This window comes from Pseudomonas moraviensis subsp. stanleyae, assembly GCF_036283065.1.
GTDB lineage: Bacteria > Pseudomonadota > Gammaproteobacteria > Pseudomonadales > Pseudomonadaceae > Aquipseudomonas > Aquipseudomonas stanleyae.
This window is the reverse complement of the sequence record NZ_JAADJI010000011.1, coordinates 1-115,343: the sequence shown is the minus strand read 5'-3', so window position 1 is coordinate 115,343 and position 115,343 is coordinate 1. Positions and strand designations below refer to the sequence as shown.

Below are 115,343 nucleotides of genomic sequence, written 5' to 3'. Positions count from 1 at the left end.
GGCCGCTCAACACGGTGCAGTTTTCCAACCACACCCAGTATGGTCAGTGGGCTGGTGAAGTGCTGGCGCCGCAGCAGATTCCTCAACTGATCGAAGGCATCGCCGCGATTGGCGAGCTGGGCAACTGCGACGCGGTGCTGTCCGGCTATCTCGGCAGCGCCGCACAGGGCCGGGCGATTCTCAGCGGTGTGGCGCGGATCAAAGCGGTCAATCCGAAGATGCTGTACCTGTGTGATCCAGTCATGGGCCATCCGGAGAAGGGGTGCAGCGTGCCCACCGAGGTCAGCGATTTCCTGCTTGATGAAGCGGCGGCCGTGGCGGACATCATGTGCCCGAACCAGTTGGAGCTGGACAGTTTTTCCGGGCGCAAGCCGCAGTCGCTGTTCGATTGCCTGGCGATGGCGCGCGCACTGCTGGCGCGCGGGCCGAAAGCGGTGCTGGTCAAGCATCTGGATTACCCGGGCAAACCGGCGGATGGCTTCGAAATGTTGTTGGTGACGGCTGAAGGCAGTTGGCATTTGCGCCGTCCATTGCTGGCGTTTCCGCGTCAGCCGGTGGGCGTGGGCGATCTTACCTCCGGCCTGTTCCTGGCGCGTGTGCTGCTCGGCGACAGCCTGCTGGCGGCATTCGAATTCACCGCAGCGGCGGTGCATGAGGTATTGCTGGAAACCCAGGCGTGCGCCAGTTATGAATTGCAATTGGTGCGGGCGCAGGATCGGATTGCCCATCCGCGGGTGAAGTTCGAGGCGACCGCGATCAGTCTCTAATTTCGCCGTCGTTCAAAAAAGATCGCAGCCTTCGGCAGCTCCTACATGGTTTTGCATTCCAAAATGCAGGAGCTGCCGAAGGCTGCGATCTTTTGCTTTGCTTCTGGTCTCAGGCGTCGCCCTTGATCTCCTGATAACGCTTCTCCAGCTCCTGACGAATCTGTCGGCGCTGTTGCGCCTGCATGAAGCGGCGCTTGTCTTCGCTGTTCTGCGGTTGCAGCGGCGGCACGGCGGCCGGTTTGCGCTGATCATCCACCGCGACCATGGTGAAGAAGCAGCTGTTGGTGTGGCGCACCGAGCGTTCGCGGATGTTTTCGGTGACCACTTTGATGCCGACTTCCATCGAGGTGTTGCCGGTGTAGTTGACCGAGGCGAGGAAGGTCACCAGTTCGCCGACATGAATGGGCTCGCGGAAAATCACCTGATCCACCGACAGCGTCACCACGTAGCGCCCGGCATAACGGCTGGCGCAGGCATAGGCAACTTCGTCGAGGTATTTGAGCAGGGTGCCGCCGTGGACATTGCCAGAGAAGTTGGCCATGTCGGGGGTCATCAGTACCGTCATCGACAGCTGGGCGTTTCCGGGTTCCATAACGTTCTCACGGGTCAAGGCTGATTGCAGGAAGCGCCTCTGCGGGCACTTGGTGGCTTTTCAAAAAGCACCGTTATCGGGACGCCGCGCGGCGGGCCGCCGTCACGCCGGTAGCGATCTGTTTCCATATATTGCACCGGCTTCCAGAGCGAAGTCGCGGTGTTAACCTGCAAAAGCCCTGCCCAAGGGCAATTCCCACATCAAAAGCGGATTTTTACCCTGCTCGCGCAGACCGTTCCGACGTCTGTCCGCGCGCTTTTTCATCAAGGAGCCTACGCCATGCATGCCATCAGTTTTATTCAGGATCTGGCAGTGATCATGCTGGTGGCAGGCGTGGTGACCGTGCTGTTTCACCGTTTCAAGCAACCGGTGGTGCTCGGTTACATCGTCGCCGGCTTCATCATCGGCCCGCACACGCCGCCGTTCGGCCTGATCCACGACGAAGAAACCATCAAGACCCTGGCCGAACTCGGGGTGATTTTCCTGATGTTCTGCCTCGGCCTGGAATTCAGTCTGCGCAAGCTGTTCAAGGTCGGTGCGACGGCATTCATTGCCGCATTTCTCGAAATCATCCTGATGATCTGGATCGGTTACGAGATCGGCCGCTGGTTCGACTGGAGCACCATGGATTCGTTGTTCCTTGGCGCGATCCTGGCGATCTCCTCAACCACCATCATCGTCAAAGCGCTGAACGATCTGAAGATGAAGAACGAGCGCTTCGCCCAGTTGATCTTCGGCGTGCTGATTGTCGAGGATATCCTCGGCATCGGCATCATCGCGCTGCTGTCGAGCATCGCGGTGAGCGGCACGGTGAGTTCGGGGGAAGTGTTTTCCACGGTCGGCAAGCTGTCGCTGTTCATGATCGTCGCGCTGGTCATCGGCATCCTCCTGGTGCCGCGTCTGCTGGCTTATGTGGCGAAATTCGAAAGCAACGAGATGCTGCTGATCACCGTCCTCGGCCTGTGTTTCGGCTTCTGTCTGCTGGTGGTCAAGCTCGAATACAGCATGGTTCTCGGCGCCTTCCTGATCGGTGCGATCATGGCCGAGTCGCGCCAACTGCTGAAAATCGAGAGGCTGGTCGAGCCGGTTCGCGACTTGTTCAGTGCGATCTTTTTTGTCGCGATCGGGCTGATGCTCGACCCGCTGATCCTTATCGAATACGCCTGGCCGATTGCGGTGATCACCGTCGCCGTGGTGTTGGGCAAGATGTTGTCCTGCGGCCTCGGAGCATTTATCGCTGGCAACGACGGCCGAACCTCACTGCGAGTCGGCATGGGGCTGTCACAGATCGGCGAATTTTCCTTCATCATCGCTGCGCTGGGCATGACCTTGCAGGTGACCAGCAACTTCCTCTATCCGGTGGCCGTGGCCGTGTCGGTGCTCACCACGCTGCTGACTCCATACTTGATCCGCGCGGCGGATCCGCTGTCGATCAAGCTCTCGGCAGTCGTGCCCAAACGTCTCGGCCGGGTGCTCGGTATGTATGGGGAATGGTTGCGCAGCATCCAGCCACAAGGTGAGGGCGCGCTGCTGGCGTCGATGATCCGGCGGATTCTGTTGCAGGTCGGGGTCAATCTGGCGCTGGTGATTGCGATCTTCTTCGCCGGCGCCTATTTCGCCGAGCGCATGTCGTTGTGGCTGCAGGACTGGATCAGTGATCCGAGCTGGCAGAAGGCGCTGATCTGGGGCGGGGCGCTGTTGGTCTCGCTGCCATTCCTGATTGCGGCTTATCGCAAGCTCAAGGCGTTGTCGATGCTGCTGGCGGAGATGGGTGTCAAGCCGGAAATGGCCGGGCGTCACACGCAGCGAGTGCGCCGGGTGATCGCCGAAGTGATCCCGATTCTCTCGCTGCTGGTGATCTTCCTGCTGTTGGCAGCCTTGTCGGCCAGTATTCTGCCGACCAACAAGCTGCTGATGCTGATCGCCGTAGTCGCCGCTGCGGTAGCGGCGCTGCTCTGGCGCTGGTTCATCCGCGTGCACACGCGCATGCAGGTGGCGCTGCTGGAAACCCTCGACAACCACAAGGAGTCGTCGGGACACTGACCACTGGGGGGGTGTGGCGGATCAGCTTTCGAGCCAGACGTCCCGCGCCCAGTGCCACACCGATTCCCAGGTTTCTTCAGCGATCAATTCTTCTTCGGCCTGCCACAGCACCACGGTGCCGTCTTCTTCGACACAGTAGTAGTCATCGCCGTCCTGACAGATCGGGATCAAGCTGCGATCAACGCCCACATCCCACGCGTTGGCGGCGACATCCGGCAAATAGGTGTGGGATTGCGGATCGGTGACGGTCACGGGTTCAAGGCTGCCGTAGACCACATCGCTGACGGTCAGCAAAAATTCCCTGAAGACAAATGGAATGTCGATGAACAGTTGTTCTTCGATTTCCACCAGCAGGTCTTCGTCAGGCAATTCCAAAGGCACCGGTACGGGTTCATTGGCTTCGCGCAGTTGTTCGATGATTTCTTCCACGTCCGGGATCCTCTTGCTGAATGGCGCGGTTTATATGGGCCGGTTTATACAGTAGCTCGCTATAGATGCAACCGTGAAATGAAAAACCCCGGCCGAAGCCGGGGTTCTGTTACCGCAAGTGAAGCGCAGCAGGGATCAGCCGTTCTGGCGGATACCGGCGACCAGCCAAGGCTGGTTGTCGCCCTGCGGACGTTCCATGTTCCAGCTCTCGCTGAACACTTCGCCCTGATCGAAACGCGAGGTTTTCGACACGCCGGTGAAGGTCAGGGTGGCGATGGTCTTGTCGGCACGATCATCGACGCCGTCCAGCTGCACCTGCAGATTGTCGATGTAGGTCGACTGGAAGCCATCGCCCAGATCCGCACGCTCACGCTTGAGGAAGTCGAGCATTTGCGGGGTCACGAACTCGGCAATCTTGTCCATTTCGTTGGCGTCCCAGTGCTGCTGCAGCGACTGGAAGTGGCTGCGCGCGGCTTCAAGGAAGCGCTGTTCGTTGAACCAGGCCGGTGCGTTGATCACCGGACGGGCGGCAGCCGGAGCAGCCGAACCACCGAAGATCGAGCCCATGGCGGCTGGCTTCTGCTCGAACACTTCACGCTGCATCGGCGCGCCGGCCGGAGCTAATTGCTCCTGCTGCTTGCGACGACGGGCGGCGATGAAGCGGAAGATCACGAACGCGATCAGGGCCATGATCAGGATGTCGAAGATCTGCATGCCCTGGAAGCCGTCGCCCATGAACATCGACGCGAGCAGGCCACCGGCGGCGATGCCCGCCAGAGGGCCGAGCCAGCGCGAAGCACCGCCGGCCTTGGCCGCGGCGCCAGCAGCACCGGCAGCGCCAGCGGTCGCTGCTGCGCCGCCCACGCCTGGAGAAGAAGGAGCCATCTGGCTGGTCTGGTGCGTCGGCGCAGCGCCGGCGCTTTTGCCACCACCAAAGCGCTTGGCGTTGGCGTCGAGGCTCATCGTCAGGCCGATGCACAACGCCATGGCGATGCTAAGAAAACGTTTCATAAAGGGTATTCCCGTTTTGTGGAGACACGCGCGCCATGTTGCACAGCTGAAGTGTTACTGGCTAGCGAGAGAGTGTTTCGGGCTTTTGCCTGACAGGTCGCGTTCAGCTTGGCGAGGCAATCAGCCGATATACTTTTGTCTGTAGGAAAAGGCGATAGGTTCAGAGGGATTGTGAGTCAGAACACCGAACTCTGTGGGAGCGAGCCTGCTCGCGAAAGCTGCACCGCGGTGTATCAGATCAACCGCGGTGATTTCATTCGCGAGCAGGCTCGCTCCCACAGAAAAAACAAACCGGGGTCAGATGGCTTCCAGCTTGGCATAGCCGAGCATCAGCCACTTGCTGCCTTCGCTGAAATTCACCTGCACCCGGGCCTGGGCGCCGGAGCCTTCGAAGTTGAGGATCACCCCTTCGCCGAAGATCGAGTGACGTACGGCCTGACCGAGCACGAAACCGGTTTCCGGAATCTCGCTGCCGCTGAACAGGCTGCTGCCGCTCATCGACTGGTTACCACCGAACGGTCGGCTGACGCTATTGGACAGACGCACTTCCTGAATCAGGCCTTTCGGCACCTCGCGTACGAAACGCGACACCTTGTTGTAGGTTTCGCTGCCGTACAGGCGCCGGGTTTCCGCGTAGGTCATGACCAGATTCTGCATGGCCCGAGTGATACCGACGTAGGCCAGACGCCGTTCTTCTTCAAGACGCCCGGGCTCCTCCAGGCTCATCTTGTGCGGGAACAGGCCTTCTTCCATGCCCACCAGGAACACGTAAGGGAATTCCAGGCCTTTGGCGCTGTGCAGGGTCATCAGCTGAACGCTGTCTTCGTGCTCGTCAGCCTGGGTGTCGCCGGCCTCCAGCGATGCGTGGCCGAGGAAGGCTGCCAGTGGCGTCAGTTCTTCGTCCTCTTCGGTGTTTTCGAAGTTGCGCGCGGCGCTGACCAGTTCCTCAAGGTTTTCTACCCGGGCCTGGCCTTTCTCACCTTTTTCCGCCTCGTGATAAGCGATCAGGCCGGACTGCTCGATGACAGTTTGCGTCATCAGGTGCAGCGGCATCTCGGCGCACTTGGCGGCGAGGTTCTCGATCAGTTCGATAAACGCACCGAGCGCAGTGGCGGCGCGACCGGTCAGGCCTTTGTTGGCGACCAGTTGGCGCATCGCTTCCCACATCGACACATCGCTGTGTCGTGCATGCTCGCGAATGGCTTCGACGGTTTTCTCACCGATGCCTCGGGCCGGCACGTTGATGACCCGCTCCAGCGCCGCATCGTTGCCGCGACCTTCAAGCAAGCGCAGGTAGGCCATGGCGTTCTTGATTTCCGCGCGTTCGAAGAAGCGCTGACCACCATAGATGCGGTACGGAATGCGCTCGCGCAGCAGCGCTTCTTCGAGCACCCGCGACTGGGCGTTGGAGCGGTACAGAATCGCGATATCGCTACGGGCCAGGCCGGTTTTCAGCGCGCTTTCGATGGTTTCCACCACGTAACGCGCTTCGTCATGTTCGTTGAACGCGGCGTAAAGGTTGATCGCTTCGCCGTCGCCGCCGTCGGTCCACAGCTCTTTGCCCAGACGCCCGGTGTTGTTGGCGATCAGCGCGTTGGCGGCTTTGAGGATGCCGGCGGTGGAGCGGTAGTTCTGCTCCAGACGAATCGTCTCGGAATCCGGGAAGTCGGAAGAATACTGATGAATGTTTTCGATCTTCGCGCCGCGCCAGCCGTAAATCGACTGGTCGTCGTCGCCGACCACCATCAAGCTGTCGCCGCCCTTGCCGAGCAGGCGCAACCAGGCGTACTGCACGGCGTTGGTGTCCTGGAACTCGTCGACCAGAATATGGCGGAAACGCTTTTGGTAGTGCGCCAGCAGGCCCGGGTGATCGCGCCACAGGTCGAGGGCGCGCAGCAGCAGCTCGGAGAAATCGATCACGCCGGCACGCAGGCACGCCGCCTCGTAGGCTTCGTAGATGCCGCGCATAGTAGCCAGGAACAGGTCGCCGCTGGCCTGGATGTGTTGCGGCCGCAGACCTTCGTCTTTCTGGCCGTTGATGAACCACTGCGCCTGCCGCGCCGGCCAGCGTTGCTCGTCCAGACCCAGCTCGCGGATTACCCGCTTGACCAGTCGTTGCTGGTCGTCGCTGTCGAGAATCTGGAAGGTCTGGCTCAGGCCCGCTTCCTGCCAGTGCGCCCGCAGCAAGCGGTGCGCGAGGCCGTGGAAGGTGCCGACCCACATGCCGGCCGGGTTGATGCCCAGCAACTGCTCGATGCGATGACGCATCTCGGCAGCGGCCTTGTTGGTGAAAGTCACCGACAGGATGGAGTGAGGCGAGGCGTTTTCGACCTGGATCAACCAGGCGATACGGTGCACCAGCACTCGGGTTTTACCGGAACCGGCGCCGGCAAGGACCAACTGACGGCCAACGGGGGCCGCTACGGCCTGGCGTTGGGCATCGTTGAGGGAGTTCAGCAGAAGGGAGAGATCATCGCGCATCGGGGCATTCTAGGGTGCGCCGCAGGCCCGGGCAAACCGCGCGTTGCATTAGCCGATGAAAGTGCTGTCGATGACGACCGGTCGGTCACTGGCTGCAGGCTTCGGCCCGTCTCGCCTGAGGGGTTGCAGCGGTGCGTTTGCTGCGGAAAATTTCCCGGCAATTGTGCTTGGCAGCAGTTTGGCAACGGGATCGGCTTGTGTATGCTCCGTCCACGTTTCGGGCGCACGCCCTCCTTATAAGAACAAGAACGTTGCCCATGATCCTCAGCGCCGAACTGTCGGGGCCCTCCGTGGACCCCCGGGTGATCCGCAAGCACTATGCCGTCGAAATGGCGGTAGAGCGCACGCGTCTGCTGTATCAGGGCTCGTTGTTGCCCACGCTGTTCATGTTGATCAATGGTCTGGTCTGCGCCGCTCTGCTCTGGAGCCCGCAGCGCTACTTCGTGGTCAGCGTCTGGCTGGTGTGGCTGCTGTCGCTGGTAGCGTTGCGGGTGATTCAGGTGGCCGCGTTCGATTCGGCGATTCCCGATCGCCAGGCCCGGCCGGTCTGGTTGCGCATGTTCCTGCTCGGTTCGACCATGACCGGTCTGACCCTGGCCGGTGCCGGCATTGCGCTGGTACCCGCCGACAATTTCATTCAGCAAGCCTGGGTGTTCGGCCTGATCGGCGCGGCAACGCTGTCGGCCAGTGTCGCCTACGCGGTGAGCCTGCCGGCGTTCCTGTCGTTTACCTTGCCCTGTCTGCTGCCGGCGATCGGCTACCTGTTCTGGGGCGGTGACGACCAGGCGCGGGGCTGGGGCTGGCTGGGGTTGATCCTGCTCGGTTCGCTGAGTGTGGTGGCGTGGCAGGTCAATCGGCTGATCGATCGCGGATTGCTCCGGCGCTTTCAGAATCAGCACCTGATCGAGCATTTGCAGCAAGCGCAAACGTGCAGCGAACAGCTCAATCAGCAACTGGGCAAAGAAATCGAGCAGCGCCGCTGTGCCGAGGCGCAGTTGCGTGAAGCGCAGGTCGATCTCGAAGATCGCGTGGCCCAGCGCAGCCGCGAACTGGATGCGGCCAATCAGGCCTTGAGCAAAAGCGAAGCGCGGTTGGCGCTGGCGCTCAAGGCCAGTGAGCTCGGCTTATGGGACTGGAATCTGCAGACCGACGAAGTCCACCACACGCAGGTTCAGGAACTGTTCGGCCTCGCCCCGGAGTACGTGACTGCGCTGCTGCGCGATCTGAAACCGCGACTGCACCCTGAAGACGTGCCGTCACTGCAGTTCGCGCTGGTCGAACATTTGAAGGGGCGCACCGAGGATTACCAGGTCGAATATCGCTTGCGCCACGGCGACGGCCACTGGGTGTGGATCGAGGACCGTGGCCGCGCCGTGGAGCGCAGCACCAGCGGCCGGGTGATCCGCATGGTCGGTACCCGCCGCGATATCAGCGCCGGCAAAAGCCTCGAAGAGCAGCAACGGCTGGCGGCGACGGTGTTCGAGGCGGCCAGCGAAGGCATCGTGATTCTCGATCCTGACTACGCGTTGATTGCGATCAATCAGGCTTTCAGCCGGGTTACCGGTTACGAGATCGACGACATGCTCGGGCGCAATGTCGTCGAGTTGCCGTGCAGCCGCGATGCGCGCCGTCACTACGTAGCGATCCGTCAGGCGTTGGAGCAGCACGGCAGCTGGCAGGGCGAACTGGTGGAAACCCGCAAGAACGGCGAGTTGTATCCGCAGTGGCTGCAACTCAACGCCGTGCGTGACAGTCGCGGCAATATCAGCCATATCGTCGGCTTCTTCGCCGATCTCTCGGCGCGGCGGGCGTCGGAAGAGCGCATGCGCTATCTGAGCCATTACGACGAACTCACCGGGCTGGCCAACCGTTCGCTGTTTCGCGAACGCCTGCACGAAGCCCATCAGCGGGTTCGCCAGGGCGGGCGCCGCAGTCTGGCCTTGCTGCACATCAATCTGGACCGCTTCAAGTTGCTCAATGACAGCCTCGGCCATGAAGTCGCCGATCAGCTGCTGCAAAAGATGGCGCGGCGGCTGGTCAATGCCTTGCCGGAAGCCGACACCATTGCGCGCTTGTCCGGTGACGAGTTTGCCGTGCTGTTCGATGCCTACGGCAATCTGTCGAGCCTGGCACGGGTCGCCACCCGGCTGTCGGCCAAGCTGCGTCTGCCGCTGAGCGTCGACGGACATGAACTGGTGGTGAGTGCCTCGATGGGCATCAGTCTGTTGCCCGACAACGCGCGGGAGATCTCGACGCTGGTCAGCCAGTCGAACATGGCCATGCAACATGCCAAACATCTGGGCGGCAACAACTTCCAGTTCTACACCGACAGCCTGCAAGCCAGCACTCTCGAACGTTTGCAGCTGGAAAACCACTTGCGCCGGGCCATTGAAGAACAGCAACTGACGGTGTTCTATCAACCGAAACTGTGCCTGCAAACCGGCCGCCTGAATGCTGCAGAAGCGCTGGTGCGCTGGGATCATCCGAGCATGGGCCAGGTGCCGCCGGCGGATTTCATCGGTCTGGCCGAAGAGACCGGTCTGATTGGGCCGATCGGTGAATTCGTCTTGCGTCAGGCGTGCTGGCAAGCGTGCGAATGGCAGCGCCAGGGCCTGGCGCCGATCCGCGTCTCGGTGAATCTGTCGGTGCATCAGTTGCGCCAGGGCAAACTGGTCAGTCTGGTGCGGCAGGTGCTGGAAGAAACCGGGCTGGCGCCGCACTGCCTTGAGCTGGAGCTGACCGAAAGCCATTTGCTCGACAGCGTTGAACACATCATTGCGACGTTCCAGCAGTTGCGCGATCTGGGGGTGAAACTGGCGATTGATGATTTCGGCACCGGTTATTCCTCTTTGAGCTACCTCAAGCGCATCCCGGTGGACTACGTGAAAATCGATCAGGCATTTATTCGCGGCTTGAGCGAGGGCAGTGCGGACGCGGCGATCACGCGGGCGATCATCGCCATGGCTCACGGGCTGGCTCTGAAAGTCGTGGCCGAAGGCGTCGAGCGGCAGGATCAGCTGGAATTTCTGCGTATCGAGCGCTGCGACGAAGTGCAGGGTTATCTGATCAGCCGGCCGGTGGATGCTGCCGGTCTGGCCGGGCTTTTGCGCGATCAGGAAAACCCGAGCTAAGGGCTACATGCTGCTCAGCGTGCCTGATGCCGGGACATCGAGTTACGCTTTGAGCAGGCAAAATGCCCATTCATGTAGTATAACTACAAGCTTGCTACATCCTTGCCCACAAGAAGAGTCCAGCCCCTTGAATCTGCTGCAACACATCGCCCAGTCACGTCACCTGTTACGCAAGTCGGAGCTCAAGGTCGCCGACCACGTGCTGCTTGACCCTGCGGCGGTGATGCACAGTTCCATGGCCGACCTGGCTCACAGCGTGGGTATCAGCGAGCCAACCATCGTGCGCTTCTGCCGCGCCATCGGTTGTTCCGGCTTTCAGGATCTCAAACTGAAACTGGCGCAGAGCCTCGCCGCCGGCGCGAGCTTCGGTCAATTCGCGATTCACGAAGACGACTCCGTCGCCGACTACAGCCTGAAAATTTTCGACACCACGTTGCACACCTTGATGGAAGTGCGCGAGAAACTCGACCCGGTGGAGTTGCAGCGCGCAGTCACGCTGATGTCGCAGGCGCAGCGTGTCGAGTTCTACGGCTTCGGCGCCTCGGGCGCGGTGGCCGCGGATGCGCAGCACAAGTTCTTCCGTTTGCTGCTGACTGCGGCGGCGTATTCCGATCCGCACATGCAGGCGATGTCGGCGGTGACGTTGAAGCCCACCGATGTGGCGATCTGCATTTCCCAGTCGGGACGTTCCAAGGATCTGCTGATCACCGCCAACCTCGTTCGCGAGAGCGGGGCGTCGCTGATCACTCTGTGCCCGAGCCAGACGCCACTGGCGGAGTTGTCGACCGTGAACCTGGCGATCGATGTGCACGAAGACACCGAAATCTATACACCGCTGACCTCTCGCATCGCTCACCTGGTGGTGATCGATGTGCTGGCGATGGGCGTGGCCATGGCGCGCGGGCCGAGCCTGGTCAATCACCTCAAGAGCGTGAAGCGCAGTCTGCGCAGTTTGCGTTTGTCGCCCAAGGCCGTGAAAGCGCTGGACGACTAAGTCCAAGGTCTGCCGACCTCTTCGCGAGCAGGCTCGCTCCCACAGGGGGTCTCCTGGGAACACAAATTCTGTGTCATACCGGGTTCAAATGTGGGAGCGAGCCTGCTCGCGAAAGCGTCCTCAAAAACACCACAACCTTCGCATATTTCATCACACTGTCATCCTCGCGCAGCCAAACCGTCATCCCTCACGCCTATCGTAAAACTCCCGTACTCGCCCTGGGAGACTCGAAATGGCTCAGCCCTACGAAGAACGCAACAGCGCCGCGAAAACCCGTCGTCAGCAGGAAGATCAGCGCCGCATGGAATTTCGCCGCGCAATCGAAGATCGCTTCGAACTCCGCCAGCTTCAGGCCGAGATCGGTGATTTTCCCGAGATCACTCACTGGCAGGCATCGCCCGCAGCTTCCCGTCGAAACGCTCAACCAACGCAATAATCTGTGCCCGCTCGCTGCGGATAAACGCCAGGAAGGCGTGCGCCACCGGTGACAGCCGTTTGGCTTTGGCCTGCACCAGGCACCAACTGCGCATCAGCGGCAACTCTTCGACCGGCAGCTCGACCAGGCCGCCGGTCGCCAGCTCCAGGTTCAGGGCGTGGCGCGTCAACAGCGCCAGGCCCAGACCCGCCAGCACGCATTCGCGCTGAGCTTCGGCGGACGCCACTTCCTGGGTCTGGGTGAAGTGCACGCGCTTTTCCTTGAAGTATTCCTCGCAGGCCAGACGCGTACCCGAGCCCGGCTCGCGGATCAGCAGCGTGTACGGTTCCAGATCCTGCAAGCGCAGCGGGCCCATGTGCGCCAGCGGATGATCCGGGCGTGCCACGGCGACGATCGGATTGTTGAGAAACGGTAGAAATTCCAGGCCCATGTCCTGTGGCACCATCGACATGATCACCAGGTCGTCGCGGTTGTCCGAGAGGCGGCGGATAACCTGGCCACGGTTGACCACGGTCAACTGCAAATTGACTTCCGGGTGTTGGCGCTTGAACGCCGCGAACAGGTGCGGCACGAAATATTTGGCGCTGGATTCCACCGCCAGTTTCAACTGACCTTGCAGCGAACCTTGCATGTCCGACAGTTGCATATCGAGGTTTTCCAGGCGCCCGAAGATGTCGCGGCTGGCACGTTGAAGGGCTTCCGCCGCCTCGGTCATGTAGAGTTTTTTGCCGACATAGTCGAATAGCGGCTGGCCAATCAGCTCTTCAAGCTGACGAATCTGTAGGCTGACGGCCGGTTGGGTGAGTGACATTTCCTCGGCGGCGCGGCTGTAAGAACGTAGATCACACACCTCGTTAAAGATCTGCAATTGACGCAATGTCATACGCATCAATGACTTACGCATAGTGGTCGGGCCCGGTCAGCGGTTGGATGTATCAACTATAAGTCTTTGCTTATGCCTGACCCAATTTTTATTCATTTTTGTTAATCCCTTGGCAGCGCTAGTGTGGACCTGCGACTGAATTGAAACATTTGGTCACGCGTCGACCTGGGTCTAGCAGGTCGTGGTGCCACCGGCTCAAGGGAACCTCCAAGTGATAAAAAAGATCCTGATCGCCAACCGTGGTGAGATTGCCGTACGCATCGTACGAGCCTGCGCCGAAATGGGCATTCGCTCGGTTGCGATTTTCTCCGACGCCGACCGCCATGCCTTGCATGTGAAGCGTGCGGACGAGGCCCACAGCGTCGGAGCCGAGCCGCTGGCCGGCTACCTGAACCCGCGCAAGCTGGTGAACCTGGCGGTGGAAACCGGCTGCGATGCACTGCACCCCGGCTACGGTTTTCTTTCGGAAAACGCCGAGCTGGCGGAAATCTGCGCCGAGCGCGGTATCAAATTCATCGGCCCGTCGGCGGAAGTCATCCGGCGCATGGGCGACAAGACCGAAGCGCGGCGCAGCATGATCAAGGCCGGCGTACCGGTGACGCCCGGTACCGAAGGCAATGTCTCCGGCATCGAAGAGGCTTTGGTCGAAGGCGACCGTATCGGTTATCCGGTAATGCTCAAGGCCACCTCCGGTGGTGGCGGTCGCGGTATCCGTCGCTGCAACAGCCGCGAAGAACTCGAACAGAACTTCCCCCGTGTCATATCCGAGGCCACCAAGGCGTTCGGTTCGGCGGAAGTGTTCCTGGAAAAATGCATCGTCAATCCCAAGCACATCGAAGCGCAGATCCTCGGCGACAGCTTCGGCAACGTCGTGCACCTGTTCGAACGTGACTGCTCGATCCAGCGGCGCAACCAGAAGCTGATCGAGATCGCGCCGAGTCCGCAACTGACCCCGGAGCAGCGCGCCTATATCGGCGATCTGTCGGTGCGTGCGGCCAAGGCTGTGGGTTACGAGAACGCCGGCACCGTGGAGTTCCTGCTCGCCGAGGGCGAGGTGTACTTCATGGAGATGAACACGCGGGTCCAGGTCGAGCACACCATCACCGAAGAAATCACCGGCATCGACATCGTTCGCGAACAGATTCGCATCGCTTCCGGCCTGCCACTGTCAGTGAAGCAGGAAGACATTCAGCACCGTGGCTTCGCGTTGCAGTTCCGTATCAACGCCGAAGACCCGAAGAACAACTTCCTGCCGAGCTTCGGCAAGATTACCCGTTACTACGCCCCCGGCGGCCCGGGCGTGCGCACCGACACGGCGATCTACACCGGCTACACCATTCCGCCGTTCTACGACTCGATGTGCCTGAAGCTGGTGGTCTGGGCACTGACCTGGGAAGAGGCGATGGATCGTGGCCTGCGTGCGCTGGACGACATGCGCCTGCAGGGGGTGAAAACCACTGCTGCCTATTACCAGGAAATCCTGCGCAACCCGGAATTCCGTAGCGGCCAGTTCAATACCAGCTTCGTTGAAAGCCACCCGGAACTGACCAACTACTCGATCAAGCGCAAACCCGAAGAGCTGGCCCTGGCCATCGCCGCTGCCATCGCCGCCCACGCAGGCCTATGAATGAAGCAGCTGCGAGCTTTCAGCTGCAAGCGGCAAGTAAAAGCAGATTGGCTTTTTCTTGCAGCTCGTAGCTTGAAGCTTGCCGCTATGAGGACATACCAATGACAAAGAAGATCTTCGTTACCGACACCATCCTGCGCGACGCTCACCAATCGCTGCTCGCCACCCGCATGCGCACCGAAGACATGCTGCCGATCTGCGACAAGCTCGACAAGGTCGGCTACTGGTCGCTGGAATGCTGGGGCGGCGCGACGTTCGACGCCTGCGTACGTTTCCTCAAGGAAGACCCCTGGGAACGCCTGCGCCAATTGCGTGCCGCGCTGCCCAACACCCGCCTGCAAATGCTCCTGCGCGGGCAGAACCTGCTCGGCTATCGTCACTACAGCGACGACGTGGTCAAAGCCTTCGTCGCCAAGGCCGCGGTGAACGGCATTGACGTGTTCCGCATTTTCGACGCGATGAATGATGTGCGTAACCTGCGCGTTGCGATCGAAGCAGTGAAAGCTGCCGGCAAGCATGCGCAAGGCACAATCGCCTACACCACCAGCCCGGTGCACACCATCGACGCTTTCGTTACCCAGGCCAAGCAAATGGAGTCCATGGGCTGTGATTCGGTAGCGATCAAGGACATGGCCGGTCTGCTGACCCCGTACGCCACCGGTGAACTGGTGCGCGCCTTGAAGGCCGAACAGTCGCTGCCGGTGTTCATCCACTCCCACGACACCGCTGGCCTGGCTGCGATGTGCCAACTCAAGGCGATCGAAAACGGTGCCGATCACATCGACACCGCAATTTCCAGCTTCGCCTCGGGCACCAGCCATCCGGGCACCGAGTCGATGGTCGCCGCGCTCAAAGGCACCGAATATGACACCGGCCTGAACCTCGAACTGCTCCAGGAAATCGGCCTGTATTTCTATGCCGTGCGCAAGAAGTACCACCAGTTCGAAAGCGAATTCACCGCCGTCGACACTCGTGTGCAGGTCAACCAGGTACCGGGCGGGATGATCTCCAACCTCGCCAACCAGTTGAAGGAGCAGGGCGCCCTGAATCGCATGGGCGAAGTGCTCGCAGAAATTCCGCGCGTACGTGAAGACCTCGGCTTCCCGCCGCTGGTGACCCCGACGTCGCAGATCGTCGGCACCCAGGCGTTCTTCAACGTACTGGCTGGCGAGCGCTACAAGACCATCACCAACGAAGTGAAGCTTTATCTGCAGGGCGGCTACGGCAAGGCGCCGGGCGTGGTCAATGAAAAACTCCGGCGTCAGGCGATCGGCAGCGAAGACGTCATCGACGTGCGCCCGGCCGATTTGCTCAAGCCGGAAATGACCAAGCTGCGTGCCGATATCGGTGCACTGGCCAAGTCGGAAGAAGACGTTCTGACCTTCGCCATGTTCCCGGACATCGGCCGCAAGTTCCTCGAAGAGCGCGCCGCCGGCACCCTCACGCCGGAAGTGCTGTTGCCGATCCCGGAAGCGGGCGCCGTTGCCTCGGTGGGCGGTGAAGGCGTGCCGACCGAGTTCGTCATCGACGTCCACGGCGAGACCTACCGCGTCGACATCACCGGTGTCGGCGTCAAGGCCGAAGGCAAGCGCCACTTCTATCTGTCGATCGACGGCATGCCCGAAGAAGTGGTGTTCGAGCCGCTCAATGAATTTGTCAGCGGCGGCAGCAGCAAACGCAAACAGGCCTCGGCGCCGGGACACGTCAGCACCACCATGCCGGGCAACATCGTCGATGTGCTGGTCAAGGAGGGCGACACCGTCAAGGCTGGCCAGGCCGTACTGATCACCGAAGCGATGAAGATGGAAACCGAAGTGCAGGCTGCCATTGCCGGCAAGGTCACCGCGATTCACGTGGCCAAGGGCGACCGGGTCAACCCGGGCGAAATCCTCGTCGAGATCGAAGGCTGAGATAACAGTCGCGATCCAACGCTTTAAACCTCAGGGGGGCATGTGCTCCCCTTTTTTTTGCCTGTGATTTTCGATATTTCTAAGCTCGCTTGAAGCGCCAATGTGGGAGCGAGCCTGCTCGCGAATACGTCAAGTCAGCCAACATCATCTTCGAGTGTTCCACCGCTTTCGCGAGCAGGCTCGCTCCCACAGGAGTGGTGTTCAGCCCGTCAGAACGCCATGCGCCACTGACCTGCCACGCCATATGTCCGGCTGTCATTGCCCAATTCACCCGTTAAGCCCACGCCCAGTGTGTGCGCCGCCGACAGGCCAAGATCGAGTCCCGCATCTACCGACAGACTGTTCCGGTCCAGCGCCGCGCCGCTCACTTCGAAACGCTTGCCGCCCTTGCGCAGTTGCTGACGGGTGTCGCTGTCGATGTCGCCGAAGGTATGTTTCCAGCCTGCGCCGAGTCGTGGTGTGAATCGCATGCCGTTATCCAGCGTGTTGACCTGCGCAAGCCGCAGACCGAAGGTGCTGCTGAAGTTGTCGCGGGTCTGCCCATAGACCTTCAGCGCCGCGTCGCCACCTTTTTCGTTGTAACTGTCGCGCTGATATCGCTGATAGCCGAGGCGGGCGTAGGGTTCGAAGGTCACGCTGTCCCGGCCAAAATTGAACCCGGCTTCGGCGAAAACCTGTTGCGTATTGGCGTCGTAGTTGCCCTTCAGACGATCGCTGAAACCCTTGAACGCGACCCGTCGTGTGCTGCTGCCGTCATGGCTGGCGTAGGTGGCGCCGAGACGCAACGACAGTGGACCGTCCTGGCGCACGGCGTAGGCACCGAGATGCCAGCTGTCGAGCTCGCCGTCGTACTGGCGGGCATCGAGTTTGGTCTGCGATTTGCCGCCGAGCAGGCCGAGGTGCCATTGCTCGTCGAGTCGCCAGTCAGCGCCCACGACCAGCCCTTGCTTGGCATGTTGGAGGATGCCGTCGGCGTCGCGGTCAACCTTGCCGCCGTGGCCCAACGCCTGAATCCACACCCGCCCGGAGTCTTCGTTGCCTGCGGCCTGACGCGGTGAACTGCGCGAGCCGTCAGTAGAGCCGGAACGGTAGTCCAGTTGGCGCATCGCCGAGAGCATGCTCGCACTGACCGGTGTGACACTGCTCAATGTGGCTTTGGCGAGGTTGGCGTTGCTGCCGGCGGCGAGTTGCTCGAGTGCAATGGGCGCGGTGGTTTTATCGCTGGTGAGTAGTGCGGCCACTGCCGCGTTAGCAGGCTTTGTGAGTTCAGGCACGGGCTGGGCGGCGGCTTCGCTGGTTTGCGCAGTCACGATTTCGTTTGGTATCGATGAACCCGCTGGCGCGGAGTCTTCAATCAGGGCTGCAACCGAGGTCAGGACTGGCATTGGAACTGCGATGACCGCTGCCGTTGGAGTTGGAGTGGGCGTCGGCGAGGTGGGTGTTGAGGTCGGTGCAGTAGGAGCAATTAATGCTTCCTGCCCGGTAATACTGCCTGCAAGTGCAGCTGCGTTGTCCGTAGGTGCAAGGCTTTCAAGCGCTACATCATTGCGAGCGTAAGTCAGCACCACCGACTTCTTGTTGTACTGAGGTGTTGCAGTCATATACGCCAGATCGTTCTCGATCCGCCCAAACTCACCTTTCACCTCACGGGCTTCGATGATTTTGTATTGGCTGCTCTGCGGAAACTCTCCCGCAGCTGCGACGACTTTCAGGGTAGCGCCGTCAAGCTGAGCCGTGCCATCAACCTTGATCGTCTGGCTACCATCGGGAGTCACCTCGTAAGCCAGTTCGGCACTAGGCGCCAAGTGCAAATTACCTTTCACTCGCGGCGCGCCAAGTGCTGCATTGACGGTGAGCAGCCCGCCCACATCAAGATTTCCAACCGTGCCTTTACCGGCGAAACTGCCGCCATTCTGGACATACACGTCGGCCTTGATGCTGCCGAGGTTGGTCAACGCTCCACCGGTGTTGACCATAACGCCTTCATGAAAATCGCCTTTGGAGCTCAGCGTCCAGTCGCCTTGGGCGACGAATAGCCCATTGAAGTTGCGCGTATCGTTCAACGTGCCGCCGTTCGAAGCATCGAGGAACAGCACATTGTCGCCCTTTCCCCCATCCAGTCGGCCAGTGAAGCTCGCGCCGTCTTTAAGGGTAATCAAGTCGTTGACGTCAGTACCCTTGAATACAGTTTCCGGTGTAATGAAGGTAATCGGAACCGTGGTTGCGGCGTTGAGAAAACCCTGAAGCCGTTCCAGCGCCTGTTGCTTGGGGCGGGTTTCGGGCTGCTCCGTCGTTTCCATGCTTTGAGGCTGCTCGATTGCTTCGGTGGATTGCTCGGCATTAGCCTGCGCTACGCAACCCAGCGCCAGTGAAATAGCCAGAGCCAGGTGTTTTGGTGCGAATAGGTGTTGAGTGGGCATCAAGTTCGACCTCCTTATCGAGAAGGCCCAACTCTATTGCTGCCCGAAAAAAACCGATGTCGGCCGCTTCCCACAGTCACGCAGGCGACGTCGGATCGTTTTGTAGAAAAACTTCACTGGATTTCGCAGACACAGCTTTTGCGTAATGGTGAGTATTCTTTTTCCTACAGCCGATTCAGGATCAAAGCGGCCACACTGCCTCAACCACGCCGCACATACGCCTTGCCGTAATGCCGCTCCATCCGTGCCTGAATCAGCTCCAGCCCGATCGACATCAGCCAGTAGATGATCGCCGCCGTGGTGAGCATTTCGATGTAGCGATAGCTTGAGCGGCCGTAGGACTGGGCGAGAAACATGACTTCCCAGACGCCCATCACCGAGATCAGCGACGAGTCCTTGAGCATCGAGATGAACTGGTTGGTGGTCGGCGGAATGATCGTGCGCATGGCCTGGGGCAGGGTGATGCGCCAGAAGATCACGCTTTCGCGCAGGCCCAGCGCCAGCGAGGCTTCGCGTTGGCCGTGATCGACACCGAGAATGCCGGCGCGGAAGATTTCGCTCAGGTAGGCGCCGTAGTTCAGCGACAGGGCAATGATGCCGGCGACGATGGCGCCGGGGACGATGCCCAGTTGCGGCAGGCCGAGGTAGATCAGCAGGATCTGGATCAGCAACGGCGTGCCACGGAAGAACGATGTGTAGAAACTGGCGATGCCAAACGCCACGGCGCTGTTGGACAGGCGCGCCAGCGCAGTAATGAAACCGAGCAGCGACGAAGCGATGATCGAGCAGGCGCAGAGGAACAGCGTCAGCGCTGCGCCTTGCAGGAAGCCGTTGGGCGCCAGCTTCAGGCCAACGAGGTTGGGCAGCTTGTCGAGGATGATCGCGAATTTCAGGTCGAAGCTGAGGAAAAATCCGGCAAACAGACAGAACAGCGCCGCCCACGTCAGGTACAGGCGCGTACGGAACCCGAAAAGCTTTTGCAGGCGGGTTTCAGCCACCGGTTGCGGTGGCTGTGGCGGGGTTGGAAAGGAAGTCATTGGCTGATGTCGGCGCCGATCCATTTCTGCGACAGCTTGCTCAGGGTGCCGTCCTGTTTCAGTTGGGCGAACACTTCGCGCACCTTGGCGTCCCACTGCGGGTCACCTTTTTCGATCGCCACCGAGTTGGGCTCCGAGTACAGCGGTTCGCCGGCCAGTTTGAAGCGCTGGTCCTGGTTCAGGCGCGGCTGCGCGGTGACCAGATTGGTGAGGATCGCATCCAGACGCACGCCGGCGCCCAGGCCCAGATCCTGGAAGGCGACGTTGTCGGTGTCGTAAGGGGCGATCTGCACATCCTCGAACGGATATTGCAGTTGCGTATCCTCGGCGCCTTCGATGACCAGATTCTTGTTCAGATAGCTTTCATAGCTGGAGGCGCTGGTCAGGCCGACTTTCTTGCCGCTCAGGTCCTTGGCGCTGTGGATGCGATCGTCCTTGGCATTGACCACAATCACCGCTGGCGACGCGTAGTACTCGACCGGAAAGTCGAACACTTCCGCGCGGGCCTTGCTCGGGGTCATCGAGCAGATGCAGATGTCGTAGCGCCCGCTCCAGCGGCCGGCGGCGATCACGTCCCAGGACGGCGTTTCCAGACGCAGCTTGACGCCGAGCTTATCCGCCACCGCTTTGGCAACGTCGACATCGAAACCGTCGAGTTGATTCTGCTCATTGAGAAACGAGAAGGGCGGATAGCTCTCCATCAGCACGCCGACCAGTTGTTTATTCTGCTCGACGCGGTCCAGCGTCGCGCCGCCGAAGGCTTGGGTAGATGCGGCCAGAATGGTCAGGCCCAGGGCCAATAGCGGTTGGAATTTCACAGTCGCGTCCTGTTGAAAAAAGAGGTTGTTATTAACCGAGTGGTGCGTATTAAATAGTTATAAGAACGACTCTGATAGTGAGTTATTTTCATAAGCATATGAGTGAAAAGCATATGGGCGCAGCGAATACGGTCATTCTCGATGGCGGCATGGGCCGTGAGTTGCAACGCGCCGGTGCGCCATTCCGCCAACCCGAGTGGTCGGCGCTGGCGCTGAGCGAAGCGCCGCAAGCGGTCGAGGCGGTGCATGCCGCTTACATCAACAGCGGTGCCAACGTGATTACCAGCAACAGTTACGCGGTGGTGCCGTTCCACATTGGCGAAGCGCGGTTTGCGGCTGAAGGCCAGGCCCTTGCGGCGTTGGCGGGCGAATTGGCACGGCGGGCGGTGCAGGCATCGGGCAAACCAGTGCGGGTTGCCGGTTCATTGCCGCCGCTGTTCGGCTCGTACCGTCCGGACCTGTTCGAAGCCGATCGCGTGAGCGAATTGCTCACGCCGCTGGTCAACGGGTTGGCCCCGCACGTTGATCTGTGGCTGGCCGAGACCCAGAGTTCGATTGTCGAGGCGCGCGCCATTCACGCCGGCCTGCCGAAGGATGGCAAACCGTTCTGGCTGTCATTCACCCTCAAGGACGAAGACACCGATGAAGTGCCGCGCCTGCGCTCCGGTGAGCCGGTGGCTGAAGCGGCTGCGGTGGCGGCTGAGCTGGGTGTCGAGACGTTGTTGTTCAACTGCAGCCAGCCTGAAGTGATTGGCTCGGCCATCGACGCAGCGCGCGCGACCTTCGAGCGTCTCGGCGTGGATATCAACATCGGCGCGTATGCCAATGCGTTTCCTCCGCAACCGAAGGAAGCCACGGCCAATGACGGGCTCGACCCGTTGCGTGACGATCTTGATCCGCCGGGGTATCTGCACTGGGCGCAGGCCTGGCAACAGCGCGGCGCCAGTCATCTGGGCGGCTGCTGCGGAATCGGGCCAGAGCACATTGCGGTGCTGGCGCAAGAACTGCGTCGATAAGCCTGCCCCCCAATTGTGGGAGCGAGCCTGCTCGCGAAAGCGGTCAGTCAGCCAACATTTGCAGTGACTGACACATCGCCTTCGCGAGCAGGCTCGCTCCCACAAGGGTATTTGTGAAATTCAGCCACGGCACTCGGCCAAGCCTTTCACCTGGCCGTCCGGCGTCTGGTTTTCATCGCTCAACCAGCGCTCGAACCCGGCACCGATCACCGGCCATTCCGAATCGAGAATCGAATACCACGCGGTATCGCGGTTCTGCCCCTTGACCACCATGTGCTGGCGGAACACCCCTTCAAAGCTGAAGCCCAGACGCGCGGCTGCGTATTTGGAGCGGGCGTTGCCGTTGTTGCACTTCCATTCCAGGCGCCGGTAACCCAGCTCGAACGAATACTTGGCCAGCAGGTACACCGCCTCGGTGCTTTTCGGCGAGCGTTGCATCGGCGCGCCGAAAGTGACGTGGCCGATTTCGATGCGGCCCTGCGCCGGGACGATCGACATCAGGCTGAGGATGCCTTGCACCTGATCAGTCGCGCGGTCGATGACGCTGAAGAAATACGGGTCGCTGTTGGCCGCATGGTTGTTCAACCAGTCGTTGAACGCGCTGCGCTCGCGAAACGGCCCGTAAGGCAGATAATCCCAGAGTTTCGGATCGGCGCCCGGCCCTTCCAGAGCAGCGTAGAGTTGCTCGGCATGCCGTGCCGGGTCGAGTTTCTCCAGACGAATGAAGCGGCCTTCGAGCAAGGTGGCGGAGGGGGCGGGGACGCCTTTCCAGTCAGCGAGTGAAGCGGTCATGTGCGCGTCTCCTTAAAGGGCTTTACGAAACTGGATGAAGCCCGGGCGCTCGGCAATGCGCTCGTAGAGCTGGATCGCCGTCGCATTGGTTTCGTGGGTCAGCCAGTGGACTTTGCAGCAACCGTCGGCCTTGGCGGTAGCGTAGACATGTTCGATCAACAGCCGACCGACACCGGTGCCTCGGGACTCCGGCACGACCAGCAGATCTTGCAAATAGCAGGAATTTTCAATGCTCCAGTTCGAGCGATGATAGATGTAATGCACCATGCCCAGCGCTTTGCCATCGGCCCAGGCGAGGGCGGCGTGGGTCGGCTCGTTCGGATCGAGAAAACGCTGCCAGGTACTCTGGGTGACAGCGTCCGGCAGTTCGGTGTTGTAAAAGCGCAGGTAAGCCTGCCACAGCGGCAGCCAGGCGGCGTGGTCGTTGGCGTTGACCGGGCGAATGTCGATCTGAGTCATGCGTGGATCCTTAGCGCATCAGGCTGGCGAGGGTCTGGTCGTTGGCGTCGGGGCTGGCGGCGAGGCCTTCGCGCACTCCGGCAATGTCTGCGGCGCTGCGGTTCTGGCTGAGCTTGCGTTTGCCTTCGAGGCGATCGATGGGAATGGCAAAACCGACAATGGCTTTGAGCATGCCGTCGATGTAATCGGCCGGCGCATCGTCGACCGACCACGGCTGGGCGCGGCCCGCTTCATGGCGGTCGGTGAGGGTGCTGACGATGTCGAGCAGCCGCCCGCCATCGCTGAAGGTTTCGGCGTGGCCGTAGGCGTGTACGGCGACGTAGTTCCAGGTCGGCACGACCTTGCCGTGCTCAGCCTTGCTCGGGTAGAAGCCCGGGCTGACGTAGGCATCGGGGCCGGCAAAGATCAGCATCGCCTCGGCGCCGTCACGCAGGTCTTTCCACTGCGGATTGGCCTTGGCCAGATGCCCGTAGAGCGTGCCGTATTCGCCCTGTTCGCGATGCAGCAGCACCGGCACATGACTGGCTTGCAGTCCGCTCTCACCGTGGCTGACCAGAATGGCCAGGCGCGTGGCGAGGATCAGTTCGTGCAGTTGGGACAAGTCTTCGATGGCAAAGGCGCGTGGTGTGTACATGGACAGATTTTCCTTGGCGAATGCCTGCATCCTAGGCAGGCTATTGGTCTGTTGTAAGAGCCATTGCCGAGCCATTTTGTAGGTCCAATGCCATGTCTGATCTGCCACCGCTGTCGATGCCGTTCAATCCGGCCGGAATCGAGCTTGATCGCCGTCAGGGCCTCAGCCGTCAGCTCTATCAGGCGTTGCGCTTGCGGGTGCTCGACGGACGTCTGGCCAGTGGCACGCGATTACCGGCCAGCCGTGACCTGGCTTTGGCGCTGGGAATTTCCCGCAACAGTGTCGTGCGCGCCTACGATCAGTTGTATGCCGAGGGGTTTATCGAAGGGCGCGTGGGCGACGGGACCTACGTCGCGCAATTGGCTCAGGCTTCCACCACAAAGAAAAAACTATCCACAAATTCATCCACAGGCTTGTCAACAGGCTTACCCACAGCCTTATCCACAAATTGGCTGGATTTACCTGTGAATCCATCCAGCAAAGTTATCCACAGTGGCGGATTTTCCCGTATCGAAAAGCATCATTTGCCCCGACCACCGAGCGGTCCGCCGCGGGCTTTTCGGGTGGGCGTTCCAGCGTTCGATCTGTTCCCTTTCGAGGTCTGGGCCAAGCTGAACGCGGCTTTCTGGCGCAAACCGGATCTGCAGCAACTGTGTTACGGCGACCCGGCAGGCGATGCGCGACTGCGCGGCATGATCGCAGCCTATTTACGCAGTTCACGCGGCATGCAGTGCACGGCTGAGCAAATTGTGATCAGCAGTGGCGCGCAGCAGGGCATAAGCCTTTGTGCACAGCTGCTGGTCGAGCCGGGCGACGGGGTGGCGATCGAGAATCCGGGCTATCGCGCCGCCGGGCATGCCTTCGCCGTAGCGGGGGCGAAGTTGCACGGCGTGGCGGTAGACGGCGAGGGCATCGATTGCAGCGCCATGGCTCAGCTCAGCGACTGCCGTGTGGCCTACGTCACGCCGTCTCATCAGTACCCGACCGGTGTGGTGATGAGTCTGGCCCGGCGCCTGGAATTGCTCGCCTGGGCCGAACGGGTCGGCGGCTGGATCGTCGAAGATGACTATGACGGCGAGTACCGCTACACCGGCGCACCGCTGGCGCCGTTGGCGGCACTTGATCGTCAGGGTCGCGTGCTCTACGTCGGCACATTTGGCAAAGTCGCCTTCCCGGCGTTGCGCCTCGGTTTTCTGGTGCTGCCGCCAGCACTGGTCGAGGCGTTCGCGCAACGCCGCGCCGTCGACGTGCGGCATTCGGAAGTCAGCACGCAAGCGGTGATGGCCGAGTTCATGGCTGCCGGACACTTTCAGCGGCATATCCGGCGGATGCGCCGGGCTGCACTGAGCCGACGCAACTGCTTGCTGCAAGGCTGGCCGTCGGCGATCGCCGGTGTTGGTCCGTTGCCCGCCGTATCTGCCGGGCTGCACCTGACCGTCGCGGTGGACAGCGTCGAGCGCGAGCAACAGTTGATCGCTCAGGCCGCCGCTGTCGATGTCGAGATCAACGGCCTGAGCAGTTACTGGCTGCCGGACTCGACCACGGCCATGCAGCAACGTGCCGGTCTGGTCCTGGGTTTCGCCGCGGTGCCGGAGTCTGCGATCACTGAGGCACTGGCGCGCCTGCGCCATGCCTGGGAGGGATGACCCGACAACGCCTCGCAGACTGGAGGTGGATCAAGCTGCGAGGCTGCGCGTTCATGTGCCCGATTTGATCTTGGTCCACGCCCGCGTCCGCGCGCGTTCGGCATCCCGAGGCAGCGGCTGCAAGGTGTAGAGCGTGCTCATCGCCGCATCGGTCGGGTACAGGTTCGGGTTGTTGCGAATGGCCGGATCTACCAGACCGGTGGCGTCCTTGTTCGGATTGGGATATCCGACAAAATCGCTGACCGGGGCGATCACTGCAGGTTGCAGCAGATAGTTGATGAAGGTGTAGGCGTCCTCGGTATTCTTCGCACCTTTGGGGATGGCGAGCATGTCGAACCAGATCGGCGCGCCTTCCTTCGGCAGGCGCATGTCGACCACCACGCCGTTTTTCGCCTCTTTGGCGCGGTTGGCCGCTTGCGAGAAGCTGCCGGAATAGCCGACGGCCACGCAGATGTCGCCGTTGGCAATGTCGGCCATGTACTTGGAGGAATGGAAGTAGGTCACGTAAGGGCGGATCTTCATCAGCAATGCTTCGGCCTTGGCGTAATCCGCCGGCTTCCTGCTGTTGGGATCGAGGCCGAGGTGTTGCAGAGCCAGCGGAAGAATCTCCGACGGCGAATCGAGCAGGGCGACGCCGCATTGCTTGAGCTTGCTGATGTTTTCTTCCTTGAAGATCAGGTCCCAACTGTCCACCGGTGCGTTGTCGCCCAGGGCTGCTTTGATCCTGGCCGGGTTGAAGCCGATCAGGATCGTGCCGTACATGTACGGCACGGCAAACTTGTTCCCCGGGTCGTTGGCTTCGATCAGCTTCATCAGCTTCGGATCGAGATGATTCCAGTTCGGCAACTTGCTGCGATCCAGCGGCTGGAACACCCCGGCCTCGATCTGCTTGGCGAGGAACACGTTGGACGGCACCACCACGTCGTAGCCGGAATTGCCGGTGAGCAACTTGGCCTCAAGGGCTTCGTTGGTGTCGAAAATGTCGTAGATCAGTCTGGTCTGAGCGTTCTGCGCCTTGAAATCTTCCAGCGCCTTGGGCGTGATGTAGTCGAACCAGTTGTAGACGCGCAAGGTGCGCTCTTCGGCGTGGGCGCCGGCGCTGAGCAGGGCCGCGCACAGCGCCGAGGCGATCAGTGGCTTTTTCATTGTTCAAAACCTTCCAGCACGTTCACGGCGTTGATGCCGATTTCTTCAACGGCGTAGCCACCTTCCATGACGAACAGGGTCGGCTTGCCAAGGGCGGCAATGCGTTTGCCCATGGCCAGGTAATCCGGGCTGTCGAGTTTGAACTGCGAGATCGGATCGTCCTTGAACGTGTCGACTCCGAGGGAGACGACGATGATGTCCGCGCCATAATTTTCGATTTCGTCGCAGGCCCGCTCCAGCGCCGCGTTCCACACATCCCAGCCGGAACCGGCCGGCAACGGATAGTTGAAATTGAAACCTTCACCGGCGCCTTCGCCGCGCTCGTCGTCGTAGCCGAGGAAGAACGGAAACTCCGCTTCCGGGTGACCGTGGATCGAAGTGAACAGGACGTCGCTGCGCTCATAGAAAATCGACTGGGTGCCGTTGCCGTGGTGGTAATCGACGTCGAGGATCGCGACTTTCTGGTGGCCCTGATCGATGAACGCTTGCGCGGCAATGGCGGCGTTATTGAGGTAGCAATAACCGCCCATCAAATCGCTGGCGGCGTGATGTCCCGGCGGACGGCACAGAGCGAAGGCGGCGCGGGCGCCACCCTGGATTTCGGCTTGCGCGGTCAGGGCTACTTGCGCCGCGCTGTAGGCCGCTTGCCAAGTGCCGGCGGTGATTGGCGCGCCACCATCGAAACTGTAATAACCGAGCTGGCCATGCAGGCTGGTCGGTTTGATCGCACGCAGGGTGCGCGCCGGCCAGGTGTAGGGCAGCAAGTCGCCGTCGGTGTTGAACTCGGTCCAGCGATCCCATGCGCCCTTGAAGAACTCGAGATAGTCACGGCTGTGGATGCGCGCGATCGGCTCCAGGCCGAAATCGTTTGGCGCTTTGACCGCACCGAGGTTTTGCTTCTGCACCCGTTGCAGTACGTGATCGGCACGCGACGGCATCTCGAAGCACGGCTTGAGCTGGCCATCGATGAGTTCACAGCGGCCATGGTGCAAGTGATGATCGTCAGAGTAGATCGTCAGCATTTGTTGTTCTCCGCAAGGCTGATTCGGTGGCCTTCAGTGTTGCGGCGCGCGGCGAATCGGAGAACGTCGAGAGCGGCCAAAAGGGGATCGATATGGCCAAAACCTCTGACCGCAATTCGCCCCTTGATAACGTTGGCTCAAGGGTGAATACGAACCCTTGTAGGAGTGAGCCTGCTCGCGATAGCGGTCCGTCAGGCAAAGAATGTGTTGGATGATAAATAGCCATCGCGAGCAGGCTCACTCCTACAGGGAGGATCAATGCGGCCGAAACTGACTCGGCGCCACGCCGCTCCAGCGCACAAATGCATGGCGGAAACTGGCGGTCTCACTGAAGCCCAGCGTCTCGGCGATCCGGTAGATCGGTAACTGATCCTCACACAACATCTGCTTGGCCCGTTCGAAGCGCAGTTCATCGAGCAGTTCCTGATAGCTGCTGCCCATGTCTTTCAAGTGCCGGCGCAGGGTGCGCGGTGAGCACTTCATCTGCTGCGCCAGACCTTCCAGTCCCGGCGCGGCATTCAATTGGGCGCTGAGCAATTGGCGAATCCGCCCCAGCCAGGCCTGACGTCCGGTGAACTCCAGATTCTGTTTGCGGCAACGTTCGGCCATGGCCTGATGAGTGATGGCGTCGGCCAGTGGTAACGGCTGATCGAGCCAGTGGCGGTCGAAGGCGAACGCGTTGTGCCTGGCCGAGAAGTGCAGCGGCGAGTTGAAGGGTTCGGCGTAGCTGTCGCGATAGTCCGGTGCGGCATGTTCGAAGCGCGTGGCACGTAGCAGCAGCGGGTGGCCGAGCAAGTCGTCGCAGATGACTTTCAGTGACACCAGACAAAATTCGGCATTGAACACCGCCATCGCCGGGCTTTCACGGTAATCAGCAGCGACGAACCAGACTTGTTCGCCATCGTCCTCCAGACTCAGTTCGAACAACGTGCCCAACAGCGCCGGATAACGGATCGCCAGACGCAAAGCGTCACCGAAGGTGGCACAGGTCAGCAGGGCGTAACCGAGCATGCCGTAACAGGACACGTGCATGCGCCGGCCGAGCTCGAGGCCGATGTCACGCTTGAGCGCGACTGCGTTGGTACAGACCTGCATCTCCTGATGGGTGGTGATGCGCGTGTCGGCCCGCTGCAGATCCGCCGCCACGATGCCGCTGCCGGCCAGCAACGCCTCACTCGACAGGCCTTCGGCCTTGAAGGTGTTGAGGATCAGCGAGACCGCGTTGAGGGTGGTGAGGTGGGAGTGGAGCATGGGATCTTCCAGCCTGGAGGTGGCTGGAACGCAGCAAGTTGCATGCCGCAGGCCCTCACCCCAGCCCTCTCCCAGAGGGAGAGGGGGCCGAACGGGGAATATTGCAGAGATACACCGACGTGAGACACCACCGCCGAATCCATAATCGACACTGTTTTTCAGGTCGGTGTATAGCGCAAGACACTACGGTCAGTTCCCTCTCCCTCTGGGAGAGGGTTAGGGTGAGGGTCAATCCAGAGCCATGCTCAGATCAGCTCACCACACAAATCCAGTTCGATCAGCCGTCGCACTTCAGCCGTTTCCAGCCCGGCACCCAGCAAGCCATGCAACTTGCCGAACGCAGCTTCGCGGGTCATGCCGCCACCGGACAACACGCCCACCCCACGCAAGCGGCTGCCAGCCTCGTACACATCCAGCTCAACCCCACCTTCATGGCATTGCGTCGCCGCCACTACCACTACGCCGGTGTCCCGCGCGTAGCCAAGGCTGGCGAGGAACTCGGGGTTGTCACTCGGCCCTGTGCCGCTGCCGTAGCATTCCAGCACCAGACCTTGAACGCCGCTGTTGAGCAGGCCGTCGAGGATCTCTGCGCTGATGCCTGGGAACAGCGGCAGCACCGCGACTTTCGCCAAGTGCTTGGGCTGGTTGTAGTTCAGCGCCGCCGGAATCGATGGCGCTTTCACGCCGCCGCCCTGACGCTCCAGGCGTTTGAACGGATGACGACCGAAGCTGCGCACTTTCGCGCAGCGGGTCGGTGCCAGCAGTTCACCATGGAAGTACAGGTGCACGCCCGGGGCCAGGCCTTGGCCGAGGGCGACCAGTGCGCCGCCGAGGTTTTCCCAGGCATCGCTGTCGGTAACACCCGCCGGCAGCATCGAGCCGGTGAAGCACACGCGGGCGTGCAGGCCGAGCAACTGGAAGCTCATCGCCGCCGCACTGTACGCCAGGGTGTCGGTACCGTGCAGGATCAGCACGCTGTCGCAGCCTTGCACATCGACGGCATCGACCACCGCTTCGCGCAGTTGCTGCCAGTACGCCGGGGTCATGTTGGCGCTGTCGATCAGCGGCGCCATTTCCCGGAATTGCCACTGCGGCACCACCAGTTCAGGCTGGCTGTGCAGGTAGTCACGCATCCGCGCTTCGAAACCGGACGCCGGGGCCAGGCCGTGGGCGCTGGCCTGCATGCCGATGGTGCCACCGGTGTAGAGCACCATGACGTGTTGGGCGGCGGGATAGGTCGACGAGCTCATAGGATTCTCCGAAACGATGAGGGCCCTGTGGGAGCGAGCTTGCTCGCGAATGCGGTGTGTCAGTCAACGATGTATCAACTGACGGATAGCATTCGCGAGCAGGCTCGCTCCTACAGGTTATTGCATCACAATAACTGACGGGCGCAGGGGATGCGCCCGTCATTCACCTGTCAGCGTTGCGCTGCAGGCACGCCTTGCGGCGCAGTTTCAGTCTGGCCCGCAGTGGCTGGCGGGTTGACCGGCCAGGCGTTGCGATCCAGATCCAGATCGGCAAACTTGCTCGAATCAAACACTGGCTGTTTGACGCCGGCGCGGCGCTGCTCGTCGTAGTCGCGCATCACCCGCAGGCCGACCTTGAACAGCATGGCCAGGGCCACGAGGTTGACGAACGCCAGGCAGGTCATGGTGATGTCGGCGAAGGCGAACACGGTCGACAGGTCCTGCATCGAACCCCAGACCACCAGCGCCAGCACCAGGCCGCGGAACAGCATCAGCAGCGCACGGTTGCGGCTGAGGAACTGCAGGCTGTTTTCGCCCAGGTAGTAGTTGTAGAGGATGCAGGTGAAGACGAACAGCGACAGCGCGACGCTGACGAACATGCGGCCCCAGTCACCGACCACGGCGGCCAGCGAGTTCTGGGTCAGGACGATGCCGTCACCTTCGAAGCCCGGCGTGTAGAAACCCGACAGCAGGATCAGCAGTGCGGTGCAGGTGCAGATCACAAAGGTGTCGAGGAACACGCTGAAAGCCTGAACCACGCCCTGCGCGCCCGGGTGCTTCACGGCGGCCACAGCGGCGACGTTCGGCGCACTGCCCAGGCCCGCTTCGTTGGCGAACACGCCACGCTTCACGCCCATGACGATGGCGCTGCCGAGCAGGCCGGCAAAGGCCGGGTCGAGGCCGAAGGCGCTCTTGAAGATGGTTTCCAGCATGGCCGGCACATGTTCGATCTGGGTGCCGATCACGTACAGGGTCACGCCGATATAGGCCAGCGTCTTGATCGGTACCAGCAGGTCGGAGACCGAGGCGATGCGCTTGATCCCGCCGATGAAGGTGATGGCCAACAGCACCGCCAGGACGATCCCGGTGTGGCGCGGATCGAAGTCGAAGGCGTTCTGCAGCGAGTGGGTCACGGTGTAGGACTGCAAGCCAATGAAGGCGAAGCCGTAGGTGACCAGCAGCAGAACGGAGAAAACGATCGCCATGCCTTTGAGCTTGAGCCCGTGCTGGATGTAGTAGGCGGGGCCACCACGGTACAGGCCGTCGCCATCGGCGCGTTTGTAGACCTGGGCCAGGGTGCACTCGAAGAAGCTGCTGGACATGCCGACCAGTGCGGTTACCCACATCCAGAACACCGCACCCGGACCACCGAGGGTCACGGCGATGCCGACACCGGCGATGTTGCCCGCACCGACGCGGCCGGCGAGGCTGAGCATCAAGGCCTGGAACGAGCTGAGTTGCCCGGCGCTGCCCTTGAGGCTGTCGCGGAACACCGCGAACATGTGGAAGAAGTGACGCAGTTGAACGAAACGCGAGCGAATCGTGAAGTAACTACCGAGCCCGACAATGAGCACGATCAGTACTTTCCCTGAGAGGAAGTCGTTGATGACTTCGAGCATGGATTTTTCCTCGCTGTTTTTTGTGGGTGCAAATGCTGGAGCGGAGAAACATCGTGTTACACCGGCCTGCGCGCGGCACGACGGGTGAGGCGAAGGTTTCGTCCCGGATCCATATCGCGGGTTTTGTTATTAGTTCGGGTTTCGCATGGGTTATGGCCTCGTTACCGACGACCGCTCACGCGAAGAGGGGCGGCACTATACCGATCAGTGGCGCGCCCGTCTGCACGGTAGTGGTGCAAGCGACGAAACGAGGTTGCTGCAAAATCAAAAGATCGCAGCCTTCGGCAGCTCCTACAGGTGTACGTCAATCCTGTAGGAGCTGCCGAAGGCTGCGATCTTGGCGGTATCGAATACACAAAGCATCTAACGTCCTGCCCGCAAAGAAGTTAAAAAAAAGGGCTCGGAGACAAAATCCCCAAGCCCTCAAAAGGTGAGAGGTGTCTAGTCCCTCGACCTGGTGAGCGGTGCTACAAAGTCGCGTCGGCTCAGGCTTTGAGCGGAACCAGACGCGGGGCAATCATGTTTTCCGGGCGCAGGATGTCGGCGAGCATGGCTTCGTCGAGCAGACCTTCTTCGCGCACCAGTTCCAGCACGCCACGGCCGCTTTCAAGGGCGATACGGGCGATGCGGGTGGCGTTCTTGTAGCCGATGTACGGGTTCAGTGCGGTGACGAGACCGATCGAGTGCTCGACCAGTTCACGGCAGCGCGCTTCGTTGGCGGTGATGCCGACGATGCAGTGCTCGCGCAGCATGTCCATGGCGCGTTGCAACAGGCGGATCGAGTCGAGGATCTTGAAGGCGATCAGCGGCTCCATCACGTTCAGCTGCAACTGGCCGCCTTCGGCTGCCATGGTCAGCGCCAGATCGTTACCGATGACCTGGAACGCTACCTGGTTGACGGCTTCCGGGATCACCGGGTTGACCTTGCCGGGCATGATCGAGCTGCCTGGCTGACGCGCCGGCAGGTTGATTTCATTGATGCCGGTGCGTGGGCCGCTGGACAGCAGGCGCAGGTCGTTGCAGATCTTCGACAGCTTGACCGCGGTGCGCTTGAGCATGCCGGAGAACAGTACGAAGGCGCCCATGTCGGAGGTCGCTTCGATCAGGTCGGCGGCCGGTACCAGTGGCTGACCACTGATCAGGGCCAGACGCTGAACTGCCAGCGCCTGATAACGCGGGTCGGCGTTGATGCCGGTGCCGATCGCAGTGCCACCGAGGTTGACTTCGGTCAGCAGTTCCGGGGCCAGCGTCTTCAGACGCGCCAAGTCTTCGCCCATGGTGGTGGCGAACGCGCGGAATTCCTGGCCGAGGGTCATCGGCACGGCGTCTTGCAGTTGGGTGCGGCCCATTTTCAGCACGTGGTCGAACTCTTTGCCCTTGGCCGCGAAGGCCTGAATCAGGCTGTCGAGGCTGGCCAGCAGCGCGTCGTGACCGAGCAGCAGACCCAGACGGATCGCCGTCGGGTAAGCGTCGTTGGTCGACTGCGCCATGTTCACGTCGTCGTTCGGGTGCAGGTACTGGTATTCGCCTTTCTCGTGGCCCATCGCTTCCAGAGCAATGTTGGCGATCACTTCGTTGGCGTTCATGTTGGTGGACGTGCCGGCGCCACCTTGAATCATGTCGACCACGAACTCTTCGTGGTAATCGCCGCGGATCAATCGGGCACAGGCTTCGCTGATGGCAGCGTGCTTGGCTTCGCTCAGGTGACCCAGCTCGCGGTTGGCGTCAGCGGCGGCCTGTTTGACCATCGCCAGGCCCACAACCAGTTTCGGGTAATGCGAAATCGGAACGCCCGAGAGGCGGAAATTGTTCACCGCTCGCAGGGTCTGGATGCCGTAATACGCATGGGCCGGTACTTCGAGGGCGCCAAGCAGGTCGGTTTCTGTGCGGAAAGATGCAGCGGAGGACATGATGGAAATCATCTCGATAAGGACCCGGTCTGTGCCGGAACGCTGCGAATGCTAGGCTTGTGGGGGTTTTTGGGCCAATGCTGTTCAGCACTGCCCTATGCACATTCGGCATAATGCCGATGTGACGCCGCTTGTGCGGCAGACGTGTGACCTGTTTTGGTGCGTGTCCGGGAGGACGTGATGAATCTGGAAAGCAAATGGCTCGAGGACTTCAGTGCCTTGGCCGCTACCCGCAGCTTCTCGCAGGCGGCCGAACGGCGCTTCGTGACCCAGCCGGCGTTCAGTCGGCGGATCCGCAGCCTCGAAGCCGCGCTGGGGCTGACCCTGGTCAACCGCTCGCGCACGCCGGTCGAACTGACGGCGGCGGGGCAGTTGTTTCTGGTGACCGCGCGCACCGTGGTCGAACAGCTCGGTGAAGTGTTGCGCCACCTGCATCATCTGGAAGGCGGGCAGGGCGAGGTGATGCAAGTCGCAGCGGCGCACTCGCTGGCCCTGGGTTTTTTCCCGCGCTGGATCGCGCAGTTGCGCAACGAAGGGCTGAACATCGCCACGCGGCTGGTGGCGACCAACGTTGGCGACGCCGTGCATGCGCTGCGCGAAGGTGGCTGCGATCTGATGCTGGCGTTCTACGACCCGGATTCGGCGATGCAGATGGACCCGGAAATCTTCCCCTCGCTGCACCTGGGTCAGACCGAAATGCTGCCGGTGTGTGCGGCGGATCTGGATGGCAAACCGCTGTTCGATCTGGAAGGGGAGGCGAGCGTACCGTTGCTGGCTTATAGCGCCGGGGCGTTTCTCGGTCGTTCGGTCAACGGCCTGCTGCGCCAGCGCCAGTTGCGCTTCACCACGATCTACGAAACCGCCATGGCCGACAGCCTGAAAAGCATGGCGCTGGAAGGTCTGGGGATCGCCTGGGTGCCACAACTGAGCGTACGCGCCGAACTGGCTCGCGGTGAGCTGGTGGTGTGCGGCGGCCCGCAATGGCACGTGCCGCTGGAGATCCGCCTGTACCGCTGCGCACTGGTACGCAAGTCCAACGTGCGGTTGCTGTGGCGCAAGCTTGAGGGCGGTGCTGCCCAAAACGCTTGAAGCTGATGAAGATCGAATGTGGGAGCGAGCCTGCTCGCGAATGCGCAGTGTCAGGCCCTGAGGTATCGTCTGACACAACGCTTTCGCGAGCAGGCTCGCTCCCACAGGGGGATTTTTGCGCTGTTCTTTCGCTGACCTAAAAGTCAATAAAACCGGGCCTTTCGCTCATTTGACAGATGGTCGTTTCGGGGGCTGTTTATTGCCTTCTTTGCGGTATACTGCGCGGCCTTCGGCCGGCACGTCCGGCCATTTTTCGTACAATCAAGCCACGCAACCTGCGTGGCTTGTTGTTTTATGACGCGCCTGCGGGCGCTCCAGAGAGAAGAGGCGCGACGATGAGTGCACTGGTTGGCGTGATCATGGGCTCCAAGTCCGATTGGTCCACCCTTAGCCACACCGCCGATATGCTGGAAAAGCTCGGCATCCCGTACGAGGTCAAGGTGGTTTCCGCCCACCGCACCCCGGATCTGCTGTTCCAGTACGCCGAAGAGGCTGAAAGCCGCGGCATCGAGGTGATCATCGCCGGTGCCGGTGGCGCAGCCCACCTGCCAGGCATGTGTGCGGCCAAGACCCACCTGCCGGTGCTGGGCGTGCCGGTGCAGTCGGCCATGCTCTCGGGCGTCGATTCGCTGCTGTCGATCGTGCAGATGCCGGCCGGCATTCCGGTCGCCACCCTGGCCATCGGCAAGGCTGGCGCGATCAACGCCGCGCTGCTCTCGGCGAGCATCCTCGGCGCCAAGCACCCGCAGTTCCACGCGGTACTGAAAACCTTCCGTGCCGAGCAGACAGACAGCGTCCTGGACAATCCAGACCCACGTATTGCCTGAGGTTGTTGAGATGAAGATCGGTGTAATCGGTGGCGGCCAGTTGGGTCGCATGTTGGCGCTGGCGGGCACTCCGCTGGGGATGAACTTCGCTTTTCTCGACCCTGCGCCGGACGCCTGTGCGGCCGCGCTGGGCGAACACCTGCGGGCCGATTACGGCGATCAGGATCATCTGCGCCAACTGGCCGATGAAGTCGATCTGGTGACCTTCGAATTCGAAAGCGTCCCGGCCGAAACCGTGGCGTTTCTCTCGCAATTCGTGCCGGTGTACCCGAGCGCTGAAGCGCTGCGCATCGCCCGCGATCGCTGGTTCGAAAAGAGCATGTTCAAGGACCTCGGCATTCCGACCCCGGCCTTCGCCGACATCCAGTCGCAAGCCGACCTGGACGCCGCCGTCGCTTTGATCGGTCTGCCGGCCGTGCTGAAAACCCGCACCCTGGGTTACGACGGCAAGGGCCAGAAGGTCCTGCGCAAACCGGAAGACGTGGCCGGTACGTTCGCCGAACTGGGCAGCGTTGCCTGCCTGCTGGAAGGCTTCGTGCCGTTCACCGGTGAAGTGTCGCTGATCGCCGTGCGTGCCCGCGATGGCGAAACGAAGTTCTATCCACTGGTGCACAACACCCACGACAGCGGCATTCTCAAGCTGTCGGTCGCCAGCACCGATCACCCGTTGCAGGCACTGGCGGAAGATTATTCCAGCCGTGTGCTCAAGCACCTCGACTACGTCGGCGTGATGGCTTTCGAATTCTTTGAAGTCGACGGTGGCCTGAAAGCCAACGAAATCGCCCCGCGCGTGCACAACTCCGGGCACTGGACCACCGAAGGCGCCGAGTGCAGCCAGTTCGAAAACCACCTGCGCGCCGTGGCCGGCCTGCCACTGGGTTCGACCGCCAAGGTCGGCGAGAGCGCGATGCTCAACTTCATCGGCGTGGTACCACCGGTGGAGAAAGTCATCGCCATCGAAGACTGCCATCTGCATCACTACGGCAAGGCCTTCAAGGCCGGGCGCAAGGTCGGCCACGCCAACCTGCGCTGCGCCGACATGGCAACGCTGCAAGCGCAGATCATCAAGGTCGAAGCGCTGATCGCCGAGTAAAAGCGGTTTCATGGGGCGGCGGCGGAACCATTCAAGGGCCGCCGTTCTCTCATGGCAGGATGCCAAAGTCTGTCTAGGCTTTCGCATATCTACCAAATCAGAGGGAAATGCCATGGGAATTATCGGAACCATCTTTATCGGCTTGATCGTCGGCCTGCTGGCTCGGTTCCTGAAACCGGGCGATGACAGCATGGGCTGGATCATGACCATCCTGCTCGGTATCGGCGGTTCGCTGGCAGCCACCTACGGCGGCCAGGCTCTGGGCATCTATCAGGCGGGCGAGGGCGCTGGTTTCCTCGGCGCACTGGTCGGCGCTGTCGTGTTGCTGGTGATCTACGGTCTGATCAAAAAGAACTGATCGAAAACGACAAAGCCCTCTCGGCCATCGCGGCCGAGAGGGCTAGAATGCGCGGCTACTCACCGTTCATTCCTTTGCCTGCCGAGCACCTTCATGCGCCGTCTTCTGTTGACTCTCCTCTTGCTGGGCAGCTATCTCGCCCACGCCGGCGAACTGCCGGAAACCGACTGGCTGGAGCTGATGCCCAAGTCGGATCAGAAGGCCCTCGAGGCCATGCCGGAAATCGACCACAATACCCCCGAAGCCACCGGCACCTTCACCGAGAAGGGCGGGATGAAGCAGGCCAAAGGTCTGCCAGCGGTGATGTATTCGACGAAAACCGTGGCGTCGATGAACGACAAGCACATCCGCCTCGGTGGTTACCCAGTGCCGCTGGAATCCGACGCCAAGGGCCGCAGCACATTGTTCTTCCTCGTGCCGTATCCGGGCGCCTGCATCCACGTACCGCCACCGCCGCCGAATCAACTGGTGCTGGTGCGTTATCCGAAAGGCTTGAAGCTGGACGACATCTACACACCGCTGTGGGTGACCGGCACGCTGAAGATCGAAAAGGTCAGTAATGACCTGGCGGATGCGGCGTATGCGCTGGAAGCGGAGAAGGTGCGGGTGGTGGAGGAGGCTGACCTCTAACGGTCATCGCAAAACAACTGTGGGAGCGAGCCTGCTCGCGAAAGCGGTGTATCAGACATTTGAATGTTGACTGATACAACGCCTTCGCGAGCAGGCTCGCTCCCACATTTTGTATTGCGGTGCTTTTAGAGTGGTTTGCTGGCGACGCTGACGCCCATGGTGTGGCTCGCACCCGGCGCCAGGCTCACGATGTCATCCATCACATTCGCCGTCTCGATGCACAGCATGCGCTGCCAGCCGTCGTTGTCCATGTCCGGCAGTGCGGCGGCGCGGTCGATCCATGGGTTCCAGATCACCGCAGTGCGCGAGCCGGTGGAGGTCAGTACGATGCGTCGTTCCCAGGTCGGATCAACGATGCTCAGCTGTGGCGGAGCATCGAGATAGATGCGGTCGGTCTCGCCGGCGAAATGCAGATCGCCGCTCTGGCTGGCCGTGTTCCAGTCATCCAGGGTCTCGATGTAATTCAAACCGGCCACGCCGTCGACATGCACATTGCGCACGTCGCTCACGGCGAAATAGGTGTGCAGCGCCTGACTCAGGGTGACGGTGTCAGTACCACGGTTATGGCTGGTCAGGCTGTAATGCAACTGATCCGCCAAGTGCAGGGTCAGGGTCAGGTCGACCTCGTGCGGCCAGCCCGGCAGGCCACCTTCCGGGTAGGGCAGCTTGAACTCGACCTTGATGCCGTCAGCCTCTGATTCGATGTTGCCCAACTCCCAATCCATCGTTCGCACCAGACCGTGGGCGGGGGCCGGTTGCTCGCCGGTGTACATGGCCTGCACGCTGTGCGGGTTGCGTTCGAACTTGCCAAACCACGGCCAGCACACCGGCACACCGGCGCGGATGCTCTTGCCGGTCTTGAACTCGGCCTTGTCGTTGAGCCAGATGATCGGCGGCTGGCCGTCGATTTGATAACTGAGGATGTGCGCGCCTTGCTGGGCCACCAGCACTTCGGCCTTGCCGTGGCGGATGCGCCAGCAGTTCAGTTCATCCTGTTTCACGGCTTCAACGTTGGGCGTGGTCATGGGCAACTCTCGATCAGACACTGGGGACGACTATCGACCGCAAAACGGCCGCGAGGTTTAACGCGCGCGTGGCGGCACCGAACGGGTGCGACCGCTGCCGTCGATGGCGACGAAGACGAAAACCGCTTCGGTGACCTTGCGCCATTCGCTGGACAGTGGGTCATCGCTCCACACTTCGACCATCATCTGGATCGAGCTGCGGCCGATTTCCAGGGTCTGGGTATAAAAGGACAACTGCGCGCCGACCGCGACCGGGACGAGAAAAGCCATGCGGTCGATCGCGACAGTGGCGACGCGGCCACCGGCCACGCGGCTGGCCATGGCGGTGCCGGCCAGATCCATCTGCGCGACCAGCCAACCACCGAAAATATCGCCAAAGCCGTTGGTTTCGCGCGGAAGTGCGGTGATTTGCAGGGCCAGGTCGCCCTGTGGGATCGGATCTTCTTGTTCGAGCTCTATCATGCCGAGGGGCCTCTGACCCGTGACTCTTCGTGGGTATTGCGGGTGGTAGCCGTCTTCAAGAAAAACGATTCAACACCGAACACACTGCGTTCGTCACGTTTTCCATCAGGCGCCTAAAGGGAAACTCTGCGAAAAAGGCTAATTCCCGAGCAAAGGACGGGCCAACAACGTTTTCGCACAGCAACCTCTTACAAATCCTGCGCAGGTGGCGAGTATATCGGTCGATAGACCCCGCGACGACCACCCGGTTCTGATTTCGACCGTCAATTACGCGCCTCTATGTGCTTTTTCGAACAATTTGCTATGGTGCCGAACCTGTCCAAGCCACCGCCAGCGTTGTTGTGGCGACAGATTCGACTATAAGAGAAGCCCTTGCCATGACCACAGCGCCTTCGAGCCTCGCGCAGCCCGAGCAACCCGCACGACCGTTGACCCGCAATGACTACAAGACTCTGTCGCTGTCCGCCCTTGGCGGGGCGCTGGAGTTTTACGATTTCATCATCTTCGTTTTCTTCGCCACCGTGGTCGGCAAGCTGTTCTTCCCGGCCGACATGCCCGAGTGGCTGCGCTTGATGCAGACCTTCGGCATCTTTGCGGCCGGCTATCTGGCGCGGCCGCTGGGCGGCATCGTCATGGCGCACTTCGGCGACCTGCTGGGGCGCAAGAAAATGTTCACCCTGAGCATTTTCATGATGGCCGTGCCGACGCTGATCATGGGCCTGCTGCCGACCTACGCGCAGATCGGCATCTGGGCGCCGATCCTGTTGCTGCTGATGCGGGTGATCCAGGGCGCCGCGATTGGCGGTGAAGTGCCGGGGGCGTGGGTCTTCGTTTCCGAACACGTACCGCAAAAGCACATCGGTTATGCCTGCGGCACCCTCACCAGCGGCCTGACTGCCGGCATCCTGCTTGGCTCACTGGTCGCCACGGCAATCAACAGCATTTATACGCCCGTTGAAGTGTCGGATTACGCCTGGCGGATCCCGTTCCTGCTTGGCGGCGTGTTCGGCCTGTTCTCGGTGTACCTGCGCCGCTGGCTGCACGAAACCCCGGTATTCGCCGAACTGCAACTGCGCAAGGCACTGGCCGAAGAAGTGCCGTTGCGCGCGGTGCTGCGTGACCACCGCGGCGCCATCGCCATCTCGATGCTGCTGACCTGGCTGCTGTCGGCTGGCGTCGTCGTGGTGATTCTGATGACCCCGACCGTGCTGCAAACGGTCTACCACTTCTCGCCAACCACGGCGCTGCAAGCCAATAGCCTGGCGATCGTGTTCCTCAGCCTCGGCTGCATCGGCGCCGGCGCACTGGCCGATCGCTTCGGCGCCGGTCGCGTCTTCGTCTTTGGCTGCCTCGGCCTGCTGATCAGCTCCTGGACCTTCTACCACAGCCTCGCCGACCACCCGCACTGGCTATTCCCGCTGTACGCACTGACCGGTCTGCTGGTCGGCACCATCGGCGCGGTGCCATACGTGATGGTCAAGGCGTTCCCTCCGGTGGTGCGTTTCAGCGGGTTGTCGTTCTCGTACAACGTCGCGTACGCAATCTTCGGTGGCTTGACGCCGATGGTGGTGAGTCTGCTGCTGAAAGAAAGTGCGATGGGGCCGGCTTACTATGTGGCGGTGCTGTGCGCGATGGGGATGGTGGTGGGAGCGTGGCTTTGGAAGAAGGGGCGCTAAAGCCCAGGATCTACTCCACCAATACCGGCCTCTTCGCGAGCAGGCTCGCTCCCACAGTTGGAATGCATTTCATTTGTGGGAGCGAGCCTGCTCGCGAATGGGGATATCACAAATCATCCAGCAAAACCCGATGCTGGCCTTTCATCCAATTGTCATATTTCAGCCATAGAGTGTTCACATGGCCTGCCGATACTTGGCCCGACTTAACACCCCCTATCTGCTAGGAGTAAGGCATGAAACTGAAGCGTTTGATGGCGGCAATGACTTTTGTCGCTGCTGGCGTTGCGACTGCCAACGCGTTCGCCGCTGTTGACCCTGCTATCCCGAGCTACACCAAGACCACTGGTGTGTCGGGCAACCTGTCCAGCGTCGGTTCCGATACCCTGGCCAACCTCATGACCTTGTGGGCCGAGAACTACAAAAAAGAATACCCGAACGTAAACATCCAGATTCAGGCTGCCGGTTCCTCCACCGCGCCACCTGCACTCACCGAAGGCACCGCCAACCTGGGCCCGATGAGCCGCAAGATGAAGGACAACGAGCTGCAGGCTTTCGAACAGAAGTACGGCTACAAGCCGACTGCGATTCCGGTTGCAGTGGATGCCCTGGCCGTGTTCGTGCACAAGGACAACCCGATCCAGCACCTGACCATGGAACAGGTTGACGCGATCTTCTCGTCGACCCGCCTGTGCGGCGCCAAGGCCGATGTGAAAACCTGGGGCGATCTGGGCGTGACCGGCGACCTGGCCAACAAGCCAGTGCAACTGTTCGGCCGTAACTCGGTTTCCGGCACCTACGGCTACTTCAAGGAAGAAGCTCTGTGCAAAGGCGACTACAAGCCAAACGTCAACGAACAACCAGGTTCGGCGTCAGTTGTGCAGTCGATCAGCAGCTCGCTAAACGGCGTCGGCTACTCGGGCATCGGCTACAAGACCGCTAGCGTAAAAACCGTCGCTCTGGCCAAGAAGGGCAGCACGGACTTCATCGAGGACACCGAAGAAAACGCTCTGAACGGCAAGTACCCGCTGTCGCGCTTCCTCTACGTTTACGTCAACAAGGCGCCGAACAAGCCTCTGGCACCGCTGGAAGCCGAGTTCGTCAAATTGATCCTGTCGAAACAGGGTCAGGAAGTCGTGGTCAAGGACGGCTACATCCCGCTGCCAGCCAAGGTTGCTGCAAAAGCACTGGCTGACCTGGGTCTGCAGGAAGGCGGCGCGGTCGCCAAGAAGTAACACCCTGAGTCTGGCTTCAAGCCAGACTCCTGTGGGAGCGAGCCTGCTCGCGAAGGGGCCGTCACATGCACCATCAAGGTGACTGACTCGACGCTTTCGCGAGCAGGCTCGCTCCCACACACTAATTTTCGACTCCGCTGCCGGATCTTCCGGCTGGCGGATTTGCTGCGTCACTGCACTGTCATCTTTCTGTCATACAGGATCGCTAGGGTGTGCGCATGAATGATCTGGCCAATTCCCCAATGACTACGTCTTCCCCTCCCAAGCGCATTGATTTCAATACGCCTGAGCTGCAACGCAAGCGTCGCATTCGCGCGCTCAAGGATCGCTTCACCCGCTGGTACGTCCTTGTTGGCGGCCTGGCGGTGCTCGCGGCAATCACCCTGATTTTCTTTTTCCTCGCTTATGTCGTTGCGCCCTTGTTCCAGGGTGCCGACCTGACCGCGAAAGACTCGATCACCCCGGCCTGGATGCAGGACGCCGGCAAGCCGCTGATGATCTCGCTCGAGGAGCAGAATCAGGTGGCCATGCGCGTCTCCGACAAGGGCCAGGCGCTGTTTTTCGATATCGACAGTGGCGGTGAGCTCAAGCGCGTCGACCTGCCATTGCCGGCGGGCGCAACGGTGACTTCGATTGGCGAAGATCAACCGGGCCAGCCACTGGTGGCTGTGGGCCTGTCCAACGGTCAGGCGCTGGTGTTCCGCCACACCTATAAAGTCAGCTACCCGGATGGCAAGAAAACCATCAGCCCGGCCATCGAATACCCGTACGGCGAGGCGCCGATCGCGCTGAATGAAAGCGGCGGCGCGCTGGAGCATGTCAGCCTCAACGCCACCGACTCGACGCTGATGCTGGTCGGCTCCACCGGTTCGCAACTCAACGTGCTCTCGCTGACCAGCGAAGAAAACATGATGACCGGCGAAGTCACCAACGAGCAGAAGCGTATCGATCTGCCGCAGATGACCGAGCCGGTGAAAAACATCTTCGTCGACCCGCGTCAGCAATGGCTGTACGTGGTCAACGGACGTGCCCAGGCCGACGTGTTCAGCCTGCGCGACAAGAGCCTCAACGGCCGCTACAAACTGCTGGAAAATGCCGACGCCGAAGTCACTGCGACCGGGCAACTGGTCGGCGGCATCTCGCTGATCATCGGTGATTCCAAGGGCGGTCTGGCCCAGTGGTTCATGGCCCGCGACACCGATGGCGAGCTGCGCCTGAAGCAGATCCGCACTTTCCAGATGGGCACCACGCCGATCGTTGAGATCGCTGCCGAAGAGCGCCGCAAAGGCTTCCTCGCCCTCGATGCCAGCGGCAAGCTCGGCGTGTTCCACAGCACCGCGCACCGCACTTTGCTGGTTGATCCGGTGGTTGAAGGCCAAGGCCTGTTCGGTCTGTCGCCACGCGCCAACCGGGTGATCGTCGAAGCCGGCGGCAAGCTGCAACCGCTGCTGCTCGACAACCCGCACCCGGAAGTGTCATGGAGCGCACTGTGGAGCAAGGTCTGGTACGAGAACTACGACGAGCCTAAATACGTCTGGCAATCGACGGCGGCCAACACCGATTTCGAACCGAAACTGAGCCTGTCGCCGCTAACCTTCGGCACCCTCAAAGCCGCGTTCTACGCGATGCTGCTGGCGGCGCCACTGGCCGTCGCTGCGGCAATCTACACCGCGTACTTCATGGCCCCGGGCATGCGTCGCAAGGTCAAACCGGTGATCGAGCTGATGGAAGCGATGCCGACGGTGATCCTCGGTTTCTTCGCCGGTCTGTTCCTCGCGCCATACGTAGAGGGTCATCTGCCGGGGATTTTCAGCCTGTTGATGCTGCTGCCGATCGGCATCCTCGTCGCCGGTTTCACTTTCAGCCGACTGCCCGAGTCGATCCGCCTGAAAGTCCCGGACGGTTGGGAAAGTGCGCTGCTGATTCCAGTGATTCTGTTTGTGGGCTGGCTGTCGCTGTACATGAGCCCGTTCATGGAGAACTGGTTCTTCGGCGGCGACATGCGCATGTGGATTTCCCACGACCTGGGCATCACCTACGACCAGCGCAACGCTCTGGTGGTCGGTCTGGCCATGGGTTTTGCGGTGATCCCGAACATCTACTCGATTGCTGAAGACGCCGTGTTCAGCGTGCCGCGCGGCCTGACCCTCGGCTCGCTGGCCCTGGGTGCCACGCCATGGCAGACCATGACTCGCGTGGTGATCCTGACCGCCAGCCCGGGCATCTTCTCGGCGCTGATGATCGGCATGGGCCGTGCGGTCGGCGAAACCATGATCGTGCTGATGGCCACCGGCAACACCCCGGTCATGGAGATGAACCTGTTCGAAGGTCTGCGCACCCTGGCTGCCAACGTCGCGGTGGAGATGCCCGAGTCGGAAGTCGGCGGCAGCCACTATCGCGTGCTGTTCCTCTCGGCGCTGGTGCTGCTGCTGTTCACCTTCGTCATGAACACCCTGGCAGAACTGATTCGTCAGCGTCTGCGCAAGAAATACTCGTCGCTTTAAGCAAAGGTAGAAGTCTGTGAAACAGAACTCCCTGAAAGGATGGTTCAAGAGCGGCGCCCCGGGCGTCTGGATCAGCGGTGGCGCGGTGTCCATCGCGGTCATCATGACCATTGGCCTGTTGGCGGTAATTGCCGTGCGCGGTCTCGGTCATTTCTGGCCGGCGGATCTGATCCACGCGCATTACGACGTGCCCGGCCAGGCCAACCACCTGATCGTCGGCGAAGTGGTGCAGAAAGAAGAAGTGCCGCGCGCACGTCTGAAGAGCGCCGGCCTGCCGGTACCGGACGAAGGCCCGGAATTCATGACCCGCGAGCTGATCAAGGTCGGCAACCGTGACCTGAACGGCAACGACTTCACGTGGATCGTCGGCGACTGGCTGACCAAACAGACCACGCCGCCGGAATTGATGGCGATCGAGCGTCGCGAGTGGGGCAATTTCTACGGTTATCTGGTCAACGTCAAACAGGACGGCAAAGTCATCGCCGAAGGCGAGGCCGCATGGCCTGAGCTGCAAGCGCGCATCGATCGTGTAAACGACCTTGCTGCTCAGCTGAAGACGCTGGAAAAAGTCGACATCGGCGCAATCAACGCCGGTCTTGAACGCATCCGTCTGCACGGCCGCAAACTGGAGCTGGAAGGCAAACTTGACGCCACCGCACAAGCGGACATGGCGTCCGAGCGCGCCGAGCTGGATGCTCGCTACAAAGACATCGAAGCGCGCCTGGCCGATCTGCATGCGCAGTTCAACCGCGATGCGTTGACCGCTCGCGATGCCAACGGCAAAGAGATCGAAATCGGTCTGGGCAAAGTGGTTCACGCCTATCAGCCGAATGCGATGGGCACGTTGACCAAGGTTGGTTTCTACTTCAGCAAGATCTGGGAGTTCCTTTCCGACGATCCGCGTGAAGCGAACACCGAAGGCGGGATTTTCCCGGCAATCTTCGGCACCGTGATGATGACCCTGATCATGGCGATGATCGTCACTCCGTTCGGCGTGCTGGCGGCGGTGTACCTGCGCGAATACGCCAGGCAGAACACCCTGACCCGGGTGATCCGCATCGCAGTGAACAACCTCGCCGGCGTACCGGCGATCGTTTACGGCGTGTTCGGTCTGGGCTTCTTCGTCTACGTGTTGGGTGGTTCGGTCGACCGCTTGTTCTTCCCTGAAGCATTGCCGGCGCCTACCTTCGGTACGCCGGGCCTGCTCTGGGCGTCGCTGACCCTGGCGTTGCTGGCGGTGCCGGTGGTGATCGTGGCCACCGAAGAAGGCCTGGCGCGAATTCCGCGTACCGTGCGTGAAGGCTCGTTGGCCCTCGGCGCGACCAAGGCGGAAACGCTGTGGAAGATCGTCATTCCGATGGCCAGTCCGGCCATGATGACCGGCATGATCCTCGCGGTGGCCCGTGCCGCCGGTGAGGTGGCGCCGTTGATGCTGGTGGGCGTGGTGAAACTGGCGCCGTCGCTGCCGGTGGACGGCAACTACCCGTACCTGCACCTGGATCAGAAGATCATGCATCTGGGCTTCCACATTTATGACGTCGGCTTCCAGAGCCCCAACGTCGAAGCAGCCCGCCCGCTGGTGTACGCCACCGCGTTGCTGCTGGTGCTGGTGATCGCGACGCTGAACCTGTCGGCGGTGTATATCCGCAACCATTTGCGCGAAAAATACAAAGCACTGGACAGCTAACTCATAAGCCACAAGCGGCAAGCTACAAGCGGCAAGAAAGTGCTGCTCGCCGCTTTGCTCAAAACTTGCGGCTTGCAGCTTGAAGCTTGCAGCTACGAACGGAGTGAGAACCCCATGCAGCACGAAACACACAGCCACGGCATCAACATGTCTGCCCTGGGCCGCGACAAGCAGAGCCTCAACCTGGCGCAGGAAACCGTTGCCATCGAAGTGCCGGGCCTGAGCCTGTACTACGGCGACAAACAGGCGCTGTTCGACGTCAGCATGAACATCCCCAAGCAACGCGTGACCGCGTTCATCGGCCCGTCCGGTTGCGGTAAATCGACGCTGCTGCGTACCTTCAACCGGATGAACGATTTGGTTGACGGCTGCCGCGTCGAAGGCGCGATCAACCTGTACGGCAACAACATCTATCGCAAGGGCGAAGACGTTGCCGAGCTGCGTCGTCGCGTCGGCATGGTGTTCCAGAAGCCCAACCCGTTCCCGAAGACCATTTACGAAAACGTGGTCTACGGTCTGCGCATCCAGGGCATCAACAAGAAGCGCATCCTCGACGAAGCGGTCGAGTGGGCGTTGAAAGGCGCAGCGCTGTGGGACGAGGTCAAAGACCGCCTGCACGATTCGGCCCTCGGCCTGTCCGGTGGTCAGCAACAGCGTCTGGTCATCGCCCGCACCATCGCGGTCGAGCCGGAAGTGCTGCTGCTCGACGAACCGTGCTCCGCTCTCGACCCGATCTCGACGCTGAAAGTCGAAGAGCTGATCTACGAGCTGAAGTCCAAGTTCACCATCGTCATCGTTACCCACAACATGCAACAGGCGGCACGGGTGTCCGACTACACCGCGTTCATGTACATGGGCAAACTGGTGGAATTCGGCGACACCGATACCCTGTTCACCAACCCGGCGAAGAAGCAGACCGAAGACTACATCACCGGTCGCTACGGCTGATTGAGGCAGCTGCAAGCCGCAAGCTTCAAGCGGCAAGAACGATGCGGTGCGATATCAGGACTTACACATAACTGCTTGAAGCTTGCAGCTTGAAGCTTGCAACTTTCGCGGAGCGAACAATGATTTCCAAAGAAGGCCTTACCCATCACATTTCCGCGCAGTTCAACGCTGAACTGGAGGAAGTGCGCAGCCACCTCCTTGCCATGGGCGGGCTGGTCGAGAAGCAGGTCAACGACGCGGTGACGGCGCTGATCGAGGCCGACTCCGGGCTGGCTCAGCAGGTCCGTGAGATCGACGACCAGATCAACCAGATGGAACGCAACATCGACGAGGAATGCCTGCGCATTCTCGCCCGTCGTCAGCCGGCGGCATCTGACCTGCGTTTGATCATCAGCATTTCCAAATCGGTGATCGACCTTGAGCGTATCGGCGACGAAGCCACCAAGATCGCCCGCCGTGCCATCCAGTTGTGCGAAGAAGGCGAAGCACCGCGCGGTTACGTCGAGGTTCGCCACATCGGCGATCAGGTACGCAACATGGTGCGCGATGCGCTGGACGCATTTGCCCGTTTCGATGCCGATCTGGCCTTGTCGGTGGCGCAGTACGACAAGATCATCGACCGCGAATACAAAACCGCCCTGCGTGAGCTGGCCACCTACATGATGGAAGACCCGCGCTCCATCTCGCGAGTGCTGAGCATCATCTGGGTCCTGCGTTCGCTGGAGCGCATTGGCGATCATGCGCGCAACATCTCCGAACTGGTGATTTACCTGGTGCGCGGCACCGATGTGCGCCACATGGGCCTCAAGCGCATGAAGGAAGAAGTTGAAGGCACAAGTGCCGAAACCGCTAATGTTCCGGGCGAAGCTGACGATAAGTAAGATTGCCTGAGAAAAGCGCCCGGCCCTCTGGCCGGGCGTTTTTGTTTGTGCTTTTCACAAGGCAGATCGAATTAAAAAGCAGCACCCGCGAACGAAAAGTCCCGGCGTGACTGAAGAGTTTTGGCAATGTGCCATCAGCCAGCGTTATGCTTGCCGGGATTTTAATAGGGGTGTTGGATGAGCAAGATCAGTGTGTTGGTCGTGGACGATGCTTCGTTCATTCGTGACCTGGTGAAAAAGTGCCTGCGTAATTACTTCCCGGGGATCCGCACCGAGGACGCCATCAACGGCAAAAAGGCCCAGGCCATGCTGGCCAAAGAGGCCTTCGACCTGGTGCTGTGCGACTGGGAAATGCCGGAAATGTCCGGCCTCGAATTGCTGACCTGGTGCCGCGAGCAGGACAACCTCAAGACCATGCCGTTCGTCATGGTCACCAGCCGTGGCGACAAGGAAAACGTCGTGCAGGCAATTCAGGCCGGCGTTTCCGGCTACGTCAGCAAGCCGTTCACCAACGAGCAACTGCTGACCAAGGTCAAGCAGGCACTGAACAAGGTCGGCAAGCTCGACACCTTGATGAACAGCGCGCCGACCAAGATGAATTCGGCGTTCGGCAACGATTCCCTGAGCGCCCTGACCGGCGGCAAGCCTGCCGTAGTCGGCGGCGCTGCGGCCAGGCCTGCCGCTGCTGCACCCGTGCCAGCCGCTCCAGCCGCTGCGCCGTCGCGCGGTTTGCTCAACAGCCCGCCGGTGCCAGCACCTGGCGCATCCAAGGCGCCGGTGGGCGGTCGTGGTCAGGGCCAGTTGCGCCTGCCGAGCGGTACCCAGCAATGCGTGATCAAAGCGTTGAGCATCAAGGAAGCGCTGCTGGTCGTGAAGCGCACCGAGACCCTGCCGCAGATCCTCGACAGCGCCGTGCTCGATCTGGAGCAGGGTGACAACGCCGAGATCGCTCGCCTCAATGGTTACCTGCACGCCATCGTCGCCCACGAGCAAAAGCCCGACAGCGACTGGCTGCAACTGACCTTCCGCTTTGTCGACCAGGACGCGCAGAAGCTCGACTACATCTCGCGCCTGATCGCCCGTGGCACCGCGCAGAAGCACTTCGTGCCCGGCGCGTAAGCTTCGTCGCCCGATAGGCCACCTTCGCGAGCAGGCTCGCTCCCACCCTGGAACGCATTCCGAATGTGGGAGCGAGCCTGCTCGCGAAGGGGCCATCAAAAGCACCACCCATCTCCCGCTCCTGCCAATTTGAAACATCTGTCGACTAGCCTGGTCTGTCTCAGCTGCTAGGCTGATTCCCAGGCCTCCCTTCGACAGACTTTTGCCCATGCTCGCGCGCCTGCTGTTTTTCTGCGGTCTCTGCCTGGCCTCCCAGCTGGCGATGGCCATGACGATCTACAAATCCACCGACGCCAACGGCGTGGTCTCGTACAGCGACCGCCCGAGCAAAGGCGCGAAAGTGTTCGTGTTTCAGGATCGCATGGTCGAGCGTCTCGACCGTCAGGTGTACCTGGACATCAAGAAGCAGAAGGGCGTCGATGTGGTGTTCGCGCGCAACGATCTGTACGCGCCGGTCGAGGTTGCCCTGGCCTTCATCGGCACGAGCAATGTGCGTGGCGCGCCCGCGCAGGCGATTCGTCGCGTGCTGCCACCGCGCAGCAACACGCGGCTGGCGCTGCTGACGGCGATCAGCCGCGACCAGCCGCTGGTGTATTCGCCGCAGTTCCAGTATTCGCTGGGCGACCCCGCAGGCATCGCGCAGAGCTATCGCTATCCGCTGCCCTGGCGTGGCGGGCCGTTTCGCCTGAGCCAGGGCGCCAACGGCCAATACAGCCACTATGGGCCGAAGAACCGCTACGCCATGGACATCGCCATGCCGGTGGGCACGCCGATTATCGCTGCGCGAGCAGGAGTGGTGGTCAAGACCGAGAACTCCCAGAGCGGGCGCGGCACCGATGCCTCCGGCAATTTCGTCCGGGTGCTGCACGATGATGGCACCATGGGCGTGTACCTGCATCTGAAACAGGGTTCGGTGAGCGTGCGTGAAGGGCAGCGGGTCAAGGTCGGCAGCCCGCTGGCGCTGTCGGGCAACACCGGCAACAGCAGCGGCCCGCACCTGCACTTTGTAGTGCAGCGCAATACCGGCGAAGGGCTGGTGTCGATTCCCTATCAGTTCAACCAGCCGCTGGGGGCGTTGCCCAATTTTGCGTTGGGCAAGCAGTGATGAGGTGTCTGGTCTGACGCCTTCGCGAGCAGGCTCGCTCCCACAGTTGAAATGCATATCCATGTGGGAGCGAGCCTGCTCGCGAAAGGCGCGGCGCGATGCCGGATCATCCGCTCAATCGAGCATCAACACCTTGGCCAAAACAATCTTCGGTCCTTTCATCTTCTTGATGATGATGCGCAGGCCTTCGACTTCCAGCACTTCTTCCTCTTCCGGCACCCGTTTCAGAGTTTCGTAGACCAGCCCGGCGAGGGTTTCCGCTTCGATGTGATCCAGATCGATGCCGAGCAGGCGTTCGACCTTGAACAGAGGCGTGTCGCCACGTACCAAGAGCTTGCCCGGTTGATAGGCGAGAATGCCGCGTTCAGCCTTGCGGTGTTCGTCCTGAATGTCGCCGACCAGCACTTCCAGCACGTCTTCCATGGTCAGGTAGCCGATGATGTTGCCGTCAGCCTCCTCGACCACGGCGAAGTGCGAGCCGCCCTTGCGGAACTGCTCCAGCAACTGCGACAGCGGCATGTGCCGCGATACGCGTTCCAGCGGGCGGGTCAGCTCGGCCAGGTTGAACGACTCGGGAATGTGGTCCAGCGCCGCCAGTTCCAGCAGCAGATCCTTGATGTGCAGCAGGCCGACGAACTCCTGGCGCTCGCTGTCGTACACCGGGTAACGGCTGAACTTGTGGCGACGGAACATCGCCAGGATTTCCTTCAACGGCGCGTTGAATTCGAGGGTGATCAGGTCTTCGCGGGAGTTGGCCCAGTCGACCACTTCCAGCTCGCCCATTTCCACCGCCGAGGCCAATACGCGCATGCCCTGATCGCTCGGATCCTGACCACGGCTGGAGTGCAGGATCAGTTTCAGTTCTTCGCGGCTGTAATGGTGTTCATGGTGCGGGCCGGGTTCACCTTGCCCGGCGATACGCAGAATCGCGTTGGCGCTGGCGTTGAGCAGGTAGATCGCCGGGTACATCGCCCAGTAGAACAGGTACAGCGGCACCGCCGTCCACAGCGACAGCAGCTCGGGTTTGCGGATCGCCCACGACTTGGGCGCGAGCTCGCCGACCACGATGTGCAGGTACGAAATGATGAAGAACGCGGTGAAGAACGACACGCCTTTGATGATCTCGGGCGAGTCGACGCCGACTGCGCTCAGCAGCGGTTCGAGAATATGCGCGAACGCCGGCTCACCGACCCAGCCCAGGCCGAGGGAGGCGAGGGTGATGCCGAGCTGGCACGCCGACAGGTAGGCATCGAGCTGACTGTGCACGGTACGCAGGATGTGTCCGCGCCAGCCGTGTTGTTCAGCGATGGCCTCGACCCGGGTCGAGCGCAGTTTGACCATGGCGAATTCCGCCGCAACGAAAAAGCCGTTGAGCAAAACCAGGATCAGAGCAAAAAGGATCATGCCGAAGTCGGCAAAAATGGTAGCGAGGGACAAGCCAGGGGAAGGGTCCATGATGGAGTTTTGCGGGTTCCGTGTGATTCGAAAGTAGGGGCAGACGGCGCCTGAAAGGCAGGCACAAGTCAGCCAATGTAGCGGCTGACCGGGCGATTGCCTAGTGGCGTGTGCCGGGCGGCATCACTCGGTGGCGCTGATCGCCCGTGCGCTGGCCACCTGAGCCGGGGCGAAATGACAGGTGAACGTGCTGCCGTGGCCGGGCACGCTGCTGATCTCCATGCGTGCGCGATGGCGCAACAACACATGCTTGACGATGGCCAGGCCGAGGCCGGTGCCGCCGGTGTTGGAGTTGCGGCTGGAATCGACGCGGTAGAAACGCTCGGTCAGGCGCGGCAGGTGTTTGCTGTCGATGCCGATGCCGGAATCCTGCACGCTGAGGTGCGCGCCCTGATCGTCGCCCCACCAGCGAATGCGGATGTTGCCCTCGGCCGGGGTGTACTTGACCGCGTTGAACACCAGATTGGAAAACGCGCTGCGCAACTCCGCTTCGCTGCCCTTGAGCAGCACTCCGGCATTGGCCTCGAGACTGATGCGCTGGTTCTTCGCGCCGGACAACTGCTGCGCATCGCTGGTGATCGATTGCAGCAACGTGTCGATCTGCACCGGCTGGTTGTCCGACGGGTAATCGGTGGCTTCCAGCTTGGCCAGCAACAACAAATCATTGAGCAGCGTCTGCATGCGCCCGCCCTGTTGCTGCATCTGCTGCAGGGCACGGCTCCAGCGCGGGTTCACTTCTTCGACATTGTCGAGCAGGGTTTCCAGATAACCGCAGATCACCGTCAGCGGTGTGCGTAATTCGTGGGAAACGTTGGCGATGAAGTCCTTGCGCATCTGTTCCAACTGATGGATGCGCGTGACATCGCGGACCAGCATCAGGTGTTCATTGTTGCCGTAGCGGGTCAGGTACAGCTGAATGCGCACGCGATCGTTGGTCGGCGAGGGGATTTCCAGCGGCTCGGCGAAGTTGTCCTGCTCGAAGTATTCCTTGAAGCGCGGATGGCGCACCAGGTTGGTCACCGGTTGGCCGCTGTCCTGCGGAGTTTTCAGGCCAAGCAGGGTTTCAGCGGCGCGGTTCCACCATTCTAGGTTGCCGTCGCTGTCGAGCATGATCACTGCATCTTTCAGCGCGGCGGTGGATTCCTGCACCCGGTCGATCACCGCTTGCAGACGCCCGCGCACCCGTTGATCGCGACGTTGCAGGTGGTAGATGCTGTCGAACACCTCGCCCCACAGGCCATAGCCATCGGGCGGCGCTTCGTCGGGTTGGTGTTGGCGCAGCCATTCGTGCAGACGCAGCAATTGCTTGAGCGTCCACGCCAGATAAAGGCCCAGACCCGCCGCGAGGCTCCAGCCGTAATAGCCGGTGATCAGGCCGATCACCAGACACGCTGTGACCAGCAGCAACATGTGGCGAATCAGGGTGCCATGCCAGTTTTGATTCACGAGGGCGTCCTTAGCCGCAGCTTCAAGTTTCAAGCCGCAAGCTCCAAGCTAAAACGGATCGGCTTTCACTTGCCGCTTGTAGCTAGAAACTTGCAGCTGCTTTTTTACGCTTTTGTGGAGAAGCGGTAGCCGGTGCCGCGCACGGTTTGTACCAGATTTTCGTAAGCGTCGCCGAGGGCCTTGCGCAGGCGACGGATGTGCACGTCGACGGTGCGCTCTTCAACGTAGACGTTGCCGCCCCAGACTTGGTCGAGCAACTGGCCACGGGTGTAGGCGCGTTCCTGATGGGTCATGAAGAATTGCAGCAGGCGGTATTCGGTCGGACCCATCTCGGCGGGTTTGCCGTCGATGGTCACGCGGTGGCTGATCGGGTCGAGCAGCAGGCCGCCGACTTCGATCGGCGCTTCGCCATCGGTCGGGCCGGCGCGGCGCAACACGGCTTTGAGGCGGGCGACCAGTTCACGCGGGGAAAACGGTTTGGTGATGTAATCGTCGGCACCGACTTCCAGGCCCTGGATCTTGTTGTCCTCTTCACCCTTGGCGGTGAGCATGATGATCGGGATGTCCCCGGTCAGCTCGTCACGCTTGAGGCGTCGGGCCAGTTCGATGCCGGAAGTGCCGGGCAGCATCCAGTCGAGCAGGATCAGGTCCGGCTTGCGATCGACGATGATGGCGTGGGCCTGCTGCGAGTTCTCTGCCTCGAGGCAGTCATAGCCGGCCATTTCCAACGCCACGGCGATCATTTCGCGAATGGGCGCTTCGTCGTCGACGATCAGAATGCTCCTGCCAACCATGCCTTAATCCTCTTGTCATTTAACTGTCTTGCGCCGCATTAGATAACGGAATTATTGCAGTCGTGTGACAGTATTTCAGAGTGGCGGCGTTTGTGCTGATCCTGAACTAAGCTCCAAGTCCGAATCCTGACAACCACAAAAGAAGGTTTCCATGACTCAGATGACTGCTTCTTTCAAAGCCCTGCTGATGGCCGCCGCCCTGACATTGCCGGGACTGGCCATGGCGGCCGATCCGGCAATGGAGAAGGACGGCATGTACACCGATCACAAGGGCATGACCCTGTACACCTTCGCCAAGGACTCCGCTGGCAAGTCTGCCTGCAACGACAAATGCGCCGCGAACTGGCCGCCGCTGAAGGCTGAGGCGGGCGATAAATCCATGGGCGACTGGACGGTGATCACTCGCGATGATGGCAGCAAGCAATGGGCCTACCAGGGCATGCCGCTGTACACCTTCGTGATGGACAAGAAGGCCGGCGACATGACCGGCGACGGCAAAATGGATGGCGCGTGGAAAGTCGCCAAGGCCAAATAACCACGACGCACAAAACTGTGGGAGCGAGCCTGCTCGCGAAAAGCGGTGTGTCAGCTATTGCAGAGGTGACTGACATGGCGCTTCGCGAGCAGGCTCGCTCCAACAGGTGTCATGCATCAGCGCAGTGCGTAATCCAGCACGATCCCGACGAAAATCGCCAACCCGGCCCAGTGGTTGTGCAAAAACGCCTTGAAGCAGCGCATGCGATCGCGATCACGGGTGTACCAGAACTCCCACGCATAACATCCGGCCGCTACGAGCAAACCAAGGTGGAACCAGACGCCCAGCTCGAACTTCGACCCGGCCAGGACCAGGCAGCCCAGCGACAGCGCCTGCAAACTGAGGATGATCACCCGATCCGCTTCGCCAAACAGAATCGCCGTGGATTTCACACCAATCTTCAGATCGTCATCGCGGTCGGTCATCGCGTAATAAGTGTCATAACCCACCGTCCACAGCAGATTGGCGATCCACAGCAGCCAAGCCGCCGCCGGCAATTCTCCGGTCTCGGCGGTAAAGGCCATCGGCATGCCCCAGGAAAACGCCGCGCCCAGCACCACTTGCGGGTAGTACGTGTAGCGCTTCATGAAAGGATAAGTGAACGCCAGCGCCAGACCGCCGAGCGACAGCCAGATGGTCGGCGCGTTGGTGCACAGCACCAGCAGAAAACTGATGCCCATCAGCACGGCAAAGAACACCAGCGCTTCTTTCGAACTGATCCTGCCGCTGGCCAGCGGCCGTTGTGCGGTGCGTTTGACGTGGCCGTCGACCTTGCGGTCGGCCCAGTCGTTGATCACGCAACCACCGGCGCGGGTCAGCACTACGCCAAGAACAAAAATCACCACGTTGGCCAGCGACGGCGAACCCTTGCCGGCGATCCACAACGCCCACAGCGTTGGCCACAGCAGCAGGTAAATGCCGATCGGCTTGTCCATGCGCGTCAACTGCACGAAATCCCAGGCGCGCGGGTTCAGACGGTTGAGGGACTTGAGCAGGCTCTGATACATCAGCAGTTCTCCGGGTGGGCGCGGGCTGCGTTCCACAGGCTCGGCAGGAAGATTTCCGCGACCAGCACGCTCAGCGCGCCACGGTCGAAACGCGAACGCCGGCCCCACAATTCAGGGGCTTGCACCGCTGGCGGCAACCATCGTTCGGGGTAGTGGCAGACTTCAATGGCGCGGCGCTGGAACGCCTGATCACAAAACAGCAGTTCACCCAGCGAGCGGCTGCCCAGTTCATCCATGTGCAAACCATCGCCTTGCAGGGCCGCCCTCGAGGCGACGCTGCGGGCGAACACCCAGGCCTCACCATGGCCGCGCAAATACACCTCACGCACCCAGCCTTCGCTGCCCTCGGCCAGATCCAGCGCCGCGCATTCATCACTGCGCAGGGTGTCCCAGCCTTCGAACAACGGCGACACGCTGAAGCCATCCTCGGACAAACGGGTCAGACGGCGGGTCAACGAACCTTCGTCGAACAACCAGTCCAGGGTCAACGAATCGGGGCGGGGCGTCAGGCGGTCCTGGGGCAGCCAGAGCGGGGCGGGGCAGGCATTTGAATGTTGCACAATGAGTCATTATTGGCCGCAAATGAGGCGGCGAGCTTACCATGGCGGGCGACAAGATCGAGCGGCGCCGGCCGCCGTTGCGCCGAACAGGCTTGCATCTGCCCGGCACCCTCAGTACAAAACGCCCTGAGCCGGATGGCAGCGCAGCACCCATCGACCGTCCGCGCCGGCACTACGCCTGAACCCTGAGGAAGCATCTGAATGAAGAAGTGGCAATGTATCGTCTGTGGCCTGATCTATAACGAAGCCGACGGCTGGCCGGATGACGGCATCGCGCCGGGCACCCGCTGGGAAGACGTACCGGCAGACTGGCTGTGCCCTGACTGCGGCGTCGGCAAAATGGACTTCGAAATGATCGAAATCAACTAAGCAAAACAGAGGAGTAAGGCATGAGCGCACCAGTCGTCATCATCGGCACCGGGCTTGCGGGCTATAACCTGGCCCGCGAGTTTCGCAAGCTCGACAGCGAAACCCCGTTGCTGCTGATCACCGCCGATGACGGCCGCTCTTACTCCAAGCCGATGCTCTCAACCGGTTTCGGCAAGAACAAGGACGCCGACGGCCTGAGCATGGCCGAACCCGGCGCCATGGCCGAGCAGTTGAAGGCCGAAGTGCGCACCCACACGCGCATCAGCGGCATCGACGCCGGCCACAAACGCTTGTGGATCGGCGAAGAAGCCGTGCCCTATCGCGACCTGATCCTGGCCTGGGGCGCGGAAACCGTGCGCGTGCCGATCGAAGGCGACGGCGCAGATCTGGTATTCCCGATCAACGATCTCGAAGACTACGCGCGCTTTCGTGCCGCAGCGGCGGGCAAGCGTCGGGTCTTGGTGCTCGGCGCCGGGCTGATCGGCTGTGAGTTTGCCAATGACCTGATCCTCGGCGGCTACGAAGTGCAACTGGTCGCGCCGTGCGAACAGGTCATGCCGATGCTCTTGCATCCCGCCGCGGCGGCGGCCGTGCAGGCCGGGCTGGAAAGTATCGGGGCGAAGTTTCACCTCGGCCCGGTGCTGACCCGGCTGGAGAAAGTCGCCGATGGCCTGGAAGCACACCTGTCCGACGGCCAGATCATCCCGTGCGATGTGGTCGTTTCGGCGATTGGCCTGCGCCCGCGCATCGATCTGGCGGCCGCAGCCGGCGTGCAGGTCAATCGCGGCGTGATGGTCGATCGTTACCTGAAAACCTCCCACGCCAACATCTACGCCCTGGGCGATTGCGCAGAAGTCGACGGGCTCAATCTGCTTTACGTGATGCCGCTGATGAGTTGCGCGCGCGCTTTGGCGCAAACCCTCGCCGGAAACCCGACCGCGGTCAGCTACGGGCCGATGCCGATCACCGTGAAAACCCCGGTGTGCCCGCTGGTGGTTTCGCCGCCGCCACGGGGCAGCGAAGGCGTGTGGAGCGTCGAAGGGCAGGGCGCCGACATCAAAGCGCTGTGCCACAGTGCCGACGGTCAGTTGCTCGGTTACGCCCTGACCGGCGGGGCAGTCATGGAAAAACTGGCCCTGAACAAACAGCTGCCGCCACTGCTGGCGTAAATGCCGGTGGTTCTGTCGCAATCACCGCTCTTTTGCCCCGACAAAGGTCTTGGGGAGACTGGCGCCGCCGTTGGCGGCGTGCCATTCTCACTCCCGTCTGCCGCAGAGTAGAGCCTGCGGCGCCTTGGGCGCTGTTCCAACGAGAACAGCACGGACATAACAACAAAAAACCGTCAAAGGGGCTTCACTAATGCGTAAACCAGAACTCGCCGCTGCAATCGCCGAAAAGGCAGACCTGACCAAAGAACAGGCCAACCGCGTCCTCAACGCCGTCCTCGAAGAAATCACCGGCGCCCTGCACCGCAAGGACAGCGTGACGCTGGTCGGCTTCGGCACCTTCCTGCAACGCCACCGCGGCGCCCGCACCGGCAAAAACCCGCAGACCGGCGAACCGGTCAAGATCAAGGCCAGCAACACCGTGGCATTCAAGCCAGGCAAGTCGTTGAAAGACAGCGTCAATCCTTGATGGCGGCGTGCTCCCCTGCATGACGGGGAGAACCGCAAATGAGAAATGGGCACACCGATTGCGGTCGGGTGCCCATTTTTTGTGGCTGCCTGTTGGCTTACTGGCGTCGGAAGCAGGCCTTGCCGTTGCCGAAATCCACGGCCAGGCAGTTTGGTTCGATCGCCAACTGCAGATCCTGAAACAGTCCGCCCAGATCGCTGTCGGAGGCGGGCTTGGTTTTGCTTTCCAGCACGACTGTCTGGTTCTCGACTTTCCAGGTGCCTTTGGCAAAACCGTCGGCGCTGCCATACGCCACACCGGCGTCAAAGGTACCGTCCTTGCGCAAGAGCAATTCGGCGCCCATTTCCATTGCGCCGGTCAGGTAGTAATGGCCGTCCAGTGGCGGGGTATCCGCTGACGCTTGGGAGGCGGGCAGCCACATGAGTGCGGCGAAAAACAGTGGTTTCAGTTCCATGAAATGAAGCTCCTTGGCAGCAGTAGTAGAGAGACCGAATTTTCGAGCGTTGGATTCTGGCACAGCCATGTTTTGCCCGCTCGTTGTTCAGGCGCTACACGATCGAATCGATGTCCAGATGAAACGGCGCGCCAACCGCATGCCCTCCGGTCATCGCGGCGATAGCGGCATCGTGCTCTTCAGCGGCTGGCGGAATCATCGCCAGTTGCTCCTGAACCAGGTTTTCAGGGTGGGCGTTCCAGCGCAGCAGACTTTCCTCAACCCATTCGGGCTGGTCGGCATAGCTGCCGTAAACGTCGGTCTCAGTGACCCGTTGACTGCGCAGCGCTGTCAGGCGGGCCTTGGTCATGCTGATCTTGTCTATTTCCTGATTGAGCATCAGCGTCTTGTGCGCGCGCTCCTGCTCTCGCACGTAAGAACGGTGGTTGTTTTGCAGATCGCGCTTAACGGCCCGCAGCTGTTGCTGAATATTCTCCAGCGCGCTGCTGATCCACTCGAATTCGCGATTGGTCACCAGCGAACGCTTGAGCTGCAGTGCTTCCTGCCAACGGCGCAAGCTGGCCCAGCAGCCGGGGATGTAGCTGCCGACCATTGAGTGGTGACCCCGGTCGAACAACTGCCGCAGAAACGATCCGCGTTCGGGCAAGCCGTTGGTAGCGCGCAGGGCCTTGGCGCAGCCGTGATCGACGATCGTGCTGCAACCCGGCTCCCAGAGAAGGGAGGATCGGTGGTCCTTGTCGAACTCAACGGGCATGAAATGGCGCAAAGCACCGTGATGCCCATAGTCGTCGCCAAAGAAATTGATGATTCCCCAGATCAGCAGGCCGAGGCCGGCGACCGGGTTGAGGCCCAGCACTACGGCGTTGGTTGCGTACATCGGCACAGGCTTGGCAAAGGTGTTCATCCAGGTCGCCGGCACGCTCGGCACCGGATCGTTCTGATTGACGATGCGGTGATGCACCAGCGATCTGGCGCTTTCGATGAAGGTGGTGTCGCCGGCGCGGGGGGCGCCGTAGGTGTAGAGCACGATTTGCGGGGAGAACTCCAGGTTGCGTCTCAGCATCTCGGACAGGATCAGTGCAACTGCACCGCCCAGACTGTGACCCGTGATCAGCAGCTTTTGCCCGCTGTAGAATTTTTCCAGATAAGTCACGATGAATGGATAAGCCGCCAAAGCGCCACCGTAGAAACCGCGGTGCACTTTGCCTTCGCCTTCGGCAAAGGGAACCTGATAGGCATCCCCGTCACGCCGGCCGTCGGGCCAGATCTCACTGGTACCCCGCACGCTGATCAGGATCAACTCGTCGTGGTGGCAGATGAAAGCTTGTGTATCAGTACTGTTGTCTTTGTTACGGTCATCGAGACAGTGCAACTTGGCCGGGTGTTCTTGTTCGTCGCCCAACGCGGGGTCATTCACTTCGGGGTAAAGGTTCGGGTCGTACGGCACCACTTCCAAGCGTTTCGAATACGGCACGTCTTCGTACAGTGGGTAGTATTTCTGCGTTTGCGAGTCATCGACCTTCCACAACTCGTCGAACTGCGGTAGCGCGTGGCCGAACCAGTTGCCGCTGCTGGGCTGTAGCGGAAAGCTTACCGTATCGGTCTGCACCGGTTGAGTGTTGGGTTCCTGTCCGAAATCGGTGTAGCTCAGCGTCGCCATCACCGACAGCTGATAAAGGTTAAGCGCGCAGAACGCTTCGCCTGTCGACAGCATTGGCCGTAGCGCTCTCATCGGACGTACTTCCAGCACATGGTGCTTGTTCGGCAGCAGCGCGACGCCCTTGGGCGGTGGCGGGGAAAACCCCAGTTCGACGGTGGCCATCTCCGCCGCACTCAAGATTGTGTGCAGTCCGCCATCCGCAGAAGTTTTATCGACCACCGTGAAGTCTCTGGACTTCGCAGCGGGGCGCATGAGCTTGTGCGCCGCCCTTTTCGGAGGGTCGCGACGAGCAGCCAGCGGCGGCAGGTGGGCGATGTGTTTTACCAATTCACTGACTTCGACCTGGCAGTACGCATCGGTTTCGGGCAGGTCCTTGGCGGGGTTGGCCTGGGTGCGAGTGCCTGTTTTGTGGAAGAAGCGGGTTTTTTCGGCGCGGACTTGGAGTTCGGTAATGGGGAGGGGATAGTGGGGGCGCTTTTGCAAAAATGTGTAAGATTTTTCGCTGCCTTGATAGCGGCTCTTCAATTTGAGTACTAGTGGACCGCAATAATGATCGTCGATCTTTGCAGATCCAGTCGCATCAAGTTTTCCGCTATGGACCGTGTCTTCGTAATCAATCACTTCGTAAGACAGACCAGCGTATGGCTTACCGTCGCCGAACTCGTCCACTAGCTGGAAGCTGGTACGATGGCCGCGTTTAGGGCAGGCATGTATGTCGCCCTGCATGAAGCGCAAATCGGTCGCCGAGAGAGTCTCAATGTTCATGGTGCCCCTTGCTCCGTGCATCCCGGATAGATGGTGCAAACCCGCCCATCGACCATTTTGAAAGTGCTGAAATTTGTGTCGTTGCCGTAGCAAAAGGCGTATTGATCCTCGAAGTTGTCACCCATACAGCGCTTCCAGCCGCGGGGTACTTTTATCCAGGTATCGCCGATGGCTGGAAGTTCTTCACTTGCCAGCCTGACCTTCAGCTTCACCGTTTTGCCCTCAAGTTGAGTCAATGTGTACGCCGTGGAAGGTCTCGTTCGCCGCACGTTGCCCTGTGCATCCATGTTTTTGCAGGTCAGCAGTTTGATCAGGGAACGATGTGGACCGACGGTGCGGAATGACCACCTGCATTCACCATAAAACTCCCCTGCACCATCCTCGTTGAAAGTGCCCTTTAGTCGTTCCAGCAACTCTGGACGCACGAAAATTGAGGCGTAGTCGATGCTGAAGTTGCTTCGGCCTTTTCCATAAAAACCGATGACCTTGATTTCCACTTTGTTGAGCGCCAACGGACAATTGCTGACGGTTTTGTACAACTCGATTTCCGCAGTGCTTACATATTCCATGGTGGGTTTATTGAAGCTCACCCAGAAATCCGGCTTCCCTGGCACGCGGCAGGTTTCACCCGCGGCGGGCAGGTAGATAGCCTTCAGCTCATATTTGAAATCAGGTGGGAAGTCCGGAATAAAGGTGAAGGAGTTTGGCTTGTCTACCGCCGAACAGCCTGAAGTCAGAGCGAGAACACCGCCGAGAGTACTGGCGAAGAGGGCTCGTTTGATACGCGGGAGCGTTTGCCGCCGATTGAATTCTTTCCGGTCGTTCATGGCTTCTCTTCCGTGTTTTCTGTGCATCCCGGGTAGATGGTGCAGACTCTTTCATCAACCATCCGGAACGTGCTGAAGTCTTCATAATTTCCATTGCAGTAACCACGCTGGTCCTCATAGCCTTCCCCCATACAGCGCTTCCAGCCACCAGGAACCTGGACCCAAGTGTCCCCCCAACCAGGTTGCTCTTCATTCGCTAGGTTTATTTTCAACCTCACGGTTTTTCCTGGGAGTTGATCCAGTGTGTACGCGCCATGAGGGCGGCTCCGGGCTACATTTCCTTCTTGATCCAATCCTTTACATCTCAACATTTTTATTAGGTTACGCTTGGGGCTGACTGTCCGAAAAAACCATATGCATTCGCCTGTAAACTCACCCAGGCCGTCCTCGTTGAATGTGCCCTTTATTCGTTCCAGCAACTCTGGACGCACGAAAATCGAGGCGTAGTCCATGCTGAAGTTGCTTCGGCCTTTTCCATAAAAGCCGATGACCTTGATTTCCACTTTGTTGAGCGCCAACGGACAATCGCTGACGGTTTTGTACAACTCGATTTGCGCAGTGCTTACATATTCCATGGTGGGTTTATTGAAACTCACCCAGAAATCCGGCTTTCCTGGCACGCGGCAGGTTTCACCCGCGGCGGGCAGGTAGATAGCCTTCAGCTCATATTTGAAATCAGGTGGGAAGTCCGGAATAAAGGTGAAGGAGTTTGGCTTGTCTACCGCCGAACAGCCTGAAGTCAGAGCGAGAACACCGCCGAGAGTACTGGCGAAGAGGGCTCGTTTGATACGCGGGAGCGTTTGCCGCCGATTGAATTCTTTCCGGTCGTTCATGGCTTTTCTTCCGTGTTTTCTGTGCATCCCGGATAGATGGTGCAAACCCGCCCATCGACCATTTTGAAAGTGCTGAAATTTGTGTCGTTGCCGTAGCAAAAGGCGTATTGATCCTCGAAGTTGTCACCCATACAGCGCTTCCAGCCGCGGGGTACTTTGATCCAGGTATCGCCGATGGCTGGAAGTTCTTCACTTGCCAGCCTGACCTTCAGCGTCACCGTTTTGCCCTCAAGTTGAGCCAATGTGTACGCCGTGGAAGGTCTCGCTCGCAGCACGTTGCCCTGTGCATCCATGTTTTTGCAGGTCAGCAGTTTGATCAGGGAACGATGTGGACCGACGGTGCGGAATGACCACCTGCATTCACCATAAAACTCACCCTTGCCGTCCTCACTGAAAGTCCCCATCTGTCGTTCCAACAGCTCCGGGCGTACAGCAATCGAGGCGTAGTCATAGCTGAAGTGGCTTCGCCCTGAACCATAAATACCGATGACCTTGATCTCGATGTAATTCAGCGCCAGCGGGCATTTGCTTACGGTTCTGTACAGCGGGATCTCGGAAGTCCCTTCGTACTTCATATTGGTTTTGTTGAATCCCAGCTGAGTGTTTCTCCCGCCAGGCACGGTGCATGTTTCGCCCTTGGCCGGAACATAGGTGGCCGTCAGGTCGTACTTGAATCCAGGTGGAAAATCCGGAACAAACGTAAACGTGTTCGGGGTCTTCACCGTCGTACAACCCACCAGCAATCCCAGGCAACCACTCAGCAGCAACCCTCGTTTCAAGTCCCTCATCGACCTGCCTCTCCCTGCCAATACAACGCTTCCTGATATACCCGCTCAAAATGCATCGCCGGATCTTCACCGGGTTTCGGCAGCCATGATTTGCCTGGCCGATATCCCGGTAACTGCAAACTGCGGGTCAGCAAGAAATGCACTTGCTCCGGTTGTTGCCAGCCCCACAAGTGCGTCAGTTGAATCAGGCCCCACAGCCACTCATCGACGTCGAGCTGTTCGGCCAGCGTGGCCATTGCTTCGGTGTGTTCGCCGACCAAGTAACGGCGGGTGTTGTCGAACAGCACGTTGGCGTAGATCAGTTCCGGGGTCGGCGTGTGCAGCCACGGCGGATCCATCGGCAGCGGATGGTGGCCGGGGTCCGGGTTGTCGATGGCGTTCCATCGCTCTGCGTGCCAATAGCAGACGCTGTTGAATGGCCCGAGAAACGCCGCGCGGTGCTCGGGTTGCAGGTGCGCCAGCGCACGTCCCAGCACCCGGTTGTCATGCACGCGGTACACCGCCTGATTCGGGCGTTCGCCGGTTATCAGGCGCTCCCGCCAATGCGCCGCCAGCGCGTCAAGTTCGACGTTATGGGCACTGGCCAGCCAGCCCCAATTGCGCTCCGGCGTGGCAAGCAAGGTCTGGATGGCGGGATGCTGCGCCGTATCGATTCGCAACAGCAGCGGGCCGGTCGGCACCAGCGACTCGGCCGGCGTGCCGGTGTAGAGCGGGCGAAACTGCTCGGTACCGAGGTCGCGGGTCAACGCAGCGTGCTCTGCGCTTTGGCTGTCGCTGTCGAGCATCAGATACAGATCGCAGCCAGCGCGGGACTGAGCGTGCAACCATTGTTCGACCGGGCTCATGCGACTTCTCCCAGCTCGCACTGACCCGCCGCGCAGGCTTCGCACAGCGGGCAAAAATCCGCTGCCTGCTGGCGGGCACTGTTGACGATCGACAGCGGCGTGGCGTTGATCGCAGCAGGCAGACCGGCCTCAACCTGCAGCGGCTGTAGCGGTGCGAGACCCGCCAGTGGCGCTCCGCCCTGAACGATGGGCACGCTGCTGAAGATCCCGCCGGCATTGATCACGATGTGATGACCGCCTGCTGACAGCGTCAGGCTCATGCCGGCATCGATCACCACGTTGCTTGCCGTGACATGCGCCTGCCGACCGGCCTGGATCACCAGAGCGCCCAAGGTCTGGCTGCTGGAACCGCTGACGGTCAGCACGTCATCGGCATTGATCAGTGTGCTGCGCAGCCCTTGATGAGTGCGCGAATCCTTGCCCTCGATGAGACTGGTGCTGTCATTGCCGACATGCTCATGGCGGTCGCGCGTGATCAGGCTGCGACTGTCGTTGAGGATCAGTTGCTCCAGATCGCGCTGCGCGCGCAGGTAGATTTTCTCCTGCCCGGCACGGTCCTCGATCGACAGTTCGTTGTAGCCGCCATTGCGCGGCGAGCTCTGGCTGCGTAATACCGTGCGGGTTTTGCTCGCTGGCAAGGAATGAGCGACGGCATTGACCTTGTTGGCGATGCAGCCGGTTATCAGCGGTTGGTCCGGGTCGCCTTCCTGGAAGGTCACGACCACCTCCATGCCGATCCGGGGAATGGTCACCGCGCCGAATCCGTCACCCGCCCAACTGGAGGCTACGCGTAACCAGCAGCTGCTTTTTTCGCTGTTGCGTTCAGCGCGATCCCAAGGAAACTCGACACGAACCCTGCCGTATTCATCACAGAAGATCTCTTCTCCGGGAGGCCCGGTAACGCGCGCTGTCTGGCAGACCAGCAAGGGCCTCGGTGCTGGCAGCGGCGGACGGTAAACCACCTCTGCGGGAATGGCCCTGAAGGTATTGCGGTAGCCCTGGGAAAAACCATCGGCAGGTTTCGCCTCGCTGCTGAAAGCCTCTTCGAGCACCGCAGGTTGCTTGCCTTCGTGAGTAAGCCTGACCAACAGCCACAACTCGTTGCAGTCGGCCCTTGGATGTTCGCTCAGCTCGAACAGATGACCGCTGCGCAGAATCGGCTGATTGCTTTTGCCTTCAATCCATTGATAGTCGCTGCGGTGGCGCTCCAATGCCTGACGCGCCAACTCTTTGCCGTGCTTCTCGGACTTCATCAACAGTGGATAGCGATAGTCCTCGAGAGCCGGCGTGAATTCTGCGGTGAAGCGGTTTTCCAGCAGCAGGCTTGGGCGCTTGAGGTCATAGTCGCGGCGGGTGACGGTGCTGGTCCGCGTGTTGAAGCCCATGGTCAGGTGGTTGACCACCGGGTGTTCGGCGACCATGCCGCTATCCACCCGAAAGGCTGTCGTACCCAATTTGCGCGCAAACACCGGGCTGTCGCTGAACACCAGTAAATGCCCGTCGAGCGAATGCTGGTGATGCCAGGCGATACCCTCTTCGGCGCACAGGCGCTGAATGAACAGGAAGTCGCTTTCGCCGTACTGCGTGCAGTACTCACGTGGCTCGCCGACGGTGACATTGAACGTGAAGGCATCGGGTTGGATGCCATGCCCTTTGAGCACTTGCGCAATAATCTGCGGCACTGTCAGCTGCTGGAAAATCCGCTGGTCGTGGCTCAGTTGCAGATAATGCAGCGCCGGTACCAGTGTCAGCTCATAACGGGTCAGGCGCTTGCCTGATTCGCCGAGCATGACGTTGTCGATCCGCCCGTGGATGCCTTCGCCGGCAAACCCGAACTGCAGGAATGCGGGCCGGCTGAGCAGGCTTTCCAGATCGATATCTGCGTGCTCGCTCACCAGCTCGAGGCGAAATGCGTACAGCTGACTGATCGCTTCGCTGCCAGTAAACCCGAGCACCTTGAAGTCGTGACGAATGGCCGGGATATGCAGTGAGAATGGCGCGCAGTGGCCTTTGCCGAACATGGCTTGTCCTTAAGCAAAGTGAGTCAGAGCGCGATGCCGTTCCTCCCTGATCGCCGCGCATGAAAAGTTGCCAAGGCAAGCTAGCGGCGCGGCAAACTAATTGATGTAAGAAGTATCCCTGACATTTGTCAGAGTATTCCGGGTGTGAAAGTCTTGGCTGGAATGAGGGAAGTGTCTGTAGGAAGCGGCTTCGATAACTATCGAGTTGGCAGTATTTGCTGGCGCAGGGAAAGTTTCAGAACAATGAAATGCCATCATTATAGTGGCACTTTTTGCATTGACCGTTGTCGCTGGAAACTTCTTGATGGAAACAGGTCATTTTCGGAAGTGTCCTACTTCTATTTTTTTTTGAATTTGGCATGCTGCACGCCGCTCGAGGATGCGGGCGACCGGTAAACTCGCCCGGCTGCGGCGGATGGCTCTGGATCAATGGTTTGGCGGGGGCTGGTAAAATCCGCCGATTAATAAACGGCCTCAGGGAAACCCCTGCGACATATAGGGCGATCTCCTACAGGCCTCAACGAACAGTTCGTCTTGTTGTTTAATCAGATGCTTGCTAGTGGCCATCATTGTGATTACGATGCGCCCACTTGAAAGAGCACATCTCAATTGGATGAGTCGCTGAACTGCTCTTCGATACTGTCCCGCGTTGCGAAACTCCATTCGCGCGCATGACTGTAATCCTTAATAAAGGCCATGGATGTCCTACTCAAGCAAACTTTCCGCCCATTACCTCGAACTCGCAAAAGTCTCTGTTTCCAAAGAGAATTTCGCGGGCGAAGACGTTCGTTTCTCGAGCGAATTCGAGGCGCTGGAAAGTGAGCTGGCCAAGGCTTCGTCGATGCACGAAAGCGGGCAGATCGACTGGCTGAAAATCCGCGAAAACAGCGAAAATCTGCTGCGTACCCAATCCAAGGATCTGCGTGTCGGCGCCTGGCTGACATGGTCGCTGTATCAGCGCGAATCCTTCCCCGGGCTGCTTGCCGGCCTCGGTCTGTTGCACCATCTGTCGGAAAACCACTGGGCCGACGTCCACCCGCTCAAACCCCGCACCCGTGCTGCCGCGATCGGCTGGCTGGTGCCGCGTCTCGAGCAGGTCATCACCGAAAACATTGCGATCAAAGAGCAGCTGCCGATGTTCCGGCAGCTCTCCGAGCACCTGGCCGGTCTTGAGGCCGCGTGCACTGAGCATCTGGGCGATGACGCGCCGCTGCTGCTGCCGATCTCCCGCCGCCTGAAAACCATGATCCAGCGCGCCGCCGACAATCAGCCGGCGCCCGGCGTGGTGGGCGCGGCGGTAGCGCAGGTCAAGCAGGCCGCGAGTCAGTTGCTCACCCCCGGCGCGACGATCGACAACGAGCGCGATGCGCACAAAGCCCTGCGCGCCCAGCAGGAAAGCGCCCGGCCGTTGTGCGCCTGGTGGCTCAAGCAGAAGGCCACCGACCTGCGCGCCTTGCGCCTGAACCGTACGCTGCTGTGGATGACCATCGACGCGGTGCCCGAGCGCAACGCCGAGCAGATCACCGTGCTGCGCGGCCTGCCGCTGGAAAAACTCAAGCTCTATCAGGACCGTTTCGATCAGGGCAAATACGCCGACCTGCTGGTGGAACTGGAGGCGAGCCTGGCGAAGGCGCCGTTCTGGTTCGATGGCCAGAGGATGGTCTGGGAATGTCTCCAGAACCTCAACGCCGAGCTGGCCATGCGCGAAGTGGAAATCCACTTCGCGCTTTTGATTCAGCGCCTGCCGGGCATCATCGAGTTGCGCTTCCATGACGGCGCGCCGTTTGCCGATCCGTCCACCCGGGCGTGGATCGCCGCCAACGTCATGCCGCACCTGCAAAGCGCCAGCGCACCGCGCAAGGTCGAAAGCGAAAACGTCGAAACCCAGCCGGCCTGGGAAAAAGCCCTCGAGGACGTCCAGCCGATCCTGCGCAAGGAAGGTTTGAAACCGGCCGTGCAGATTCTCAAGCAGGGTTTGCAATCAGCCTTCGGCGGGCGCGAACGCTTTTTCTGGCAGTTCGCCCTCGCGCGGCTGTGCTTCCTGGCCAAGAAATACGAACTGGCCAAGAACCAGCTCGAAACCCTCGATCAGACATTACTGGACTCAGGCCTGCACGCCTGGGAGCCGGATCTTGCATTGCAAGTGCTGCACCTGCTGCACAGTTGCTGCGAGTTGTTGCCGCAGAACCATGCCGTACGTGAACGCAAGGAAGAGATTTATCGCAGGCTGTGCCACCTCGACCTCGAAGTGGTACTCGAATAGGCCCCAGGGCCACAACCGCAAGGAGAAAAGCCATGGCCAAAGAAGGCTCGGTAGCCCCCAAGGAACGCATCAACGTCACCTTCAAACCCGCCACCGGCGGTGCTCAGGAAGAGATTGAACTGCCGCTGAAACTGCTGGCAATCGGTGACTACACCCACCGCAAGGACGAGCGCAAGATCGAAGATCGCAAGCCGATCAGCATCGACAAGATGACCTTCGACGAAGTGCTGGCCAAGCAAGAGCTCAGCCTGACGATGAATGTGCCGAACCGTCTGCAGGAAGAGGGCAGCACTGAAGAGCTGGGCGTGCAACTGCGCGTCAATTCGATGAAGGACTTCAACCCGGCCAGCCTGGTCGAGCAAGTGCCTGAGCTGAAAAAACTGATGGAACTGCGCGATGCGCTGGTGGCCCTCAAAGGCCCGCTGGGTAACGCACCTGCGTTCCGTAAAGCGATCGAAGGCGTGCTCGCCGACGACGAATCCCGCGGTCGCGTACTCGGTGAGCTGGGCCTGAACGCCGCAGCCCCGGACGCCTGAGACTCCAGTAGCCAAGGAAGCCAACACAATGAGCACTAGCGCAGCACAAGAGAAGAGCGCCGCCAGCGGCGAATACAGCATTCTCGACAGCATCATCGCCGAAACCCGTCTGACGCCGGACGACGAAGCCTACGACATCGCCAAGCGTGGCGTGTCGGCGTTCATCGAAGAGCTGCTCAAGCCGCAGAACAACGGTGAGCCGGTCAAGAAAGCCATGGTTGACCGCATGATCGCCGAGATCGATGCCAAGCTCAGCCGTCAGATGGACGAGATCCTCCACCACCCGGATTTCCAGGCGCTGGAATCGTCGTGGCGTGGTCTGCAGTTGCTGGTCGACCGCACCAACTTCCGCGAAAACATCAAGATCGAAATCCTCAACGTCTCCAAAGAAGACCTGCTGGACGATTTCGAAGATTCGCCGGAAGTCATGCAGTCGGGCCTGTACAAGCACATCTACACCGCTGAATACGGCCAGTTCGGTGGTCAGCCGGTGGGCGCGATCATCGCCAACTACTACATGTCGCCAAGCTCGCCAGACGTCAAGCTGATGCAGTACGTGGCCAGCGTTTCGTGCATGTCCCACGCGCCGTTCATCGCTGCCGCCGGGCCGAAATTCTTCGGCCTGGAAAGCTTCACCGGCCTGCCGGATCTGAAAGATCTGAAAGACCACTTCGAAGGCCCGCAATTCGCCAAATGGCAGAGCTTCCGTACCTCGGAAGACTCCCGTTACGTTGGCCTGACCGTGCCGCGTTTCCTGCTGCGCAACCCGTACGATCCGGAAGAAAACCCGGTCAAATCGTTCGTGTACAAGGAAACCGTTGCCAACAGCCACGAGCACTACCTGTGGGGCAACACGGCCTACGCGTTCGGCACCAAGCTGACCGACAGCTTCGCCAAGTTCCGCTGGTGCCCGAACATCATCGGCCCGCAGAGCGGTGGCGCGGTTGAAGATCTGCCTCTGCACCATTTCGAAAGCATGGGCGAAATCGAAACCAAGATCCCTACCGAAGTATTGGTTTCCGACCGTCGTGAATACGAACTGGCCGAGGAAGGCTTCATCTCCCTGACCATGCGCAAAGGCTCCGACAACGCGGCGTTCTTCTCCGCCAGCTCGGTGCAGAAGCCGAAGTTCTTCGGCATCAGCGCAGAAGGCAAGGCGGCAGAGCTGAACTACAAGCTCGGCACCCAACTGCCGTACATGATGATCGTCAACCGTCTGGCTCACTACTTGAAAGTGCTGCAGCGCGAGCAACTCGGTTCGTGGAAAGAGCGTACCGACCTCGAGCTGGAACTGAACAAGTGGATCCGTCAGTACGTCGCCGACCAGGAAAACCCGAGCGCCGAAGTGCGTGGCCGTCGTCCGCTGCGCGCTGCGCAAGTGATCGTCAGCGACGTTGAAGGCGAGCCGGGCTGGTACCGCGTGAGCTTGAACGTGCGTCCGCACTTCAAGTACATGGGTGCCGATTTCACCCTGTCGCTGGTTGGCAAGCTGGACAAAGAGTAAGAGCGACTCATGGACGGATACGGCAGCCTGTTCGAACGCCTCAACGGCGACGCACAACTACGCAAGGGCAACAGCCTTGAGGCTTGTGCCATGGCGTCAGTGGCTGCCCATCTGGCCAAAATGCTCAGCACCCGGGCCGGCAGCGTGCAAACGCTGGCCGACTACGGGTTGCCCGATCTCAATGACATGCGTCTGAGCCTGCACGACTCCCTGAGTCAGGCCCGCCTGGCTATCGAAAACTTCATCGAAGCCTACGAGCCGCGCCTGAGCAACGTGCGTGTCATTTCCATGCCGCGTGACCACGATCAACTTCGCCTGGCCTTCAGTATCGAAGGCCTGCTGGAAGTTGAAGGGTTCAAGCGTCAGGTCAGTTTTTCCGCGCGCCTGGATGGCAGCGGTCAAGTCAAGGTCACCTAAGGAGATCCCCGATGTCTGGCAAACCCGCAGCACGCGTATCCGACCCCACCGCTTGCCCGCTCCCCGGCCACGGCACCAACCCGATCGCCGCCGGTTCCGGCGACGTGTTCTTCGACGGCCTCGCGGCCGCCCGCCAAGGCGATGCCTCGGCGTGTGGTGGTGCGATGTCCGGCGGCTTGGCGACCACTGTGTTGATCAACGGCAAACCTGCCGCCACGGTTGATTCGGTGGGCACGCATGGCAACAAGGTCACGGCTGGATCCGGAACGGTGATTATTGGCAATTCGCATACGCCGGCACCGTTTGTGCCGCCGTTGCCTCTAAACATTTTTGGCTTTGACGTTCGGGTTCAATTGATGGATCAAGCATCTGGAACGCCACTCAAAAATGTCTCGTACATCGCCACGCTTGAAGATGGCTCAGAGGTTCACGGCAAGACCGATGAGTCGGGATTTTCGCAAGCGCTTGGGAAAAAAGCTCAGTCACAAAACGTCCGGATTTCGGTGAAACCTAACTGGCTGCTGAAGGGGGAGTGAGATGCCGCAAGCCGTTCAGGTGACAACTGTCGCCACCACACCTGCCGCCGACGTTTCACCGATTCAGGTTTACTTGACAGCGGATAATGACTTTCTCATCCCGTTGGTTTTCCCCCAATTCGAGATCCATGTAATGGATGACTATAAGGACACTTGGTTTGGTCAAAAAATCAAAATTGAGTTCCCCAAAGCACCTTACCTTGGTCATGCGGGTGTTTTGCTGATCAATGGCAAGACCGGTGTTTCTAAATATTATGAATATGGCCGATATAAAGGACCTGGTCCGGCCGGGCGGGTACAAAAAGGCAATATTCCGGACGTAAAAATCGTAGCCGGGCATATCACCGAATCGTCATTAAAGAAAACGCTTAGACAAATTTCGATAGCGCACGGCCAGTCAGGAAATATAAAAGGTGTGGTGCTCAGAGGAGATGTCTACGCAAACGCTTTGGCATGGTTGGACGCAAAGTTTGCTGAAAATAATGACAAAACACGGAAGGCCTACGATTTAGGGAACCATAACTGCGTGACTTTTGCTGCGGAGTTGGCGGAGAGTGTTGGTTTTTCTGCCCCTTTCCGTTCTCGTGCAGTAGCTCCAACATTGTACATGACACAATTCCAGCTGTCTGAAATTGACCTTGACTACTATTTCGCTGACGACAAATTGGAAATAGATGAATGAGGATTTTCAAAATTTTAATCGTTTCGCTTACTGTTGTTTTTTTTCTCATCATAGTAGCGATGTTCGCTCTTGTTGAGCGCGATAACGGAAAGGAGCCCGTTTTGACGAATCACCCAAAAGCTTTTTGGAGCGGTGCTGAAGATGGTGGTTCTTTCTTCGAAATTACCAAGTCGAACCCGCCACACTATTACGTTGAAATACGCCATGAAAGCGGAGGTATCTGGTCCAAAGGATGGGTGACGCATGTCAAAAAGGACGGACGCCAGCTCTCTAACGAGGATTTCATGGGGTACGACGGAGGTGACGATGTTTACTTGCAGGACGAAACTGCATTGAAGTTGAGCTCGGAATTGGGGAAGTAATATGATGGCTTTCGCATTTCATAATTCAAAAAAAAGGGCTGCCCCTAACGTTTTTTTGAATAAGTTAATTATAGGTTCGGCTGCATTATTATTTGGTTTTGTCATTGCTGGTGCGTTTGTTTTGACGGGAATCTTGAATCGTGCGGCTGATGTGTCATTAAGGAGTCCGTCCGGACAGTATTTGATAGAGTCTGTTCCTGCCAGTTCGCTTTTGACTCCGCGAGACTCGGTTTACTTGCGTTTTACGGATTTGAATGACCTTGGTCATGTTTATCGAACTCCTTTGTTTTCTGATGTTTCACTGGATATGACCGCTGATGAAAGTGATGATGCTGTCGGTGTTGTTTTTATTATGCTGGATAAGAAAAGCAAGGAGTTCACGCTGGCGCTATCTAATCCAAGAAAGCATTGGCTGGATCTGTTTATCAGCAACACTCCGTATGAGGTTATTCCCAATTGAAGTGCCGAATCTTAGTTGGGCAAATCACGGTAAGTACTTTGGCGCGAATTAGTAATAATAAATGAGCGGTGGCTTGCGGCCAGCACGGAATATTTAATTCAGATTATGATCAGGCAATCACTCCATGTCCTTTAACCACTACTACCAAAGCGAACTCACCGCACTGCGCCAGCTCGGTCGCCGTTTCGCCGAGCGTAGTCCGGCGCTGGCGCCGTATCTGGGGCAGGCCGGGCGGGATCCGGATGTGGAGCGGTTGCTCGAAGGCTTTGCGTTTCTGACCGGGCGTTTGCGCCAGAAGCTCGATGACGAACTGCCGGAGCTCAGCCATTCGCTGATGCAACTGCTGTGGCCGAACTACATGCGCCCGTTGCCAGCGTTCAGCATCTTGCAGTTCGATCCGCTCAAGCGTTCCGGGCCGGCGCTGCTGGTTGAGCGCGACACGCCGATCGAGAGCAAGCCGATCGATGACGTGCGCTGCCGCTTCCGCACCTGCTACCCGACCGAGGTATTGCCGCTGGATCTGGCTGCGCTGAACTACTCGGTGAAGGGCGACGGCTCGCTGCTCAGCCTGCGCCTGGAAATGAGCGCTGACGGCCACCTCGGCGAACTGGAACTGAGCAAATTGCGCCTGCACTTTGCCGGCGAGCGCTACATCAGCCAGATGCTTTATCTGAGCCTGCTGCGCAACCTCGACGGCATCGAACTGATCCCGCTCGACGGCGCCGGCAAGGCGATTGATGGCGTCAGCGGCAAGCCGATGGCATTCAAGATTCCCGGCGACCGGGTGAAACCGGTGGGCTTTGCCGAAGAAGAAGCGTTGATCCCGTATCCGCTGAACACCTTCCGTGGCTACCGCTACCTGCAGGAATACTTCGCCTTCCAGGACAAGTTCCTCTTCGTCGATGTCAACGGCCTCGACATTCTCAAGGCCTTGCCAGAAGACACCCTCAAGCAGATGCGTGGCCTCGAATTGCGTTTCGATATTCGCAAGAGCGGCATCATGCGCATGCGCCCGACGCTCGATAACGTGAAGCTGTTCTGCACGCCGATCGTCAATCTGTTCGAGCACGACGCACTGCCGATCCGTCTCGATGGCAAGCAGGACGAGTACCTGTTGCTGCCGGCGGAATACGACCTGGAAAACTGCGGTGTGTTCTCGGTGGAAACCGTGACGGGATGGAAGCCCGGCGGCCTCGGTTATCAGGAGTACGTGCCGTTCGAGTCCTTCGAGCACGACCCGAGTTTCGACGTGCCCAACAGCCGTCCGCATTACAGCATTCGCCAGCGTTCGTCCTTGTTGCATGACGGCCTCGACACCTACCTGAGCTTCGGCATCCGCCACACCGAAGCCCACGAAACCCTGTCGATCGAGCTGATGTGCACCAACCAGAACCTGCCGAAAAAGCTCAAGCTCGGCGACATCTGCATGGCCAGCGAGCAGACCCCGGAATTCCTCAGTTTCCGCAATATCACCCCGGCCACTCCGAGCTTCGCGCCGCCGCTGAACCGTGACTTCCTGTGGAAGCTGATCAGCAACATGTCGCTTAACTATCTGTCGCTGGCGGACGTCAATGCGTTGAAGGTGATTCTGGAAACCTACGACCTGCCGCGCTACTACGACCAGCACGCGGAGAAGGTCAGCAAGCGCCTGCTCGGCGGCCTCAAGCACATCAAGCATCACCACGTCGACCGGTTGCATCGCGGTCTGCCGGTGCGCGGTCTGCGCACCGAACTGACCATCGACCCGGAAGGCTATATCGGCGAAGGCGACCTGTTCGTCTTCGCTTCGGTTCTCAACGAGTTTTTCGCGCTTTACGCCAGTCTCAATTCATTCCATGAGCTGCGGGTAAAAAGCACACAGGGAGAGGTGTACCAATGGACACCACGTATGGGCCTGCAGCCTCTGCTTTAAGCGGGCTGACCAAGGTAATACGCGAGTACTCGCTGTTTCAGGCCGTGCTGCTGGTGATCGACCGGCTGCGCGAGGCACACCCGCATCTGAGCGAAGACGATCTGTACGACCAGGTCGAGTTCCAGGCCAACCCGAGCCTGGGCTTTCCGCGCAGCGACGTCGATCGCGTGGAGTTTTTCGAAGAGCACGGCAAGATGCGCGCGCGCATGCGCTTCAACCTGATCGGCCTGGTCGGCTCCGGTTCGCCGCTGCCGGCGTTCTACGGCGAACAGGCTTTGGGCGACAGCGAGGACGGCAACCCGACGCGCAATTTTCTCGACCTGTTCCACCATCGCCTGCAACGGCTGATGCTGCCGATCTGGCGCAAGTATCGCTACCGCGCGAGCTTTCAGAGCGGCGCGATCGACCCGTTCTCGGCGCAGCTGTTCGCGCTGATTGGCCTTGGTGGCGACGAGATCCGCAAGGCCAAGGAACTCAACTGGAAACGCCTGCTGCCATACCTCGGCCTGCTCAGTCTGCGGGCGCACTCGGCGGCGCTGATCGAAGCTGTGCTGCGTTACTACTTCAAGCACGAAGACCTGGTCATCGAGCAGTGCATCGAGCGCCGCGTAGAAATTCTCGACGAGCAGCGCAATCGTTTGGGCCGCGCCAACAGCGTACTCGGCGAAGACCTCGTGCTGGGCGAACACGTGCGCGACCGCAGCGGCAAATTCCGCATTCACATCACCGAACTCGACTGGCAGCGATTCCATGAATTCCTGCCGATCGGCTTCGGCTACCAGCCGCTCTGCGCGCTGGTGCGGTTCACCTTGCGTGACCCGCTCGATTACGACATTCGCCTGGTCCTGCGCCAGGAAGAAATCCGCGAACTGCGCATCGGTGAGCAGAACGCCTGTCGCCTCGGTTGGACCAGTTGGCTGGGCCGCGAAAAAGCGGACGGCGTGGTGACCCTGGGCAGCAAAATTCATTAAGGACGTGAGCCATGATCAACGTAGACCTGCAACAACTCATCCAGGCGCTGGACGCCGAAACCCGTCGTGATCTGGAGCGTTCGGCCGAGCGTTGCGTCGCCCGGGGCGGCAGCAAGATTCTTGTCGAAGATTTGCTGCTGGGCTTGCTCGAGCGCCCGAACGGCTTGCTGTCCCGCGCTTTGCAAGATGCTGACGTCGACGCCGGTGAACTGACCGCTGCATTGCAATCGCGGGTCGAGCACAGCGCTTCGCGCAACCCGGTGTTCGCCCCGGAACTGGTGCAATGGCTGCAAGACGCGCTGCTGGTGGCCAACCTCGAACTGGGCCAGACCCAGGTCGAAGACGCGGCGCTGATCCTGGCGTTGCTGCGCAACCCGATGCGTTATGCCGGCAGCCGTTACCAGCCGCTGCTCGCCAAGTTGAACATCGATCGTTTGAAGGAATTTGCCTTGTCGCAACAGGAGCAACCGGCGGCCAACGGCAAACCGGCGGCGCAGGGCGAATCGCTGTTGCAGCGCTTCACCCACAACCTGACCCAACAGGCCCGCGACGGCAAACTCGACCCGGTGCTGTGCCGGGACGGCGCGATTCGGCAGATGGTCGACATCCTCGCCCGTCGCCGCAAGAACAACCCGATCGTGGTCGGTGAGGCCGGTGTCGGCAAGACCGCCATCGTCGAAGGCCTCGCTTCGCGCATCGCTGCTGGTGAAGTGCCGCAGGTGCTCAAAGGTGTTGAATTGCTGTCGCTGGACATGGGCCTGTTGCAGGCCGGCGCCAGCGTCAAAGGTGAATTCGAGCGTCGTCTGAAAGGCGTGATCGATGAAGTCAAAGCCTCGCCGAAACCGATCATTCTGTTCATCGACGAAGCCCACACGCTGATCGGCGCGGGCGGCAATGCTGGCGGCTCCGACGCGGCCAACCTGCTGAAACCGGCGCTGGCCCGTGGCGAACTGCGCACCATCGCCGCGACCACCTGGGCCGAGTACAAGAAATACTTCGAGAAAGACCCGGCGCTGGCCCGTCGTTTCCAGCCGGTGCAACTGCACGAACCGACCGTCAGCGAAGCGGTGACCATTCTGCGTGGTCTGGCTCAGGTCTACGAGAAGAGCCACGGCATCTACCTGCGCGATGACGCGGTAGTGTCCGCAGCTGAATTGTCCGCGCGTTACCTGGCCGGTCGGCAACTGCCGGACAAGGCTGTCGACGTCCTCGACACCGCCTGCGCCCGCGTGCGCATCAGCCTCGCCGCCGCCCCGGAAAGCCTCGAGCGCCTGCGTGGCGAACTGGCTGAAGGTGGCCGTCAGCGTCAGGCCCTGCGCCGCGATGCCGAGGCCGGTCTGCTGATCGATCACGAAGCGCTGGAGGCACTGGAAGCGCGTCTGGACGAAGCCGAAAGCGAGATGGTCGCACTGGAAACTCTCTGGACTGAACAGAAACAACTGGCCGAGCGTCTGCTGGAACTGCGTCAGCAACTGGCCAAGGCCCGCGAAGCCGCAGCCGTCGAGCCGACCGTCAGCGTGGAAGAAGATGCCGAAGGCACGGTGATTGAAACCGTGGTCGCCGAGGTTGAAGAAGGCCAGAGCGTCGAAGCGCTGGAAGCCCAGCTGCATGAAACCCACGCCGCGTTGACTGCCGCGCAAGTCAAAGAACGTCTGGTCAGCTTCGAAGTGTGCCCGCGTCTGGTTGCCGAAGTGATCAGCGCCTGGACCGGTGTGCCGCTGGCGCAACTGGCCCGCGAGCACAACGCCAAGGTCGCCAGTTTCGCCACCGACCTGCGCACGCGTATTCGTGGTCAGGAGCAAGCCGTGCACGCACTGGATCGCTCGATGCGCGCCACCGCTGCCGGTCTGAACAAACCTGATGCGCCAGTGGGTGTGTTCCTGCTGGTCGGCCCGAGCGGCGTCGGCAAGACCGAAACCGCGCTGGCGCTGGCTGACCTGCTGTACGGCGGCGATCGCTTCATCACCACCATCAACATGTCCGAGTTCCAAGAGAAGCACACTGTCTCGCGTCTGATCGGTGCGCCTCCAGGCTACGTCGGTTACGGCGAGGGCGGCATGCTCACCGAGGCCGTGCGCCAGAAGCCGTATTCGGTGGTGTTGCTCGATGAAGTCGAGAAGGCTGATCCGGACGTGCTCAACCTGTTCTACCAAATCTTCGACAAAGGCGTGGCCAACGACGGCGAAGGTCGCGAGATCGACTTCCGCAACACGTTGATCCTGATGACCTCGAACCTCGGCAGCGACAAGATCAGCGACCTCTGCGAAAACGGCGCGCGACCAACCGCCGAAGTGCTCGAAGAAACCATTCGCCCGGTGCTCAGCAAACACTTCAAACCGGCGCTGCTGGCGCGGATGAAAGTGGTGCCGTACTACCCGGTCGGCGGGCCGGTGCTGCGCGAGCTGATCGAGATCAAACTCGGCCGTCTCGGCGAGCGCCTGAACCGTCGTCAACTGGAATTCAGCTGGTGCCAGAACCTCGTCGATCACCTCTCCGAGCGCTGCACGCAAAGCGAAAGCGGCGCGCGCCTGATCGACCATCTGCTCGACCAACACGTGCTGCCACTGGTGGCCGATCGTCTGCTCGACGCGATGGCGACCGGCGAGAGCCTCAAGCGTGTGCATGCCACGCTCGACGGCAACTCCAGCGTGACCTGCGAGTTCGTCTGAGGTGGGCGTGATGTTCACTCAGGTGCCGCAGCCACTGGTCTACGCCGAAGCGTTGCTGGCGCAGTTCGCCAGTCTTTCGCGCGCGGCGGACAGTGCTGCGCTGCTGGGTGAATTCGTCCGTGGCCTGGCCGAGCTGAGTGGGTGCGAGCTGACTCAGTTGTATCTGCTCGACGCCACCCACACTTGCCTGGGGATGAACGCCGAGTGCCTCGACGGCGCGCTGCAACCGCGTCAGGCGGCGAGCCTGCCGGCGGATTACAACGGTGAACAACTGCTGCAATTCGCCCTGTGCCAGAACCGTGTGGTGTGCCTTGACGACCTGACCGGCAGCCTGCATGAAACCAGTTTTCTGCCGGCGGCGAGCACGCCGTGGCAGTCGCTGTTGTGCGTGCCGCTGGTCAATCAGCACAAGTCGGTCGAGGGCTTGCTGCTCTGCGCCAGCCGTCGGCGCACCGATCTGCAGGGTTTCGCCGATTCGCTCGGCCAGCTCGGCTCGTTCGTACTTGGCCAGCTGCATCTGCTGCAACGCCTGCGTCAGCCGCCGGCCGAATCGGCCACGGCAACACGCAGCGTGCCGAGCATCAGCGGCTACGGCCTGATCGGCAAAAGCGCGGCGATGCGCCAGACCTACTCGCTGATCAGCAAGATCCTCCACAGCCCGTACACCGTGCTGTTGCGTGGGGAGACCGGCACCGGCAAGGAAGTGGTGGCGCGGGCGATTCACGATTGCGGCCCGCGTCGCTCCCAGGCGTTCATCGTGCAGAACTGCGCGGCGTTCCCGGAAAACCTGCTGGAAAGCGAGCTGTTCGGCTATCGCAAAGGCGCCTTCACTGGCGCCGATCGCGATCGCGCCGGGTTGTTCGACGCGGCCAATGGCGGCACGCTGCTGCTCGATGAAATCGGCGACATGCCGCTCTCACTGCAAGCGAAGATTCTGCGTGTGTTGCAAGAAGGCGAGATTCGTCCGCTGGGTTCCAACGACACGCACAAGATCGACGTGCGCATCATCGCCGCGACGCACCGTGATCTGGCGGCGCTGGTCAGCGAAGGCAAGTTCCGTGAGGACCTGTATTACCGCCTCAAGCAGTTCCCGATCGAGTTGCCGGCACTGCGTCAGCGCGAAGGCGACATCCTCGATCTGGCGCGGCATTTCGCCGAGAAGACCTGCACGTTTTTGCAGCGCGATCCGGTGCGCTGGTCGGAGTCGGCGCTGGAGCATCTGTGCGGTTACACCTTCCCAGGCAATGTTCGCGAACTCAAGGCACTGGTCGAGCGCGCGGTGCTGCTTTGCGAGGGTGGCGAGTTGCTCGCCGAGCATTTTTCCCTGCGCCTGGAGCCGATGCCCGAAGACAACAGCGGCCTGAATCTGCGCGAAAGACTGGAGCAGGTCGAGCGCACGTTGCTCCTCGATTGCCTGCGCAAGAACGACGGCAACCAGACACTCGCGGCCCGCGAACTGGGCCTGCCACGGCGCACGCTGTTGTATCGGCTGGGACGCTTGAACATCAATCTGGGAGATTTCGATGTTTGATCTGAAGAAGTGTCCTGAGCTGAACAATTTCCCTGTGGCGAGGGAGCTTGCTCCCGCTCGGCTGCGCAGCAGTCGTAGCTCGGTAAAGGCGATTTTCCTGAAGCACTGCGGTGGCTGGTTTTGGGGCCGCTGCCCAGCCCAGCGGGAGCAAGCTCCCTCGCCACAGGAGATTGTCGCTCCTCCCTGGCATGGCTTCAGGCCCCGGTTCAGAGCCTCGCAAAACAATGAATTCGCTAATAACGGCGCCGCCCGCAAGGGTCGGCGCTTTGTGCTTTGTCTACACCTGGAGACCCTCTGATGTCTGTTCGTCACTGGCACGCTGTCCTGCTGACCCTCGTCGTTCTATGCGGCCTTGGCGGCTGTAGCGGCAATTACAAATTCAACGACAACGACTATCGCCCGTTGGGTGATCCGCAAGCGGTCAATCGCGGCAAGTGACCGCAAGGAGCATCAAACATGGAATTGGTTTTCGAAATGCTGAACACCAAGCAGTTCGTGCCCACCGAGTTGTGCCAGCGGACCTTCAAACAGGCCGGTGGCGTGATCGGGCGCGGCGAGGACTGCGACTGGATCATCCCTGACCGCAAGCGGCACCTGTCCAATCACCACGCGATTGTCAGTTACCGCGAGGGCTCGTTCTTCCTCACCGACACCAGCAGCAACGGTGTCCAGGACGGCAGCAGCGGCGCGCGCCTGCACAAGGGCGAGCCGGTGCGCATCGAGCACGGCAGCACCTACATTCTCGGCGACTTCGAGATCCGCGCGCGGCTGGTCCGTGACCCGGCAACCTTCGACGGCGAAGTCGGCCGTCCGCGCGCCGCTGGCAGCATCATTCCGGACGACGCGTTCCTCGATCTCGACCCGCTCAATGCCCTCGAACAGCAAGAGCGCGTCTACTCGGAAATCGACGAGTTGCTGTCGCCCACCGCCAAGCCGGAAGACTCCCGTCAGCGTGCCGACTACGCGCGCATCGACATGGAAAGCCTGATGGTCCCGGAGCTGATCGCTGCCCCGGTCGAGCCTGAGCCGGCGCCTGCGCCGAAAGCCGTCGAGCGTCAGAGCGAAGGTTTCTGGGAGCACTTCGGCGCGGCATTGGGCGTCGACGTCAAAGGCCTCAGCCACGATGAACGCGAAGCACTGGCGCTGAATGCTGCGCGCCTGCTGCGCCAGAGCATCGGCGGTTTGCAGCAGAGCCTGCGTACCCGCTCGGAGCTGAAAAACGAACTGCGTCTGGCCCAGACCACCGTGCAAGGCACCAACAAGAACCCGCTGAAATTCGCCGTCGATCCGAGCGAAGCACTGCAGATTCTGTTGCAGCCAAGCAAGCCCGGACACCTGCCGGCCGAGCAGGCGATCTCGCGCGCGTTCCGTGATTTGCAGGCGCATCAAGTGGCTCTGCTGACGGCCAGTCGCGCCGCCGTGCGTGGCACGCTGGAGCACTTCTCGCCAGAGCAACTGACCCTGCGTTTCGAGCGCGACAACAAGCCGCTTATCGCGACTTCGGGCGGGCGCTGGAGAGCGTTCGGCCGCTATCACCAGGCCCTGCGTCAGGACGATGACTGGAGCGAGCGTCTGCTGGCCCGCGACTTCGCCCAGGCCTACGAAGAACAGATCCGCCTGATCTCCACCCTCCACACCGACCACCAAGGATGATGCGCATGTCTCGCCGCTCGACCGCTTTTTTCAAGACGCTGACTGCGCTCACCATGCTGGTGCTGCTCGCCGGTTGCTCGTCGCTGTCGCCGTACTCGAAAGTGACCAAGATCAACCTCAAGCTGACCGGCAGCGATCAGCTCAACCCGGACCTCAACGGTCGGCCGTCGCCGATCGTCGTGCGCCTGTTCGAACTCAAGCACCCGGTGACCTTCGAGAACGCTGATTTCTTCAGTCTCTACGAACGCGCCAAGGAATCCCTCAACCCGGATCTGGTGGCCAGCGAAGAACTCGAACTGCGCCCGGGTGAAACCGTGGAGCTGAAACTCAGCGTGGAGGAGGGCAGCCGTTACGTGGGCATCCTCGCGGCCTATCGCGACCTCGCGGATACGCAATGGCGGCACACCGTGCAGATCACTCCGCTGGAACTCACCGAGGCTGATCTGACCCTCGATCAGGCCGGTATCCGCAACACCCAACAAGTGCTCGCCAAGGCGGATGACTGATCATGAACACCCATAAAGTCATTTGGCAGGAAGGCATGCTGCTGCGCCCGCAGCACTTCCAGCACAACGATCGTTATTACGATCACCAGATGAAAACCCGCACGCAGTTGCTCGGTGGCTACACCTGGGGTTTTCTCAATCTGGAAATCGACTTGCAGTTCCTCAACATGGGCAAACTGGTGATCAGTGAAGCCTCGGGGATTCTGCCGGACGGCAGCCTGTTCGAACTCGGCGGCAACACTGAACCGCTGGCACTGGACGTGCCGCCAAACACCGGCAACACGCCGATCTATCTGGCGCTGCCACTGGTCACCGGCAACCACATCGAGGCCCGCCGCCCGGAGCAATCGGACGTGCTCGCGCGCTACACCGCGTATGACGCCGAAGTCGCCGACTCCAACGCCGGCGACGATTCCGCGAGCCAGGTCAGCTGCGGGCGCCCGGACTTCAAACTGCTGCTCGGCGAGCAGCAGAGCGATCAGGCCTACGTGAAGCTGAAAATCTGCGACGTGCTCGACACCACGCCCGACGGCGTGATCAGCCTCGACCCGGATTTCGTCCCGACCTACATTCAGGCCCATGCCTCCAGCTACCTGCTGTCGTGCCTGAAAGAAGTCATCAGCATGCTCAGCCACCGTGGCGACACCATCGCCGAGCGGATTCGCTCCAACGGCAAGGTCGGCGGCGCTGAAGTCGGCGACTTCATGATGCTGCAACTGATCAACCGTACCGAACTGCTGCTGCGCCATTACCTCGGTCTTGAGCAGGTGCACCCGGAAGAGCTGTACCGCACGCTGCTGACCATGCTCGGCGATCTGGCGACCTTCTCCGGTGAGAGCAAACGCCCGCGTCTGGACAGCCGCTACTCCCATGCCGATCAGGGCGCGAGCTTCCGCAAACTGATGGAAGCGATCCGTCAGGTACTGTCGATGGTGCTCGAACAGCACGCCATTGAACTGATCCTGCAGGCCCGTCAGTACGGCATCATCGTCTCGCCGTTGCACGATCACAAACTGCTCGGCTCGGCCTCGTTCGTGCTGGCAGCCAGTGCCAACTGCGACTCCGAAGAACTGCGTCAGCGTTTGCCGCAGCACCTCAAGGTCGGCCCGGTGGAGCGCATCCGCCAACTGGTCAACCTGCACTTGCCGGGGATCAAGGTCAAACCGTTGCCGGTGGCCCCACGGCAGATCGCGTTCCACTCGAACAAAACCTACTTCATCCTCGAACTCAGTTCCGAAGACCTGGCACAACTCGAGCGCTCCGGCGGTTTCGCGTTCCACGTGTCCGGCGAATTCGCCGAGCTTGAACTGAAATTCTGGGCCATCAGGAACTGACCGACATGATCAAGGAAACGGATTACAACCAGGACGACAAAACCGTCCTGCTCGACCGTCAGGGCCACGGACCGGCATCGAGTCCGCTGACCGACTTCGCCGCGCCGCCGCGTTTCGAGCAACTGGAAGAACGCATGATCTACGCCGCGCGCCTGCGTCCGGCCGAGGCGTTCAACATCAGCCTCAACTCGCTGGTCGCGGCCTCGTCCGACCTGCTTTCGGAAGTGGTGCGCCTCAAGCACAGCGAGACCCGCGAAGACCTGTACGCGCTCAATGAGCGCCTGACTGCCGGGCTCAAGTTGTTTGAAGTGCGCGCCCTGCACAACGGCGCCGAAAGCAGCCAGGTGATGGCCGCGCGTTACGTACTCTGCACCGTGGTCGACGAAGCCGTCGTGACCACGCCGTGGGGCAACGAAAGCGAGTGGTCGCAGATGAGCCTGCTGAGCAGCTTCCACAACGAAACCTTCGGCGGCGAGAAGTTTTTCCAGCTGCTCGATCGGCTGTCGAAAAACCCGGTCAAGCACCTGCCGATGCTCGAACTCATGTACCTGTGCCTGTCCCTCGGTTTCGAGGGCAAGTACCGCGTACAGGCACGCGGCATGCTTGAGCTTGAAGGCATCCGCGACGCCTTGTACCGGCAGATCCGTCAGTTGCGTGGCGACGTGCCACGCGAATTGTCGCCGCACTGGGAAGGCCTCAACGACCAGCGCCGCAACCTGGTGCGCATCGTGCCGGCGTGGATGGTGGTGCTCTTTACTCTGGTCTGTCTGGTGGTGATGTATTCGGGCTTCGCCTGGGTTCTTGGCGAGCAACGCGACACCGTTCTGCATCCTTATCAGCCGCTTGATCCAGCCGCGGTGCAACCGCAGGCGCAGCCGTAAAACAGGGACGTGTGATGAAAAAGTTTTTCAAGAAAGTCGGCGCCTTCCTGCGCCAGACCTGGGTCTGGACCTTGCTGCTGGTGCTGTTCGTGGCGCTGCTGGTGTGGTTTGTCGGCCCACTGTTGGCGGTTGATGATTACAAGTTCTGGGAAAGCGCGACCTCGCGCCTGCTGACCATCAGCGTGCTGTTCCTGATCTGGGGCCTGACCATGGTCTTCGTCAGCTGGCGCGCGGGTATCCGCAAGAAAGCCGAGGAAGAAAGCGAGGACGGTCAGGACCGCATTCGCCGCGAAGAGCTGATCGACGAAGAACAGAAGGAGTTGAAGGCGCGTTTCAAGGACGCGCTGAAAACCCTGAAGACGTCGAGCCTGTATCGCGGTCGCAGCGAGCGCTGGCGCAGTGACTTGCCGTGGTACCTGCTGATCGGTCCGCAGGCCTCGGGCAAGACCAGCCTGCTGGACTTTTCCGGTCTGGAATTCCCGATCAACAAGATCGACCGCAAGCTCACTCGCGACACCCTCGGCACCCGTCATTGCGACTGGTATTTTGCCGATCACGGTGTGCTGATCGACACCGCCGGACGCTACACCACTCAGCCGGACGCGGAAGTTGACGGCAACGCCTGGACCACCCTGCTGGAGTTGCTGCGCAAGCGTCGTCGCGGTCGTCCGCTTAACGGCGTGCTGGTGACCATTCCGGTGGAAACCCTCACCGGCGGCAGCGAGCAGGACATCGACACGCTGGCGCGCCAGGTGCGCAGCCGTTTGCAGGACGTGCATCAGAAGCTGCACGTCGACGTGCCGGTGTATCTGGTGCTGAGCAAGGCTGACAAGCTGCTCGGCTTCGACGAGTTCTTCGATCAACTGACCCGCGAAGAAAGCGATCAGGTGCTCGGCACCAGTTTCCGCAAGGATCAGGTCGGCACCGACGTCGCGGTCCTGCGCAATGAGTTCGAAGAGCTGCTGCGACGCCTGAACAGCCAAGTGATCATGCGCATGCACTCCGAGCGCGATACTCAGCGCCGTGGGCGCATTCTCGATTTCCCGCATCAGTTGGGGCAGATCGGCGAGCGCCTGTGCCTGTTCGTCGACATGGCGTTCACCGGCAACCGTTATCAGCGCGCCACGCAACTGCGTGGTTTCTACCTGACCAGCGCGCCGCACCTGACCCAGGAAATGGATTCGACCACCGCCGGCATCGGCGCCAGCCTGGGCATGAACGCCGGCGTGCTGCCGACTCTGCGCAGCGGCCGTTCGCGGTTCATCCACCACTTGCTCAGCCAGGTGATTTTCCCCGAGGCCGATCTGGCCGGTCTGGACAAGCGCGAGCGCAGCCGCATTCATTGGGGCCAACGTGCGCTGTACGTTGGCGCACTGGCGGCGCTGGCACTGTTCGGCATGCTCTGGGCCGGTGGTTTCTCGGCCAACTACGAGCGTCTGGAAAACCTGCGCACGCTGGCGCAGAACTGGACCCAGCAACGCTCGGCCGTAACGCCGCGCGATGACGCCATGGGCGTGCTGAAAGTCCTCGACACCAGCTACGCTGCGACTCAGGTGTTCCCGAACAAGGGCGACGTGTCGTACCACGAACGCGGCGGCCTGTATCAGGGCGAAGAGATCAACCCGGTGGTGAAGACTGCCTACGAGCGTGAGCTGGAAGCGCAGTTGCTGCCCCGGGTGGCGAGCATGCTCGAAGGGCAAATCCGCGCCAACATGAAGGACCGCGATCGCCTGCTCAACAGCCTGCGTGCGTACCTGATGCTGAACATGAAGGACCGTCGCGACGCGGCGTGGCTCAAGGACTGGGTTGCCACTGACTGGTCGCAGCGCTACACCGGCAACACTGCGGTGCAGAACGGTCTGAACACCCACCTCGAGCGTTTGCTCAAGCAGCCGTTCATCTACCCGCTGAACGATCAACTGGTGACGCAGGCGCGCCAGGTTCTGCGCAGCGAATCGCTGGCCAACGTGGTTTACCGCATGCTCCGCGAGCAGGCGCGCAACCTGCCGGACTACCGCTTCAGCCAACACCTCGGCCCGCAAGGCTCGCTGTTCATCGGCACTGAATACGTGATCCCGGGTTTCTACACCCAACAGGGTTATCAACAGTATTTCTCGGTACAGGGCGCGGCGCTGGTCACCGATATCCTGCGTGACAACTGGGTACTGGGCGAAGGCGCGGGCATCAGCGACATGGACTTGCGTCGCCTGATGGTCGAGCTTGAGCAGCTGTACTTCCGCGACTACGCCAACTACTGGAGCGAAGCCGTTGGCCAGGTCGCATTGCCGCCAATCAGCGACGCTGGCGAAGGCGCCGAGCAACTGGCGGGCCTGACTTCGGCTAACTCGCCGGTCCTCGCATTGCTCACCGAAGTGCGTGAAAACACCCGCTTCGAAGCCGCTGCTGATCCGGTCGATGAAGCCGGCGAAGCTGCCGATGCGCTGGCCGGGCAGAAGGGCAAACTGGGCAAGGTCGGCAAACTCGCCGCCGCTGCCGCCGACAAGGCTTCGGCGCTGAACGTGGCGAAGAATCTGCCGGACACCGCGAAGAAATCTTTGCAACGCCGCTTCGAACCGCTGCATCGTCTGCTCGATGACAACAACGGCCCGGGCGCTGACCTGACGCCAGCGTTCAGCGCGCTCAACGACCTGCAACTGCAACTGGCCGGTCTGGCCCGTTCCAGTACGCCGGAACAAGCTGCGTTCGAAATGGCCAAGACGCGCATGAGCGGCCAGCGTGATGCGCTGACCAACCTGCGCAATGCCTCCGGTCGTCTGCCGCGTCCGCTCAGCGTGTGGTTCAACGTGCTGGCCGAAGACTCGTGGCGTCTGGTGCTTAACGACGCTTACCAATACCTGAACGGCCGTTATCAGAACGAGCTGTACAGCGTGTATGGCAAAACCATCAGCAAGCGCTATCCGTTCAGCGCCAGCAGCACCAGCGACGTGGCGATCAGCGATTTCCGCGAGTTCTTCCGCGCTCAAGGTACCGTCGACCGTTTCTTCGACAGCTACATGCGTCCGTTCGTCAGCGGCGATCCGGGCAACTACCGCATGCGCAGCGTCGATGGTCACAGCCTGCCGGTATCCAAGGTCTACCTTGACCAGATGGCCGCCGCGCAGACGATTCGCCAGAGCTTCTTCTCGATCAACCCGGCCGAGCCGACGGTACAGTTCAAACTTGAGCCGTACACCCTCGATCCGGCGGTCAGCCGCTCCGAATTCAAGTTCGGCGACAAGACCATGGAATACCGTCACGGCCCGATCCTGCCAATGACCTTCAAGTGGCCGACCGATGCTGAAGACGGTCGCACCAGCCTGGTCATGGACAAGATGGCCGGGCGTCCGATCGGTATCGAGAAGAACTCCGGCCCATGGTCGCTGTTCCGTCTGTTCGACCTGATGCAGACCGAGTACCTGAATGGTCGCGACGTGCTGGTGCTGAAAGCGGACGTGGGCGGCCTGCGCGCCAACTACCTGCTGACCAGCCAGCGCACGCCGAACCCGTTCGACATGGGCGTACTGCGTACCTTCCGTATGCCGGTGCAGCTCTGATGCTGGTGGCCAGTCCCTGGCGCAGCGCGGCGCGTACCGACCCGGGCAAGGTGCGGGCGCGCAACGAAGATGCCTTCCTCGACTCGCCGCAGCACGGGCTGTGGGTGGTCGCGGACGGCATGGGCGGTCATCAGGGTGGCGATATCGCCAGCCAGTTGATCGTCGCCAGCCTGGCTGAGTTGCCGCAACACGAAGACTTCGACGAACGCCTCAAAGCCATCCGCCAGTGCCTGCACTGGCTGAACCGGCGTTTGGGCCAGGAATTAACTGTCACTGCCGGGCGTCACGACAGCATCATGGGCAGCACCGTTGTGGCGCTGCTGGTGGAAGGCAATCGCGCGGCTTGCATCTGGGCCGGCGACAGCCGTTGCTACATGTGGCGCGGGCAGCGTTTGTATCAGCTGTCCAAGGACCATTCGCTGCAACAGCAACTGATTGACGAGCAGCAAATGAGCGTCGAACAGGCGGCAGCGCACCCGGCGGCTCAGGCGTTGACCCGAGCTGTTGGTGCGGCCGAAACACTGACCCTGGATGTGCTCGAACTCGAGGTCTATCCGGGCGATGTGTTTTTGCTCTGCAGCGATGGTTTGTATCAGGGCCTGAGCAGCGACGCCCTCGGCAACGCGCTCAGCCTCAGCGCGCCGCACGTGGCGCTGGAACGTTTGTTCGACGGCGCCCTGCGAGGCGCTGCGCGGGACAACCTGACTGCCGTGGTGATCCGCCAATGAGTGAACTCGAATCGCCAATCGATGACTTGCTGATCAGCGAAGAGCAGTCCAACAACCTGACCTACTTCGCTTTCGCCAAGGGCAACAAGGCCGAACCGTTGCTGGCACCGACCAAGGCCAGCATCGGTGCGCTGCCGGATGTACTCGCCGGTCGCTACCACCTCGAGCGTCTGCTCGGGGCCGGTGGCATGGGCGCCGTTTACCGGGCGCGGGATCTGCTGCATGAGCAGTTCGGCGATCCCGACCCTTACATTGCGCTGAAAATCCTCAGCGAAGAATTTGCCGAATCGCCGGACGCCAGTGCCTTGCTCTACAGCGAGTTCGCCCTGACCCGACGCCTGCGCCACGACAACGTCGTGCGTGCGCACACCTTTGAAGTCGACACCGACTGCCAGCGGGCCTTCATCACCATGGAATACATGCGTGGCCTGACCCTGGACAAATTGCTCTGCGAACGGCCCCTCGGCCTGCCGTGGCAAGAACTGCGCGACATCGTCCTGCCGCTGCTCGACACGCTGGCCTACGCCCACCGTCGCGGCGTGCTGCACGGTGACCTGAAACCGAGCAACGTCATGCTCAGCGAAGACGGCCTGCGCCTGTTCGACTTCGGTCTGGGACAGGCAGAGGAGGGCACCTTGCCCGGCCTGCCGCACCTGAGCCGCGAGCGCTTCAACGCTTGGACCCCGGGCTACGCCGCCCCCGAACTGCTTGAGGGCCAACCGTTGTCGGCCAGCGCGGACGTGTACGGCGTGGCCTGCGTGATCTATGAACTGGCGGGCGGCAAACACCCGTTCCGCCGCTTGCCCTCGACCCAGGCCCGCGACGAGCACCTGGAGCGCGAGCTGCGCGCCCCAGCGAATCTACCCCAGCACGGCTGGCAAGCGCTGCGAACCGCGCTGAGCTTCAACCCGGCAGAACGCACCATCACTGCCCAACAATTGCGTGACGCCTTGGGCGCCACCTCGTCCTGGCTGCAACGTCTGCGACTTCGGGCGTAACGGATGACATTCGAACAGGGAGCACACGATGTTCAACTCAGCTAACGAAACCCACTTCAGCCTCAAGGTCGAAGACTACGTCGGCGACCTGCAAGTGCTGTCGTTCACCGGCACCGAAGGCATCAGCCAGGCGTATCGCTTTGACCTCGAACTGGTCAGCGAAAACCCCGATCTGGACCTTGAGCAACTGCTGCACAAGCAGGCGTTTCTCGCATTCGATCCACAGGGCTCGGGGATTCACGGGCAGATCTACCGCGTCGCCCAAGGCGATGCCGGCAAGCGCCTGACCCGCTACAAAGTCTCGATCGTGCCGCAACTGCAATACCTGCATCACCGCACCAACCAGCGCATCTACCAGCAGATGTCGGCGCCAAAAATCATCGCGCTGATCCTCGACGAACACGGGATCAAGGGCAACGCTTACAGCTTCCAGCTCAGCCAGCCATGCCCGGATCGCGATTACTGCGTGCAATACGACGAAACCGACCTGCATTTCGTCCAGCGCCTGTGCGAAGAAGAGGGCATTCACTACCACTTCCAGCACAGCGAAAAAGCTCACCTGCTGGTATTCGGTGATGACCAGACCGTATTCCAGAACCTTGGGCAGCCAACTGCTTATGTGCAGGGCAGCGGCATGGTCGCCGACGAGCCGGTGATCAAAGCCTTCAAGCTGCGCCTGGAAACCCGCACCACGCGTACCACGCGCCGCGACTACGATTTCGAAAAACCGCGCCTGCAAATGGAAGCGGCGTACAAACCTGAAGGTGAGAGCACCGAACCGGATCTCGAAGACTACGACTACCCCGGCCGCTTCATCGACCGCGCCCGGGGCAAGTTCCTCAGCCAGCGCGCCCTCGAACGCCACCGCGCCGACTACCGCCAGGCCGAAGGTCGCGGCGACCAGACCAGACTGGTCAGCGGCCACTTCATGGAAATGTCCGACCACCCGCGCAGCGAGTGGAACGACCTGTGGCTGCTCACCGAAATCTTCCACGAAGGCAAACAGCCGCAAGTCCTCGAAGAAGGCGTGACCAGCGACACCACCGACAACAAGGACGACTTCCACCAGGGCTACCGCAACACCTTCCTCGCCACCCCGTGGGACGTGTTCTACCGCCCGGCCCTCGAACACCCGAAACCGCGCGTGCTCGGCAGCCAGACCGCCATGGTCACCGGCCCCAAAGGCGAAGAAATCCACTGCGACCAGTACGGCCGCATCAAAGTGCAATTCCACTGGGACCGCGAAGGCCTGGCCGACGACAAAACCAGCTGCTGGCTGCGCGTCTCCAGCTCCTGGGCCGGTGACCGCTACGGCGCCATCTCCATCCCGCGCATCGGCATGGAAGTCCTCGTCACCTTCCTCGAAGGCGACCCCGACCAACCGCTGGTGACCGGCTGCCTGTACCACAAGGAAAACCCGGTGCCGTACGCACTGCCGGCGAACAAGACCCGCAGCGTGTTCAAAACGCTCAGCTCACCGGGTGGCGGTGGGTACAACGAACTGCGCATTGAAGACAAGAAAGGTGCGGAGCAGATCTACATCCATGCGCAGCGGGATTGGGATGAGAACGTTGAGCATGACCAGAAGATTCGGGTCGGTAATGAGCGTCATGACACGGTGGTGAAGAACACTTACACCGAGCTGAAGGCTGAAGAACACCGCACCACCATCAGCGATCGCAAGGTTGAAGCGAAGCTGGATGATCACCTGACGGTTGGGCAGAACCAACACGTCAAACTCGGTACGGCGCAGCTCACCAGCGTGGGGAAAGAGATTCACCTTAAGGCTGGGGACAAGATTGTTATTGAGGCGGGGACGGAGCTGACCATTCTTGGGGGTGGGAGCTTTATCAAGCTTGATGGCGGTGGGGTTACGGTGGTTGGGCCGGTGATCAAGATTAATGCTGGCGGTTCTGCGGGATCGGGCACTGGCATCGGGATTAAACCGCCGGTGCTGCCGGGGGCGGCGGATAAGGATAAGGCGGGGAGTTTGATGGATCAGGCGTTGGGGAATGCGGTGCCTGAGAAGGTTAAGCCGAAGGCTTTTTTTGTGTTTTCCGAGTGATGAGTTTCGTGATGATAACCAATAAGTACGTAAGGCAGATGAAGTGGTTTTCCATTGCACTGCTGACCTTGGGGATGAGTTCGGGTGTCTTTGCCTCTTCGTCCAGCGCCGCCCAATGCCCAAGCAGCAATTTTGCTGATTTCGTCAAAATTTTTTCATCGGACTTAGAGACACAGAAAGCGTTTATTACGTCTCCAGTGAAGCATATTCACGTGATAGCTGATGGGAAAATACCGAAGGTCATCGAACGGAGCTTGAGCGCGATAGCCGGCGATGAGTTGAAGGTGCTGCTTCCGGAAAATGCTGCCAAATCAGGTCTCACTATTGAAACCCAGGTGCCTGACAGGGTGGTCGTCCGTGATGAGGCGGGCCATTTTTTGAAGATTTTCGTCTTCAAACACAGTGATTGCTGGGCTCTGAGTCGAGTGGAGGACTGGGCAATCGATGCGGTGATGGAAGAGATCACTCAGTCTGAGAAACTAGCGCCCGGTGAGCTGGAACTCAAAAAAGGCGTCATATTCGACAGGTTGGTCAACAAGGCGTCTCCCGAATCAGGAATCTATTTGTACGCTGCGGCATTGGATAGCTATTTAGATGGCGCTCGGAAGGGTTCGGCGCAAGCAGCATTCGCTGCCGCGGGGATCAGTCTTTCTGGACAAGCGCCACGCTTGGAGAATTCCAGAATCCTAGCGTTGTTGATTCAAGCTTCAGAACAAGTCCCGGATGCCGGCTTGACTCTCGCAGATTTTTATTGCGATGAAGGCGAGTACGACGAAAATCACGGTTGTATTAACCCCAAAGAATCAATAGCGACATTGGAGCGTGCCGCCCGTCTAGGTTCGACTAACGCACTGATTCGATTAGGGGAAGTGTACGAAGCGGGAGCCCTCGTAGCTGCTGACTTGCCTCGTGCAATGGCGTGTTACCGGAAGATTCAGAAAACCGACCCTAAGACGGCTACCGCTTTGGTTGAGCGCTTGGCAGCCCGAGGGGTCGTCAGCGATAACTCTATTCAATGTTTTGAAGCAGGAAGCTTTTGATGAGCACAGGACTACTTGAACAAAGGCAGCAATATCGCACTGGTTACGAGTACGGCCCTTTCAAGGGCGAGACTGACCATGATAACGATGGCAAGAAGGAAATCGACTGCTCCGGGCTTCTGTATCGAATGCTGAAGGATGCGGGGTATACGATCCCTTACCTCACAACATCGGGGTTAAATGCCGACACTACTTTTTTTGATGTAATCCCGCTTGCGGAAGTACAGCCTGGCGATATTGCGCTGTGGATAAACTTTCATGGGCACACGGGGGTCATCGAAGACATCTCCGGATCGCCTGTTCGAGATCGGGGGAATTTCTTCGGTTCACAGTCTTCAAACGGACCGAAATCTGCCAAATATGGGGCGGGTAGTGGTTACTGGCCAATGCCTGAAAAGTTTTTACGCCCAAAGCCCCAATTCAGAGGCGCACAACCAGCCCCCGCACCCACTCCTGCGCCGGCCCCTGCACCGGCAGGCCCAGCTCCGCTGATGAGCTTCCAATATCCATTCCGTAAACCAGATGGCAAGCAGTTCACTGGGGCTGACGAAGTATATAAGGTACTAGAGAGCGAAGTATCTGGTCATTATTTGTTGGGTAGTAACAAATTCTGGCATGGCGGACTACATGTTAGCAATGCAAGCGCTCCCCAATGTGTATTGGATGAACCATTACGGTGTATGGCTGATGGTGAAGTCGTTGCTTATCGCCTAAATAAAGAATATCTAGAATCATCATTTGATGCAGGTGGGAGTTCAAAAAAATTAAAGTATTCGAATTCTTTCTGTCTGGTCCGGCACGAGTATAAGTCTGCACCTAATCCAGAAGAAGGGGCGAATAAGGGGAAGCAAAATAAGCTGACATTCTATAGCCTATATATGCATTTGCTACCGTTTGATCGTTATCCTATACCTCCTGAGGAAGCGCCTAAGCCGAAAGTGACAATGCAGGTCAATGATTTTAAAGCATATGACGAATTGCCAGTGTCATCTAGTATTGTGTCTGTGGGTAAGTTAAATAAAGACTCGAAACTTGAAATCTTAGATCAAAGTCCGGTCGCGGGTACAGACCGAATTTATGCTAAAGGTAAAATCATATCTGGAAGTGTGCAGCTAAACTCACAAAAGACACGAGAAGTAGGGAGTGAAGTCTGGTTTGCGTACTTAAAGGCCGGCGAACCCTATAAAAACAACGCCGGTGATAGAGTTTGGTTGGAAGAAAAGGTACCAGAGCGAGAGCGGCCAACCTATTGGCAGGGCAAGGTTCATGGGACAGTAGTTAATAAGCTTCCCCTTTTCGGTGCACCGTCAGATCCTACTAATGGCAAGCCAGCGGGTGCTTCGCTCGGTGCCTTGCAGTTGATGATGAACAGCGTCGTAGCTTTTGATAGTCAAAAAGTTTTGAATTTAGTTGTCGGGCCATCCCTGCAGCGTATGGCCGAATGCACGCTGGTGAGTGGTGGTCCGGTCGCCACAGGAAATGTGCCACCGACATTCTGGGCGTGTGTTGAAAATACTTCGGAAAATAATGTTCTAAAATGGAGTGTAGCTGAACCGGCATCTGTTGACACTGTTTTGAACATAGGAATTGGAATTAAGGCGGGAGATCCTGTCGGTTACCTTGGGCAAATGGAGAATGTCACTGAAGCTGGGGAGGTTAGTAGTAAGTTCCAAGCCCATATAGAAATTTTTACCGCTGATACAGGTATAGAAGACTTTTTGAATAATACTGCTGCCTTAAAAGTTGGCAGACAGTATTTGTATTTAGCCAAAAACTCTCTGGTTAAGTTAAAGGCCCCAGCCACTGGGGAAGTTTCTCTGAAAGAACTGCATGCTGTAGAGTTAAGCAAAGCGCCGATTTATAAAGATACACAAGAGTGGTATGAGATCAATGTAATAGACGAAGGGCAAAACGTGGCCGGTTTAGTACGTAAGGCTGGCGCCACTTTAATATCGCAGCATGATTGGGCGAAGCTGGGCTTTCAGATAGTGGAGGAGTCAAACGCTGCTGCTGATGGATTTCTCGATCCAAACGATATGCCCGTTTTCTTCAAAAGATTGTTTGAAAAAATCGATAAAGATAATAATAAAGAGATAGACGCATCAGAGTTGGCCGACGCGTTGAAGGATACTGATACACGCTCTCAATGGTCAAAGCTTGTCGCCAAGCATCCAACGGAATGGAAAGATAGAGCTAATCAACCAAAATGGGCTCGGCTGGATGATATTTTAGAGCATTCGCCAAAATTAAAGGCTCATGAAAAAGAGAGGATAGATAAATTTATCTTCTGGGATGAGCTATCTGGAAAAGCGTCAGTTGAATCCAGTCTAGTTTGGCACTTTCATCCGATAGAGTTCATAGCTGGGTTTACTTCATCGGCCGCGGAACTGATCTCTTTCGATCAAATGAAGAAAATGTTCCCAGACTCTACCGATCAAAAGCGTGAGGAGGTAAGGGGGTTATTTAATAAGTATGCTGATCGATTTGAAATTAATACCGCGCCGAAAATGGCTCAGTTTTTTGCTCAAGTGAAGACCGAGGTTGGTAGCGCCTTGGTAGGTAAGGTAGAGGATCTTTGGTATTCAGCTGAAGCTCTCAGGTCTAAGTTTGGAAGGTATTTCAACACATATCCTGCGGAAGCTGAACTGTATGGATATAAACGCATTACAATGGCGCAGTATAATGCACTAAGCCCTGCGGCAAAGAGCGCCTATACGATTCGTAAAAATAAAGCATATTCTCAATTCCCAAATGAAGACGAGATCGCGAAGCGTATTTATTGCTGCAACTCAGTTCAAGGTGGATTTGTATTGACTGCGGGTGGCTGTGAAGAAGGTAAGAAGTATAAAGGCAAAGGTTTTATTCAGCTGACGTGGAAATCAAACTATCAAGCGGTAGAGGACCGCTTAAAGCAAAAAATACCTGAGGAAACCATTGAAATGGTTTCCAATCCAGACCAGTTGCTGGATACAAAAATAGGATTATTATCGGCTATGGGGTTTTGGGATGTAAATAATATAAATAATCTAGTCGCGCCAAATACGGACTCTACTAATAAAATTACAGAAGTAGTTAATAAGCATACTGATAGTTATGCGGAGCGCAGGACTAATTTTACAGCGATTTATCAGGAGCTTAATAAATGATTATTTTAAAAAAATTTTGGTGTCTACAGATTTTTTTATTTATTTTTTTTGCTGGCCAGTCTTCACTTGGTACTGCAAACGATAGTCTTCCTCCTGCAGAAATGGTGAAGAAACAGTTTGATGTTGGTTTGGTTCCTGGATTAAAGTTTCCAAGACTCCTGGTCGTAAAAAATGACGATGCTGCACTTCCCGACAAACTAGTCTTGGTTGCTGAGGTGTCTGGGAAAGACTCGGTTATATTGAGCGCAAAATCGGCATTGGCGAAAATTAATAATGTGTATTCGCCTAAAAGTTATGACGGCTTCAATGTTTCTGTTGTTAAAGGCGTCGATAAAACTATAGGTGTTGTGGATTCTCAAGGGGAAATATACACCTTCAATTCAGACGCTCACGTTGTGGGAGATGTTTTGAATTTGATTACAAAAAAAGAAGACCAAACGTCGCAGAATTTTAATGTTCAATTTGAATATGATGCTACTCGCAAAAGTGTGGCAGTTAGCCGGATTGTCTATACGGTTAATAATGAATCGTGCGATAGATCTCTTAAGAGTGCTTATACTTTACCTCTGAATGTTTTGATTTCTAAATCACTTGAAGATTTCGACGGTGCGACTGCATTTGAATATCTTCAAAAGTTAAATTTGGACATTCAGGCGGGGCGGGTGAAAGGTGAAAAACTCATGTCATCCTTTGTTGTCTCGACGGCAGACCAAGCACTCGTTGCATACAAAAATAATGATAAAAATAAGCTCATAGAATCTATGGGTTATCTTGTTGCCGATGGGGGCAGTAGTGAGTCGTGTGCACCTGAAAGCTACATAGCTGAAGCGTATTTCTATCCTGACATGGTGGGTTGGTCCAATGATCTCGGATTTTTGTTTGCTGAGGCAGGATATTATTCAGAATCGGTTGAACTACTAAGAAAGGTGATTTCTGAAAAACCAGAGAGAACTGTCGCTTACTTGAATATAGCTGATGCATATTGGGGGTTGAGCCAAAAAGATTTGGCTGCAGAGAACTATAAAAAATATATCTCTATGATGCAGCAGTCGGGAAAAGCCATGAAAATTCCTAAGAGAGTTTTAGAGCGATCGTAATCAAAGGGACGATTTATTTTTTTAGTCCGTCCCGCGGGCAGCTCTTTGGGTGAAATGAGGACAGATCACGGTTTTAGTATTTGCCACGAAAAACGTGGTCTGTTCCATTTTTTCCTAAAAAGGATATATAAAGTTGAAAAAATATTTAACTCTATTTAAGCGGCATTTTATTCCGTATGTAGTTTTTGGTTTCGTAGCGTCCAATGTGTTCGCGGGCGCCGCACCCACAATAGGTGAATTCCATCCTACGGTGGTAGCCTCTTTGGGCGAAGAAAAGATCGCTGTATTTTTTTTGAAAAATAGTCTGAAGGCGATAGCTAAAGAAGAGCATGTTGCCGATGCTGAGATATATTACTCATCATTGAGCTCCGGTAAACCCTCTCTAAACTATGTTTGGAAGGTTGAGGGGGATCAGATCGCTTCTGTATTTTTCTACGAGTGGAAGTCCCCTGCGAGAGCCGGAAAGTCTATGTTTGTATTGATAAAAAGAGAATTGTCGAACTCGGCATTTGACGGTTTTGCTTATTCGGTAATGGAGTTCCCAATAAGGAGAGATGGTGGAAGTGTATCCTTGCTTCATTTTAGTGGCGATTTGCCTGACCCAGCTCTAGATAATTGTATGGAGGGGGCAGATCTGGTTACGGGAAATAAAGTGGTCTGTGCTTATAAAGATGCGGCGAGCATTAAAAATTACTTTAGCTTGCAGGATAAAAAACATTAAAAGTTGTGTGCGCGGCAATAGAGAAAACGGGGCGGTTCATTTTTAGCTGAATCCGTCCCGTGTATCTTCTTGCGGTTTTACTTCCTGCTTCACCGCCATCTAGTCTTCCAGATGATCCAGCGCATACGTCACCGCATTGGCAATTTAAGTCAGGTGGTAAAGGAAGCTGGTAAAGGGGTCGGATTTATTTATCCGTTTGCTTTATCGTTGAGCCCAAATAAATCTGTCCCCTTTGTTGTCCATTTTTATTTTCAGCGGCTAAACAATACGCCGGAGCGCGAATAGTTGCACTTGAGGGGACCTTGGAATGAGGGTGGTAGCTTTTTTAGTTTTCGCGCTCTTGGCGTCAGAGGTCAATGCGAGCTCTAGCTGCGAGGCTGACCTGAATGGGGATGGAATCTGCGATCCGTATGATGTTAGACCACTTGAGGATGACGGTACAATTTCGCGAACTTCTATAGATATTGGTGGGGGTAACAAGTCAGTTTCGGGGGTTTTTGAACTTGGAGACGGTGGGTTATCTGTAGGTTATCTACCAGGTGAGTTTTCGTTGTTGCTGGATTTTTATACTCGTAATACTGATCTTACACAGTATAGTTTTAAATGGAATTCGGCGCGGAAAGACTGGGTTCTCTATAAAAAATCTAATTGGGCGGAACCTAGTAGAGATGAAAAATATACTTTGGGTGGTGAGCGGGTACCAGTTGAAGCACTATTTCCGCAGAAGTTCAATATTCAGCGAGTGGCGTGTTGCACCCTGTTTTCTCAGTTCTCCGAAAATGGGCCAAATTTTAGCTATTTGAGTAATGAGGATCAGCTTGCAGAAATCAGGAAAGACTTCAAATATATTCTTGATAAGCTTCCTCAGGGCGAAAAAGGAGAATTATTTTATGCGATTGATGATAGCGGGAACAAGGTAAAGAGGAGTGTTCCTCAAGAGCTGGTGTATGAGCTAACTTTGATAATTTCCAATGATAATGTCGGACCTCTAAATGACTATGCTTATTATTTGTATCGTAGCAGAAACAATGTTTTAGCTGCTTTGCTTTTGAGGGAGATTCATAAAAAATTTCCGGAGAGAGTCGTTGCGATATTGAATTTGGCAGATGCTTATTGGGATATCGGAATGAAGTCCGACGCATGTCCGCTTTATAAGGAATACATCGTTAAAATGACAACGAACGGAAAGGGTGAACGTATTCCACAGTCAGCGAAATCTCGAGAAAACTGCAATTGAGACGAGCCGCGTTTCACGGGGAGGAGTAGGGCGAGCACATGCAATTCAAAACTCTGGCGGTATCACTGCTCGGCCTGATGTGGACGATCCCGGGGTGGGCCCAAACCACCACGTTCAGTGCAACCAAAGGCGTCGACGCGACGCTGATTTTCGAAGGCTCCAAACTGAACATCGCGGTTAAAAGCGAAACGCACAGCGAGTCGCGAACCATCGCTTTTGAAGCCGAGAACGAACTCCACATGCAGTTCGACGATTTCAATTTTGACGGCGACAAGGATTTCGCGATCTGGCAGCTCGATGACGGCATGGGCACTTATAACTACTACCGAGTGTTCATTTATCAAGCCAAAACCGGCACCTTCGAAGAGTTACAGCCGGACTGCGGCGATGGCTTCGTTAACCTGCGCGTCGACAAAAAACGCAAAGCGTTGCTCAGCACTTACTGGGAAACGAACATCCCAAAGTAATGCATCACCCGATTCACCAAACGCAAAGCCTGAATGACTCAAGGATGAACACAGTGAACCGTTTTGTTTTAACCCTGCTGGCCGTACTGCTGCCGGCTTCAGCGGCCTATGCGCAGGACGATTGCAGCCATGTCACCTCAAGCCTGGAAATGGTTCCCTGCTCGGAGGCGGCGAAGAAGGCTGCCGATGCGCAGTTGAATGTCAGTTACAAGCAGTTGATGACGCGGCTTGAGTCTGACTATCGAGCAGATCCGGCATTGGGCGCGGAGTACGCCGCGAAGGTCAAAGAGTCGCAACGTGCGTGGTTGAAGTTGCGCGATGCGAACTGCCCTTTGGAGGCATTCGAAATCGAGACGGGGATGCCGGCGCATGTGTTCGCCGTTAACTCTTGCATCGCCAGGATGAGCCGAGAGCGTTCGGCGTATCTGGACAAGATTGTCCCTGCTTTAGCATCCGACAAGAGCGCTTCGACGGCGCCGGCCAGCGGCGCTTGTCCTTCGGAGGAGTTTCCTGCTTTCCTGACAGCGTTTTCCGCCAATAGCGAATCACAACGCCGTCTTACCGCAATGACGGTTAAGTCGCTGGTGTTGAAACCGGTAGCTGGGAAGGATCGAAGCACCTTTGAGCCTTCGACCTCGGGTGTTAGTGGAACAACGTTCACCTATCCGCTGATGGCTGCAATCACACCCGGCAAGACACCTGTAGTCGAGATCGAAGAGGTCGATGACAGTCACGTCAACGTTGTGGATAAACGGGCGGGTAACAGCAATATCAAGATCTTCAACTTCTCTCGTCAGGCATGTTGGGTGCTTGAGGGGGTTGAGGATTGGTCGATTAGTGAGAAAGACTTGATAGTGGCGAGCAAGCCCAAGTTGAGTGTTGAGGAGAATTTCTGCCGCCAACGTGCCAACGCCTTCGGTAATTTGGGAGGACTGGAGCAGTACCGTCTCACTGCAGAGCTTTTCGAGGCGTCACTGGAAAATGACCTTTGCGCAGCGCGTTCCGGAGATCCGGAATCCAGTTTGAGTGCAGCAAGTTTGAGCCTTTCGGGCATGGCGCCGCAGTTGCCAACGAATAAATTGGAGGCGTTGATCAAAGCTGCAGCGGCTACTTCGCCCGAAGGCGCACTGATGCTCTCGCTCTATTACTGCGACGGCAACACATTGGCTGGAACAGGTTCATGCCAACATCCAGCGTTGGCTGAAGAATCAATGATCCGGGCTGCGACCATGGGCAGCGTCCACGCGTTGGGTGCTTTAGGCTCCGCTTTCGAGCGGGGGGAACTGGTGACCAAGGATTTGTCCCGTGCTGTGGCCTGTTATGAAATGGGCGCGGCAAAGGGAAGTAAAGGATCGATCAATCGTTTGGATGAGTTAAAGAAAAACTCGACCACACCAATCAAACCCAGCTACTGCTACTGACAACCCCCGAAACCCTGCGCATTCCTTTAAACTTCCCACCCCCAAGGAACGCGCTCAGGATACGGAATGCCAGCCCCTTTTTCCTCGCTTCGCCCTGCGTTGGTGCTTTGGCTATATGCCGCTGCGATCACGCACATCCTCGCCGGTCTTACCCTGACCTGGGCTGGTGACTCCGGCTTTCTCGATGGCTACCTGCGAATCCTCGAACTGTCGTTCTGGGGTGCCGATGCGGTCCCTTTGGCCGGCCACGAACAACAAGTCTGGTGGCTCGCGCTGTTCGGCGCGACGCTGCAAAGTTATTCGCTGTACATGCTCGCGCTGGTTCACTTGGGCAATCGCTTGAAAAACCCGGCAGTCTGGGGCTGGTTGATCGCCGGCATCCTGTTATGGGCGCCGCAGGACATGTGGCTGTCTGCGCAACAACAGGTTTGGTCGCACCTTTGGCTCGACGGTTTTGCGTTGCTGGTGTTGTTGCCTCCGTTGTTCTGGCTGTATCGGCATGACCGCCGAAAATCCCCTTCAGTAAAGGCACCGAGCCAATCCAACCCGTTTTCCGATGGCGCCTACAAACGAGTGCTAATCACCGGCGGCACCGGTTTTATCGGCGAAGCCTTGGTCAACCTAATGCTCGATGCCGGCCATTCGGTCAGCGTTCTAACGCGCGATCCATTGACCGCGGCCAATCTATTCAACGGTCGCATCCGCTGTGTGCATTCGCTCAGCGAGCTTAGCCACGACGAAGCCTTCGACGTAATCATCAATCTCGCCGGCGCACCCGTCGCCGGCCCACGCTGGACTCCCAAGCGTCAGGCGCAACTGCTCGCCAGTCGAGTCGGCACCACCGAAGCGTTGATGACCTGGCTGAAGGACGCCAAGCACAAACCAGCCCTATGGATTCAAGCCTCGGCCATCGGTTTCTACGGCGTGCGCGATGCCAGCGAAAGCCTCGACGAACACGCTAGCAAGGGTGACGGTTTCATGGCCGAACTCTGTGCGCGTTGGGAAGCCGCCGCGCAACCGGCGGCCGAGTTTGGTGTGCGTCAAGTGGTGCTGCGTCTTGGCGTGGTCTTCGGCCCCGGCGGTGCGTTGACGCCGTTGCTGCTGCCGTTCCGCCTGGGTTTCGGCGGGCGCATGGGTGACGGTCAGCAGATCATGAGCTGGGTGCATCGCGACGATGTGCTTCAGGTGATCGCGCGGGCTTTCAACGACGAAAATCTGCGTGGCACCTACAACATGGTCGCGCCCGAAACGGTCAGTCAGGCCGCGTTTGCCGAGCAGGCTGGCAAGGTCCTCAAGCGTCCGGTGTGGTTGCACATTCCCGCCGCGCCAGTGCGTGCCATGGCGGGGGAGATGGCGCAGTTGTTCTTCGACGGTCAGCGCGTGGTGCCGCAGCGTTTGACCGAGGCTGGCTACACGTTTCGCTATCCAACCCTCGACGCCGCTCTGCGCGATCTGACCTGAGGATCGCTCATGAGCAAGCCCTTGATGTACCTGCTGGCCGGCAACGGTAGCGCTGCCGATTGGTGGGACGACGCGCTGCCACACTTCCAGCGCTACGACGTGGTGCCGCTGGAGTTGCCGGGCTTCGGCGCCAATCCGCTGCCACCCTGCGAGGATCTGGCGGACTACGCGCAGACCTTGTTGGCGATGACGCAGAAGGGCAGCGCGATCATGGCAGTCGGGGTCAATGCGTTGCTGGTGCTGCACGCGTTGCAGCGTCGGCCCGGGCACTTTTCGCGCAGTGTTCTGTTGGCGCCGGTTGGGGCATTTTTGTGGCAGCGTCGATTGCCGGCGCTGATGTCACCGCTGCCGATCCGCAAGACCATCCACTGGCTGCTGTCGAACAAACCCACGCTGTTCGCCCGCAAGTTTTCCAACCAGACTTGGACACCCGCGCAGTACCAGCGCATGGGCGCCGGCTATGCGCGCTGCCGTGCGTTCGTGCCGCATTGGGATCTGATTCGCGCCGACACCGCGCTGCCACTGCTGGAGTGGATCACCGATCCAGTCGAATTGGTCTGGGGCGATCAGGACGCGGTGCTCGGCATCGAGCAAGCGGCGGCGTGGTCGGCGATTCTTGCGCGCGCTGATCTGACCATCAGTCTCAAATCCGGCTGGGGTCATTACCCGTGGATCGACTCGCCCGCGCAGTTCGCGCAGTGGCTGGAGTCGGGCGAGCGCGGGTTTGTCGCGCACACCAAGGGCGGGCGTTTGCGCCTGGCTGAACTGGCGCGGCAACCAGTGCCGGCGGCACTGACGCTCAACGATTGCAGCGATCCGCGTCTGCCGGCATTTCTCGCTGCTCAACCTGATGTGACCTGGGCGGTGCGCTCCTCCAGTTATGGCGAAGATCAGGCCGATTCGGCGAATGCCGGTTTGAGCACAACCTATCTGCGCGAGCCGACCGCCAACGTGCCAACACGCATCGCCGAACTCACGGCCGAAGGCGTCGAGGAAGTGGTGGTGCAGCGCTTCATCACGCCGCTAGTTTCCGGGATCGCGTTCGTGCGCCATCTCTCGGTAGAACTGGAGTGGGTTGAAGGTCATCTTGAATCGCTGGCCGACGGTCACGTCAGCCCCTCGCGGGCAACGCTTTCGCGGCTCGGCGATGCCTGGCGCAGCGGCACGTTCACGCCATCCCACGGCTTGACCGAAGATCTGCTCTGGCGCTTTCTGCAAGACGTGTTGCGCGTGTTCCACTACGTGCCCGGCGACGTCGAATGGGCTTGGGACGGCGCGCAATTGTGGCTGCTGCAATACCGACCGATCAGCGACTACGGCTGGCGCCGGCACCTGACCGCCGCCAACATCGCCGAGATCCTGCCGCCGCAACCGAGCGTGCTGGTGGAATACGCCCAGCGCCGAGCAGCCGCGAGTATTCCGGCGATCATGGCGCGTTGGGATGCGCGGGTGTTGCAGGACAACGAGCCTTTCACCGCGGTGTTCGGCGGCGCGTCCTATATCAACAATGATCTGTTTCTTGCAAGGCTGGCCGACTGGGGCATCAGCGCCGATAACTACGCGGGTGAAGTTGGCGGCGCGACGCCACATCTGCCGTGGCAACCGCTGAAGATGCTGCGTTCGTTGCCGCTGTTTTTGCGTATGCAACGCAAGGCTCGCGGCCATTTGCTGAATCTTGAAAACGGCTTGCAGCGCTTCGATCGGGAACTGGCCGAACTCGTCGCCCAGAGTGCCGATGGTCAACAACTCGCGGACTGGTTCACCCGGTTTTACGTGTTCGTGGTGCAAGGCAATCTGTGTATCGCCACGGCGCTGGCCAGCAGCGGCGGTGATTGGCTTGGGCGCCCGCCGACCGCTTACGACAATCTTGAAAACAGTCCGCATCGATTGCCGTGGGAAACTGATCCGGCCACCCCTCGACCTGCGTCGAGCGAACTGCCGTTACAGGCATTCCCGCAATGGCCAGCTCTGATCCGCCTCGCGCATTCGAGCGGCCTGCCGGGCCTACGCGGTTATTACCTGCAAGTGCGCGAGTGGTATCGCGACAACCTGATGCGCATCTTCTTCCGTCTGCACCACGCCATGCCGCTGGCGGATCGCGAGCACTGGTTCGCACCGCATCCGGATGTGCGCACCCGCGATGGCAGCTTCTGGCAGGACGGTCGCGAAGGTGCTGAGCAGGCCACCGGGTTCATGATTTATCCGGGGCAGGTGCAAGGCATCCTCGGCGCCGACATCCTGCTCGAAGACACCCTCGATCCGGGGCGGCACGCGCATTACCAAACTGCGCGGGCGGTGATTGCGCGGATGGGTGGTCGCTTGTCCCATGGCTCGACGTTGTTGCGGGAGTTGCGCAAGCCGTCGGCGGTGATGCCGCAGGTGGATCCGGCGTGGTTGGGCTGTGAGGTGTTGTATCGGGATGGTGAGTTGCAATTGATCAATTCGAAGGATGCGAAGTGAAACTACGATACCTCCGCGAATTGATCTTTGGTCTGGTCGCGTTTTTACAGGTGGAATATGTGACTGCCGCAGGCCCTGTATTGGTCGGTAACGAGCCCGGCCAGTCGCCGGTTGCGCAAGGCCCGACCGAGTCAGTTGTAGACATGGGTTCGTGTCGGTTCTCCATGCCGCTCCTGCAGAACCAATGGCTGAAGTTCGACGATTTCTATTCAGTATTTATCGCAGCCAAACAACTGCCCAAACCGTCCAGCGCCCCCAGCTTGTGGCAAGCGCAGACGTCAAGTGGTACCGATTGGCACTTCGAGAAACATGGCGACCTGAGCCAGCCGTGGTTTGGTTTGATGTGTGAAAGCTCGGAGTATTTTTCGCTTCTCACCGACTCGAAACCCCCAGCAGACGATGCGTTTGCGATGCAAGTCCTGCGTGATGACAACGACCGCAGGTGTCCAGCGACGCTTACCGATCAGGGTTGGGGGCCGAATTCGCTGGCTGGTCGTGCGAACACCTACACCTTCGAACAATGGGGTGGGGAGAACTCTTCGGGTTTCATCTTCGGTTTCCACGACAAGTCACGACGGCACATTACCCGCATCGCTTTTTGCCTGCTGAGGGGCAAAGACGTGCTGATTGGCTCGGCGGAATCGGGCTCATCCGCCCCGTTGGCGATCAGCAACGAAGAATTCGAGCAAATCAAGAAAGCGGTGCGCGGCATTGCCTTCGAATGAACATCCCCAAAATGCATTACGTCGACGGAGCTACAGCGTGAAAGGATTTTCGGTTCTTCTCGGCAGCTTGATATTGGCTGCCGCGTCCATGGCATTCGCTGCCGATCCAGCCTTCAAGGATTACACCGTCACGCCAGTTTTCAACGGCCCCAACCATAAGCTGGTGCCGCAAGAAAACAGCAGCCTTATGATGGATCAGGCACGGGTGCAAGCCCTGAAAGGCAAGGTCAACTTCGCCGGCCATTACATCCTGCACAGGCTCGGCTGTGGCGGCAGCGCCATTTGTGGCGAAGTGCTGGATGCTCAGACTGGGGAAGTCGTTGGCGGTCTGCCCAATGCTTATTATGGCAGCACCTTCGGCATGGCCTATCAGCCCGACAGCCGCATGATCATCGTGTCCGGCATCACGCTCGACGGTGAAGAAGATGCGCAGGGGAATGCGTTGGAAAGTGGTAATCGGGAGCGTTACTACGAGTTTGTGAACAATGAGTTTCGGCTGCTGAGCATGACCGATGTGGAATCGTCGCCGATGGATGAGGAGTGAGTGGATGAACCGTCTTCTCGCGGGCAGCCTTAAGCGGATGATGATTGTCATGAGCCTGTCAGCTTCAGCCAATGCCTTGTCTGAAAATATTCAGATCGTGGGGGTTGGCGGGCACTTAGTGACGCTGAAGGACAAGACATGGGGCAGGCCTGCTGCGGAGTCGGCGGTTGCCTCGTTTACCGCCAATGGAAAAACGTTTCCCCTCTATGTACCCGCGGTGGGTACTGAAACGCATGAGGCTTGGTTAAGTCCCGACAAGAAAACATTGCTCCTCCTTCAGACTCTGTATGGCGTTGTCATTGGTCAGGAGGGTGAAGAAATCCCGACAGAGGAAACGGGTTGCGGGGTCATTTCGATGGAGACCGGTTGCGTGCTCAGTCAGCCTGCAGCCAGGTTTTGCTACGGCAAGTGGGAGGGCAATCGGTGGATTTCCGGGGAAGAGGATGCGCCTGACCTCGTCATGCAGACGCCGTCTCCAAAGGACTTATTGAAGCAGGTCTCAAATATTGAGATGCCGCAATCTCGCGTGGAAGAACTCACATTCAATCTTCGCACTATAAGTCCAGAGTCCTACATGGCTTGTCACCCACCGGCGCGCAATGTTCAAGCTTTCAACGACTTGGCCTTCTATTTGGCCGAGGGCGGTAGAGATGAGCTGGCGCTGAAGTTTTATCGCGGCGTTGAGGCCGTTGGTAAACGCACGGTACTGATGTTGAACATTGCCGACTCGCTCTGGCGCCTTGATCGCAAAGATGAAGCGCAGCGCTATTACAGCCAGTACCGCAACGCGATGAGCGCCGACGGCAAGGCGCAGAAAATACCTCAGCGTGTCGTTGAGCGATCCGTCATTCAGGGAGTGAAAAATTGAACATGTTTGCGCGTTTTATCGCGTTGTCCTTTGGATGCCTGTTTGCCTCCTGCGCGATGGCCGAGGACGACTGCAAAGAAATCACCGTGAGCGCCCAGGTCGATCGGTGCGTGGAGGCAGCCCGGAAGGAAGCCGACACGCAACTCAATGCCAGCTACAAGAAACTGCTGGGACGCTTTGAGGCTCAACAACGGCGCGACCCTGAGCAGGGCAAGGCACTGGTCGCCATGGCCAGAGAATCTCAGCGCGCCTGGATCAAGCTACGCGACACCACATGCCCGCTTGAAGCCACGGAAATCGAGCCTGGGGTGGCAGCGCATGTCACGACGATCAACAACTGCATGGCCAGACTGAGTCTGGAACGTGCTGCTTACTTGGACACAATCGTCGCTGATGAGCCGGGTAATGTGGTCGATCTCAACAAGGTGTACCTGTCCGGCTCCCAGCGCTTCGGCGATGTCGTGGCACGTTATGTCAGCACTTTTGGCAGCCCATGTCTGACGGTGCAGATACTTGCACCCAACGTGGGTTGGAGAGTGCTTTCGTCCAAGCGGTTTTGCAGTTTCGAGGGCAAGGCATTTTGGACGGACTATGCCGATGCCGGGTTTGAGGATCATGCGTTTGCCGATGATGGATTGCACGTGACGCTCAGTTTGACGGAGCTTCGTGGGCTCGGAGAGAAGCGCCTCGCTTGTGTGATTCCGATCAAGAACGAGCAAATCAAAGAGCTGAAGTGCAGCGCGCTTGAGCCTGGGGCATAACAGGCCCGAATCGTTTGCTGATACCCATGAAACCGCTAAAGGGATGTTCGGTTTGAAATTTTCGTCTGCATTGTTTTCCGCGTTGCTCGCTTTCGTTCCTCTGGCGGCTCATAGCGAGGTCACGACCGAGGTTTTTTGCTTCCGATCCCACGAAGGCAAGCCCATAAATTTCGAGTTCAGAACCTATTACGATTCTGTCGCCAAGTGGAGCGGTGCTGGCGTCAAGTACAGCAAGTCGAAGAAGGCCATCACTTTGGTTCATCGCAATACTGAACAAGAAGAACTCGTGTATGGCCGGCCCTACCAGTACACGACAACTTGGGTTGAAGTAGTTGATGGCGCACTGACAGGTGAGTATCAGATGGTCACTCAGGGTGGCCGGGTTGATGCGATGTCGTATACGAATTACAAATCCGCAAAGAAGTATTCGTTTGAAAACGATTACAACGTGGATTCGAAACCTGAAACAGGTTGCCAATGGTGAGGCAGGGAATATTCAGGAAGGGGACTTAGCGTTCCTTTTTCATATTCAATTAGGGCCGTAAATCAAATGCAGGGAGGCAGTTTGAAAAAAATAGGCTTGATCGCGTTATTGCTGTGTTCTTTCTCTGTGGCGGCGGGGCCAATGTTCCCGTCCCTCAAGTCCTGCATGGACGCTGACAGCGATTGCGCATTGGCGCTGAGAGACAACGTTCTTGTGGACGCCAAATCCGGACAGCGTCTTTCAGAGGAGGCGGAATCAGCCGGGGCAATGAGTGGTTTCTGGCTGTATCGAGATGGCGAGCGTTACATCCTGGCGAACGAAAATTACTCCCAGGCAAAGTCGCGCCGTTGGTTGGTTTTTACCTACAACAGCGGGACAGTAGTTCTCGACGGCGCCTATATCTTCTCGATAGACATTAATCCGAATACCGGACCCTACTGGCACGGCTACGACTGTCGAGGTGATGCCAAACCGTTCGCCGTGCCAACGAAAGAACCCTTCAGTGACGTTGCCTTGGAGGCGTTGTGCGGTGGTGCTGAAGGCTGGGTCGTCTCAGGGAAGGATAAGGTCGTGCCCGTATCCGCCAAGGGGCTGGCCGTGAGTGTGCCTGTTTATCACGCCCGCATCCGTGACGGTTCAGCGACGTACCTGTTTACTGAAAGCGATGTTCCGGATCTTTCGAAACTGGTGTGTTTGTCCAATTGCGCCGATGTCACTCAAACAGCAGAACGCGTTTCGCAAGAAACAGCGCCATTGCAGGGCGGACGGGAGGGGACGTTGTGCTCGGATAACGAAGATATTTACTTCAGTTGCCCGCTGCAGGGTGGCAAGACGGTTTCCATTTGTGCGCGAGGGAACAGCAAACCCACGGTCGGTTCTGTTCAGTACCGTTACGGCGTGCCGGGCAAAATAGAAATGAGCTATCCGAAGACGGCTTTGCCGCCCAAGGGCAAATTCTTTGTTGTGGATGCGTCGGAAGGCAGCGTGAACCTGAACATCATCAAGTTCAAAAGCGGTGTTTACACCTACCTCGTTAATCAGGCGTTCGTCAGTTATCTCTCTGTACTCAAGGGCGACAAGGTCGTATTTCGACAGTCCTGTAATGCGGGTGGTGATGCGTACATCCACCGCGCAGCGATTTTCGGGTTGGAGACACGTCCAAAAAGTGCGGAGGATTTTCGCTAGTCGTTGTTGTTGAGGATCAGAAAAGGGGACTTAACGTCCCCTTTTTTCATCCGCAAATCTCGCTACGGCTTGGCCGCCACGCTTCGCACTTCTATCTGGTCGAGTGTCCCTTCCACCATCAATCTCACGCCGTCCGCCATTCTGCTCAGGGCGAGTGCAACCGAGCGGCGGGAGCCGTGGAGGTCGTCGGCGAGGTCGCAGGCGATGACGCTGATGGACAGGAGGTCTTCGGAGGCGTTGGCCATGAGGGCTTCGGCATCGGTGCCGGGGGAGAGTTTGAAGAGGCCGTTCTCACGTTTGGGGTGTGGTTCGACGGCTGGTTTGAAATGGTGGTCGAGGGCGCGCTCGGCGGCTTCGTGGAATTTCTTTGATTCCAGAGATTCGTAGGGTGAAATATCCGGGTTTTCTGGGGGATTGGGTGTTGGTTTGATCATAGGTATTTTCCGAGTTATGGAGCCAACACCGTTTCGCTTGCTTCGAAAGGGTGGCAGCTGTGTATAGGTGTGCAAGACCGGACTCGGAAACCGGCAGACCCGAAGGCCTCCCATACACAGCCGCCATAACAGTTCGCGAGCATAGGAAAACACTCGGCGAATAGCCATAACTGAATGCATGACGAGTCTGGACTTGCACGTCCGAGTCACCGATTTTGCGGCGACCCACAGAGCCTATCCCCACCGCACCAACTCGCCTAGTTCACGGACAGCACCGCACTTTGCAGGAAATTTCCCATAGATTCGCAGGGCGGAAGATCAAAAGATCGCAGCCTTCGGCAGCTCCTACAGGGATGTGTTTCAACAGGTGTAGGACGTTGGGTGTGGAATCGTGACTTGGCGGTCATCGTGCGGGAAATTGGCTGTATCCTCTTCCAATAGCGTCAGATACTGGCGTTATCGTCCGAATCCCTTACACTGCCCCGGCCGTTCATTTTCCTTTTGAGGCTGTGCGCATGAAATTTCGTTTTCTTCTGTGGATGATGGGTTTGTTGATGGGCAAGGCCAGCCGGACAAATCCTGCGTTCCAGCAGCAGTTGGGTGACAAGGATCTGGTGTTTCAGCTGCAGACGCTGGACGGGAAAGTGGCGCGGCATTTTGTGGTCAAGGATCAGCGCATCACCAGCAAGTCTGGCGTGGTGGCGGAGCCGGCGTTTGCGATTGCGTTTAAAGATGCCGGTTATGGCTTTGCGACAATGCAGGCGAAGAACAAGCAGTTGGCGTTCATGCAGGGGATTCAGGACAAGTCGATCCAGTTGAAGGGTAATCCGGCGCTGGTGATGTGGTTTCAGGGGTTGATGAAGTATTTGAAGCCGAGGAAGGCAAAGCCTAAGGCTTGAGCCGAGTCTGGATGAGAAGAGCTTTTGTGGCGAGGGAGCTTGCTCCCGCTGGGCTGCGGAGCGGCCCCAAATCCTGAAAGCCGAGTTTTGCCTGACACACCCTGCCGGCTGGTTTTGCGACGGCTGCGCAGTCGAGCGGGAGCAAGCTCCCTCGCCACAGGGGTTGCGATGAGTCAGTTGGACCGAGGTAGATCCATCGCGAGCAGGCTCGCTCCCACAGGGATTTGTGTAAATCCTGGGGAGCGGGCCTGTTTCGTTTTAGCCCTGGCTGAACTGCGAGGCCAGTTCGCGCAGCAGGACTTCGGCTTCGAGCACTTTGCTGACGACGTCGTTAGCTTTATCGCGGGTCAGGCCGACGCGTTCGAGCAGTGCATCCGGAATGTCTTCATCCGGCCCGGAGCCAATGCCACGACTACGCAGCAGGCGTACGGCCAGGCAGACGAGGTTCGGGTATTCGGCGTAGGCACCGTCGTAGCTCGGGTCGTGCTGGAAGCGCAGGGCGGTGGCCAGTTCATCGGGCATGTCCCAGTAGCGCATCAGCCACGAGCCGATCTGTTCGCGGCTGATACCGAGCAGGTGTTGCTCGATGTAGCTGTGGCACAGGTGCGGGTTGACCTCCAGGTGGCGGCAGATCAGCGAGAAGTGCGGTGGGAACACGTGGGCCAGCAGCAGGTAACCGAAGTTGTGCAGCAGACCGGCGAGGTAGGTCAGGCCGGCTTCCGGGCGCTGGGCGCGCGGCATGGCGCGGGTCAGGCCTTCGATGACGGCGGCGGTGTAGATTGATTGCTGCCAGTACGGCGTGGTGTGTTGCGGGTGGTCTTTGGGCAGGCTCAGGGTCTTGCCGAGGGCCAGGCCCAGCGCGAGGTTGATCACCAGATCGAAGCCCAGTACGCGGACGATCGCGTCTTCCACCGAACGAATCTTGCCCGGCGAGGCGTAGTACGGCGACGCCGCCCAGCTCACCACTTGCGCGGCCAGCGCCGGGTCGGTTTCAACGACGCCGGTGATGTCGTCGATGGTGGCGTTCGGATCAACGCGCAGCTTGATGATTTTTTGCGCGGTTTCGGCTAGCGGTGGAATCTCGATGGTCGCTTCCAGACGCTGCTGAATGCGCCGCGCGGTGAACGCCTGCACGGCCTGGGTGATTTCCTCGCGGTCATCGTCCGGGCGGTCGAGGTTGGGGCGGATGCTGCTCAGGGCTTCGCCGAAGTTGGCGGCGCTGGCTTTGGTCAGCATCGACTTGAAGTCTTCGCTGCTGATTTCCAGCAGCAGGCCCGGCTCGCCGGAGTTGATCAGCAGCTTCGGCTCGCGCAGCAGGCTCTCTTCGTAGAGGCACGGCGAACTGGTCAGCGCCGGCAGGCCCGGCAGCAGGCTCAGGTTGTGTTTGCCGAGCATCTTTTCCAGACGCTCGGTGGACACGGCAGTCAGGCGGCGGCCGGTCAGTTCGGCGAGACGGTTAAGGTCCAGCAACTGGCTCTGCGGAAACAGCACCATCAGCGCGCCCACGGCGTCGTCGAGCAACACGGCTTGTACCTTGCGCGAGGCATTGAGGCCGTGGTGGTCGAGCACTTCTTCGTAGGCGATCCCCAGCTTGCCGAGCAGCAGCCGAATTACAGACGGCGCGTGCGGGAGTTCGGGGGCGAGAGCTGCGTCAGTCATGGTCTGTATCCGTTTTTGAAACAATGGCAGGAGTATAACCAGCTCTGTAGGAACGATCCTGCACAAACTGCGACGGTGCTCACACTTGGCCGTATTGCTGCCCATGCCGCAGCCAACGGTCAAGCAATGGGCTGACGTGAGTCGGCCAGCGCTCCAGCAAAGCCTGGGCGGCATCGCGCACGGCGGGCAATAAATCGGCGTCACGCATCAGGTCGGCGACCTTGAATTGCAGCAGGCCGGTCTGGCGGGTGCCGAGCATTTCCCCGGGGCCGCGCAGTTCGAGGTCCTTTTCGGCGATGACGAAACCATCGTTGGTCTCGCGCATGATGCCCAGGCGCTGGCGACCGATCTGCGACAGCGGCGGATGGTAAAGCAGCACGCAGTGGCTGGCGGCGCTGCCCCGACCGACGCGACCGCGCAACTGGTGCAGCTGCGCGAGGCCGAGACGCTCGGGGTTTTCGATGATCATCAGACTGGCGTTGGGCACGTCGACGCCGACTTCGATAACGGTGGTAGCGACCAGCAGTTGCAGGTTGCCAGCCTTGAACTCGGCCATCACCGCAGCCTTTTCGACCGGTTTCATTCGGCCGTGAATCAGCCCGACCTTCAATTCGCCGAGGGCGGCGGTGAGATCCTCGAAAGTGGTCTCGGCAGCCTGGCAGGTCAGCTCTTCGGATTCTTCGATCAGCGTGCACACCCAATAGGCCTGACGCCCCTCGGCGCAGGCGCTGCGCACTCGTTCGATGACTTCGACGCGGCGCGTGTCGGTGACCAGCACGGTGTTGACCGGGGTTCGCCCGGGCGGCAGCTCGTCGAGGATCGAGGTGTCGAGGTCTGCGTAGGCGCTCATCGCCAGCGTTCGCGGAATCGGCGTGGCGGTCATGATCAGTTGATGCGGGCACATGCGCCCGCCGACGCCTTTCTGCCGCAGCGCCAGACGCTGTTGCACGCCGAAGCGGTGCTGTTCGTCGATGATCACCAGCGCGAGGTTCTTGAACTGTACTTCGTCCTGAAACAGCGCGTGGGTGCCGACCACCATTGGCGTGCCGCTGGCGATCTGTTCCAGCGCGGCGACGCGGTTCTTGCCCTTGAGCTTGCCGGCCAGCCACGCGACTTCGATGCCCAGCGGTTCGAGCCAGCGCTTGAAAGTAATGAAGTGTTGTTCGGCGAGGATCTCGGTCGGCGCCATCAGCGCGACCTGATAACCAGCCTCCAGCGCTTGCAGTGCAGCGAGGGCGGCAACCACGGTTTTGCCCGCGCCCACGTCGCCCTGAATCAGACGCAGCATCGGTTCGTGCTGGCTGAGGTCGTAGGCGATTTCGTTGCCGACGCGCTGTTGCGCGCCGGTCGGGTTGAAGCCGAGGTTTTTCAGGTATTTCGGTGGCAGCTTGGTCGCTTTCGGCATGGCCGGCGCGCGCAATGAACGCATGCTTTCGCGCAGACGTTGTTGCGACAGCTGATGCGTGAGCAGTTCTTCGAAAGCCAGACGATGCTGGGCCCAGTGATGGCCGAGGGCGAGTTCATCGACGTCGGCATCGGCGGGCGGATTGTGCAGGTAGCGGATCGCGTCTGCCAGCGGCGCCAGTTGATAGTCGCGGGCGAGTTCGGTCGGCAGCCAATCGGGCAGGGTGCTGGGCTTGAGCAGGGTCAGGGTCTGCATGCACAACTGGCGCAGGCGCTGCTGGGTCAGGCCCTCGGTGAGCGGGTAGACCGGCGTCAGGGTTTCATCCACTGGCGGCGGTTCGTCGCCGGTGATCGCGCGGTATTCCGGGTGGTAGATTTCCAGGCCTGATGCGCCGGGCCGGGCTTCGCCGTAGCAGCGCACCCGCGTGCCACGCTTGAGGCCTTCTTTCTGCGCGTTGCTGAAATGGTAGAAGCGCAGGCTCAGCCCGCCGGTGCCGTCCTGCAAGCGCACGACCAGACTGCGGCGGCGGCCCATGACCACATCGGCGCCGCTGACGGTGCCTTCGACCACGGCGTCCTGTCCCGGCCGCAACGCGCCGATCGGCACCACGCGGGTGCGATCCTGATAGCGCAGCGGCAGGTGGAACAGCACGTCCTGCAGATTCTCGAGGCCGACCTTGGCCAGTTTCTCGGCCATGGCCTCGCCGACACCCTTGAGTGCCGTCACCGACACTTGCGACAGCTCCGTCATGACGCTCGCTTAACCGGCCGTAACCGGTGCGGCAGGCTTGGCCACCGAGCACAGGCGAATGGAGTCGGCGAGGATCTCGATGGCTTTCGGCCGCGGGAAGCTCGCGCGCCAGGCGATCGCCACGGTGCGAAACGGCACCGGCGCGGTCAATGGACGCACTTCAATTACGCCGGGGGCGTAGTGATGGCTGTCCACCGCCGACAGCGGCAGGATCGAGATGCCCAGGCCGGACGCGACCATGTGACGAATGGTTTCCAGCGAGCTGGACTCGACCGTGGTGTGCTTGGCGCCGTCGTTGCCCTTGGTCAGGGTCGGGCAGGCCTCGAGCACCTGATCGCGGAAGCAATGGCCTTCACCGAGCAGCAGCAGGCTCTTGTCGTTGAGCAGGCCGGCGTCGATGGATTCTTTCTTGGTCCACGGGTGCTGGGCCGGCATGAGCACATAGAACGGCTCGTCGTACAGCGGCAAAGTCAGCACGTCGGCTTCGTTGAACGGCAGGGCGATGATGATCGCGTCGAGCTCGCCGTTGCGCAGTTTGTCGCGCAGCACGTGGGTGAAGTTCTCTTCGATGTACAACGGCATCTGCGGGGCGACCCGGTGCAGTTGTGGAATCAGGTGCGGGAACAGGTACGGGCCAACGGTGTAGATCGCGCCGACTTTCAGCGGTGCGGTCAGCTGGTTCTTGCCGGCCTGGGCCAGTTCGCGGATGCCCTGGGCCTGCTCCAGCACTTTCTGCGCCTGGGCGACGATGCCTTCGCCGACCGGGGTCAGGCGCACGGCGCTTTTGCTGCGCTCGAAAATCAGCACACCGAGTTCGTCTTCAAGTTTCTTCACGCCCACCGACAGCGTCGGCTGACTGACGTGGCAACGCTCGGCGGCATGGCCGAAGTGCTGCTCTTGGGCGAGGGTAACGATGTAGCGTAATTCTGTGAGGGTCATAGCAAGCGTCCATGAAGATGCGCGCCAAGCATACCGGCTGCAATCGATAGACGCACGTTATCAGACTGCGGGCTGAGTGCGACACTGGCCAAGGTCGGTTTGCCGTTCGTGATAAGGCGAAAAG

General features: G+C 59.4%; 98 protein-coding genes (1 of these 98 running past the window's edge). 63 read left to right on the top strand and 35 right to left on the bottom strand.

Features of this window, described 5'->3' with window-relative positions:
* Positions 1 to 767 carry the 3' portion of a pyridoxal kinase PdxY gene (gene pdxY / locus GXB78_RS20575; protein ID WP_329516756.1) on the top strand. 106 nt of this gene lie to the left of the window's left edge, so only the last 767 of its 873 coding nucleotides appear in the window; its start codon lies beyond the left edge, outside the window; the stop codon is at positions 765 to 767.
* Between the two features lie 109 nt (positions 768 to 876).
* Here the strand turns inward: pdxY and GXB78_RS20570 are convergent, their stop codons facing one another.
* The gene (locus GXB78_RS20570; RefSeq protein WP_016772447.1) at positions 877 to 1,359 is read right to left on the bottom strand and encodes an acyl-CoA thioesterase; all 483 of its coding nucleotides are present in this window, start codon (positions 1,357 to 1,359) and stop codon (positions 877 to 879) included.
* Between the two features lie 279 nt (positions 1,360 to 1,638).
* On the opposite strand from GXB78_RS20570, the gene GXB78_RS20565 reads away from it, so the two are divergent.
* Positions 1,639 to 3,402 carry a cation:proton antiporter gene (locus GXB78_RS20565; RefSeq protein WP_329516755.1) on the top strand — a complete coding sequence of 588 codons (1,764 nt, stop codon included), beginning with the start codon at positions 1,639 to 1,641 and terminating at the stop codon, positions 3,400 to 3,402.
* 21 nt (positions 3,403 to 3,423) lie between these two features.
* On the opposite strand, the gene GXB78_RS20560 is transcribed toward GXB78_RS20565, so the two are convergent.
* From GXB78_RS20560 to uvrD, 3 genes are all read right to left on the bottom strand, one after another.
* The gene (locus GXB78_RS20560) at positions 3,424 to 3,831 is read right to left on the bottom strand and encodes an SMI1/KNR4 family protein (protein WP_329516754.1); all 408 of its coding nucleotides are present in this window, start codon (positions 3,829 to 3,831) and stop codon (positions 3,424 to 3,426) included.
* Positions 3,832 to 3,966: 135 nt separating this feature from the next.
* Positions 3,967 to 4,842: a Tim44 domain-containing protein gene (locus GXB78_RS20555; protein ID WP_329516753.1), complete on the bottom strand. Its 876-nt coding sequence runs from the start codon at positions 4,840 to 4,842 to the stop codon at positions 3,967 to 3,969.
* A gap of 297 nt (positions 4,843 to 5,139) precedes the next feature.
* Positions 5,140 to 7,323: a DNA helicase II gene (uvrD, locus tag GXB78_RS20550; protein WP_329516752.1), complete on the bottom strand. Its 2,184-nt coding sequence runs from the start codon at positions 7,321 to 7,323 to the stop codon at positions 5,140 to 5,142.
* A gap of 257 nt (positions 7,324 to 7,580) precedes the next feature.
* Between uvrD and GXB78_RS20545 the strand changes: the two genes are divergently transcribed.
* The 3 genes from GXB78_RS20545 (at position 7,581) to GXB78_RS20535 (ending at position 11,884) form a co-directional block, all read left to right on the top strand.
* Positions 7,581 to 10,454 (top strand): putative bifunctional diguanylate cyclase/phosphodiesterase, encoded by a 2,874-nt coding sequence (locus GXB78_RS20545; RefSeq protein WP_329516751.1) that lies wholly within the window; start codon positions 7,581 to 7,583, stop codon positions 10,452 to 10,454.
* A gap of 127 nt (positions 10,455 to 10,581) precedes the next feature.
* Positions 10,582 to 11,448 carry a transcriptional regulator HexR gene (gene hexR / locus GXB78_RS20540; RefSeq protein WP_007962240.1) on the top strand — a complete coding sequence of 289 codons (867 nt, stop codon included), beginning with the start codon at positions 10,582 to 10,584 and terminating at the stop codon, positions 11,446 to 11,448.
* A 232-nt stretch (positions 11,449 to 11,680) separates the two neighbouring features.
* Positions 11,681 to 11,884 carry a PA3496 family putative envelope integrity protein gene (locus tag GXB78_RS20535; protein ID WP_324175580.1) on the top strand — a complete coding sequence of 68 codons (204 nt, stop codon included), beginning with the start codon at positions 11,681 to 11,683 and terminating at the stop codon, positions 11,882 to 11,884.
* On the opposite strand, the gene GXB78_RS20530 is transcribed toward GXB78_RS20535, so the two are convergent.
* Positions 11,826 to 12,788, bottom strand: coding sequence for a LysR family transcriptional regulator (locus GXB78_RS20530; protein WP_329516750.1), 963 nt, complete (start codon positions 12,786 to 12,788; stop codon positions 11,826 to 11,828). The two genes, GXB78_RS20535 and GXB78_RS20530, sit on opposite strands and share 59 nt — an antisense overlap.
* A gap of 190 nt (positions 12,789 to 12,978) precedes the next feature.
* Between GXB78_RS20530 and GXB78_RS20525 the strand changes: the two genes are divergently transcribed.
* Both GXB78_RS20525 and oadA read left to right on the top strand, forming a co-directional pair.
* Complete coding sequence (locus GXB78_RS20525) at positions 12,979 to 14,394, top strand: acetyl-CoA carboxylase biotin carboxylase subunit (protein ID WP_024014853.1); 1,416 nt, start codon at positions 12,979 to 12,981, stop codon at positions 14,392 to 14,394.
* A 101-nt stretch (positions 14,395 to 14,495) separates the two neighbouring features.
* Complete coding sequence (gene oadA, locus GXB78_RS20520) at positions 14,496 to 16,304, top strand: sodium-extruding oxaloacetate decarboxylase subunit alpha (protein ID WP_329516749.1); 1,809 nt, start codon at positions 14,496 to 14,498, stop codon at positions 16,302 to 16,304.
* Between the two features lie 209 nt (positions 16,305 to 16,513).
* Here the strand turns inward: oadA and GXB78_RS20515 are convergent, their stop codons facing one another.
* The 3 genes from GXB78_RS20515 to GXB78_RS20505 form a co-directional block, all read right to left on the bottom strand.
* Positions 16,514 to 18,724, bottom strand: coding sequence for an autotransporter outer membrane beta-barrel domain-containing protein (locus tag GXB78_RS20515; protein ID WP_329516748.1), 2,211 nt, complete (start codon positions 18,722 to 18,724; stop codon positions 16,514 to 16,516).
* Between the two features lie 200 nt (positions 18,725 to 18,924).
* Entirely contained in the window at positions 18,925 to 19,761 is an 837-nt protein-coding gene (locus GXB78_RS20510; protein ID WP_016772457.1) for an amino acid ABC transporter permease, read from the bottom strand.
* Positions 19,758 to 20,579 (bottom strand): ABC transporter substrate-binding protein, encoded by an 822-nt coding sequence (locus GXB78_RS20505; RefSeq protein ID WP_329516747.1) that lies wholly within the window; start codon positions 20,577 to 20,579, stop codon positions 19,758 to 19,760. Before GXB78_RS20505 ends, GXB78_RS20510 begins: the two co-directional genes overlap by 4 nt.
* Positions 20,580 to 20,692: 113 nt before the next feature.
* Between GXB78_RS20505 and GXB78_RS20500 the strand changes: the two genes are divergently transcribed.
* Positions 20,693 to 21,595 (top strand): homocysteine S-methyltransferase family protein, encoded by a 903-nt coding sequence (locus tag GXB78_RS20500; protein ID WP_329516746.1) that lies wholly within the window; start codon positions 20,693 to 20,695, stop codon positions 21,593 to 21,595.
* A gap of 120 nt (positions 21,596 to 21,715) precedes the next feature.
* Here GXB78_RS20500 and GXB78_RS20495 read toward each other — a convergent pair whose 3' ends face one another.
* Genes GXB78_RS20495 through GXB78_RS20485 form a run of 3 tightly spaced genes read right to left on the bottom strand, consistent with a single transcriptional unit; the run spans position 21,716 to position 23,480 of the window.
* Complete coding sequence (locus GXB78_RS20495; protein WP_329516745.1) at positions 21,716 to 22,387, bottom strand: GNAT family N-acetyltransferase; 672 nt, start codon at positions 22,385 to 22,387, stop codon at positions 21,716 to 21,718.
* Between the two features lie 12 nt (positions 22,388 to 22,399).
* A complete protein-coding gene (locus GXB78_RS20490) occupies positions 22,400 to 22,846 on the bottom strand; it encodes a GNAT family N-acetyltransferase (protein ID WP_329516744.1) in 447 nt (148 codons plus the stop codon).
* 10 nt (positions 22,847 to 22,856) lie between these two features.
* Positions 22,857 to 23,480: an FMN-binding negative transcriptional regulator gene (locus GXB78_RS20485; RefSeq protein ID WP_329516743.1), complete on the bottom strand. Its 624-nt coding sequence runs from the start codon at positions 23,478 to 23,480 to the stop codon at positions 22,857 to 22,859.
* Positions 23,481 to 23,572: 92 nt separating this feature from the next.
* Here GXB78_RS20485 and pdxR point away from each other — a divergent pair, with 92 nt between their 5' ends.
* Positions 23,573 to 25,126, top strand: coding sequence for a MocR-like pyridoxine biosynthesis transcription factor PdxR (gene pdxR / locus GXB78_RS20480; RefSeq protein WP_329516742.1), 1,554 nt, complete (start codon positions 23,573 to 23,575; stop codon positions 25,124 to 25,126).
* Positions 25,127 to 25,177: 51 nt separating this feature from the next.
* Here the strand turns inward: pdxR and GXB78_RS20475 are convergent, their stop codons facing one another.
* The 6 genes from GXB78_RS20475 to aspA all read right to left on the bottom strand — a co-directional run bounded on the left by GXB78_RS20475 (position 25,178) and on the right by aspA (position 33,324).
* Positions 25,178 to 26,272: a polyamine ABC transporter substrate-binding protein gene (locus tag GXB78_RS20475; RefSeq protein WP_329516741.1), complete on the bottom strand. Its 1,095-nt coding sequence runs from the start codon at positions 26,270 to 26,272 to the stop codon at positions 25,178 to 25,180.
* Positions 26,269 to 27,294 carry a histone deacetylase family protein gene (locus GXB78_RS20470; RefSeq protein ID WP_329516740.1) on the bottom strand — a complete coding sequence of 342 codons (1,026 nt, stop codon included), beginning with the start codon at positions 27,292 to 27,294 and terminating at the stop codon, positions 26,269 to 26,271. The genes GXB78_RS20475 and GXB78_RS20470 overlap by 4 nt, the downstream gene beginning before the upstream one ends.
* A gap of 255 nt (positions 27,295 to 27,549) precedes the next feature.
* Complete coding sequence (locus GXB78_RS20465) at positions 27,550 to 28,545, bottom strand: AraC family transcriptional regulator (RefSeq protein WP_329516739.1); 996 nt, start codon at positions 28,543 to 28,545, stop codon at positions 27,550 to 27,552.
* A 245-nt stretch (positions 28,546 to 28,790) separates the two neighbouring features.
* Entirely contained in the window at positions 28,791 to 29,795 is a 1,005-nt protein-coding gene (locus tag GXB78_RS20460; RefSeq protein ID WP_329516738.1) for an asparaginase, read from the bottom strand.
* 170 nt (positions 29,796 to 29,965) lie between these two features.
* On the bottom strand, positions 29,966 to 31,414 hold the full coding sequence (locus GXB78_RS20455; protein ID WP_329516737.1) for an alanine/glycine:cation symporter family protein: 1,449 nt from the start codon (positions 31,412 to 31,414) through the stop codon (positions 29,966 to 29,968).
* Positions 31,415 to 31,899: 485 nt separating this feature from the next.
* Complete coding sequence (gene aspA, locus GXB78_RS20450) at positions 31,900 to 33,324, bottom strand: aspartate ammonia-lyase (RefSeq protein WP_016772472.1); 1,425 nt, start codon at positions 33,322 to 33,324, stop codon at positions 31,900 to 31,902.
* A gap of 180 nt (positions 33,325 to 33,504) precedes the next feature.
* On the opposite strand from aspA, the gene GXB78_RS20445 reads away from it, so the two are divergent.
* From GXB78_RS20445 to GXB78_RS20425, 5 genes are all read left to right on the top strand, one after another.
* Positions 33,505 to 34,413 (top strand): LysR substrate-binding domain-containing protein, encoded by a 909-nt coding sequence (locus GXB78_RS20445; protein WP_329516736.1) that lies wholly within the window; start codon positions 33,505 to 33,507, stop codon positions 34,411 to 34,413.
* Positions 34,414 to 34,748: 335 nt separating this feature from the next.
* Positions 34,749 to 35,240 (top strand): 5-(carboxyamino)imidazole ribonucleotide mutase, encoded by a 492-nt coding sequence (gene purE / locus GXB78_RS20440; RefSeq protein ID WP_007920220.1) that lies wholly within the window; start codon positions 34,749 to 34,751, stop codon positions 35,238 to 35,240.
* 10 nt (positions 35,241 to 35,250) lie between these two features.
* A complete protein-coding gene (locus GXB78_RS20435) occupies positions 35,251 to 36,333 on the top strand; it encodes a 5-(carboxyamino)imidazole ribonucleotide synthase (RefSeq protein ID WP_329516735.1) in 1,083 nt (360 codons plus the stop codon).
* A 112-nt stretch (positions 36,334 to 36,445) separates the two neighbouring features.
* Positions 36,446 to 36,691, top strand: a complete 246-nt coding sequence (locus GXB78_RS20430) for a GlsB/YeaQ/YmgE family stress response membrane protein (RefSeq protein ID WP_016772475.1) — start codon at positions 36,446 to 36,448, stop codon at positions 36,689 to 36,691.
* Positions 36,692 to 36,784: 93 nt separating this feature from the next.
* Complete coding sequence (locus tag GXB78_RS20425; protein ID WP_329516734.1) at positions 36,785 to 37,321, top strand: DUF3299 domain-containing protein; 537 nt, start codon at positions 36,785 to 36,787, stop codon at positions 37,319 to 37,321.
* Between the two features lie 125 nt (positions 37,322 to 37,446).
* Here GXB78_RS20425 and GXB78_RS20420 read toward each other — a convergent pair whose 3' ends face one another.
* Positions 37,447 to 38,346, bottom strand: a complete 900-nt coding sequence (locus GXB78_RS20420) for a D-hexose-6-phosphate mutarotase (RefSeq protein ID WP_329516733.1) — start codon at positions 38,344 to 38,346, stop codon at positions 37,447 to 37,449.
* Between the two features lie 57 nt (positions 38,347 to 38,403).
* Positions 38,404 to 38,808, bottom strand: a complete 405-nt coding sequence (locus GXB78_RS20415; protein ID WP_003229628.1) for an acyl-CoA thioesterase — start codon at positions 38,806 to 38,808, stop codon at positions 38,404 to 38,406.
* 377 nt (positions 38,809 to 39,185) lie between these two features.
* Between GXB78_RS20415 and GXB78_RS20410 the strand changes: the two genes are divergently transcribed.
* The 8 genes from GXB78_RS20410 (at position 39,186) to GXB78_RS20375 (ending at position 49,960) form a co-directional block, all read left to right on the top strand.
* The gene (locus tag GXB78_RS20410) at positions 39,186 to 40,484 is read left to right on the top strand and encodes an MFS transporter (RefSeq protein WP_329516732.1); all 1,299 of its coding nucleotides are present in this window, start codon (positions 39,186 to 39,188) and stop codon (positions 40,482 to 40,484) included.
* Positions 40,485 to 40,717: 233 nt separating this feature from the next.
* Positions 40,718 to 41,716: a phosphate ABC transporter substrate-binding protein PstS gene (locus tag GXB78_RS20405; protein WP_329516731.1), complete on the top strand. Its 999-nt coding sequence runs from the start codon at positions 40,718 to 40,720 to the stop codon at positions 41,714 to 41,716.
* Between the two features lie 470 nt (positions 41,717 to 42,186).
* Entirely contained in the window at positions 42,187 to 44,220 is a 2,034-nt protein-coding gene (locus GXB78_RS20400) for an ABC transporter permease subunit (RefSeq protein WP_329516883.1), read from the top strand.
* Between the two features lie 16 nt (positions 44,221 to 44,236).
* A complete protein-coding gene (gene pstA, locus GXB78_RS20395) occupies positions 44,237 to 45,907 on the top strand; it encodes a phosphate ABC transporter permease PstA (RefSeq protein WP_329516730.1) in 1,671 nt (556 codons plus the stop codon).
* Positions 45,908 to 46,021: 114 nt separating this feature from the next.
* On the top strand, positions 46,022 to 46,855 hold the full coding sequence (gene pstB, locus GXB78_RS20390; RefSeq protein WP_041476597.1) for a phosphate ABC transporter ATP-binding protein PstB: 834 nt from the start codon (positions 46,022 to 46,024) through the stop codon (positions 46,853 to 46,855).
* A 119-nt stretch (positions 46,856 to 46,974) separates the two neighbouring features.
* Positions 46,975 to 47,736: a phosphate signaling complex protein PhoU gene (gene phoU, locus GXB78_RS20385; RefSeq protein ID WP_016772483.1), complete on the top strand. Its 762-nt coding sequence runs from the start codon at positions 46,975 to 46,977 to the stop codon at positions 47,734 to 47,736.
* A 177-nt stretch (positions 47,737 to 47,913) separates the two neighbouring features.
* Positions 47,914 to 48,855, top strand: coding sequence for a response regulator (locus tag GXB78_RS20380; protein WP_329516729.1), 942 nt, complete (start codon positions 47,914 to 47,916; stop codon positions 48,853 to 48,855).
* A gap of 208 nt (positions 48,856 to 49,063) precedes the next feature.
* Positions 49,064 to 49,960, top strand: coding sequence for a M23 family metallopeptidase (locus GXB78_RS20375; RefSeq protein ID WP_329516728.1), 897 nt, complete (start codon positions 49,064 to 49,066; stop codon positions 49,958 to 49,960).
* A gap of 114 nt (positions 49,961 to 50,074) precedes the next feature.
* Here GXB78_RS20375 and GXB78_RS20370 read toward each other — a convergent pair whose 3' ends face one another.
* From GXB78_RS20370 to phoB, 3 genes are all read right to left on the bottom strand, one after another.
* A complete protein-coding gene (locus GXB78_RS20370; RefSeq protein WP_016772486.1) occupies positions 50,075 to 51,415 on the bottom strand; it encodes a hemolysin family protein in 1,341 nt (446 codons plus the stop codon).
* A gap of 123 nt (positions 51,416 to 51,538) precedes the next feature.
* On the bottom strand, positions 51,539 to 52,825 hold the full coding sequence (gene phoR, locus GXB78_RS20365; RefSeq protein ID WP_329516882.1) for a phosphate regulon sensor histidine kinase PhoR: 1,287 nt from the start codon (positions 52,823 to 52,825) through the stop codon (positions 51,539 to 51,541).
* 140 nt (positions 52,826 to 52,965) lie between these two features.
* Positions 52,966 to 53,655, bottom strand: a complete 690-nt coding sequence (gene phoB, locus GXB78_RS20360; protein ID WP_007896474.1) for a phosphate regulon transcriptional regulator PhoB — start codon at positions 53,653 to 53,655, stop codon at positions 52,966 to 52,968.
* Between the two features lie 151 nt (positions 53,656 to 53,806).
* On the opposite strand from phoB, the gene GXB78_RS20355 reads away from it, so the two are divergent.
* Complete coding sequence (locus GXB78_RS20355) at positions 53,807 to 54,190, top strand: COG4315 family predicted lipoprotein (protein ID WP_329516727.1); 384 nt, start codon at positions 53,807 to 53,809, stop codon at positions 54,188 to 54,190.
* 116 nt (positions 54,191 to 54,306) lie between these two features.
* On the opposite strand, the gene ubiA is transcribed toward GXB78_RS20355, so the two are convergent.
* Together ubiA and GXB78_RS20345 are read right to left on the bottom strand one after the other, a co-directional pair.
* Positions 54,307 to 55,197, bottom strand: coding sequence for a 4-hydroxybenzoate octaprenyltransferase (ubiA, locus tag GXB78_RS20350; RefSeq protein ID WP_329516726.1), 891 nt, complete (start codon positions 55,195 to 55,197; stop codon positions 54,307 to 54,309).
* Positions 55,197 to 55,757 carry a chorismate--pyruvate lyase family protein gene (locus GXB78_RS20345; RefSeq protein WP_329516725.1) on the bottom strand — a complete coding sequence of 187 codons (561 nt, stop codon included), beginning with the start codon at positions 55,755 to 55,757 and terminating at the stop codon, positions 55,197 to 55,199. Before GXB78_RS20345 ends, ubiA begins: the two co-directional genes overlap by 1 nt.
* Before the next feature lie 201 nt (positions 55,758 to 55,958).
* Between GXB78_RS20345 and GXB78_RS20340 the strand changes: the two genes are divergently transcribed.
* The 3 genes from GXB78_RS20340 (at position 55,959) to GXB78_RS20330 (ending at position 57,761) form a co-directional block, all read left to right on the top strand.
* The gene (locus GXB78_RS20340; RefSeq protein WP_003177199.1) at positions 55,959 to 56,126 is read left to right on the top strand and encodes a rubredoxin; all 168 of its coding nucleotides are present in this window, start codon (positions 55,959 to 55,961) and stop codon (positions 56,124 to 56,126) included.
* Between the two features lie 20 nt (positions 56,127 to 56,146).
* Positions 56,147 to 57,295, top strand: a complete 1,149-nt coding sequence (locus tag GXB78_RS20335; protein ID WP_329516724.1) for an NAD(P)/FAD-dependent oxidoreductase — start codon at positions 56,147 to 56,149, stop codon at positions 57,293 to 57,295.
* 190 nt (positions 57,296 to 57,485) lie between these two features.
* The gene (locus GXB78_RS20330) at positions 57,486 to 57,761 is read left to right on the top strand and encodes an HU family DNA-binding protein (RefSeq protein WP_003213368.1); all 276 of its coding nucleotides are present in this window, start codon (positions 57,486 to 57,488) and stop codon (positions 57,759 to 57,761) included.
* A 97-nt stretch (positions 57,762 to 57,858) separates the two neighbouring features.
* On the opposite strand, the gene GXB78_RS20325 is transcribed toward GXB78_RS20330, so the two are convergent.
* The 7 genes from GXB78_RS20325 to GXB78_RS20295 all read right to left on the bottom strand — a co-directional run bounded on the left by GXB78_RS20325 (position 57,859) and on the right by GXB78_RS20295 (position 65,954).
* Positions 57,859 to 58,215: a hypothetical protein gene (locus GXB78_RS20325; RefSeq protein ID WP_329516723.1), complete on the bottom strand. Its 357-nt coding sequence runs from the start codon at positions 58,213 to 58,215 to the stop codon at positions 57,859 to 57,861.
* Between the two features lie 94 nt (positions 58,216 to 58,309).
* Positions 58,310 to 60,640, bottom strand: coding sequence for a lipase family protein (locus GXB78_RS20320; protein ID WP_408005145.1), 2,331 nt, complete (start codon positions 60,638 to 60,640; stop codon positions 58,310 to 58,312).
* A complete protein-coding gene (locus GXB78_RS20315; protein ID WP_408005144.1) occupies positions 60,637 to 61,422 on the bottom strand; it encodes a hypothetical protein in 786 nt (261 codons plus the stop codon). The genes GXB78_RS20320 and GXB78_RS20315 overlap by 4 nt, the downstream gene beginning before the upstream one ends.
* A 41-nt stretch (positions 61,423 to 61,463) precedes the next feature.
* A complete protein-coding gene (locus GXB78_RS20310; protein ID WP_408005142.1) occupies positions 61,464 to 62,255 on the bottom strand; it encodes a hypothetical protein in 792 nt (263 codons plus the stop codon).
* Positions 62,256 to 62,296: 41 nt separating this feature from the next.
* Positions 62,297 to 63,088 (bottom strand): hypothetical protein, encoded by a 792-nt coding sequence (locus GXB78_RS20305; protein WP_329516720.1) that lies wholly within the window; start codon positions 63,086 to 63,088, stop codon positions 62,297 to 62,299.
* On the bottom strand, positions 63,085 to 63,933 hold the full coding sequence (locus GXB78_RS20300; RefSeq protein ID WP_329516719.1) for a DUF4123 domain-containing protein: 849 nt from the start codon (positions 63,931 to 63,933) through the stop codon (positions 63,085 to 63,087). The genes GXB78_RS20305 and GXB78_RS20300 overlap by 4 nt, the downstream gene beginning before the upstream one ends.
* Positions 63,930 to 65,954, bottom strand: coding sequence for a type VI secretion system Vgr family protein (locus GXB78_RS20295; protein WP_329516718.1), 2,025 nt, complete (start codon positions 65,952 to 65,954; stop codon positions 63,930 to 63,932). The genes GXB78_RS20300 and GXB78_RS20295 overlap by 4 nt, the downstream gene beginning before the upstream one ends.
* A 700-nt stretch (positions 65,955 to 66,654) precedes the next feature.
* Here GXB78_RS20295 and tssA point away from each other — a divergent pair.
* The 36 genes from tssA to GXB78_RS20115 all read left to right on the top strand — a co-directional run bounded on the left by tssA (position 66,655) and on the right by GXB78_RS20115 (position 109,133).
* Positions 66,655 to 68,217 carry a type VI secretion system protein TssA gene (gene tssA / locus GXB78_RS20290; RefSeq protein ID WP_329516717.1) on the top strand — a complete coding sequence of 521 codons (1,563 nt, stop codon included), beginning with the start codon at positions 66,655 to 66,657 and terminating at the stop codon, positions 68,215 to 68,217.
* Positions 68,218 to 68,249: 32 nt separating this feature from the next.
* Positions 68,250 to 68,753, top strand: coding sequence for a type VI secretion system contractile sheath small subunit (tssB, locus tag GXB78_RS20285; protein WP_064365136.1), 504 nt, complete (start codon positions 68,250 to 68,252; stop codon positions 68,751 to 68,753).
* Positions 68,754 to 68,781: 28 nt separating this feature from the next.
* On the top strand, positions 68,782 to 70,257 hold the full coding sequence (gene tssC / locus GXB78_RS20280) for a type VI secretion system contractile sheath large subunit (protein ID WP_016772499.1): 1,476 nt from the start codon (positions 68,782 to 68,784) through the stop codon (positions 70,255 to 70,257).
* A gap of 9 nt (positions 70,258 to 70,266) precedes the next feature.
* Positions 70,267 to 70,674, top strand: coding sequence for a type VI secretion system baseplate subunit TssE (tssE, locus tag GXB78_RS20275; protein WP_329516716.1), 408 nt, complete (start codon positions 70,267 to 70,269; stop codon positions 70,672 to 70,674).
* Between the two features lie 11 nt (positions 70,675 to 70,685).
* Positions 70,686 to 71,210, top strand: coding sequence for a PAAR domain-containing protein (locus tag GXB78_RS20270; RefSeq protein ID WP_329516715.1), 525 nt, complete (start codon positions 70,686 to 70,688; stop codon positions 71,208 to 71,210).
* A 1-nt stretch (position 71,211) separates the two neighbouring features.
* On the top strand, positions 71,212 to 71,892 hold the full coding sequence (locus GXB78_RS20265; RefSeq protein ID WP_150604664.1) for a DUF6695 family protein: 681 nt from the start codon (positions 71,212 to 71,214) through the stop codon (positions 71,890 to 71,892).
* Complete coding sequence (locus GXB78_RS20260; protein WP_150604663.1) at positions 71,889 to 72,254, top strand: hypothetical protein; 366 nt, start codon at positions 71,889 to 71,891, stop codon at positions 72,252 to 72,254. The genes GXB78_RS20265 and GXB78_RS20260 overlap by 4 nt, the downstream gene beginning before the upstream one ends.
* 4 nt (positions 72,255 to 72,258) lie before the next feature.
* On the top strand, positions 72,259 to 72,714 hold the full coding sequence (locus GXB78_RS20255; protein ID WP_329516714.1) for a hypothetical protein: 456 nt from the start codon (positions 72,259 to 72,261) through the stop codon (positions 72,712 to 72,714).
* Between the two features lie 124 nt (positions 72,715 to 72,838).
* Positions 72,839 to 74,626: a type VI secretion system baseplate subunit TssF gene (gene tssF, locus GXB78_RS20250; protein WP_253497252.1), complete on the top strand. Its 1,788-nt coding sequence runs from the start codon at positions 72,839 to 72,841 to the stop codon at positions 74,624 to 74,626.
* Positions 74,590 to 75,597, top strand: coding sequence for a type VI secretion system baseplate subunit TssG (gene tssG, locus GXB78_RS20245; protein ID WP_024014824.1), 1,008 nt, complete (start codon positions 74,590 to 74,592; stop codon positions 75,595 to 75,597). The genes tssF and tssG overlap by 37 nt, the downstream gene beginning before the upstream one ends.
* A gap of 11 nt (positions 75,598 to 75,608) precedes the next feature.
* A complete protein-coding gene (gene tssH, locus GXB78_RS20240; protein WP_329516713.1) occupies positions 75,609 to 78,266 on the top strand; it encodes a type VI secretion system ATPase TssH in 2,658 nt (885 codons plus the stop codon).
* 10 nt (positions 78,267 to 78,276) lie between these two features.
* Positions 78,277 to 79,797 carry a sigma-54 interaction domain-containing protein gene (locus GXB78_RS20235; protein ID WP_329516712.1) on the top strand — a complete coding sequence of 507 codons (1,521 nt, stop codon included), beginning with the start codon at positions 78,277 to 78,279 and terminating at the stop codon, positions 79,795 to 79,797.
* Between the two features lie 297 nt (positions 79,798 to 80,094).
* Positions 80,095 to 80,235: a hypothetical protein gene (locus GXB78_RS20230; protein ID WP_003229566.1), complete on the top strand. Its 141-nt coding sequence runs from the start codon at positions 80,095 to 80,097 to the stop codon at positions 80,233 to 80,235.
* An 18-nt stretch (positions 80,236 to 80,253) separates the two neighbouring features.
* Positions 80,254 to 81,450, top strand: a complete 1,197-nt coding sequence (gene tagH / locus GXB78_RS20225; protein WP_056790868.1) for a type VI secretion system-associated FHA domain protein TagH — start codon at positions 80,254 to 80,256, stop codon at positions 81,448 to 81,450.
* Between the two features lie 5 nt (positions 81,451 to 81,455).
* Positions 81,456 to 81,956: a type VI secretion system lipoprotein TssJ gene (gene tssJ, locus GXB78_RS20220; protein ID WP_329516711.1), complete on the top strand. Its 501-nt coding sequence runs from the start codon at positions 81,456 to 81,458 to the stop codon at positions 81,954 to 81,956.
* Between the two features lie 2 nt (positions 81,957 to 81,958).
* Positions 81,959 to 83,290, top strand: a complete 1,332-nt coding sequence (gene tssK / locus GXB78_RS20215) for a type VI secretion system baseplate subunit TssK (RefSeq protein WP_016772510.1) — start codon at positions 81,959 to 81,961, stop codon at positions 83,288 to 83,290.
* A gap of 5 nt (positions 83,291 to 83,295) precedes the next feature.
* Entirely contained in the window at positions 83,296 to 84,171 is an 876-nt protein-coding gene (gene icmH, locus GXB78_RS20210; protein ID WP_064365130.1) for a type IVB secretion system protein IcmH/DotU, read from the top strand.
* A 14-nt stretch (positions 84,172 to 84,185) separates the two neighbouring features.
* Complete coding sequence (tssM, locus tag GXB78_RS20205) at positions 84,186 to 87,725, top strand: type VI secretion system membrane subunit TssM (RefSeq protein ID WP_329516710.1); 3,540 nt, start codon at positions 84,186 to 84,188, stop codon at positions 87,723 to 87,725.
* Complete coding sequence (locus GXB78_RS20200; protein WP_042608097.1) at positions 87,725 to 88,453, top strand: PP2C family protein-serine/threonine phosphatase; 729 nt, start codon at positions 87,725 to 87,727, stop codon at positions 88,451 to 88,453. Before tssM ends, GXB78_RS20200 begins: the two co-directional genes overlap by 1 nt.
* Positions 88,450 to 89,451: a serine/threonine-protein kinase gene (locus GXB78_RS20195; RefSeq protein ID WP_329516709.1), complete on the top strand. Its 1,002-nt coding sequence runs from the start codon at positions 88,450 to 88,452 to the stop codon at positions 89,449 to 89,451. The genes GXB78_RS20200 and GXB78_RS20195 overlap by 4 nt, the downstream gene beginning before the upstream one ends.
* 28 nt (positions 89,452 to 89,479) lie before the next feature.
* Complete coding sequence (locus tag GXB78_RS20190; protein WP_329516708.1) at positions 89,480 to 91,516, top strand: type VI secretion system Vgr family protein; 2,037 nt, start codon at positions 89,480 to 89,482, stop codon at positions 91,514 to 91,516.
* A gap of 11 nt (positions 91,517 to 91,527) precedes the next feature.
* Positions 91,528 to 92,556: an SEL1-like repeat protein gene (locus GXB78_RS20185; protein WP_329516707.1), complete on the top strand. Its 1,029-nt coding sequence runs from the start codon at positions 91,528 to 91,530 to the stop codon at positions 92,554 to 92,556.
* Entirely contained in the window at positions 92,556 to 95,702 is a 3,147-nt protein-coding gene (locus tag GXB78_RS20180) for a hypothetical protein (RefSeq protein WP_329516706.1), read from the top strand. Before GXB78_RS20185 ends, GXB78_RS20180 begins: the two co-directional genes overlap by 1 nt.
* Complete coding sequence (locus tag GXB78_RS20175; RefSeq protein WP_329516705.1) at positions 95,699 to 96,799, top strand: tetratricopeptide repeat protein; 1,101 nt, start codon at positions 95,699 to 95,701, stop codon at positions 96,797 to 96,799. Before GXB78_RS20180 ends, GXB78_RS20175 begins: the two co-directional genes overlap by 4 nt.
* A gap of 133 nt (positions 96,800 to 96,932) precedes the next feature.
* Positions 96,933 to 97,520, top strand: coding sequence for a hypothetical protein (locus tag GXB78_RS20170; RefSeq protein WP_329516704.1), 588 nt, complete (start codon positions 96,933 to 96,935; stop codon positions 97,518 to 97,520).
* Between the two features lie 307 nt (positions 97,521 to 97,827).
* A complete protein-coding gene (locus GXB78_RS20165) occupies positions 97,828 to 98,757 on the top strand; it encodes a tetratricopeptide repeat protein (protein WP_329516703.1) in 930 nt (309 codons plus the stop codon).
* Between the two features lie 38 nt (positions 98,758 to 98,795).
* The gene (locus GXB78_RS20160; RefSeq protein ID WP_329516702.1) at positions 98,796 to 99,224 is read left to right on the top strand and encodes an XAC2610-related protein; all 429 of its coding nucleotides are present in this window, start codon (positions 98,796 to 98,798) and stop codon (positions 99,222 to 99,224) included.
* 53 nt (positions 99,225 to 99,277) lie between these two features.
* Positions 99,278 to 100,645 (top strand): lysozyme inhibitor LprI family protein, encoded by a 1,368-nt coding sequence (locus GXB78_RS20155; protein ID WP_329516701.1) that lies wholly within the window; start codon positions 99,278 to 99,280, stop codon positions 100,643 to 100,645.
* 66 nt (positions 100,646 to 100,711) lie between these two features.
* Complete coding sequence (locus GXB78_RS20150) at positions 100,712 to 102,106, top strand: TIGR01777 family oxidoreductase (protein WP_329516700.1); 1,395 nt, start codon at positions 100,712 to 100,714, stop codon at positions 102,104 to 102,106.
* A gap of 9 nt (positions 102,107 to 102,115) precedes the next feature.
* Positions 102,116 to 104,566 carry an alpha/beta hydrolase gene (locus tag GXB78_RS20145; RefSeq protein ID WP_329516699.1) on the top strand — a complete coding sequence of 817 codons (2,451 nt, stop codon included), beginning with the start codon at positions 102,116 to 102,118 and terminating at the stop codon, positions 104,564 to 104,566.
* A 20-nt stretch (positions 104,567 to 104,586) separates the two neighbouring features.
* Entirely contained in the window at positions 104,587 to 105,291 is a 705-nt protein-coding gene (locus GXB78_RS20140) for a hypothetical protein (RefSeq protein WP_329516698.1), read from the top strand.
* A gap of 88 nt (positions 105,292 to 105,379) precedes the next feature.
* Positions 105,380 to 105,835: a hypothetical protein gene (locus GXB78_RS20135; RefSeq protein WP_329516880.1), complete on the top strand. Its 456-nt coding sequence runs from the start codon at positions 105,380 to 105,382 to the stop codon at positions 105,833 to 105,835.
* Between the two features lie 4 nt (positions 105,836 to 105,839).
* Positions 105,840 to 106,703, top strand: a complete 864-nt coding sequence (locus tag GXB78_RS20130) for a tetratricopeptide repeat protein (protein WP_329516697.1) — start codon at positions 105,840 to 105,842, stop codon at positions 106,701 to 106,703.
* Between the two features lie 2 nt (positions 106,704 to 106,705).
* Positions 106,706 to 107,464 carry a lysozyme inhibitor LprI family protein gene (locus GXB78_RS20125; protein ID WP_329516879.1) on the top strand — a complete coding sequence of 253 codons (759 nt, stop codon included), beginning with the start codon at positions 106,706 to 106,708 and terminating at the stop codon, positions 107,462 to 107,464.
* The gene (locus GXB78_RS20120; RefSeq protein ID WP_408005141.1) at positions 107,448 to 107,948 is read left to right on the top strand and encodes a hypothetical protein; all 501 of its coding nucleotides are present in this window, start codon (positions 107,448 to 107,450) and stop codon (positions 107,946 to 107,948) included. Before GXB78_RS20125 ends, GXB78_RS20120 begins: the two co-directional genes overlap by 17 nt.
* Positions 107,949 to 108,029: 81 nt before the next feature.
* Positions 108,030 to 109,133 (top strand): hypothetical protein, encoded by a 1,104-nt coding sequence (locus GXB78_RS20115; protein WP_329516696.1) that lies wholly within the window; start codon positions 108,030 to 108,032, stop codon positions 109,131 to 109,133.
* Between the two features lie 62 nt (positions 109,134 to 109,195).
* On the opposite strand, the gene GXB78_RS20110 is transcribed toward GXB78_RS20115, so the two are convergent.
* Complete coding sequence (locus tag GXB78_RS20110; RefSeq protein WP_016985802.1) at positions 109,196 to 109,567, bottom strand: DUF6124 family protein; 372 nt, start codon at positions 109,565 to 109,567, stop codon at positions 109,196 to 109,198.
* 515 nt (positions 109,568 to 110,082) lie between these two features.
* On the opposite strand from GXB78_RS20110, the gene GXB78_RS20105 reads away from it, so the two are divergent.
* The gene (locus GXB78_RS20105; RefSeq protein WP_039757355.1) at positions 110,083 to 110,466 is read left to right on the top strand and encodes a helicase; all 384 of its coding nucleotides are present in this window, start codon (positions 110,083 to 110,085) and stop codon (positions 110,464 to 110,466) included.
* A 258-nt stretch (positions 110,467 to 110,724) separates the two neighbouring features.
* On the opposite strand, the gene GXB78_RS20100 is transcribed toward GXB78_RS20105, so the two are convergent.
* The 3 genes from GXB78_RS20100 to GXB78_RS20090 all read right to left on the bottom strand — a co-directional run bounded on the left by GXB78_RS20100 (position 110,725) and on the right by GXB78_RS20090 (position 115,219).
* Entirely contained in the window at positions 110,725 to 112,125 is a 1,401-nt protein-coding gene (locus GXB78_RS20100; protein WP_329516695.1) for an aminoacyl-tRNA deacylase and HDOD domain-containing protein, read from the bottom strand.
* Between the two features lie 79 nt (positions 112,126 to 112,204).
* Positions 112,205 to 114,280, bottom strand: a complete 2,076-nt coding sequence (gene recG / locus GXB78_RS20095) for an ATP-dependent DNA helicase RecG (RefSeq protein WP_041476627.1) — start codon at positions 114,278 to 114,280, stop codon at positions 112,205 to 112,207.
* Between the two features lie 9 nt (positions 114,281 to 114,289).
* Positions 114,290 to 115,219, bottom strand: a complete 930-nt coding sequence (locus GXB78_RS20090) for a hydrogen peroxide-inducible genes activator (protein ID WP_024014805.1) — start codon at positions 115,217 to 115,219, stop codon at positions 114,290 to 114,292.
* Positions 115,220 to 115,343 lie beyond the last annotated feature (124 nt).

Bases quoted from the DNA above. Each gene is read 5' to 3' on its own strand.
- pdxR (WP_329516742.1), top strand. From the start codon at position 23,573: ATGTCTGATCTGCCACCGCTGTCGATGCCGTTCAATCCGGCCGGAATC.
- GXB78_RS20145 (WP_329516699.1), top strand. From the start codon at position 102,116: ATGAGCAAGCCCTTGATGTACCTGCTGGCCGGCAACGGTAGCGCTGCC.
- GXB78_RS20325 (WP_329516723.1), bottom strand. From the start codon at position 58,215: ATGGAACTGAAACCACTGTTTTTCGCCGCACTCATGTGGCTGCCCGCC.
- phoU (WP_016772483.1), top strand. From the start codon at position 46,975: ATGATTTCCAAAGAAGGCCTTACCCATCACATTTCCGCGCAGTTCAAC.
- ubiA (WP_329516726.1), bottom strand. From the start codon at position 55,197: ATGTATCAGAGCCTGCTCAAGTCCCTCAACCGTCTGAACCCGCGCGCC.
- tssM (WP_329516710.1), top strand. From the start codon at position 84,186: ATGAAAAAGTTTTTCAAGAAAGTCGGCGCCTTCCTGCGCCAGACCTGG.
- GXB78_RS20150 (WP_329516700.1), top strand. From the start codon at position 100,712: ATGCCAGCCCCTTTTTCCTCGCTTCGCCCTGCGTTGGTGCTTTGGCTA.
- GXB78_RS20530 (WP_329516750.1), bottom strand. From the start codon at position 12,788: ATGCGTAAGTCATTGATGCGTATGACATTGCGTCAATTGCAGATCTTT.
- phoR (WP_329516882.1), bottom strand. From the start codon at position 52,825: ATGTTGCTGCTGGTCACAGCGTGTCTGGTGATCGGCCTGATCACCGGC.
- GXB78_RS20255 (WP_329516714.1), top strand. From the start codon at position 72,259: ATGGCTTTCGCATTTCATAATTCAAAAAAAAGGGCTGCCCCTAACGTT.
- GXB78_RS20470 (WP_329516740.1), bottom strand. From the start codon at position 27,294: ATGCTGACGATCTACTCTGACGATCATCACTTGCACCATGGCCGCTGT.
- GXB78_RS20455 (WP_329516737.1), bottom strand. From the start codon at position 31,414: ATGCTCGAAGTCATCAACGACTTCCTCTCAGGGAAAGTACTGATCGTG.
- GXB78_RS20195 (WP_329516709.1), top strand. From the start codon at position 88,450: ATGAGTGAACTCGAATCGCCAATCGATGACTTGCTGATCAGCGAAGAG.
- phoB (WP_007896474.1), bottom strand. From the start codon at position 53,655: ATGGTTGGCAGGAGCATTCTGATCGTCGACGACGAAGCGCCCATTCGC.
- GXB78_RS20410 (WP_329516732.1), top strand. From the start codon at position 39,186: ATGACCACAGCGCCTTCGAGCCTCGCGCAGCCCGAGCAACCCGCACGA.
- GXB78_RS20340 (WP_003177199.1), top strand. From the start codon at position 55,959: ATGAAGAAGTGGCAATGTATCGTCTGTGGCCTGATCTATAACGAAGCC.
- GXB78_RS20165 (WP_329516703.1), top strand. From the start codon at position 97,828: ATGAGGGTGGTAGCTTTTTTAGTTTTCGCGCTCTTGGCGTCAGAGGTC.
- GXB78_RS20515 (WP_329516748.1), bottom strand. From the start codon at position 18,724: ATGCCCACTCAACACCTATTCGCACCAAAACACCTGGCTCTGGCTATT.
- GXB78_RS20160 (WP_329516702.1), top strand. From the start codon at position 98,796: ATGCAATTCAAAACTCTGGCGGTATCACTGCTCGGCCTGATGTGGACG.
- GXB78_RS20545 (WP_329516751.1), top strand. From the start codon at position 7,581: ATGATCCTCAGCGCCGAACTGTCGGGGCCCTCCGTGGACCCCCGGGTG.
- tssJ (WP_329516711.1), top strand. From the start codon at position 81,456: ATGTCTCGCCGCTCGACCGCTTTTTTCAAGACGCTGACTGCGCTCACC.
- oadA (WP_329516749.1), top strand. From the start codon at position 14,496: ATGACAAAGAAGATCTTCGTTACCGACACCATCCTGCGCGACGCTCAC.
- GXB78_RS20555 (WP_329516753.1), bottom strand. From the start codon at position 4,842: ATGAAACGTTTTCTTAGCATCGCCATGGCGTTGTGCATCGGCCTGACG.
- GXB78_RS20400 (WP_329516883.1), top strand. From the start codon at position 42,187: ATGCAGGACGCCGGCAAGCCGCTGATGATCTCGCTCGAGGAGCAGAAT.
- tssB (WP_064365136.1), top strand. From the start codon at position 68,250: ATGGCCAAAGAAGGCTCGGTAGCCCCCAAGGAACGCATCAACGTCACC.
- GXB78_RS20375 (WP_329516728.1), top strand. From the start codon at position 49,064: ATGCTCGCGCGCCTGCTGTTTTTCTGCGGTCTCTGCCTGGCCTCCCAG.
- tssH (WP_329516713.1), top strand. From the start codon at position 75,609: ATGATCAACGTAGACCTGCAACAACTCATCCAGGCGCTGGACGCCGAA.
- GXB78_RS20335 (WP_329516724.1), top strand. From the start codon at position 56,147: ATGAGCGCACCAGTCGTCATCATCGGCACCGGGCTTGCGGGCTATAAC.
- GXB78_RS20460 (WP_329516738.1), bottom strand. From the start codon at position 29,795: ATGAGCTCGTCGACCTATCCCGCCGCCCAACACGTCATGGTGCTCTAC.
- GXB78_RS20230 (WP_003229566.1), top strand. From the start codon at position 80,095: ATGTCTGTTCGTCACTGGCACGCTGTCCTGCTGACCCTCGTCGTTCTA.
- GXB78_RS20415 (WP_003229628.1), bottom strand. From the start codon at position 38,808: ATGATAGAGCTCGAACAAGAAGATCCGATCCCACAGGGCGACCTGGCC.
- GXB78_RS20380 (WP_329516729.1), top strand. From the start codon at position 47,914: ATGAGCAAGATCAGTGTGTTGGTCGTGGACGATGCTTCGTTCATTCGT.
- GXB78_RS20260 (WP_150604663.1), top strand. From the start codon at position 71,889: ATGAGGATTTTCAAAATTTTAATCGTTTCGCTTACTGTTGTTTTTTTT.
- GXB78_RS20330 (WP_003213368.1), top strand. From the start codon at position 57,486: ATGCGTAAACCAGAACTCGCCGCTGCAATCGCCGAAAAGGCAGACCTG.
- GXB78_RS20425 (WP_329516734.1), top strand. From the start codon at position 36,785: ATGCGCCGTCTTCTGTTGACTCTCCTCTTGCTGGGCAGCTATCTCGCC.
- GXB78_RS20430 (WP_016772475.1), top strand. From the start codon at position 36,446: ATGGGAATTATCGGAACCATCTTTATCGGCTTGATCGTCGGCCTGCTG.
- GXB78_RS20125 (WP_329516879.1), top strand. From the start codon at position 106,706: ATGTTTGCGCGTTTTATCGCGTTGTCCTTTGGATGCCTGTTTGCCTCC.
- GXB78_RS20110 (WP_016985802.1), bottom strand. From the start codon at position 109,567: ATGATCAAACCAACACCCAATCCCCCAGAAAACCCGGATATTTCACCC.
- tssG (WP_024014824.1), top strand. From the start codon at position 74,590: ATGGACACCACGTATGGGCCTGCAGCCTCTGCTTTAAGCGGGCTGACC.
- GXB78_RS20565 (WP_329516755.1), top strand. From the start codon at position 1,639: ATGCATGCCATCAGTTTTATTCAGGATCTGGCAGTGATCATGCTGGTG.
- GXB78_RS20270 (WP_329516715.1), top strand. From the start codon at position 70,686: ATGTCTGGCAAACCCGCAGCACGCGTATCCGACCCCACCGCTTGCCCG.
- GXB78_RS20405 (WP_329516731.1), top strand. From the start codon at position 40,718: ATGAAACTGAAGCGTTTGATGGCGGCAATGACTTTTGTCGCTGCTGGC.
- GXB78_RS20130 (WP_329516697.1), top strand. From the start codon at position 105,840: ATGAACCGTCTTCTCGCGGGCAGCCTTAAGCGGATGATGATTGTCATG.
- GXB78_RS20105 (WP_039757355.1), top strand. From the start codon at position 110,083: ATGAAATTTCGTTTTCTTCTGTGGATGATGGGTTTGTTGATGGGCAAG.
- GXB78_RS20190 (WP_329516708.1), top strand. From the start codon at position 89,480: ATGTTCAACTCAGCTAACGAAACCCACTTCAGCCTCAAGGTCGAAGAC.
- GXB78_RS20490 (WP_329516744.1), bottom strand. From the start codon at position 22,846: ATGACTCAGATCGACATTCGCCCGGTCAACGCCAACGACCACGCCGCC.
- GXB78_RS20135 (WP_329516880.1), top strand. From the start codon at position 105,380: ATGGCATTCGCTGCCGATCCAGCCTTCAAGGATTACACCGTCACGCCA.
- GXB78_RS20535 (WP_324175580.1), top strand. From the start codon at position 11,681: ATGGCTCAGCCCTACGAAGAACGCAACAGCGCCGCGAAAACCCGTCGT.
- GXB78_RS20100 (WP_329516695.1), bottom strand. From the start codon at position 112,125: ATGACTGACGCAGCTCTCGCCCCCGAACTCCCGCACGCGCCGTCTGTA.
- tssK (WP_016772510.1), top strand. From the start codon at position 81,959: ATGAACACCCATAAAGTCATTTGGCAGGAAGGCATGCTGCTGCGCCCG.
- tagH (WP_056790868.1), top strand. From the start codon at position 80,254: ATGGAATTGGTTTTCGAAATGCTGAACACCAAGCAGTTCGTGCCCACC.
- tssE (WP_329516716.1), top strand. From the start codon at position 70,267: ATGGACGGATACGGCAGCCTGTTCGAACGCCTCAACGGCGACGCACAA.
- GXB78_RS20445 (WP_329516736.1), top strand. From the start codon at position 33,505: ATGAATCTGGAAAGCAAATGGCTCGAGGACTTCAGTGCCTTGGCCGCT.
- GXB78_RS20320 (WP_408005145.1), bottom strand. From the start codon at position 60,640: ATGAACATTGAGACTCTCTCGGCGACCGATTTGCGCTTCATGCAGGGC.
- GXB78_RS20300 (WP_329516719.1), bottom strand. From the start codon at position 63,933: ATGAGCCCGGTCGAACAATGGTTGCACGCTCAGTCCCGCGCTGGCTGC.
- GXB78_RS20295 (WP_329516718.1), bottom strand. From the start codon at position 65,954: ATGTTCGGCAAAGGCCACTGCGCGCCATTCTCACTGCATATCCCGGCC.
- tssA (WP_329516717.1), top strand. From the start codon at position 66,655: ATGTCCTACTCAAGCAAACTTTCCGCCCATTACCTCGAACTCGCAAAA.
- GXB78_RS20500 (WP_329516746.1), top strand. From the start codon at position 20,693: ATGGGCGCAGCGAATACGGTCATTCTCGATGGCGGCATGGGCCGTGAG.
- GXB78_RS20265 (WP_150604664.1), top strand. From the start codon at position 71,212: ATGCCGCAAGCCGTTCAGGTGACAACTGTCGCCACCACACCTGCCGCC.
- tssC (WP_016772499.1), top strand. From the start codon at position 68,782: ATGAGCACTAGCGCAGCACAAGAGAAGAGCGCCGCCAGCGGCGAATAC.
- GXB78_RS20185 (WP_329516707.1), top strand. From the start codon at position 91,528: ATGATAACCAATAAGTACGTAAGGCAGATGAAGTGGTTTTCCATTGCA.
- uvrD (WP_329516752.1), bottom strand. From the start codon at position 7,323: ATGCGCGATGATCTCTCCCTTCTGCTGAACTCCCTCAACGATGCCCAA.
- GXB78_RS20175 (WP_329516705.1), top strand. From the start codon at position 95,699: ATGATTATTTTAAAAAAATTTTGGTGTCTACAGATTTTTTTATTTATT.
- GXB78_RS20200 (WP_042608097.1), top strand. From the start codon at position 87,725: ATGCTGGTGGCCAGTCCCTGGCGCAGCGCGGCGCGTACCGACCCGGGC.
- GXB78_RS20510 (WP_016772457.1), bottom strand. From the start codon at position 19,761: ATGACTTCCTTTCCAACCCCGCCACAGCCACCGCAACCGGTGGCTGAA.
- pstB (WP_041476597.1), top strand. From the start codon at position 46,022: ATGCAGCACGAAACACACAGCCACGGCATCAACATGTCTGCCCTGGGC.
- aspA (WP_016772472.1), bottom strand. From the start codon at position 33,324: ATGTCCTCCGCTGCATCTTTCCGCACAGAAACCGACCTGCTTGGCGCC.
- GXB78_RS20495 (WP_329516745.1), bottom strand. From the start codon at position 22,387: ATGACCGCTTCACTCGCTGACTGGAAAGGCGTCCCCGCCCCCTCCGCC.
- GXB78_RS20485 (WP_329516743.1), bottom strand. From the start codon at position 23,480: ATGTACACACCACGCGCCTTTGCCATCGAAGACTTGTCCCAACTGCAC.
- GXB78_RS20465 (WP_329516739.1), bottom strand. From the start codon at position 28,545: ATGCTCCACTCCCACCTCACCACCCTCAACGCGGTCTCGCTGATCCTC.
- icmH (WP_064365130.1), top strand. From the start codon at position 83,296: ATGATCAAGGAAACGGATTACAACCAGGACGACAAAACCGTCCTGCTC.
- GXB78_RS20235 (WP_329516712.1), top strand. From the start codon at position 78,277: ATGTTCACTCAGGTGCCGCAGCCACTGGTCTACGCCGAAGCGTTGCTG.
- recG (WP_041476627.1), bottom strand. From the start codon at position 114,280: ATGACGGAGCTGTCGCAAGTGTCGGTGACGGCACTCAAGGGTGTCGGC.
- GXB78_RS20090 (WP_024014805.1), bottom strand. From the start codon at position 115,219: ATGACCCTCACAGAATTACGCTACATCGTTACCCTCGCCCAAGAGCAG.
- GXB78_RS20180 (WP_329516706.1), top strand. From the start codon at position 92,556: ATGAGCACAGGACTACTTGAACAAAGGCAGCAATATCGCACTGGTTAC.
- GXB78_RS20435 (WP_329516735.1), top strand. From the start codon at position 35,251: ATGAAGATCGGTGTAATCGGTGGCGGCCAGTTGGGTCGCATGTTGGCG.
- purE (WP_007920220.1), top strand. From the start codon at position 34,749: ATGAGTGCACTGGTTGGCGTGATCATGGGCTCCAAGTCCGATTGGTCC.
- GXB78_RS20355 (WP_329516727.1), top strand. From the start codon at position 53,807: ATGACTCAGATGACTGCTTCTTTCAAAGCCCTGCTGATGGCCGCCGCC.
- GXB78_RS20570 (WP_016772447.1), bottom strand. From the start codon at position 1,359: ATGGAACCCGGAAACGCCCAGCTGTCGATGACGGTACTGATGACCCCC.
- GXB78_RS20370 (WP_016772486.1), bottom strand. From the start codon at position 51,415: ATGGACCCTTCCCCTGGCTTGTCCCTCGCTACCATTTTTGCCGACTTC.
- GXB78_RS20475 (WP_329516741.1), bottom strand. From the start codon at position 26,272: ATGAAAAAGCCACTGATCGCCTCGGCGCTGTGCGCGGCCCTGCTCAGC.
- GXB78_RS20305 (WP_329516720.1), bottom strand. From the start codon at position 63,088: ATGAGGGACTTGAAACGAGGGTTGCTGCTGAGTGGTTGCCTGGGATTG.
- tssF (WP_253497252.1), top strand. From the start codon at position 72,839: ATGTCCTTTAACCACTACTACCAAAGCGAACTCACCGCACTGCGCCAG.
- GXB78_RS20420 (WP_329516733.1), bottom strand. From the start codon at position 38,346: ATGACCACGCCCAACGTTGAAGCCGTGAAACAGGATGAACTGAACTGC.